Here is a 115,343-nt window from a genome sequence, read left to right as displayed (position 1 = left end):
CCGGAAGCAACAGATACTATTGCAGACTCGTTGCCAGTCGCCGCTGCTTTTGCGTTTTCATTTGTCGAGTGAACGGCCATTAGTGCGGACCAGTTATTCAACTTCTGCGCCTCAGGCCAATCTGATTTTATGTCTCCACTCATTGCAAGTTGTTCAGTTAAGTCCCAAGTGAACTTTGGAAAATTGCTTGCCAGCCAATACGTCTTACATTCGTTTGCTTCATCTATTTCATCATCAAGAGATGAATCGAAAAGGTTTATACTTGGAATCCATGAGAATACAGAACGGCAGAAACTGGTTCTTTCCGGTATATTTGTACTCATTACATTGTCTAATGAAAAACCTACTCCAGATGAAGCTAATTGCATCATTCCATTCATACGGCTAAACGCTAGAGGAGCCATCATCCAGCCCCCTTCTGTTAATTCTTCGACCAGCGAGGATGAGCCTGATATGCTGATATTCGCTTTAGAACTACCGCAACGACTTGCTTCATATTGACCCTGCCAAGACTGAGATAACTCCCCCATATAACCGCGCTCTACAACTTTAGACTTACACATTGCTAAATCAACGTGCGCTTTGAATAGGTTTTCAGCTAACTCTTTAGAGCCTAATTCATTGAGTAAATATTCACGATAATAAGAGTCATCACTTCTTCGCATTGCCGTTACATATTTTGATAAATCTGCGTTCTTCAGCCGCGATAACATACTCGATACAAGCGTGTGTAATTCTGACATGAAAGTGAACGTAGCCTCTGTACCGTAGTAGTTCGAGTAATATGCAAGCTTTTGCTCCACTGATGAGCTAGCAGTAGGTTTACGGGCGAAATCAAACCTGATTGAACCACAGGCTCCTCCACGAAATTCTAAAATAGCGCCAGTATTTTCAGCCCCATTCTTTCCTATAGGCTCATCGACATAATTAAGAGAAGAAGAAGACCCGCTTGAATTAGGGTACATTGAGCTGATTCGTGAAAATGATGGAAATGAGTCGGTTGGGAATATGCTAGATGTCCCATTTGAATTAATCGATTTTAAAGTGAATTTTCTATCATTTGAGCTTTCAAACAACTCAGCACAAGAAAGCATAGAAACCATAGTTTCTCCAACTGAGAACACTTCACCTACATTCGTAGACGCTATTTGCGCTCCAGTATGATTCACATAATCATTTACTCCAGCTTTCCAGAATACATCAGCTGCTCCCGCACCATGGACGATTACATACATCCCAGAAGCTTGTCCTACCGATACAAAGGAACCAGCAGCATGAATCATAGGCGCCAATGACCCCAACGCTATTGCAATTCTTAATGGAACGTATGGTGACATTTTCCCAAAGACATGACCTGTAGCAGCAGCATTCATCATGATGTGACCAGAGTTATATATGACATTTATTGATCCATAGAGTAGGGCTAAGAAATTGAGCCCCCCCAACATGACCATTAAAGGCGTCAATGTCGCTTCTACACTCTGATTACCAAAAAGGTGATGTACCCAACCACCGAATAAAATTGCTAAAAAGTTTGTTGTCGACCCTGTCTGAACATGAGCCTCTATACAAGTAAGAGTAAAATCTGCACAAGTTGCCATAGGGGACCTCAGTTCATGGTTGCAGCTGTGATAGTGTTGCTCAGTGATTGATAGAAGAAATCGATGTACACAAGGAAAATTCCGAACCCCATATGAACAACAATATGACTAAACTTAATTTGTCCTGACATCTGTGGATTGGCTAAGAGAGTTATTCCCATCACACCTCTGAAGTAAGATATAACTCCGTAAATAGACATGACCGCAAAACAAGCTCGTATAGCAATAGAACGAGTTTGCATCCCCGTTCCTACGGTAGAAACATTGACTAGGTTAGTAGCTCGCTGACTTATGTCATCAAACATTGCCGCAGAATAGGGAGTGCTAAAATCTAATCCTGAACCATGCCAAAATAGACTCCCCCAAGCAGCTATTCCTTCTCCAAATTTCCACATAAATGCTGAAGCTATAAAAACTGCCATTATCAATTTAGGTGAGGGAGGACTTCCATACATTTGGCTAACCATGGGGGACGACGTTCTTGTCCTCATGAGGGCAAGCCATAAATAGACACCCTGGACAAATAGATATAAACCCAGCCCCTGAGCTACTAGGATTATTCCATCAACTAAAATGACAAATTCATGCGTCAGAAACCGCTCTAGAACGTCAGTGACCTCTACAGCCATAATTAGTATTTCCTTGCATTTCCAGCTATTTCATTTAGCAGTTGAGTTTGTAAGCCTAAATTGAATTCGCTTGATAACTGGGAATCCAGTATATGACCCAGCAGAGCAAGGACCCTTGCATCAATTTGAGCGTTCATTCTTTGGACTTGTTCCACAGTGGTAAAATTAGCCTTGCAAGCTTGACCAGCTGGTGTGTTTAACCAATCATCCATTTCACGCTGGGTATTTACCATTGCGGCTTTGCGTGAATAACAAGACTTGTCACCACCATTTCCGTAGAGCTTTATTTGCTCAGGAGAGTTATAGAAATCAATATCAGCCTTTATTTGCTCAAGAATAGATTGAATAGGGCGCCCATTTTCATCACGAGGGTTGGTGAGCCCGTTAACTCTAAGAGCTGTATTAAATCCAGCTGTAGTTCTTAGATGACGTTTAAGCCATCGGTTGTAAGCCATCTTTGCATCTGCACCCGAGTTTTCATTGATAACTTGGTTATTCTCACCGCGGGGCATTTTATTTATTTCACCGGAGCTAAAAAGTACTTTAAGCATGGTGTCAGTGCGCTCTTTCTCATCAGTTGATTTGGAGTAGCCACCTTCACCCATGCCGGGTAAAACACCTTTTATATTTAATAAATCGAGTTCAACAGTATCTCCATGCGTAACGCCCTCTAAAAGTGATACAGACTCATCTGCTAATGATTGCAGCCCTGTTTCACATCTATCTCCTTCACAATCAATTTCATCTGAAAGCTGCACAGCAAAATCAAGGCTATTTGTCTGGGCTTCGCAATAAAAGTCATCTGTAGCTTCATAAAGTGCAGACACCGCTGCTATGCCATCACACATCAATGGTGAGGGTTCCATCTTTGCTTGAAGCTCAAGGTTAGAAGTTTCCGAAACACTGTTAGAAATGGCCTGTGTTGATGCGAGTTCGCGCATCGTATCTTGAGATGCTTTCCATTCCTCCATTAGTTCTGTCATTGTCATTTCAGAAATCTTTAAACCCTTTTCTTCAGCCCATAACATCGCATCTTGAGCACTTTGGCTGATTATCTGACCTAAGCCTGTTGGGTCTGTACAGATTACGGCGTTTGCTGTCCCTGGCAATAAGACCGCCAGGGATAAACTTAATAACGTTTTCTTAAACATTAGCGTGCTCTCTATAAATCAAACCCACCAATATCAAATGATAGGTCTTGAGTTGGTTGAGACGGTGAGTTTCCATCATTTGATGGTTTGGATGGAGTTGCTTCGTTGAATAGTTCGGAGAAGTCGAGTTCAGGCACTTGTGTATGTTCAATAGAATGACCAGTCTTCAACGCCCTATCCGTATTCAATGCGTATTCTGAAACACCAATTTGCAGACACATATGTTCGAACTTTGCATCGTTTAGTCCAACCTCGCGATTCGAGGCAGGGTGGTTTCTTAAGATATGCATTTGTGGGTCGACCAATGGGCCGATAATTGAGTTATTGAATTTCATTTCAACCTCTAATAGACTCGAAACTAATGTCATATTACAATAAAAAACAACATCAGCAAAACCCAAAAGTCACCTATGATTAGACTAACGTTCGATAAAAAATGGATAGATGAATACTGGCAAGAGGTTGAGCCAAAAGTAATGAGCAGCATTTCATCCTTTGAGGCCAGAGAAAGCTGGGTTGTTGAGGATCAGTCTCCATCATTAAGAGAACTTAATCGCATTGCTGAAAACCTACCTCAATTAGCAAATTTCCCATTGAATCAGGATGTGCAAGAGCAAGCCGATCGGTTACTCGTAATTTTGGGGTGCTTACCGCTAAAAACGTCTTTAGCTGCTTTTGGTTGGCTGGGGGCTTTTAGTCAAAACGATCACAAATGGAATTACATTGTCTCTATCCACGCGAACCAAACTCTAGCGAGTCAAAGTATAGAAAACCGAAACCGGTATAAGTTTGCCAAAATTCTTCACACAAGATTAAACCTCTTCAACTTTCTAATCGAATTCGACAAGCAATATATGAGTGAGGATGCAACTCGATTGGCACTGGCAACTCACAAAAGATTAATTCAGGAGAATACTAAGGATGGATAATAATAAAATTATTCGTTTTGCACTTCTAGCTTCAGTCATTGCAACTGTCACTCCCTTTAAGAGTGAAGCAGCAAGGGTATGTCGACAAAAAGTCTCATTGCCAGCACCTTCAGCTGGTATATGTGACGTAGATACAAGCAATCCTAAGATGGGAAACCCATTTGCTTATATAGACCCGACTCAAGGGTGTGATTTCTCTTTTAGTTTGCCAGGTCTACCTTCGTTTAGCCTCGATGGTTTACAAGGAGCTCTATGCGATACCATTCAGGATATTGGGCAGCAAGGCATTGACGACGCACTTGGCCCTGTACTTGATGCGATTCCAGATAGTGTAGACCTCGACCTAGATAATTTGATGGAAGGCATCTTCGATGATCAAATTGAGATGCAAAGTAAATTTTGCCCTGTCTATGACGACAAGGGAAAACTGGTTTCGTACGAATGTGCGTCTGATGGGAATGGTGGCGGTGACATTATAGACATAGAAGACCCTGATCATGGAGACAGAGAATGTTATACACAAAATGGAATTACATACTGTAAGGATGATGAAGGAGAGGTAACTGAACCAGACCCAGAACCTTATGACCCTGAGAAAGACCCAACTTTGCCAATATGCTCAGAGTTAGACAGTTTCTTTGACTCTGAAGGTAACTTAATACCTTGTAGAAACGGTACAAGCAGACAAGCCGTTTACCCTCAATCTGAACAAAACCTTCCTAGTTCATCAAGAGATACCAACCAATCTACCAAACCAAAATGGGATGTGAAAAAAGGGTGGTAATGTGAATTTAATACTTGTTGAAAGCAGCCTTAAATCGAAGCAAGTTAACTTGGCTCTAGGTGCACTAGGTATTCAAGAAGAGTTTACTTGCGGATTTACTATGGGGAGAGTTTTCGATTTTAAGGTCGGAGACCCTTCTCTAAAGTGGTCCCCAAGGAACTCTGACGTATACCAGTATCTGTCTACTCAAATTCAACGCTCAGACAATGTTATCGCTATGACAGATGCTGACGAACAAGGAGAGTACATCGCCTACCAATTGCAAACCATAGCAAATCAATATGGTCGTTCACTTGTGAAAGCCGATCTGAGTGAGTTATCACCTTTAGGCATAAAAACAGCACTGAGTAAGGTTAGGCCAATAAACCTAGACGTTGTAGCACAAGCACATACAGAACGACTATTAAATCTTAAAGTAGCCAATTATGGTATTAATCAGGGTATTGGACCAACGAGTATTCATAAGTTAATGGTTGCAAGCCATTTAATGGATACACCTACTCTTAATGTAGCTACATTCTTAGATGATGAAAGTTCCGTTAAAGCCCTAACTTACAACACTTCCCTAAAGTCAGCCGAGTCTGAATTAGTTGAAGTTCCAACGAAACCGCCATCAACCTTAAACATCTACCAGAACGTAGCAATACACTACGATACGCCTGTCTGTGATATCGCAAATAATCTTCAAGACTTATATCAATCTGGAAAGCTTTCATACGGGCGTGTGACCGAGAATTATTGGTATCCAAGTGCAGAGAACTCCGTAGAAGATACCCTAAGCGAGCTTTGTGTAGCTATAGACATGGAAAGATTTGCGGCATTAACAGAAAGAAACCAAGCCCACTCAGCTATTTATGTCGTTGATCATCGTTCCGTGTACAGCAAACATTCAGAAGTAGAAATGGTAACTGAATTTACAAAAAGTGCTTTGGGCTTGAGCGATAAAAAGACGTATCTAGCTGATGCTGGTGGACCTATTTTGTCAACTGAAGAACTAGTTCAGCCTGGTTTAAAACGCAGCTCCCCAGATATCCAGATCTTACAAAGCTTAAATGAACTTGGCCTATATAAGCCTTCTACCAGCCCAACTCTTTGTAGTTCCCTTAGCTCAGCTTTTTACATTAACTCACAACTGAACAAAGAAGCTCTAAAGTTTCAGTTTTCTATCACTAAGCGTCTTTTCCCTTCTCTCTTAGAACATATAGAGATGCGTCAAAATCCAATCACCCAACGAGTAAACCATAAAGTAGATGGGACGGAACTAACTATCACTAACAACATGGCCAACACCTTGTTTGATAATTTAACGATGAGTAGGTAATCATGATCAAATTCCATAAAAAGAAAGGTTTAGCACTATCATTAATGGCCTTAGCCAGTTTCTACGCTTTTGCTGAGTATAAAACTGATAAAGCACCTATAAAGAGTAATCCAACAAGTGAGGTTTATGTAAGTGGCTCGAGTACTTTGCCAATTGAACAACTCGTTGAAGAAAAAATGAGTGTAACCACATACAAAATAATTAAAATCATGGAAGACACTAACCTTTATGCCGCCTTCACAAACAAAGGGACATTCATTGTTGATAGCGATGTTAACTTTGCAATTAAGGGGAAAATGATTGATCTGTCCAATGGCGATAACATCCTTGGTCGTATATTCGGCGCACATAAGGATGAGATACAGTCAATAATCACCAAAGAGAAGGCAATAGTTGCTTTCACAGATAGCAGTCATAAAGCTTCAGTCAAATTGAGCGACACCAAGCCCAAGCCTCAACCAATTCCAGCTGAACCTTCTGAACATAACACCAACTTAAACAGCTCTCATGAAGAAAAGATAAACGAGATTTTACGTAAATCTCCAGGAGTTCAGGCGTTAATCAAAAGAAAGTTGGCCATGGAAGCGAAACAAGAACAGCTTGAGCATCAAGAAAGTTCTGATTCTAGCAAACAACAACCCGTAACTCAGTCATCTATTCCAAGCGTAAGCTCCGAAAAAACATCTAACACAATCATGGATGAATTAAAGAACATCGAGCCTCATATGCGTCAAAAGTTAGGACCTACATACGCTCCGATGCTTCTTCCAGCAATAGATGATGATAGCTTTATTGTTTATGAAAATGATGCAGATGTCCCTTATAAGGGAACTTTGACAGTTGCTACCGATTTTAGTTGTCCAGTATGTAAACAGCTACATACTCTAATTCCTTCTTTAAATGCTGAGGGTGTAAAGGTACGTTACATGCCTTATCCTAGAAAACGGATTATTGATTACCCATTCGAGAATAACTTTACAGTCGATCAGTATATATATCGTACTCACCAAGAGCCCCTTAATAGCTTTGGTGAGTTAGTGCTTAATGGATACTGCTCTGATGATAATAAAGCCGCATACAATGAACTCTTTTCTACTAAGAGCTTAAGAAACTTTCCAAGTAACATTTCGAAGAGTTGTGAAACTAAAATGAGGGAATTCAAGATTTTGGGCGATTTAATGTTCGCAGGTGGAACTCCCTACCTAGTTTGGGGAGACGAAGACACTCCAGCAAGTGAAAGGGGTTATATTCGCGGAGTTATGAGAAGTGATAGAACAATTTTCGATCTACTAAAACGAAAGGAAAGTTAGTAACTAGATAATAACTTTAGAGATCATCCCAAACCCTGAAACTTTATTTGGCCCATCTTGGGCCAAATTTTTATTCAATATAATAAAAGTCTAATCTATGGGAGTTACTACTATTGCATCCGCATCGTCAGACTCATGATTACCGTCATATGGCACTAGAGTAATTAGAGAGGCAGATTCTAACTTGTTACCAACGCTTGCTGTAACAGGTAGGCACATATGAAGTTGACGATTCTCACTCTTTGTCATGTTATGAACCCCTCTGCGAGATCGTTCAGAAACAATCACCTCCGTTTCGACTTCATAATGCAATTGCAATTCGTGACTACTTGATAAAGAGAGTGGTGTTGGTTCTACTTTGAACCCGGTAAACTCAATTTTCTTTACAGCATCCCAAACTTCACCTAGTGGCCAACCTAAATAGTGGTTGTGTTTTGAATCAATAGAATAAGCAATCATAGAAGACATACTCCTTGAAAGTCCTATTCTACCTTCCGACACTTCTTTAATTTCTAGGCTGAAGATAGAGTATAGCTCTATGTCTGCTCGCCCACTAACTGCAGCAATCCAGGCTGCATTTCCCTCATAGTCACCCATTTGACACCATTGTTTTTAATTGATGAATGTCTTATATTATACAACTATTACCCCCCGCGCAACGAGGCAAACATGAGGTTAGAAGATAGCCTACAAGACCATGTTTTTGATTCAATTAGTAGGTCATTAGGTCTAACTATCAATGAAAAGCAACACCTTCAATTTGCAGTTAACTGGAACACGAATGAGTTGATGCTTTCGTCTTACATGGCTGCTAATGCTCTTAACGGAACATCTACGTTTGACTGCCAGCTGCCTATTGTTTCTATTGATGAAGATGGGGATATAACATCGCTCGAACTCCCCCATGAAATTGATTGGAGCAAGCCAAAGCAACAGTCCCTTCTATCCATAATAGAGATGCACGGTATTCGTCTTGATAAAAGCGAACCTAGTGAAAACTTTAAGACATGGCTAAGGGTTGCACAGCTGAATGAACTACATAGTGTTATTAAGCGATCTGTTGAACACCATCGTAGCAGCAATTCACCGAATGCCCATCAGATTCCGTTGTTATTAGATAGAACAGACTATCTCTTCGAACCTTCGTCAGGTTTGGCCGTACCTAACACGCAATCAATGCTAAGTAATCGTGTTGAAAACCAGATAATCAACCAGACAACCTACAAGCACAATCTAATTCCAGATAACGAAATAGTGGTTAACCCAGCATTAGACATTTCTATTGGGGTGGAAAGATGAAGAAATTCTTTACAATTGGGGTGGCTATAGTTGCATTCATTCCGTACACAAGCCATGCATTCTTAGCTTGGACGATTGTAGATCCAGCCAAAACAGGTCAAAAAGCTAGTCAAACAGCCACTGATGGTATGACAGCAGCTGAAAGAGCGCTGACTAAGTCTCAAGAAATGGCAAACGAGATCAATAACGCGATTAAATCATTCCAAAACGACGACAACCTCAAAGCTTTCCATACAGCTACTGTATCAGGTAGTCACTCTGAAACGCACAATTTGCTAATGCAATCAAAGATGGAAGTTACACCAGGCCTTTGTGAATTTGTTGAGAGGGCGTATGTAGCTAATTTTGATGAACAAGGCTGTCTATTCTTTGATGATGATGGCCTAACTAGTTCACTAGTAATTGAGGGGGAGAAGGTACTTCCTGGAAAACTAGCCGAAGAAACCTTTGATAACCTTAAGTCCAGCATATCTCATAGAGCTCCTATTGGCGCACCTAACCTTCACGAAGAATACACAATCCTTCTAAATGACACCTTTGGGCAAGCAGTATTGAGTGAGTTATCGCACGAAGACCGTTTAGCTATGGATCAGTTAGTTGGTCTATTAACAACTCAAAATCAATCTACGATCCCTCACCCAAAAGACATGAAAGGTTCTGACGATGAACTCAGATTAACTAGAAAACTGAATAGATACCTTCGAAGTGACTTAGCGATTGCCACTATGAAATCGAGTTATATAAAACGCTCCCAATTGAGCGATATGAACTCTATTCAGTCAGATATATGGCAAGGCAGAACGGAAGAGCTTAGCGATATGAAATCCTTAGGAATGCCTGTAGAGACAGTTAATGGGCTGTCTCCTAGGCCGACCAGCGAAAGTGTTGCTCGGATGGATGCAATTCAATCAGCACGATTAGCAAGATACCTTTTGGCCTACTACGAATCACTACTTACAAGAGAAGCCAACCTTGCTCTTAAGACTCAAATTTTAGCGGAGTTAGCAGAAAATGGACTATAACAAACACTCAATAACAGACCTTATTAACAGCATCCCGCTAGAGTCTATTAGGCTTGAAACACCTGACTTTGAATTCGCAAGCCAAGGACAGAGCTTAAGCACCTCTTCTGTAGCTCCCAATTTACCAGAAACTATCAACTTCACTCCAATATCAGAAATAACACCTGACACACCAATAAAACGGTATTCATTTTCACCTACCGTTAACATTGAAAGTACTGGTATCGATGCTGGTGGTATTACAAATGTAGCTGCGAGCTTAAAAAATTCAGCTATTGAGCACTCCGTAGGAAAAGGATCACCTTCAACTGAAGAGCATGTATTGAAGCATACTGAACCTGCTGAGGAAAAGCATATAAAAACAAAAGAAGAACCCCCAGAACAAAAAACTGCATCCCCAGACCAACCAGCAACTATTGAACGTAATGTTGAGAATGAAAACGTTCCTAAACAGGATGAAGAGAAACCAAATAATAGAAAAAAAACTACCCCACCAAGTAAGGAAAACGGAAGGGAGCAGGATAGTGTACAAAATAAAGAAAACAAGAAGGTCGACCAGTACAACCAAAACATAAATACAAATAGGAACTCTTATGGCCTATTTAACCTCAACCATAACGGCTCCAAAGCTCAAGGTGGGCCTTCTTTCTTAACAAACTCCTACAACAAATTAAAAGGAGAACAGCCAGGGTTGAAACAAATCAACAGTGTCATTGATAGGTCAAGAGATCTTCAACAGTCCTACCTGGACCTAAAAGGACTGATTGCAGAAGGAGCACCAGCTTCAACACTTAAAAAAGCTGAGAAAAACTTCGAGAAGATAGCTAGTGACCTAAATAAAAGTGTTTCAAAAGTTCAAAAGGGATTGGACAACCTTGGTCCTAATGCGATTGACCAACTAGGCAAAGCCGTAGGCCAAGACAAGCTATCCCAATGTAAAAAATCACTTGAAACTGCAACTAAATTACTTTCTGGAGAAAACGTTCAGGAAGTAGGTATGCAGACTAGCAAGATTGTCCAGAAAGCTGCGGAAAACATGCACAAAACTGTTGAAAACATTACAAATACAATTAACACAACCATCAACATGCTTGGGTTAGGAAGAGGTTAACGATGAGCAATTTTATTGAGTTAATGGAAAGTGAAAACGTACCAACAAACTTTAAATTTCTTCTAGGATTCCATCAAGAGACCAGCAAGCTTTCGCACTTCGGAATCGCAAAGCACATTGGTTTACTAGATCAATACATTGAAGATAGCGTTGACTTAGGTTTGCTTAACAATATGACGCTTGAAGAACTATGCATTCAGTTTCCTCACCTAAATATGAGTAAAGAAAAGTTATCTATCTTGAAATCAGGAGTACCTTACTTCAATGGCTTGTATCAACTAGAAATAAACAAAGAAGCCTACAAGTATAAGGACCTCTATGACTATTGCACTGATGGTAAATCAATTGTTCTGAACCTAAACAATAAACCCATAATATTTTTGCCTAGCGAAAATGATTACTATCAACTACAGCTCGATATTAGTAGCAAAAACCACTCTAACGAAATCGTTTTTTGGCTTGATTGCGCTGGCTTATTACCTACAACAGCCACCGAATCATCGGCTCCCGGTACAGGGATCGCCATACAAGAACAAGTCATGGCAAATAACTACTATATAGCCATAGCACCTGAAAGTGAGATTGTTCGTAACCTTTCTAGGATAGACTCCAGTGTATTCTCGAAAGTTAATGAAAAGCTATATGAAGACCAATTACCACATCAGGCCGAAGGGTGTATTGAATTTCTTTCTTTTGCGGAAAAGCACCTGATACACAAGATCCACTTCAATATTATAGATAGCTCTATCAATAGAGTCGTCTGTCTAAATCAAATGGTTACTGAATCTTTTGATTGGACTTCTCTAGGTATGTATCAGGGGTTAAAGCTATTTTTGCAAGAATCCGGCATACCTACCAAAGCTTTAAATGAAACCCCGTATTCAGGTTTCACGGTTATAGAAATGCTTACATCAGAACATACTGATGAAAGCTTTGAATGCGGCATTAAAATAAACTCAATCCCTATCCCTGGCGGCTATACCCTAATTTTGGACATGATGTACACATCTGAGTTTGAGATAGAGACAAATCAGACAAGCACTCCTGAAATTCAAGAGGGAATTGTTCAGTTAAGCTTCGGGAGTATTAAACAAGATCCACTTGGTGGAATGATCAATAGCGTACGAGAGCATTTGAATGAAGAAAATGGAGATACATTTCTAGCGTATGAAGATTCATTTCCTATCTACTTAACAGATCTTGTTCACACAAACCTCTCAGGTGATATCAATAGTTTACTCTCACAGTACGCTTCTTCAGGTATGCAGTTCCTAATAATTGGAGAAATCTCTAGCGAATTCATTGCCAATACTGCACTGATTGCAGCACAAAATGGCTTTATGGTGTTCGGATGGGTTTATTCGGCCACAGAGTCAGGCGCACTAAAAAAATTCACGTATAAACAATCTATTTATAGACAAAGCGAACCTCATGCACTTGGGCAACTCGTTAGACCTATCCAAATTGAACATGAAACTAGCGAGTAGGGGGAACTATGAATCACAATACACCTAGTAACATTGTAGAAAGACTAGAAGCAAGTCTCCGAGGCACGGTCTATGCCACTAAAAAAGACCGTAACAAAACTATTTTGAGAGATTATGGACATCCATTCGGACGCTCCAAGAACTCAATGGGTGCTAGTTTAAAGCTTTCCGATTACGTGAATGGAAAGTCAAAAAGTCTCAATGAAACTTATTCGAGGGAATTTGCAGAAGTTCATTGGGCTAAAGCCGCTGCATTGGCCATCCATCTAACATCTGGATTTGAAGTCTATTCAAAAAATGGTATTTCTGAATTCTTTGAAGAGCGTAAAAAGCTCGGAAAAATTGCAAGTGAGCTCAGGGCTACCGGAGACGATGTATATAAAAATCCTGAGTATGTGGCCGCTAAAAACAAAGCATATGAAGCATGGCAACGTAGGTTTAGTCCAGAACACAACTCAGCATCAATCTTAGATAAAACTCACAAAGCTCAAGATTCACTTTTAAGTGAGTTCTCTAGCCAAGCAGTTAAACTTGGGTACATAGATCATTCTTCACTTTTTAGATTAGAGAAGCTAGTTAGAGAAAACATAAAGTCTCTAAATAACGGGGTTCATGAAAATGAACTAGCTAATCCTGCTCAAATGTATCAACACAAAGCTGAACTTTATGAGCTAATGTTGAGCGAAACGTATCAAGCAGACACTAAATCACTGCAGCTTCTTGGTAAAAATATGTTTCAAGAGCACTTAAGTGAGATACAAAGTTACGCAGATAGTCAAAAGTACACAAGCTCTAGTGGTAAGCGCGTTGATTTTGACATTGACCTAAACTCATACGCTGACTCTCCAACTATTGGTGAAAATGGTGCAAAAGTCGGAGGTATCGCTAAGGAATTCCACCACAAAGGCGGTAAAAAGTCAGAATGGTCGGTTGCAGCTGGGATTAGGGTTTTTTACAACGACAAAAATCCGAGTGACATAACGCCAACGGTCTCACTTGCCGTCGGTATTTCGCTTATAGGTCGAGACTCTACATTTATCAGTTTTAAACCTGACTTCAAAGGCTGGTGCGAACGTCTACCTTGTGCCCCTTTGGGTAACGAGGCAAACCTAACAGCTGAGCAAGCTCGTCTTGCTCACGAAACTCGTCAAAAAGAACTAGCGGATAAAATAGCTGCCTCCGCAAAAGAAGCAGAGCTTAAGCATCAACAGAAGATGCAAGAGATAGCTGAAGCTAACGCTAAACGTGAGATCGAGGTTAAAACCTTAATTGATGCCAATTTCGAAAAACCAGAACTCACTAAAGATTCCGTAAAAGGCACTTATATCCAAAAAAAACATTTGGAGGCCTTACTAAACTATCCAGAACTCCATGGTCTGATGAGACTAACATCTTTATACGACCAACCAGCGGTTAGCATTCAAATGGGCCCTAATGTGGAGGAGACTAGAGGGTTACAGTTCTTAGCCCATAATGGCTCTCCCTGGAACAAAGAAAATCCCACTAACAAAATGTTTGAAGTCATGAATGACGACATGAAAAACAATTTTGTTCAACTCGGCAATATTACACCTAAGACAACGATCATAACGAGTGAAGGCTTTGCTAATGGAGGGTCTTTGTTTATCGCCGCTAAGGAACGTGGTTTAGATGTTGCTGTTGTTTGTGCGATGTTTGCTAATAATATCTCTCACGCAATAAAGCGGTACAGCCAGGACTACCCTAACAACCCCCTATTAAACGCCTCAGATAATGACTGTTTTTTAAAAGCCCCTACGAGTGAACACTCGATTAGAGCTCTTAATTTGAATACAGGCGCGAAGGTCGCTCTTCAAGCTTACGACGAATTTGGGGTAAAAAGCTTTAGCGTTGATTGGGAAAAGTTAGATGTACTTCCAGAAGCCACTGCAATTAAGGCTACAGACTACAATAATTTATTCGATATTTTTGAATATGATAAAGCTATAGAAGTTATGGGAGACCAGTTAGAGCTGGTAATAAGCAACAATACTACACCATCAAAAGAGTATGTCGCTCCCAGGAAATTTCTGGATGCAGAAAGAGATAAATTCACTGATATCTTTGATGCATATGGCATCGATGGGACCCTACTAACCACTAGCTTTCCCGTTGGAATGCAATTCGAAACTCCAAAAGCAGTATCCGTAGAACAAGAGCGAATAGATCACCGAGTCTCTGAGCTACCTGTTCAAGAAGCTAACGTAGCTCCTAATGAACATAATATAGAACGAATAGTGTCATATTCGCTACAACGTCACATCGACGGAGATTGGCAAACTATTGAGAAAGCAGACACCGCTAAAGAAATTTTAATAAACCTAGAAATTGAAAAGGGACACGCAGTTCAGATAGCTTATGAGAAGTTTTCTCAAGCTGAAAAAAACCTTGATAGTGCTTACACCAAAGCTCTCGAATATGTTGGTTCAACATACAGATGCTTTGACGAGGAATCAAAAGTACCTTTTACTTCCGCAGATACATACAACGATATTAGGGATATTCAATTGGCCCATGATGTCGTTTTGCTTGTTGAGAATGAAACGGGAACATTTGCTAGACCAATAAGAGTTTCTGAAGATGGTGAGCTTGTTATCGGAGGTAGCAAAGGGCTGAAACAACCGAGATACAACAGCAGAGCAGACCTTGCACAAGACATCAACGCTGTAGTCGAATCAATATATTTTAGTAACAATAATTATCAGTGGCTTACTGATCAAAACTTTGTATTACGAGATATTGATGCAGATGGTAAGCCAGACAGAACTACTTCAAGGACATTTGAGGAAGAATTCGGCCTCAGCGTATCGGAAGTAATGTCTACATTAGTGGACCCAAGGTCGATACAAGCAAAGCTCGAAAACTCAAATCAGACAATCAAAATAAATTGTACGACGACAAACGAACTTGAACCAGTAACTGAATTAGAAATTGACAGTAATGAAGTTGCTTATGAGCTTGACAGAATCAGCTCTCAACCAAACATTATTGATATCGATACATCTGCTTTTTCTAGTGCAGATCAAAACTTCTATATCGAACCCGCTGAGCGGCAGTCAAAACCTTACACAGTTAAATCATTTGCACCTAATGGAGCTGTAAACGGTAACTATGAGTTCGATTCATTGGCTCTTGCAGAGAATAAAATTGACGCATTGAATGGCACTAAATTCACCATACCTACAACCGTTTACTATATTTCAAAGCATGGTGAAACGCCTATATCAACAACAATCGACCCTGTGGATTTACCGCTATTGCAGCCAAAAGCACCACTGCAAGAGGAACCTGGTCAACTTTCTCGAGAACTAGAAACCTGCTTAGTACAAATTGATTCAACAGATTGGGGGACGTACGAACTCCCAATATCAAATGATACCCCGATAATGTTGAACCAAGAGGGTAGCTGGGTTAATGCATCAACTGGAGAGCCGACAAAGACTCTTAGCTTAATTGAGCTATACAACATCGAAAACGCCCATACAGAAGGTTTAGATAACGATAATGAATTAACCTTAGATAGTACCAACTTCGCAGAGCTTGCTGCCGATGGTGGCTTCGATATTGATTTCAGAGAACAATATACAGGCTTGGACCATGATCTTATTGAAACCACACATGAAATAGAACCCATTGTCGATGATTTCAACTTTGATATTGACACATTAGCTAACCTTGACATGAATGAACTGGAACCTGAAATAGAGGGAGCCCAGTTAGAACAGCTCAAAGAAAATATAGTTGATGCTATTGACCTAGAAACAGACAACGAGCCTGTAAACCACGAGCAAGAACTGACTAACCCTGACGCTTGGTCCGATGAACTCACTCACGGCAATCATAACCTGGAAGAGAGCATTGAGGTTGAGGCAGAAACGGATAGCCCAGAATTACTCGATAATGCAGATGACTGGTTGGATGAATTATCTGAACTTGACGCCCCATCGTTTAAACCCTCAACAATCGACCCATTAGAGAGCGATATGCCTGATTTTTCAGGTATGGAAGACGTTGAATGGGGTCTTGATGATTTCGGCATAGATGAGGAAGAGCAAACCATTAGTGTTGCTGGCTCAGAACATGTTGAAAACCAGGGCACAATAGATTTGTTTGAGTTAGCTGACCAAGAAGTGGAAGTCCAATCCGTATCTAACGAACAGCCATCATCTGTAAGTCAAGCAGAAAGACACAGTATAGATACGACAATCAATGACGTAAGTATTGAATTGGGTCAAGTTGACCCCAAGTCCGATGGACTGGATCTTAAGCATCAGAAAACTACAGGGGTAGGCGAGCGTTCCTTGGCTGAGCAATCTATGGAGAAGATTGATAGAACGACAGATGTGCTTGTCAACTCTACAACAAGACCACCAAACAGCGATGAACAAGTAATAAAAACTAATACTGGGGCAAAATCATTAAGTCAGCTAGTGTTAGATGAACTAAATGCTACAAGTATTAACTTTAGTGACCAGTTCACACCAAAAGATACTTTTGTTGGAATTTCAAGCTTTACGACGGTAGGTGCCTGGGCCGATAGTTCGAAATATTGGAAATCAACAACCACTGTAGAAGCCTCTACTTTGAATGTTAGAAGTGAAATCGATTTACCTTTAGTAGACGTAGAAGCTCCAGATGTTAATGTGCCAACAACAGAACAATTAACGTCTATATTCGATAAATCTAAGCAGAAAGCTTGGAATGAACAACGAGCCGCAAACTCAATCCAGGCGCAAGTCGAAATGTTTGAGGAAATTGCGCTTTCTGAGAACCAAAACTTTAATGCGAACCTAGATGTTGCACCAGACCTTGATGGTACTTCCTCTTCCTATAACCCTAATAGTGAACAGACATCCTCAGATGCGATACCGTCAAAAGACACAACAAGCCCTGACATAGAAAATACAGCTCCTGCAAACGAGATAAAGGATGAATCCAGAAATGGACAACACCAAAGTGAGATAGAAAAGGAACTTTTAAAAGTACTTCAGTCACTCAAATCCTCAGATAAGGAGAGTGTGGCCCATCTTACTGGACTACTTACAAACATAGCTGAGAGTGCAGCCAAAAATGCCATAGACGTCCATGACGTTAAAAGTAGAATTGAGACACCACATAAAGTAGAAGTGACTAACCAATCAGAGGAGCCTATCCAGGTTGTAACCAAAACATTCTCGGAGACAACAAAGGTCAATATTAATGACTTCGACTTCGATGATAATCCTGATGTAAAAGCTTATGTGAAACTTGCTAATGAACTTGTAGGCGACAAAGGACAGTCAGCTATACAAAAGAAAGCAGCCTTCCTATACGCATCAAAGACATCTCCAGAATCAGATACCAAAGAGCTAACTCAAAAAGCACTTGAAGTATTGGTATCAATAAAAAAACCTGAAGACAACTTAGCTAAACAAGAATATGCATCTAAAGCTAGTGAAATAGGCAATTGGTTGGCGACTGAAGCTAGAGTGGGGATGATGATCGAATCTACACGCAATGAGCAAGGCTACGTGACGAAATTTTCTGCTCTTGATAAAAAGCTACACGCAAAGGTACATGAATATCTTACCACGCCTTCAAGCCCAATTAAGGGCGCTAATGACCCTATATACTTTAGTCGAATTTGTCTAAAGGACGCTATTGAAAAACGTCAAATACCTGAGGATACGCTTAGGCAAGCTCTTTTCGGCATATGGAATAGCCCTGTGGGTAATACAGGTGAACTATCTAAATACTACAACAAAGTTGCTACCAGACTGCACGAAACTGGAGTAAGGAAGGTAGTTAACGATCTTAAAGAGAAAGGTATTATTGAGAATGACCCTAGTAGTAGACAAAATCTACTGTATGAAGACCCACTAGATGGGACACAAAAGTCCTTAAAGATTTCAAGTTTAAAATCTGCAGCAGCTGGTTTGGTAGCAGAACGTGAAATACAAGCTGCAAAAGAAATGCCTCGAACAGCGAAGAAGAATCAACGTGAGCCATACAGCTACTTCGTAGCTAAAGCATTTGAGAATCTAACTGAAATTAGTACTCCTTTAAAAACGGAGATTGATTTAGATAAGCCATGGAGAGCAACATTGCGAAGAGGTGATGGTTCGCGTTCTGATATGAACTCCAAAGAGCAAGAAACTATGGAGATTACAAGATAACAATGATTTCTTATCTGTTCCTGGTAATTACTGGTAGTCTCATTGCAAAGATCACTTATGTCATAGCTGGATTACTGCCACAAATTGAAGAAGATGAGATCAGAAATGATCTCATCACCTATTATCCTGAATACTCTTTAGAACCAAGTAACCGTGAAGGACGGTTTGACTTCACTAGCTTATGCAAAAGTGTTGGATACTGGGTACCTTTCTCCTGCATTGCTGGTGGCCTGAAGGGAAACAACCAAACTTATAAAGAGGTATTTGTATTAGAAATTACCGTAGCCGCTTCAACGGTGACTCTATACCAAATAGCAACTTCATTTGAGCAGTTTCTTTTAATGCTCATTTTCTTTTGCCTAACAGCAATGGCGTTTTTGGTTGACCTAGCGAGTCAATTTCTACCAGAAAAACTAACAAATTTCATTTTATGGTCTGGTTTGGTTCTGGCTTGTACAGAGTATGGCTATCTATCTTCCGAAGAATCGCTTAGCGGTGCTTTATTAGGGTATGGGCTTCTTTACCTTTTCAATACTATGCATAAAGTGCTTTACAAAAATATTGGAATGGCAAATGGTGATTTAAGGCTGGGGGCTGGTATAGGGGCTTGGGCTGGCGTAGAGATAACAATGCTCACAATACTCTTTATGTTTGTGTTCATCGTCATAACATACATAAGAGGAACGAGAGGGCAGTATCCACTGGGGCCATATATAGTGATAAGCTCTTACATAGCATTCATAGTCAACAATCCCAGTTTTTTAACTATTAATTTTTAAATTAAAGCAGCTATCGTAGCTGCTTTATTTTCTAATATGAATAGTAATATGGGCCCTACCAAACCACTACCTCATGTTACTTTCATCCAACCCATATTCTGTCTCCGCTAAATCGAGTAGCAGATTTAAAAACTCATCATTCGTTGAAGACTTAGCTACTCTCTTACATAAGGAATCAAACCTTTTTTTGGTAAGCTTAGACAGTGCCATTGTGGTTGTTGAAGTTTTATCACGAGATTTCGCAGCATGAAACAAACCGACGAACTTATCTACTCTAGACTCTGGAAAGAAAACCAATAATTGCATGAAAGTAGACCGAATCTTCTGTACATCCGTTTCATCAATTTTATTAAGCTGAGATTGAATTGCTTTAGATGTTGTACGAAAACCATCCGGGTCATTGCAGTGGTTAAGTGCCAAAAAATTATCGTTAGCATCCAGAATCCACTTTAAAAACTGGTAGTTATTTGGCCCACGTATGTTAACTTTTTTGCTTAATGAATTAGACATGAGTATCGGCCTTTTTATACAGCGTGAAAAACACGGTCGTCCATAACCAAGCTAAAACGTAAAATCCCTCGCCGGGAGGAGCTGTAAGCAAACATCCAATAGATACAATTACCACTGCAACCTCAACGGCCTTTAAGAGGGTAGGAGATAGTACTCCACCTTTGAACTTATGAATGATGCATAGCAAACCAAGTACAAATGCCGACGTCATAAAGACTAAGACTGCATTTCCTTCAACAACTGATGACACCAAACTTACGGTAGCAAATAGGGCAAGTAACATCATAAATTTGTTAAAAATCTTTAGCATTTGTACTCCTGATCTCTTAGTTATATATACTCAAAGTCAGCATGCTTAGAAGCTTCAGTACCTACGTACGAGTATTCCGCTTTTCTCACACGAACAAAGAGGGGGCTATAGCTATTATGTTGGTTGAAGTGGCCAACAGCATGGTTTCTTTCGTCAGCGATAGCTCTTTCGATTAAAGCTGATTTAAACTCGCTATACGTAGTGCTCCTATTACCATCGGAATCCTCAGGTAACTCCAAAATCAAATTCAATATCAAATCTGAAAATTTATCATTTGGTTCTGGTAGCTCAGAGTCGAGTCTATCGAGTAAGGAAATCGAATCTGATATCACACGGTAGATTAGAATATCAGTAAATTTAAGCTTCTCGAGATCATTAGAAAACTCAGAATCGATGCCTTCAACTCTGTTTAGAATTGAGCCGAGAACATCGTTAATAGCAACGTCTGACTTGGATTTGAGTATTTCTTCATCAACCTCACTACTTTTGAGTGACATCAGAGTAGAACAAAGCTCATCGACAACGATTTGAATTGATTTTTCATAAATTGAGTCTCTTGTAGTTAGCAATCGCTCGCAGAATGACATGTGTCTTTCAGCAATATGAATCCTTTCAAGTTCTGAGTTCAACAAAGATCTCCTAGATTCACCTGCCTTTTCATACTGAGAAACTTTTCTGTTTAATCGTTGCAGTTCCTCTTGTAACTTATCAACTCTTAACGAGAAATCAGAGCACTCTGCTTTTAACAAACGTAAGTCAGAAGAGGTTGATTCAAGAGATTCGATTTTCTCAAGCTTCACCTTCTTATCTGCCTTAGCTTTTCTCAACTGTGTACGATTAGATGCAATTGAAGCGTTAGCTTTCTTGGCTCGTTCAATATATAAACTGGCAAGTTCAATTAGTCTTAGATAAAGAGGTTGTCGAGCGCCTTTATAAATGCTTCTTTGAGATTCAATAGCGCTTCTAGTGCATCTCTTTAAAGAGTCAACGCTATCCCTATTAAAAAGCACGAGCTGGTCTTTCTTAAGAATAATGTCCTTAGCAATAAAATCTTCAAAACGTTCGTCATACAGCTTTGCTGTCCTCTCAGATATCTCTTTTATGCTTTTCTCGCGGAATTCAGAGTTACTTAACGTTTGGTTTGGTGCATTCTTTAGTACGTCCATCATTATTTCTTCTGAACGACGAAGAGAAACATCAACGTTATCCAGTAACAGCTCAGTAGGACGAAGAGTATTGCTCTCATCAATCGTGCATAATCCCGCTCTAACGAAATACATTAAAGCGTCTTGCACTTTGAAAGGTATGTCAGAACCATAAGAGACATTATTCAATAAATTTGAGCGCTCTTGTAGAAACTCTAAATCTGAGTCACTTCTTAATGCGCGAGCTTGGGCCCGTACTGCTCTTGATATTTGGCATGAAAATAGGGCAATTGAAATCTCATCAACAACTTTAAAAATCTTAGCTGCAAATCTTGTAATCCTATTATCTAAAGAGTTAGTTAGGGTCAAGTAGCCTAATCGCTCATCTAGCCACATGAAATCCTTATGACAGATAAGCAAAGAGTGAGCTAATTCCTCTCTTTTATGTACAGGCAGCTTTTTAGGCATGAGAGGTAGTAAGATTTGCTCTTGTATCATCCCATTGAACTTTACAGCTCGTTCTGCGTGGTTAAGAAGGTTTTCTAACTTAACGTTAAAGTTGTTTGGAATAAGGAAAAGCGTAGACTCTTTAGTATTTCTCTCACGACCCTTTATACGTGTGTCATTGAACTCAAAATAGAGCCTCTTAATTTTGAGTTGTCTCGTGTCGACTTTTGGTCTGAACTCTAGGATTTTCATCAGCCCCAAAACATTAAATGGTTTTTCACTAAATGCTTCTTGATGTCCAAGCTTGGGGTTAAAACTCTGATATTTGGGATCGGCTAAACGTTGGGCAAGTAGCCCAATTTCAATTGGGACCTGAGAGTACAGGTAATCAAACAGATTTTCGAAAAACTCATCCCACGATTTAACTAGTTCCTTGCCAAACGAATCTACAAGTACACTCTTGATGACACGGATTCTTTCGGTACTAACAGTTGCTTCTGGGTACTCCACGTCAAGAAATTCTTTAATCTGAGCTTGAGTATGTGGACCCTCACCATTTAGCCCTAGTGCCAACTCTAAAATTCGGGCGTTGCGTTTGGGATTCTCTAGTAGTTCAATCTTTTGAACAATGTCTGCCAGCCTAGAGATAAGTAACTTTTTGGTTTTTGGCATTCTTATCACCTTAAATCAAAGGTTTACTACTTTTGTATTTATTATATTGCGGTAATAACCATATTGCTAAGAATTCTATTATATATTATAGCAAATGTTAAGTCAGCTTTGTGTTAATAAAATTAGATATATGCTATAAATGGACTATAAACAATAGAAAGTGGAGTTCACAATGACTGTAGAGCTAGAAGAGTTAAAAAGCCCTTGGGTGGAACTGTATGAACAATGTTTAGAATCAGCATACGATTACCCTTACAGTGACTTAGAAGGTTTCCCTGGCTTATACGCCAGAAGACTTAAAACAGCAATTTTGCTAAAACAAAATAGGAACAAAAAAATCAGTATAACTGAAGCAAGTACGATTGCAGATAGAGCAGCAAAACACACCCTAGTCGAACTTAGGGCTAAGTTCACAGAGCGTTGTAGTTTTTCACACATCAAAAACGAGCTCAGAAAGGGTAGTGCTAGCCAGATTCCAGGAAGAAAAATAATAGACAATGGTATGGCTGCAAAATTCATGAACATTGTCGTTGGTTTCCCTACCTATAAACTAAGTTCTAACGAGATTAAATTTCTCCTTTCGAAATTCGATAGTGACTTAGTACACTACGATAGTGAGAAGTGGTACATAACGATCAAGGTTTTTGAATTGCATTTAGAAGAGGCGGAACCGACACCACAAGAGATGGCTGTTCTGGATAGCGTTGCACGATCTTCAATTCCTAGCATTATTGCATACACATTGGACTCAGATTACAAGATCGACTGGAAGGACTTTTTTAACGCTGTTAAAGCAAGAGTTAAAGAAACAGTTAAACAAGGTTTTAATAGGTTCAAAAGTCGGAAAGGGGACTTAGACAATGAACAAATTGAGGCTCTCTTTGACGAATAAAATCGCTACCAACTCCTTTCAAAAGTGGGGCTTAACTAAACAGTGCTAAGCCCCATTAGCCCCATTTTTCTTAAGCTATCAGCAATGACTCCATGTTGAAATTATCAATAGCTAAGCTATCAGAGACACCATCTTTACTTTCAAGATAATCATCTTTCGTAGAAAAAGCATCTGGCTGTTCAGTTTGCCCCTCAACAGCTCTAAAGCCAATAGGGTGGTTTGAAAGCTTTTCAATACTTGAAGCTATTTTAGCCAAATGTTGCTCAACATTTTCGAGTGTCTTGTACTCATTACACTTAAACCTTTCTTTATTACTTTGGTTTTGAAGGAAATGAATAGCAGAATTCATCATATTGATAGCATGTTGGTTGACATCATTAAGAGCTTGCTTGGGATCGTTTTCGGAATGTGCAGACAAATAAGTATGAACGAGACCTTGGTGATACACAGAAGAATCCGTTATGTGTATGCTAGCTCTTCTCTTTACTTTATCAATGTGTAACCCTAAGTTGCGGCACCAATCCCAGTCTCTGATCTCATGAGGGAGGATGTTATCAAAATAATACATAAGCTTATCGAACTCACCCTCTTCGATGAAATACCCAATTCTAATTAACTCTTCGACTAACGATTTGAGAGTTATTGATTTTGAATTCGCTAACTCTCGGCATTCTGTTGAGTAATCATTTGGTATCCTTATTTCCACTTTTAATGAAAAGCGCCCCATGACCTTTGCCTACTTATTCTTTTTGTTGTTTTGGTACCAAAGCTCTGCAAACAACTCAAGGCCCCAAGCGTTTAGCTTGTCTGCTTCATCTGGTATGAGGAATGAGTTGTTATCTTTACCGTAATACTCTTCAATTAAAGGTGTAATTTCTTCACGCAATGCGGCAATAGTACCTCCAATGAATATGATTAAATCAATATCTACAGCTTTAGATAAGGTATCAGTGATTGCGCCAAAAATCTTACTAGCTAGCTCCTTCCGTGCATTCTCTGCCCATTCTGAATGATCTTTTTCAACCCCCCGAACTGTAACAATACCTTCATCAATTAACTTACGGCACTGCTGATGTGTGGGTGTGGTGAAACCTAAATCGTAAAGGTAGTTGGATGCTTTTTTGACAATCTGATTGAACCCGATGTCCTGGGTGACAGAACGATCCATATCAATAGTTCCATCGTCAAACACAGCTATATCAGTTGTTTTACCACCAGGATCAGCGATTGCGATCGTTTTTCCTATGTATTCAGGGTTATGTACCAACATCCCTGAATCATCTCTCTTAAATAGGAATACACGAAGGGCTGCTAGTGCTTCGGGCTGAACAAGTAGAGCTTCAATATTTGACTTCCGCAGCTTCGATTCCGGGTCAGTACCTAAGTGATCAAAAGATCTCTGCATAGAGAGCATCTTTTGCTTAACATTGTTTTCGTTGACGGACCCATCTGTTTTAAAGAACTGTCTTAATGGCATTCCAGTACAAAGAACGTACTTTTTATTGAGTAACTCATCTCCAAATTGATTTAAGCCATGCTGCAGTAAAACCTGAGCTGCTTCACTATTGGAGAAGTCATCGTTCCTGGGAATAGGTTGTTTTACCTCACCAATGGTGTAAGCGTTACCTGTAACAGCAGAAGTAAATTTCGTTTGAACAGGAGCATTACTTGATACTGAAAAGGTTTCATCTAGTACCGCAAAACGTTCAGTCGAACGTTGGATGTGTGTAGGAAAGGAGGTTTTAACAGATTCAGCTGAGATCTTATGTTGGGCATTACCGTCATCATACCCAATAAATAGTGTTGAACAGTCGTTAAACATAGTAAAATATCTCTATTGTTTTTTAGTGATAAATGCAATATATAGCATGTCTGTGACAACCTCAAATATTTTCACTTTAGGAGGCAGGTGTTGATTGAAGACTGGCGAGAGAAGTTAAAGGAGAACTTGGAGAGAAATTACCAAATAGAAGTATCATCTCTCTATATATCGAAAAAGAATCGAATGGTATATGTACAATTTTCTGACAGTTCAAATGTACAAAAATACTTAGGTTTAAATTTAGACCTAGTCGATGTAGTGATTAGACAAAATACATGGGAATATTGCCAGAATAGCAAGGTATCAACGTTAATTGAAAAACGACATAGAGTAAAACTACCAAAGAATAAAATGAGTAAATATTGCTTCGAATCTTAGTAAGAGTAATCGAAAACTAAGTTATTTTTTATCAGAAGATCTATTTAACTTTAGTTAAATAGATCTTCTGATAACCTATTTTATGGTAAATGGCCATTATGTTTAATACTCACAAATTTCAAATTCACAGGGGAAAGAGATTTCACATAGTCAACTTTCAAAAGGAGGTATCTAACTTATTGATATTTGGTAGGTGGTAACAACTACGTGTACAAAATTCCAATCGTCGCGAATTTAACATAACATAGATAATATACACTAAGAGTGTAAGAGCAATTTTAATATGTCCTCTTATACTTAATGAACATGCAGAGCTTTGAGTACCTCAACCGATGCTAAATCCCATGATTGACCGAGACTTTAATCGTATTACAGTGATGCAAAATGTTCGCGAACACCGCCTTCGTCAAATCGACGATTTAGGCTGCAAATATATATAATTTAAGCCCTCGACAATTGGAAGCTTATGTAGTCAGTTAAGCCAGTTTGGTGCTTCTACGTTAGCACATACGTCAAGAGCCGAATCAAGCAACCGACGTTTTCTTTGCCTAATCATCTGAACATCATGGGAGCTCAATACTTTGATTTGTAGCTAACATTCGCTTGTGAGGTTCTAACGGAACAACACAACTTGGCTCTGACTGTCTATACACTAAGTCAGTTGATGACAGTCGATGGCCCCACGTGCCACACTAGCCATTTGCTTGCCAACCTCGTTATTCACATAGGTCAAATAATAAATAGTATTTTCAATTTCTGAATACAAAGGTGGAAGGTTATCATTAAGGTTCCAACCTCATTTTAAAGTAAATTGTTCTGAGCTCCTTGCTCTAAGTAGACCTCAGTTGCTCTCCCCAACATCCCCCTGGCCTTCACTCAAAATATTCACATTATTTCAAAAGATACGTCTCTTAACATCTTAAAAATGGACGCACCTATCGCTTTGGCAACATCACACATTGAGCTGTCTAAAGCTAAAACATGCTCTTAAGTTGATAACTTAAGATAAATCCACCACAGCACTTAATTACTCACAGTTGTAGATATGCCCTGGCAAAGGGTCTTTTTTGTCCTGACCGATTAGTGGCTATTTGGTGGGACTGTAATGGCAATTGGATGGCATTAATCAAGCTAATATACCCGATGGACATTTAATAAGTGAGTAAAGCATTACGTCACAGTGAGAGTAATCGGACACTTAAAGGTCATAGAAAGGAGCCCAAAAGGACAGTGTAATTTTTGATATTTACAAATATGGGAGAAAAACAAGTCTGTTAAACAAAACGCAGACCCTTCTTTAGAATTAAAATATTTTAATACTTTTAAATTTAAAATAATTAAAAGGGCTTCGCCAAAATATAGATCGAAATAATCAATGTCAAGTTCTTTGATATTGCATTGTGATCGGGGGATGACGGGTTGGCTGGGGCCGAGCTGTCGGGGGTGACCCCCAAGAAGCGGGAAATTAAGCATTTAGGGCTTTAGCCCTAAGTGCTTAAATGGATAATTCGCTATATCCAGAGTGATCAATTGACTCTGTCATGGTGATCTTGCGACCAAAGAATGACCACTCTAATTTACGTACTAAACGTGTTTTGTACTGGACTTCTGAAATTACAGAAGGCGTAGTTTCCACACCAAACGTTTCTCTCAGTAACTCTTGTGCCTTAGCAACTATTGACCCCTGCGTAATCTCGAATTGAAGATCGAACAACTTTTCTTTCACAAGGTCTCCGATAGGTGTTTCTGAGGCTTTGCCGAATTCATATTTTATTCCCAGTTCACAGTAGACAGCGTTTGGAGTTTTTTTCTGAAATTCCGCGCTAAAGAATCTCCCCTGAGTTAAACCCATATCGTTATCACCAACTTGACCAATAATCTTGCCGTTAGTGATGTAGAAGTTATGAACTGTTACTTTCATTTTTTGTCCCGCCAGTAGTATTCCCAACTGTTTCCATTATACCAAAACCAGATTAAAATACCACATTAAAACACAAACAAAAGTAAAATATACTTAACTATTATTATTGACTTTTATCCAGACAAAGACGACACAATAGGGCTCGATAGAGGGTTAGCTTTTTAGGCGAAGCCGTTAAGAAAAGCGTTGAAATTTCTTTTAGCTGCCGAAGGCAGATCATTTAGGCCACCAGCCCCCTGCCATAGCAATGACAACGGGGTTTATGTTGGCATTGCTATGGCGCTGGAGGTCTAGCAGCCTTGAGCGATACATTGAAATGCATCAAACCTTATTACTGCACTAAGGATGACAACGTCTTTTTGTTGGCGTCCATAGTGAATTAGGTTTGATTGAAATTTCAATGACAACACTTAGCGAGGAACGAGCTTTAGTGATGTAGGGGTAAGTCCGGCGGGTGGGCCTCGGTGGCGACTAGGGGGAACCCCTATTAGTGGAGAGCGTCCAATTGAAACAAATTTACTTGTTACAATTGGATAGTTATTAGTATTAAAATTAAAAGTATCGCCAATTTTACTCTTTGCTTTGTACTCGTTTTCGTTTTGATAGTTTCTACAATTTTATCTATTAGACCGAAAGCCTCTGCAAACCCAACAATTAGTACAAATACTGTAAAAGCATCAGCCACATTTGAGAAACCCAAACGCTCAAAAATAAATGTTAGAGCGTCAGCTACTGCGTAAATGCGTAATAACAATGCTGCTAAATTCAATATGTTCCCCCTACCCTTAATATATTCCTTTTCAATTAGCTAGTATGTTCAATTGATATATGTCAGATATCACTAGATAAGTTTGAAACTAGATAATAATGAATCTGGCTCATTGGTCTGTTCGATTATTAAGGGTTGTCCTGACACATCCCATTCATAAGTAGAAACCGTCTTTCCCCTAAACTGTTTCATCACTTTTAACCTAGGTTCATTAAACTTCTTCCCTAGAAGAAACTTACCTATTGAAATTACTTTTGATAAAGAAGAACCACGATGCCCTTCCTCTGATAAGCAACTTAGGATTTCTACGATATTATGTCTTGTGTCGATATCCGAGTTAGTACCTAAGATAAAAGCTATGTCTGAGTCCATGTATATTGAATCATTGATCACCTTTTCATAGGTAATCGAAATAAACTTACCCTCTACTAAACCGACATTGTTTTTCCCAACATAACCGAATAAACGACTGCAAATAATGGTGTAATTATTGATGATAACTTCTAATTTCATACTGCCCCCAAGCCTATGATATTTATTTGTTCAGAGTATGTATTATAAATAAACGCAACTATAAATACCATATTAGAACACACAATAAAGTAAAATATACTTAACTATTCTAGTTGACTTTAGACCGGACAAAGACGACACAATAGGGCTCGACAGAGGGTCAGCTTTTTAGGCGAAGCCGTTAAGAAAAGCGATACAAAAGCTTCTAGCTCGCCGAAGGCGATTCATTTAGACCACCAGCACCCTGCCATAGCAATGACAACGGGGTTTATGTTGGCATTGCTATGGCGCTGGAGGTCTAACAGCCTTGAGCGATACATTGAAATTCATCAAACCTTACCACTGCACTATGGATGACAACGGATTTTTGTTGGCGTCCATAGTGATTTAGGTTTGAATGAAATTTCAATGACAGCACTTAGCGAGGCACGAGCTTTAGTGATGTAGGGGTAAGTCCGGCGGGTGGGCCTCGGTGGCGACTAGGGGGAACCCCTGTTAGTGGAGAGCAAATATTGCCCAGTAAATCTGAGCAATATTTATCTATTGATGGTCGAATGACAACGCTGCTCTTTCAAGCTCCTTCTCTAGCTCCACAAGGCGTGTCGGAAGTAACGCAAAAGAAAACAAGGTCAATAATGATTCGATTGAATCCCGCCATTGAGCCGTTGACTGAAGTATTTCTAGAACCCCGAAATCTGCACAAATCTGTTTTAGCTTAACTTCATTGTTAGCTTTTTCTTCACGCTTAAGGGCAACCTTCAAGAATTCATCGAATTTATTCTGAGACATTTCTTTGACTGAAACAAAGCCAGTTCCTTTTTCTGTCCATACCATTAGATGCGGTTCTCCGCTGAATACACTGATCTGGTCTTTATAGTGCTTACTAATTAGCTCAATCTGTTTCTCAGTTCTCATAGTGGTGCCCCTACTTCAATAAACTAATGTGATTTGGTTTGTTACTCAATAGCTCTGCGATCTCAAACTGCTCCGCTACATACTCGACATTAGGGATTAAGGTAGGCTCCCATGTACTAAGCGCGACCTTTCTGCCTTGTTGAACATCATCAACAATGTTGTCTAGACTTTTGACGCTACATACCTCATACAAGCTTGTACCAAATTCATCATTCTCTACTACACATGTAGCGAACGTGCCAACGTCCTTAGATTCAATGATTAATAGACGTACTTCTGACTCCTGTTTAACCCCGCCTACTATATGACCAATAGTCACTTTTTCAATGTTTTGAATAACTGTCTTCATAATGCCCCCAAGCAATTTAACAATATAAACAGTAACTTACTTGTATTTATTATATCAAACCACCCAGTTAAATACCACATAATAACACGATGTATTGAAAAATAAGTATTGTCCTTTCGATTGACATTAGCCCCGACAAAGGCGACACAATAGGGCTCGATAGAGGGTCAGCTTTTTAGGCGAAGCCGTTAAGAAAAGCGATACAAATGCTTTTAGCTCGCCGAAGGCGATTCATTTAGACCACCAGCACCCTGCCATAGCAATGACAACGGGGTTTATGTTGGCATTTCTATGGCGCTGGAGGTCTAGCAGCCTTGAGCGAGATAAACTTTTGCACCCTAGGGTAGCAATCTGAATGACAAATTCTTTTCTTTGGCAATCAGATTGCTCTAGGGTTTCATTAAATGAAGCACTTGAAGAGGAACGATTCTTAGTGCTTAGGGGTAAGTCCGGCGGGTGGGCCTCGGTGGCGACTAGGGGAAACCCCTGTTAGTGGAGAGAAAATTGTGAATGCGTTATATTGTTTACTCGCAACAAAAAGCCCTGAACTTAGTCAGGGCTTCTCTAATTAAAGCTTGGTTAAGCGGCTTGTTCTGTTGCTCCATTAATGTCACCACTATCATCGCTCATACTTTGAGAACCAAAGTACTGATCCTCTAACTTTTGCCGTGCTTCAGAAAGTGGTACACCCAGGGTTGTAAGGAGTTTATTTGCAGCCAAGTCAATGCTAGTTTTATTCACTGACATATTGCCACTCTTGTCATCTATGATGCGGCCAGTAAAGTCAGACGTACCTAGATCGCGTGAGTAGTTAAGTTCTTCAAGCTTATCCCACTGAACTGCTTCGAGAGAGCCATAGTGATTCATTGCGATATTTCCAGCTACTGCAACAGCCTTTAGTGTAGCTACATGAGTTAGAATACAGGTATTACGGAATTCTTCTGCTGACGTATCGCTGAATGCTAAGCCTCCCCAACCCATGGCTCTAGAAACAGTAGTCCAAAACTCGTTTGCTAGCTGGTACTTTGAATCAGAGATTTCTTTTACTTCCTTACTCAACCCCAGCAGGATTTGGTTGATATCTTTGATAGCTTTCAAAGGAAAGTACTTTTCAGACTTCTTGGTGATCGTATTGTGCTCCATATCAACCAGGTCTTTAAACGCAACGCAGTTCTCAGTTATGTAACGAGCTAAACATGGAAGAGGGTCACGTGTATTAAAGGCATCTGAAATACTTTGTTGAGGTTTGGCCAAGTTTTGGTTGATGTCACAAAAGCCCAACTGCCTCTCTTTAAGTGTCAAGTTCGTATATAGCATAATAGGAACATCTACGTTCTCTAGATCAAAACCTAACTCGGCGAGTTCATCACACAACATTTCTAGAGCGAAGTCGATTCCAACAGAACGATGTTGGCCATCGAATAGCTTAATGGAACTATCCATAGATATATGAAGTAGACCAACTCGCGCTCCTTCCATAACCTCTTCAAATTCAGGCTTTTTATCTTTCTTCGACACAACCACACCAATGATAGTTGGGATGATGTAAAAACGCTTATAGTTGTTCACAAGGTATTTCGCGAAATCTTTCGCTCGCTTCATATTTACCTCTCGCTGGCTACGTTTAAGTACACTACCCTTGTTATCGATGTTTAGTAGTGAGACCAATACTGAAGCTGGAACATTCACTAGATGAAATGGTTTGAATTGCTTACCTACAGTACAAGGAAGTGAGTATGCGAAGTTTTTATCAATTGACATATTTTAGCCCCCAAGCTATTTAAAAATCAGTTAACATGAAAACTATGCCTTTGTTTTCATGTATTTATTATACACCCTCACCCCAAAAAATACCACATTGTAACACCAAATATTTAATAATTATTGTTGCCTTTTTTGATTGACATTAGCCCCGACAAAGGCGACACAATAGGGCTCGATAGAGGGTCAGCTTTTTAGGCGAAGCCGTTAAGAAAAGCGATACAAATGCTTTTAGCTCGCCGTAGGCGAATCTTATGACCACCAGCATTCTGCTAGGTCGGTGACAACGGGGGTTTGTTGGCAACGACCTAGCGCTGGAGGTCAACAGCCTTGAGCGGCAGCACTTAGTGAGGAACGAACCTTAGCGCTGCAGGGGTAAGTCCGGCGGGTGGGCCTCGGTGGCGACTAGGGGAACCCTGTTAGTGGAGAGCAAATCAACAACCTGCCGCTTTGGGCAGGTTGTTGATATCAAGCACAACAAGAGTCTACTGATACACCTTCTAGGTATTGATGAGCCTTACCAATGTCTGACCAGTAAGTCAGCTTTTTGAGCCTCATTGATGGGAACTGCGTTAATGACCAGATTTTATCAAAAGCGCTATTTGCCTTTTCTTCGTCATCATACGCTGAATGAATACTCCCAGTTATTGAGTTGTATAAGACGATAGCGTTATATTGTTTTGTGTTTGTTGACTTACTAACAGTACCAAATTCTGTTGCTGTGCCTGGTTCACATGAGCCTAGCTTGATTGTTTTTTTAGTGTCCTCTTTCTGTCCTACTTCATAAGCCGATGCTAGTTGAAGAGTACCAGCAACGCCTCCATTGCAAGCTGCTTCAGTGTCAGCTGGTAGGAATAAACCCCCATTGATACAAACAACCGCCTTTAACTCTTCGCAGTACATCACTGATAAGCGCTGGTTCGTGTTAGGGATGAATACCATAGCAGGTATAAAAGTTTCCTCTCCAGTAACCATATGTGTAAAAGTATTTAATTCCATACATGCCCCCAAGCATTTAAATAATTGATTAAACTGGCGTTATTATATACTAACCCTTACAAATATACCATATGATAACACAATATTTTATAAATTATTGTTCCCATATTTTATTGACTTTGGGAAGGACAAAGGCAACACAATAGGGCTCGATAGAGGGTCAGCTTTTTAGGCGAAGCCGTTAAGAAAAGCGATACAAATTCTTTTTGCTCGCCGAAGGCGATTCATATGGCCACCAGCATTCTGCTAGGACGGTGACAACGGGGGTTTGTTGGCATCGTCCTAGCGCTGGTGGACAACAGCCTTGAGCGGCAGAACTTGGTGAGGGACGAGCCTTAGGGATGCAGGGGTAAGTCCGGCGGGTGGGCCTCGGTGGCGACTAGGGGGGACCCCTCTTAGTGGAGAGCTAAAATCTCACAAACCCACCTAATAAAAAGAGGCTCCCTTGGGAGCCTCTTTTTAGCGTATGATAAAAATCATCGATATAGTCATGTTTGAGTAATCAAGCACTCTTTATGACCAAATAGTGTAAAACACCCTGAATATGTCAAATGTTCATTCCCGGTAAATCTATTCAGATACACTCTCATTTGAACTAGGTAGTAACCGGTATCAAAATGCTCGTTGCAAACTTCACAGTCGCCAAACTTACATGTACCACTGCCAAGCTGTGTTAGCCTATACACATGTCGTAGATCACTTGTATCAGTCATCACTCAATTACCTTGTAGTTTAATCTATCCTAGAACTGTAAAGCCTTTAAGTTTTGCAAACTTGTTTGACACACTAAATCCTTTGACGACATCTAAAGGTAATCTCTGTCTTTTTATTATCCACCATGCTTTTCTTATGTGTAGCAATGCGAGTCTACGTTTTTTATTTATCGTCTCTTCTTGCTTTGTTGGTCCGCAATTTCGTAGGTAACTAAGAAGCAAACAATACAGACCATCTAAGCATTCGACCTGAAACCAGATGTCACTGCCAAAACTTGGAATGTCCTCCAGTTCGAAACAAACCTGTTGCTTTCCATCAATTTCTCTAAATTTCATATTGCCCCCAAGCAATTGCTAACAACTATTATATATTATAGCAAGTGGCCGAGTTAAATACCACATTTATACACATGTAATTTTGGTAGTCTATTGAGAGCTTTGATATTGAAAGAGACTGATATTATGTTTTCTTCTGGCTTAAGGCTCGATAGCGGACCTGAGCCGCTATCATAAGGTTATTTTATTCTTAGATGCTCACCACGCTCATCCGGCTTTAGAGTGAAGAGTATGTAATCAACCTGCTCTATACAGATCTCATAATCATCGTTGATTAGTAGCACCTCCCTATCATCAGTACTGGATGTGTATTGCTGGGTAACCTTCCCTTTTAATACTTTATCTTTATTGAATACCTTTAATCCTACTAATCTCATACATTCTCCTTACTAGCAGTGATTGAATGATGAACGGCCTCCTTATGGAGTTCTAATATCTCCTTGCTTGTAAGGTAGCTATGAATCTCATTTATTTTCTTAATTACTTCAGAATGATCGTTGAAAAGTTGTTTGCGCTTATCCCATACGACTTCGTGGTGTGCTAGCTGTCCTGGTAGTGTCTTGTCATGAATGCCATAGACATATGTCCCTTCTCTGATTTTCTTTTTGACCAGCATCTTAGACATTAAAAAAATGATGAGTAGGTCCGTTTCTATGATCTGAGTAGTGAGGATAATACCGAAGAATAGACAGTCCTCCCGGTCTACGTCATCGATGTGAATCCCATTGTAACCATTCGAAAAGTAATACACTGGACTGCCTGGTTCCAGATTGTATGAAAAATAGAGATATGCATTTTCATTCTTCTGGAACAGCTCTTTCCTTCTCGCAATCTGAGTACCATATTGATCCATGTAATTATAGTTACAGATGTGCATTTCAGGGCACAACGATATGGTCTTTCCGCAGGTAGTTATGTACTTCTTTCTCTTGCTTATAGATAAGCTGCTTATTGTTTTGGTCATATTGCCCCCAAGCAATTGTTTTTCAAATGTATTGTTACATTAGCAATTAAAGAAATTATACTAAAACATGCCATAAGATACCACATTCACACACCTAATATGGTTAAATATACTTAACTATATTGATTGACTTTACCTCGGACAAAGGCGACACAATGGGGCTCGACAGAGGGTCAGCTTTTTAGGCGAAGCCGTTAAGAAAAGCGATACAAATGCTTTTAGCTCGCCGAAGGCGATTCTAATGGCCACCAGCATTCTGCTAGGACGGTGACAACGGGGGTTTGTTGGCAATGTCCTGGCGCTGGTGGACAACAGCCTTGAGCGGCAATACTTGGCGAGGCACGAGACCTAGCATTGCAAGGGTAAGTCCGGCGGGTGGGCCTCGGTGGCGACTAGGGGGAACCCCTGTTAGTGGAGAGCAGGTAAGCCGCAATGTTTACTCATTGCGGCTTACCTGGGGTCAAGTACCCATTAATTAGTAAACACTTAGGTTTATTACTTCCGTACCGCTTTCAGCCAATGTGGCAATTTCTGGCTCAATATCTACCAGTTGGTCATATACTGAAAGCTCCTTGGCAGCGGCTATGTCTAGATAATATTCAGTTTTATCGGGGGTAGTAGCAATTGCATTCGTCTCTGGCAACGATTCAGCTTGAAAAGCTGCTATTGGTAAGTACTTAAACATGTCTTTCCTCCTAACATTTACAAATGATCTTGCTTGTCAGATGACACTCATTGCTCTTTCGTAGAACAGACAGAAGTTCGCTCTGTCTGTTTGAATTCTCTCTTTAACCTTATCTTGCGTTGATTCTCTTAGCGCATCTAACACCTTTACTAATATGGAAGCAGTGAATGCGTCTATCAGTAGTGGTTGAAGACCTAGTTCTTTAGATTCATCAGTAAAAGAAATTGTTGTGAGTGATTTATTGATTAATTCATTTGGCCAAACAAAGAGCATTGCTTGGCCTTGAGCGACTTTTTTAAGATTATCGTAATTGCAGAACTCTGTTTTCATATTGCCCCCAAGCAATTGTTTTCAAATAGATAGTTACATAAGCAACTAAGGAAATTATACTAAAACACGCCCTAAAATACCACATTTACACATTTTACATAGTAAAATATACTGAACTATATTGATTGACTTTGGACCGGACAAAGGCAACACAATAGGGCTCGATAGAGGGTCAGCTTTTTAGGCGAAGCCGTTAAGAAAAGCGATACAAATGCTTCTAGCTCGCCGAAGGCGAATCATATGGCCACCAGCATTCTGCTAGGACGGTGACAACGGGGGTTTGTTGGCAACGACCTAGCGCTGGAGGTCAACAGCCTTGAGCGGCAGCACTTAGTGAGGAACGAACCTTAGCGCTGCAGGGGTAAGTCCGGCGGGTGGGCCTCGGTGGCGACTAGGGGTATCCCCTATTAGTGGAGAGAAATTTTTATGTTTCGATTGTAGTTGATTGGTTTTATGTACACCAGAGAAAAAAAAGCCCCGACAATATTGCCGGGGCTGGTCGCTTGGGGAGCGGTTATTCTGGTGCTGGTTCTCTATATACCAGCAATCTTCCACTAATTGACTTTTGATTGCTCTTTCCCTTATGGGGGACACAGATAGAGTACAAGGAAAAATGTTTAGCCTTCACCACTTCTGTTAGGCATTGGCTTTTAAACCTACGCTCGAGAATGTTCAGGCTGTCTTCTAAAGTATGCGAAAGAGGTTCAGGCTTTCTCTCTACTGCTGACCCACCTAAATTGTAATAATATAATTTCCACATAAAAAACAACCCAAAACCAATACCAAGTCTAATGTACATTCAAGCTAATGTTTGCTTCAAGTTCGAGTGTGAAAATCGTATCTTCATAGCTATAAACCACAGTGTTATTACTAACGATTGGTTCTGACATTAAGAACAACTCTGACATATCGAGAAATGACTGCTTATCTATCTGTTCCTGTGGAAAGCTACCCACCTGTACTGTGATAACCTTAGTAAATCCAATCCATTTCTTTACATCTTCATGTTGCTTTTTCTTATTGGCAATCATAGATTTGATGTAGCTACTTCCTTGCCCTTCCTTCTCTTTTCCACTTTCGACGCTGACGACTTCGGAATGATTAAGCTTGATAGGCTCCTTGTTAGAGTTGTCTTGCTGACCATTACTAGATGGCTCGTTAAGGCATGAGTAATCAGCCAACATACCAATGCATTTGAAGAAGCCATTTACATCCGAACGGTCAGTAAAATGAAAACCTGGGATAGCGCCATCAGATTTAAACTTTGAGTAATACCCATTGTTCTCCTTAGCCACTGAAAGCAACGACTTAAAAACATCAGGGCTTTGTTTTTCTTCGAAGTTCACCACGAAAACTAAATGGCCTTTTTTTGTGTGATGCATCACCTCAATTGGCTTGGCCTTCCCAACAATAGAGTTCTTAAGGTCTACTTCGGATTGATTACTACTGTTTTCTGTTTTCTTGCCAGTAACCTTCTTTTCTGGAATAGCTATTTCTCCATAAGGAACACTTGATTTTTTATCGTTCGTGTTGAGCACTATCTTTCTAATTTCTATACCGCAACGAATGTAATCTTTATTTGTCAGATAAAAGCCTCGTCCCATAGAATACTTTTCTCTGTGCTCTGTACTAAGCTCTTTGTCGGATAGGGCTGCGGTGTCTTGGTGGTTTAGCGCTGCTTTACGCATCTCAGAAAATAGATCTCGGGTGTGCTTTGACCATGCCAGGATGATGGTTCTATTAGTTTGTGTTTCATAATAATCAGTATAAGGGTCTGATCTATCACTCATAGAGGTAAATTTGGCAACGATAACCGCCTGGGCATCTTCAGGGATAGATAAGTTGTCCTGGAAAGCCTCTACCGCTTTCCGATGTTCCATTATGCGCTTTTGCCTTTCTTCGTATGCTTTCTTTTCTTCCTCTTCCTTGCGCTTAGCTTCTTCGGCAATAATAGAGGAATAAAGTGCCTTGTTCTTGCTGTTGTCGATATCTTCTAAATCGACCTTAGTTAGAAAACCAAACTCAAGCAGCTCTTCTCGTGTCAATCGCTCCTTGAATTCTTCTACATACGATTTCAACTTCCCTAGGCGCTCTTTTATACTTTTGTCGCAACCACGACCCAGGCTTAGGTCAATATTGAAAATCGTGCCAGAATCGAAAGTTACCTTAACATCTGTCTTTTCATACCCTAGTTCGCATTTTGCAGCTACTTCATGAGCAAGTTGTTCAAAATCTTCGATAGAGTAATCTTTCTCTTCAAGCATTTTTGATTCAGAAAATAATACAGTAACTGAAATTGGTTTAATCATCGTTGCCCCCAAGCATCGGAAAAATAGATTAAGAATAAGTTGTTCTCTTAACTTAAAAACATTATAACTCACACCCCCAATAAATACCATATTAACACACTATAAATAGTAAAATATACTTAACTTTATTTATTGACTTTGGCCCGAACAAGGGCGTCACAATAGGGCTCGATAGAGGGTCAGCTTTTTAGGCGAAGCCGTTAAGAAAAGCGATACAAATGCTTTTTGCTCGCCGAAGGCGATTCATATGGCCACCAGCATTCTGCTAGGACGGTGACAACGGGGGTTTGTTGGCATCGTACTAGCGCTGGTGGACAACAGCCTTGAGCGGCAGCACTTGGTGAGGAACGAGCCTTAGGGATGCAGGGGTAAGTCCGGCGGGTGGGCCTCGGTGGCGACTAGGGGGAACCCCTATTAGTGGAGAGAAAATTCATCTCAATATCTTGTTCACAGGACAAAAAAAAACTCAGTGCTTAACACTGAGTTTTTTTGAGGGGTTTTGAAGTATCTCTACTACTTTTGGTTCAGATGATGAACCGTTGGTATTGAGGTATATTTCACGTTCTCATCGATTTGACCCACCGCGCTGACCGAGGGAGAAAGTGCTGCTATTAATAAGAAAGCGATAATATTGTTACTCATAAGATTAGCTCCTAGTTGCCGAACGAAATAAAACTTTATACTGGTAATCCTCAAGAAACTTTAGCTCGAGGTCGAAGGCTTAAAATTCTCGTGTAAATAGCATATTTCTGTTTTGCCAAATCTTTAGTAGTAACATGTGAGCTCTTACCTAACTTAGGTTCTGTTTGACTGTCAGTGCCTAGCATTTCTTTTAACACTTCAAGCTCAGCCTCGAGGGTGTCATTTGATGAAATGTATCCAATATAGTTGAATACATCCTGGGAAGAGAAACTTAAGCCATCAGCTTTCTGGTGCTCATGCCGGGAGATATAGCAGCGCTTACCGTTAATGATATCGATATGATAAGCCTCTACAATGCGGTCACCGTATCCATCATCCCAGCCATTATCTTTGTTACGGCCATATAGCCGTGAATGTCTGTAATGAAACTTGAGAAATTGCTTCATTTCTTCAAAAGAAATGAGAATATTATTGTGTCTCATATTGCCCCCAAGCAATTGAATTTATTAACAAGCCATGTAAAGAGTATAACAAAACACGAATTAAAATACCACATTATAACATCTATGTTGTGGTATTTTTTCTATTACTCTGTTCGTCTTTAGTGAATTCCTGGGGTGACATGGCCCTTAAAAAATCTAAGGCCATGGCATTCTCAATTAACCACTAAATTTCTGTGCTGCCTATCCATTGCTCGCCTAGATAGACATCTGCATAATCGTATTCAAACTTAGAGCAGCACTCCTCTAAATCTTCGTAGGTCCAACCATCAGCTGGAGCTGGTACCAACTCCTTCAAGATAAAATTTTCCCCATAGCAATATAGATTAGATGCCTCTAGTCCAGTAATTAAACAGCTCTCGCCTTCTTTAGGTCTTGCTATACATTTAACACTCATTAGATTTACCTTTTGAAATCACTATTTTTACAGTCTTCACTTGTGTACCAGATTCGGAGAAAGTCCCTTCTTTACAACTAGTGACCGATGCGCCCAGCTCCTTCAGCCATTCTTGGAATTCTCTTTGAATTCTACGGGTCCCGTTAACCGCTCCATCACTTGCTATGGTAACTAAGCGGCCACCGATGTCTAAGTGATTGAACATCTTTCTTATATGCTTAATGTCCTGGTGCTTATTGAATGGGGGGTTAGCCAAAATACGGTCGAACTTATTACCCTCAGGGTACTCCATAAAGTCCATACAGTGAGTTGCGTATCTATGATGCTTAAGCATGTCGAAGTTCTGAGGGTTCAGCTCGATAGCAACACCATTATCACTAATTCGAGCCATACGATTTGCACACCTACCATCGCCGCAACTAGGTTCCATCCATCTATGTTCAGGCCTGAGATCTAAGTCAATCATCATTTCATCTGCTAGAGTGTCCGGAGAGAAAAACATTTGGTATTTTTTCTTATCATTGAGCTCTTCTCCTTCGATAAGTTTCTTTTGTATATCAACTACGTTTCTATACTCGAAATGAAATGCACCTTTTTTGTATTTGCCTCCAGCCTTAAGTAATAAGTTCTTTATCGCTTTGTAGTGCTTCAGCTGCTTTTGAGGTAATACTAGTGTGTTGTCTATTGGTAGAAGCAATGACAGTTCATGTTCAATGGAGTGATCATCAGATTGCTCTTTCTCATTAAGTTTGTTGAAAAAGAAATGGTCATGTGCATGCTTGATTACAGTCAAAGTATCCTCACTGATGAAGTGAATGTCTGGGTGGAAACCAAGAGCGTTCAAAAAATTGGCTTTATCAATGATCTTATTGCCTGTTACCTGGCGAGTATCGCACTCATTTCTCTCCAGCCATTGGTAATAGAAAGTGTCTTCTAAGGGTGCCGACATTTTCATATTGTTGATAATGAACAGACTCTTTAAGCAATTGGGCTTTGTATCGCTGTGAACAACTATTGCTCTTGAGGGACGACTAGCACCAAATTTTTTTTTGTATTCCGCTTTACTAGGGGTGTCTAGAAGTACGGAAGAGCCGCAGTCATAAAGCACCTCAACATTTCCTAATGATTGTGAAAGAATGAATGACAGACCATCTTCGTCTATAAATGTTGTAATTTCCATAATGCCCCCAAGCAATATATCTAATTGATTAACTGGTAATAATTATATCTAACCCCATAGACAAATACCATATTTAAACACTAAATAAAGTAAAATATAATTAACTAATCACATTGACTTTGCCCCGGACAAAGGCGTCACAATAGGGCTCGATAGAGGGTCAGCTTTTTAGGCGAAGCCGTTAAGAAAAGCGATACAAATGCTTTTTGCTTGCCGAAGGCGATTCATATGGCCACCAGCATTCTGCTAGGACGGTGACAACGGGGGTTGGTTGGAATCGTACTAGCGCTGGTGGACAACAGCCTTGAGCGGCAGAACTTGGTGAGGGACGAGCCCTAGTGATGCTGGGGTAAGTCCGGCGGGTGGGCCTCGGTGGCGACTAGGGGAACCCCCTATTAGTGGAGAGCAATTTTAAGTTTCTATTTTAGTTCTATGATTTCATTAACACGAGAGACAAAAAAAACCCCGACAATATTGCCGGGGCTGGTCGCTTGGGGAGCGTTAATCCCTGGTAGGTTCTGAGTCTAATGCTTTAACATAAACAGCATCAGCAACACCGTTTTCACACATTGAAGTAGCTGAAAAATTGTCTTTTGTGGTTTGACTGTAAAGTTCACTGTATTGCGAGTTACTGAGCCAGATCAGGCTGTTATCATCGTCCAAACCTAAAAATCCTTTGGTTGGTGAGTAGATACGATAAAAAGAGCTCAGCTCATAGGTTTTAAATACCCTGCTATCTGGTAATGAGAACCAATAGCAGTCCCAATCTAAGTGAATATAGGCTTGCCTCTCTTGACACGGTTGTGAGAAACCTATCACTTTGAAGCCTTGCAGAACTAAGCCATAACCATTAACGACAATGACCTCCTCTCCAGAAGTAAACCTTGATTCGCACAATGGTATTGAAGTTAAGCTATTTTCAATATATTTCAGCATGGATATTCCTCTCTTACTCCTTGAGATTAAGCTATTAAGCCAGTAAACAAATCTTGCTCTAGCTCTTTGGATGAGAACTGAAATCCTTGACTGATATTGAATTCCCGGTCAGCTACCAAATCGACAAAAAAGTCATGAACATTTTCATTTTTACAACACTCTTTAATGTTCTGGGCTGCAATATAGGCTGCATGCTTAGGATTGATAGCACTGACAACGAAAGCTTTGCTCTCTGAAGAGCCAAATCGAACTGAAGTTAAAAACTCCGTATATTGGTCAAACTCATTGCCCCGCAAAACAACTTTAATTTCACTACCCTTTGAAGTCTCAAGTTTTACATAAGAGAATCCATCTTCCAGCACTTCAAGTAGTGCTCCCTTGCAACCTTTAAATGCACCTTCAGTTACGATAATTTTCATAAAGCCCCCAAGCCCTGAATATCAATCAACGATTAAAGCATTTCTGCCCCAATCCATAATAGCCATTATACCAAATAGACTATTAAATACCACATAACAACACTAAATTTAGTTAAATATATTTAACTTTATTTATTGACTTTTGGCCGGACAAAGGCGACACAATAGGGCTCGATAGAGGGTCAGCTTTTTAGGCGAAGCCGTTAGGAAAAGCGATACAAATGCTTTTTGCTCGCCGAAGGCGATTCATATGGCCACCAGCATTCTGCTAGGACGGTGACAACGGGGGTTTGTTGGCATCGTACTAGCGCTGGTGGACAACAGCCTTGAGCGGCAGCACTTGGTGAGGAACGAGCCTTAGGGATGCAGGGGTAAGTCCGGCGGGTGGGCCTCGGTGGCGACTAGGGGGAACCCCTATTAGTGGAGAGCAATTTAGCCACCGAGACGATGGCTAAATTCTATAGGTTAGGACCACTCAAAGATCGGCAATGATCGCTCTTCTCCTGCATCTGAATCTAACTCTACACACTTAAAACCCAATTGGGCTGCTTTCGAAAGAATAAAATTTAGCTCGTCAGAATATTCTTTACGGATATTTAAATCGTGTTGTGTATGCAATTTAATGAAATAGCCCGTATTTCGTTTTGCTACTAATGAAAATTCTTCCTTAGAGATTTCATCAAGGGCAACTACATCTCCTTCCTTTATATGGCCAGTGCTAAGCTCAACTGTTGTATATTGGTTGTTGATATCAAACATTAGCCTTCCCCTTGGTCTAAATTGATGTTCGAGTGTGAACAAATGACCATCCTAAATGCGCCCTTTGTTTTGAGCTCTATTACGTGGGAAAAGACTTCTTTCGCCTCAAAAAACAACTCATCTTTAAAATATCCTTTTTGATACGTACCTCGGAGTGTACGAAACCCATCAAACTCCGGTACTCCCTTAATTCCTCGGTCCGTATTAGAGCGAGCTGAAACAACGACTATGCCGCCCTCTTGACTACAGAGCTTAGCTAGGTTTTTCCAGACCTGTTTTCTGGGTAAAGGGGGCAATACATTGGTGCAATATCCACAATATACAAATGAGTAATGCGCTTTAAGAATGTCTAGATCAGGACAAAATGTGTAATCGTACTCTGCACACATACCTGATAAATCGTATATAGCTTGAGTGTCCTTACTTTCTTGTTCACGCCCTTTCGCATAGTTCAAAGCTGGGGCTGACACTAAATGAGGGAACTGTGAGAGAAACTGTTTTAATGGGGCACTAACAGATTTACGTGCGATTGAAGTTTTTGAGGAGACCTCGAACTCCTTCTTGATCTCTTCAGGTGTTTGATAAAAGGATTCTGATTCAAATTGTTCTGAAACGGGTACTAACTTTAATGCTAAATTTTCCATACTGCCCCCAAGCAATGTATATCATTGATTAACTGTTAATAATTATATCTAACCTCACACATAAATACCATATTAATACACATATGATTGTTAAATATAATTAACTATATTTGTTGACTTTGGCCCGGACAAAGGGGCCACAATGGGGCTCGACAGAGGGAAAGCTTTTTAGGCGAAGTCGTTAAGAAAAGCGATACAAATGCTTTTAGCTCGCCGAAGGCGAATCATATGGCCACCAGAATTCTGCTAGGACGGTGACAACGGGGGTTGGTTGGCAATGTCCTAGCGCTGGTGGACAACAGCCTTGAGCGGCAATACTTGGCGAGGCACGAGGCCTAGCATTGCAAGGGGTAAGTCCGGCGGGTGGGCCTCGGTGGCGACTAGGGGGGACCCCTGTTAGTGGAGAGCGCTTGACTGGCCATAATGACCAGTCAAATTTTTCTACAGTATATATAAATCGTAGTAGCTAGCTTCTTCAGCTGTAAGCTTATACCCAGGCTCTACAGAGTGGGTAGATACGCGATCTTTACTACATTTAATGGCTTTAAGTGTGTTATTGATCTCACTGCAAGCATCAACAACAAACAGATCTGGGATAAAGCCATTCTTAAAAAAGCTTGATTGTTTATTGCGGATCATCTTTAGGAAGACTGTTTCAATTTTAGGTGGTAGCCCGTAAACAAGTGCATGCCTTACAGTCATTAAATTTATGAACTCATGAAGTATTTCGTGGAATGTAAATCGACCTACTTGGTGTTCTGAGGATTCTGTAAAAGCGGTACACTTGTAAATCAGATTGGTAAGGAGATTACATGTAATGTAATCAACCTCTAAAAGTTGGCCTTTGCATTCAGATTTTTTGATTCCTAAATCTTGTACTTGATTGACCCACTCCAGGTAAGGGAGCACCGTATTTAAATCATCCAGTAAGTACCCAAGTTTGGTTTCGAATTCACGTACCTGTTTGTACCAGCATGCTAGCACCTTGTCGGAATTTCCGTATTTGCTCTGAATAGGTTGGGTTCGGATGCTTCTAAGACGTTTGCCTTGAATAGCATTTACGCACTTGAATGCTAGTGTAAGTGCTTTTTTTACTTGTGCCTTCTTTTCTTCGTTGATCTTTATGATTCTGTCCATACTGCCCCCAAGCAACTTTTTATAAAAAAGAGGGCCATTGAGCCCTCTATACACGTTAGATTTACCGATTACTATTCTTGACGGAACGGATCAATTACAAAGCCAAGCGCGTCTAGGGGTTGGCTATTGTATGCAGTAAGTGCTTCGCGACCTAAATCCAGTTCGTATCCAGAGCCAACAAAGTCATCACCTACAAAGCCACAAATAACATTGTTTGAGATACCTTCGATACCTTCCCAAGCTCTCCCGGTCCAATATTGCGATTCGACAATCCAAACACCTTCACGATGAACGCGCACTCTAAAAGCACTTTCACTTCGCTTAAGTTCTTCTTTACTTATATCGATGTTCACATCAGGATTAAATAGGTCACCAGATAGAGCTTTTAAATCTACATACTGGTCTTCTTGTTTAATGAATCGGATTTTCCCTAATCGAACAGCTAGGGCTACTTTGTCTATTTCGCCGTTTCTCTCCGTGGATGTTTCAGTCTTTTCGGGTGTCAGCTGATTAAGTAATGAAATGACTACTTTCTTATCGAATGATGAAATCTTCATATTGCCCCCAAGCAATTGTTTTAAAATAGATAGTTACATAAGCAACTAAGGAAATTATACTAAAATACGCCCTAAAATACCACATTTAAACATTAAATATAGTTAAGTATATTTAACTATATTGGTTGACTTTACCCCGGACAAAGGCGATACAATGGGGCTCGACAGAGGGACAGCTTTTTAGGCGAAGCCGTTAAGAAAAGCGATACAAATGCTTTTAGCTCGCCGAAGGCGATTCATGTGGCCACCAGCTTTCTGCTAGGACGGTGACAACGGGGTTTTGTTGGCATCGTACTAGCGCTGGTGGACAACAGCCTTGAGCGGCAGAACTTGGTGAGGGACGAGCCCTAGTGATGCTGGGGTAAGTCCGGCGGGTGGGCCTCGGTGGCGACTAGGGGTATCCCCTATTAGTGGAGAGAAATTTTCTTGCAAGGTCTCTATTTCTTTTATTGAATTTATACGGACAAAAAAAAGCCCCTGCTTTGTAAGCAAGGGCTTTTCGCTTGGGGAGCGTTTAATCAAATGTTTGAGGATCTAGCTGTTCAAGAAATGGTACTACGTCTCTCTTAAATACCGCCTCAGCATTCACAGTATGAGCGCGAACCCATGCATTATTTCGGGTTGGTGAGAATTTGAAGCTAAACTTTCTTAGTCTTTGGGTAACCTCTTTCGGTGGCCTACCACCTAACCAAATACCAATGCGCCCATCAATAACCCCGTGCTTAATTCCATTTTCTAATTCACCTTCTAATGAGTTTGAATTTCGACTTTCTTCGACTCGCTCTGCTTCGACTAAACGTTGTTTTAATCGTCGGATATTAGCATTTGAGTTTGCTAAGCTAAATCGTCCCCAAGTGTTTACTATTGGATTTGGCTCCAAAAACGTTTTAAGGAGGTTTTGAGGTATACCACGTTCAAGCATCTTGTTTTCAAGTACAGCAGCACTATTATCTGTAAGCTCTCCATTTTCAGACGCTTTATATGCAGCTGGCACTAAACGATTAGCTATTTTCATGTAGCCATGCATTGTTTCCGCTTCACTAATTTTAATTCTTAATTGCTCAACCGGGTTATCTGATGACATTTTGACAACTGAACCATCCCCATCGGGGAACAGTTTCTTTGCAATGGCTTTTAAGGCTCTCTGAGGATAATCTGCATATTGATTAAGCTTATCCCTACTATTCTTATTGGCCTTTTCTGCTTTCGCCACAGGGAATCTCGCTGGCCCTGTTACATGCCATGAGATACATTTGGACTCTGCACTTATGTACTCATCGAAGTAGCGTTTTAACTTTCTTTGAAATTCTTCAAACTCAATTTCAACAATTTCTTCCACTGAACAATTAAACGCCTTCGATGGTGCGCTTTCCGAAGTGGACTTGATCAGCTCATGAAGTGAAATTTTGAATGTCCGTAATGCGTTGCAGTAGTCAACTACTGCTTGAGCGGCGTGACGCTCAGGAAATTGAGATTGGCCATTAAAAGCTCGCTCAATTGATGAAGGATCAAGCTGGCTCTTATATTCAAGCAGATCCTTGTCTTCTCCAATGTATTCCTCGATTTTTTTATTAACTAAATTTTGCATCTGTAGCCCCCAAGCTATCTATGTTTAACAAATGATTTAACGTATTTATTTGATGTGTTAATTATACTAACAACCCCCAATAAATACCATATTAACACACAAATAAATGTTAAATATAATTAACTATTTAGATTGACTCTGGCCTGGACAAAGGGGCCACAATGGGGCTCGACAGAGGGAAAGCTTTTTAGGCGAAGCCGTTAAGAAAAGCGATACAAATGCTTTTAGCTCGCCGAAGGCGAATCATATTGCCACCAGCATTCTGCTAGGACGGTGACAACGGGGGTTTGTTGGCATCGTACTAGCGCTGGTGGACAACAGCCATGAGCGGCAATACTTGGCGAGGAACGAGACTTAGTAATGCAAGGGGTAAGTCCGGCGGGTGGGCCTCGGTGGCGACTAGGGGGAACCCCTGTTAGTGGAGAGAAATTCATAACCTGCAATAAAAAAGAGCTCTATTGCAGGTCGATATTCTATTTAGATTCTATGCCGCCATTCGCTCGTATTGTGTGTTTAACACATTGTTAAGCCACTTACCAACCCATTCACCAACCCAACAAAAGGCCGAGTAAATCACCGACTGGCCCAAACATTCGTGGGCTAGTCCTACGGTCAGATCGCGAACGAACGATTCTGGTATTTGCTTGCACTTGGCATGTTCAACAGTTGTAAATAACCTAGCTAATTTACCATTGCTATGGATTAGAAATGGATCGGTAGATCGACACTTTTGGTATGATTTGGTTATGCACCCTACCTTTGTAGCAGTAGGCTTAAGCCACTGGAGTCGAAAGCCTTTCTTTTGAGCAATGTCTCTCTTTTCCTTTTCCACTAAATATGTATAGGGCTTATAGCTTTCATGAGTTTCAGGTATATCATCGAGTACATCAGCTAAGCAGCTATATTTATAAGTTGTCCTTACCTTTTGGGGCATAAAGTCCTTTAAACCCTCTTTGAAGGAGCTGCAGTATCCAATACCACAAAGCCTCTTTCTATCTTCAAGTGCACCAAACTGAGAACCTGCTAATGTCATATTTATAAAGTTGTACCCAAACACTTTACTAAACGTATCTACGATAACAGCGTATGAGTTTGATTTAGTAAATGAAGTAACATTCTCAAAAACAGAAATAATTGGATTCGTTATCGACTGCCAATGCAAGAAATCGATAAAACACCCGCCTGTATTTTTGTGTGCTTCTGCAAATTTATTTCCGTTCTTAGATCTGCCGCTTATGGAACTCCCTTCGCAAGGCAGCGATCCTGAATTGACTTCCGTTCTAACGCCACCTCTGGACAAATCAACACTCTCCAATCGCATATTTAATCCGTATTGCTCTTCCGGTGCCTCCACAGCCCACACAGGATTATTTTGCAGACATGCATTGAAGTACCTTTCACTCGATTCGACAATTACCTTTACGAAAGTAGAAAGCTTACTCCGCTTAAGTCCATCGGAAATACTTGAGCACAATACCCCTATACCATTAAATATATCTGAAGTGGATAAAGGTATATTCGCTTTGTACTTTGACATAGCTCTCTGAACACGCTCTTTTTGTTTGAGATTCCTCCAAGTCTTTATCACTCTATCGAGACTTAACTTCTTGATAGGTGAAGCCGGAGTTAGTTCAACAGAAGCAGAACCAAGCTCAGCCCCTGTGATATTTTTAGATAAGTAACCATTCAATTCATCATTTTTTACGTAACCCATATTTTTCATAGTATGTGAAAATGCGGCTTCAAGAGGATCTGTCCACTGTGTATCTATAAAAATTGCAGATGGTTGAAGTGTTTTGATGAAGGCAGTCATTAAGTAAAAGTAACAATTAGCCTCTGGCGCACCTTGTAAGCTAATCACTTCAGCCTTGATGCTACTCTTCTTTAGATCAAACAGCTCTATTGGCGAGTTGTATTCCAACTCGTTAGAAAGGAGTACTAAATTAGAATTAAAGCTGAATACGGCATGGTTTAAAGGCTTAAGATTTCTCGTCATATCCTTAAACCTCAGCTCTCTGTCACGAATCTCTTGGACTGAATGCAATTCGACAATTCGGATTTCACCATCTTTGATGTAGGCTTTTACATGGTCTCCGAAAATATCTAAATCAGCGTGCTTTAAGTCAATGACAGGTCGCTCTTTACCGTTTCGTCTTGAGTTGGTCACTTGTCGAGAGCCGAAACGATCAATAACTATTTTAATTTCTTTCTTTGTACGGTCAGACTTAAGCTGAAACTTAGCCCCTCCTTTAAAACCCGCCATTAGTAAATACTGCCCTTCGAAGAATACTCTTAGTTTATTTCTATGGAGAGAAACTTTCTTCTCTAATACCTTTATCATACTGCCCCCAAGCAATTGATCTCACTTGCCTTAACTATGTCATAATTATATAAAAAACAACAAATAGATACCACATTTAAACACTAACCTTTGTGAAATATAATTAACTTATTATCTGGACTTTGGGCCGGACAAAGGCGACACAATAGGGCTCGATAGAGGGTCAGCTTTTTAGGCGAAGCCGTTAAGAAAAGCGTTACAAATGCTTTTTAGCTCGCCGAAGGCGGATCATATGGCCACCAGCATTCTGCTAGGACGGTGACAATGGGGTTTTGTTGGCATCGTACTAGCGCTGGTGGACAACAGCCCATGAGCGGCAATACTTGGCGAGGAACGAGACTTAGTAATGCAGGGGTAAGTCCGGCGGGTGGGCCTCGGTGGCGACTAGGGGGAACCCTGTTAGTGGAGAGCTTTCAAACCCATTAACTCCATTTGTTTGTGAGGAATAAAGTTTCGTTACTAAGCAATAAGTTTGATACTGAGTATTAAAGTTTTATACTTAATGGCAGCCATCAGAGTACGCCGCCATTTCTAAAACGTTTATGTCCAACTTAGAACTAGCTGGTGAAGCCAGTTCATGGAAGATAGAATGAGCGGGCGTTTAAATGATGGCTAGCCAGCTTTTTTAAGCTGGGTGTACTAAGATGTGGGCTTGATGTTTCTCGGTGTTCCACTCTTTCATTTCAGCAAGAAATAGGCCGTGAGCATTAATCGATTCAATTAATTCAGGTGCACGCTCTAGTTGGATAAGCATCGATAACGGGGTGAGTTGATTGTGTTCTTGGTCAAAACCGTGTTCGACTTGTTCCTCTAGCATATAAAGAATCCCAGGCTCCGCTTCACTACCCTCCTCAAACAGTCTTGATTCGATACCCTCTACGTCATAAAGGTGTACGAGTAGGTTATAAAGCTTTTCAGCACCGATGAGTTTTGTATGCTTCGATTGTGAATTAAGTTGATGCAGTTTCATTTCTAGGTTCCCACCTTTTTTTCTTGCTAAGCTGATCATCAGTTTGATGTCTTTTTTGATATTCGATAACGACTTATCGTTGAGCTTTGGCTTAAGGTACTTTATCAGTATGTCATTGCGTGATTTTACTGGAACAAAACGGGAAGATGCGGAAACCTGACACAGCAAATGAAGCAGGGCGTGGGTAATGACGTTGTGAAGGTTGTGGTAGTAGTCAAAGTCTCGTTTGATTTGCATAGCCAAGGTAGCGTTGTGGGTGGATTATAAGAATATTGGGGCTGGGCGTTTTAAATCAACCTTAATAATGAGTTCGGGAGTAGTTTCCCAGACATAGAGTTGTTCATGGATTGCTAATGTTTGATTTTCCGAAAATGATAATTGTCCAGAAACGTATTTGAATGGGACCGCTCAATCTGTGGATGCTCAAGACAACCAGCATGAAACTTTATTCCTCTCCTACACCAATACATCCCAGACCAATTAATAAACCAGGTCATCATATTGCATGATATGGGGCCTATTTTTTTATCTAAGGTTCACCTTTTACGATGAAGCCTTTCGTTGGCCTTTTTGTGCTTTTGATAGCAACCCATCGAATCTGTGCCGCTAAACATAGCCTTCCTGCGTCGTTCGTAAGCACTACTAGGATTTGAGTTACCTTTCTTCTCTTTTCGTTGTTCACTTGATAGAAACCTGTTAAGTGCTTCATCAAATGAAGATGTATCACTCTTAAATGCCCATCTCACTGCTAACAAAAAACCTGCAACCAATAATGTGCCTAGAAGTACTTTCTCACTCATTTGGTGACTCTTCTGTTGAGCTCTTACTATCTGTTGTCAACGTTCCAATTAACTCATCATCAACTGGACATTCATTGCATCGGTTCAGACACTGTTCTTTAACAGGGACTGACACACTACAAAGTTCATCATTGCTCTGTTCTATAAGTGTTTCAAGACGACTCATTATTTCCTTCCTATAGTTAGGCATTAAGCGATTGTGATTATAGAAAATTCATCCATTTCCTAAATTTACTGAGACAAAAGGTCATGACAGTTTGAGCAAACACCTTGCTGTTTTTCTCTATCCACTTTTAGCCAATAACATGCCTGGGAGTTCTCAAAACATGCATTATTATCACTACACCCGCAGCCAATGCAGACAGCTTCTTTAGGCTCAGGTCGAATATTATAAATAGATAAATCTACCATGCTTTCCCCTTTAATCATTTGTCTTAACGAAAGGGTCGGGACAATCATCTAAATCAACAAAGTGTCTGTCTGCGATTTCTTCTATCTTCGGATACTCTTCTATGAGATCGAAAACCGACCTACCTTTGAGGTCATAGTCGAACTGAATTCCAGCTCTGAACCAATAATCGATCTGTCTATTCAAGCAGTTCTTTGCTGTAGATTTAGTTGGCTTTTTAAGTAGTTCCTCTAAATCTTCAGAGTCAACATAACCACCCGTCATGTCTTCAGCACAGCCAACTTTTTTAAACAAATACTCCCAGTCGGCGTACAATTCTTCGTATGTCATTGGTGAATCTTCTCCTGGTTAAATAGACTTCATGTTCTTGCGTCGTTTAATTGCATCAACCTCACGATTGTAAGCCTCTAAAGGCTCAAGTAAATGAGCATATAGCTTTTCATTTTTGATGTACTCATCATGATTTATTAGTGCCTTAAGTTGTGCTACGGACTCTTTAATTGGCACTCGTACTACCCAAGAGTCTGTTTCAAAAGAGAATTGCCATGCTCTTTTAAAATAATTTTCGAAAGCGTTTAGAGCCTTACTTCTCATAGTCCAAACATTACGCCTTCTTAATGCGTGATCACTCTCTAAATAGTGATTAGCAATATTATCGTTAATGTCTATCTCCCAACTCTCAGGATCTAAAACAGAACTAGTAAAGTGAGCGACCGTCACCCATAGGCACAGCTGTTCTCGTGTAAAAGTATCCGGATTGGAATTAAGCGAATCTAATACCTCAATAGCATATTTTTTCGCTTGTTTATTGATGTTTGCTAACTCTTGAGCCTTACGTTTTTCGATACGGGCTTTCTTCTCTTTAATTTTGGTAAACTTTTCTTTTGCTTTACTCAAAGCCTTTGCTGCGACTTTCATCGCTTCAATTTCTTCGAGTTCAAACAAGTCTCTAGAGAATGGGTCTTCGACTACTTCTTTTAGAAGTCCATTTGATAGCTTTGTTAGAGCTGTTTGCTTTTTGCGGGTACGTTCGGATGTCCAGTGCTTTGTGAAGTCTAAATCTGACAAAATGTTTCCCTCTGAGTGCTGATTTATTAATTAGTGTCAAACGTTAAATCAAGTCGAAGTGTTTCTGATTAACTTCTATACCCATGCCTAGTTTCTATCCAGTACATACAGCTAAAATCTAGCGCTATGACCTTGTAAGTGCGACAGGGAGCAAAGGGAATCCGAGTTAATGTGTTTAGTTAGTGGAAGCATTAATCGGAATCCCCGAAAATCAACTAAAGCACGTTCGAAAATGCAGATGTATATTGAAACTCATAACCCATATCTTCGAGTTTCCATAGTAAGTCTCTATAAAACCCCCTTAGAGTGTCCAGAAGCTCATATAGAGCTGACGATCCTTTATATTTATAGTCCTTGTCCGTATCTACAGCTAAACGATGACAAAGAGTGGATAAACCATCTAAAGAACTCAGAATGTAACCGGTATTAACTAGTTCAAGTGCACTGCTTATAGTTTGTCGAGTAGATTCTGACTGAGAGCTTGCTTTATACATTGTCGCCAGCTCATCAAAGTACTGCTTACCATCCCAATACTTAACAGCTATTTCTTCTAAAGAGATTGGTTTAAATTGGCAAAATACATCAAGCATTGAACACGCCTTTAGAGCTTCAACCTTCTTGAGTGTATCTTCTAAGCCGCATTCCAAGGTTAATGGAGCGAGTAATGAAAGGTACTTTCCATCTTTTGAAAGTGAGACCTCATCCAGACTTAAATCGTCTAGCGCACCAATTATCGCACTTTGGTTTTCTTTTGGAACATCAGATATATCAAGTTGAACGAGGGTATGATCGTCTTGGTTGATAACATGAGCCTTAGATTGGTGAGACTGCACTTTCTCTAAAGTGAAGATATCCTGGGTTATGGGCAGTTGGATTAACAGATGTGTGTCTGATTTTGGTAACTCGCTAACTTTCAAACACCCATAAATGATATCCAATTGTTGTCGAGCGGATATTAATTTAAGTTCAGTAGCATGAAAGAGCAAAATTGAAAACCTGGCAACCGAGAACTTGTCTAAGCACTTATTTCCACTTTCATACCATGATACCAAGAAGTTCGTTATGTTTAGAATGAACTTGGCACGTGATTCTGGTTTTCCTATAGCTGATATAGCTACATCCAATTCCTTCTTAAATGATCCCATCTTAGCCTGGAACTTTAGGCCAGGCTCAATATCAAGTTCATCTACCATTTGAATTGCGCTGTTAATCACCTTATTCATACAGCCATAAGAGACTAGTAAATTTTTAGCGTAGTTTAGTTCTTCTCTACTTACAAAAGATCTTCTTTTCATTTTAGCCCCCAAGCTATTACATATATTTCAACGGGATAGAACCGTTAATTCCCCATTAGTATAACAGTAAATACCATATTATAACAGTTGTTTGTGTATGATTTTTTAACTTTCTTTGTTTATATGACATGATGGTTCTGGAGAGCCTCGGAAGATTAAACCCATTGTGTTCGTGCGTATGATCCTTAAACCAAATGGTTAATTAAATGAATGATCTAAAGATCGTCATTGAAAATTTAGGGCAAATGCAAGCTGAGAGCGCCTCTATGCTTATGATTGGACACAACCCGGTATATGTGTCTAAATAGAGCAAATTAGCTCATATAGCTCTACTGAGTGGCTTTTTGAGTTAACATGCAAAAAAAGAACTATTACTACTTCTTTGTTCTCCAAGATCGTCCCTTTACCCTTCTAACTGATTAATTTCTAGACACTATTTAATAATAATATTTTTATTGATCTTATTAAGATCTTTTTTAAGATCTTATTAGGGTGTTGATAACTTATCTATGTTTTTATAATTCAAGTAGTTAGGAATTCGTTTAAGATCATCTAGGACGAAACACTATTACATTTAGGAAGATTTGAAGATCGCTTAGGACGACTTACCGTGCCATCTAGGACGCTTTCGGTTGTGGATAAGTCTGTATAAGTATGTATAAGGTTGGTTTGCTTACTTACTGGCACATTTAAGCCTACAATGTTACATTTGGTACAATTTCTTATTGTGTGTATCAGTATCATGACCGAGAACAACAGCAAAAACGATCTTACTGTTAGACAAGCGAACGCTTTAACAACGGCAGCTTATAGCCTTACTCGTTATGAGAAGCGGCTTGTATACATGTGCCTCAAGCGGATTAATCAGGAAAACCCTACTCCCGAACATTTAAAAACAATGGAATATGGTCAGTATCCGATCACTATTTCTAACAAAGAGTTCATCGAATACTTCGAGATAGATGATGAGTCGAAGAAAAACCTATCAAGAGACATACAACGCGCAGCACAATCTTTACATGAGAAAAGTGTGGTTATCTATCTTCCTGATGAAGACAGCAAAGATGGTGAAAAAGCTTATGATGCTATCCACTGGACCACTAAACAGAGCTATCGTCCTAAACGAGGACATGTAGTGCTGTATTTGAATGCTGAGTTGATTAGTATCATTAACCAAACCACATCAAACTATACACAGCTGCTGATAGGTGAAGCAGGAAACTTATCTTCCGTTTATACCATGAGGCTTTATGAGGCTATCAATCAGTGGAAGAATTTAAGAAATAACCTAATTCTAGATGTTGATTGGATGCGCTCTAGGTGGCAACTGCCCTCTTCGTATGACAGAACTGCGGTTCTTAAGAAACGTTGGCTTAACCCAGCAATTGAAGAACTTAATAAGTTGCACATTTTCAAAAGTCTTTCCTACGAGGATGTTCGAAAAGGTACCAAGACTGTCGCATTTAAGTTTACCTGGGAGCTTTCTAAAAAGGCCCCAAGTAAACTATCCCTTGCAAGGTCAGCAATCAAAGCTATCAATGCCAACCTTCAACCAAAGCAGAGTGAAATGGTCGCATTGACTGAGCAGATTGGAGAACTATTGCTGAATGGTGAAGATATATCCCCTGCTGTCCTAAGCGCTATTAAGAAGTTTGGTGAAGAGTCAAAAGATGCTAAAGGTACATCAATGAAGAAATCAGATGACGTCATTGATGTAACCGACTATGAAATAGTCACAGATGATGAAGATTAGCTTCAACTAGCACACCAAAGAAGTAAATTTCCATCCAACTAGCACATTCAACAATCAAGTGTGCTAGTTCTGCCTCAAAATACCGTCCTAAGTGTCACCTTTACCAGATATTGCTGGTGGCTAAACCTCTCAATAACTGTGATCCAACTCCCTAATTGTTGTTTTTTATCCGTGATTGAAGTTGTTTTGTGGGTGATGAAGACCCAATTCTTTCTTTATAACCTGCTTTTTTGCTTCCTTTGAATGAAAACCCTGTAAATGAAGGTTAAGCTAATTTTTCAGAACTCCTTCTAACGTATTGAATTATAAGGATAGTATCTATTGCTTCTAGTTGGAGGGGTGACACTTAGGACGAAAGTAAGGGATCAATGAATATGCAATGCGTTTTTTTCTCTATTTTCGTCCTAGGTGTCACTGTTCTATGGCGATGTTTTAATCGGATTTTTTATAAGTATATGTATTTTAATTGTTTTTCTGTGTCAAGAGCGTGAGGGGTGACATTTAGGACGGTTTTAAAATGATACTTTAAGAAGCAACAATGTGTGTCCAGTACTCTATAGAATAAAGCTCAAACTTAATGATTATAACTGACTGAAAATAAAAGATATTTTATTTGTGCCTTAGGCTGATATAAAAAGCTACACACTGGAGTCATACTTTCTCTACGTTCGATATACAGTAAAGAGTGATAGGTGACATCTAGGACGAAAACATTCGTAGGGGTAAAATGGTTTAGCCCAGTTGGGAATTTAAGAAAAGCTAGTTACTATAGATATCATTGAATATATTTAAAGCATTGAAAATAAAGATAAAAATCTCTTCTCTGTGACATCTAGGACGTAAAGCCTACTTGAGTATAAGAAAGTAGAAAAGCATATCAATGAGTTAAATATATGCGGTGGCACTAGATAGAAAACTTTCGTCCTAGATGTCACACTTAGATAGAGGTGTTCTTCTATCTTATTGATTTACTATGGTCCAATAGTGTCTGGGGTGACATTTAGGACGAAAACTAACGCTTTAAGAAAACGTCCTTGATGTACCACTTGTATATTAAGACCTGGTACACCAAGGAAGGTTTGTTTGAGAGGCCCAGAAAAGCTTTTACAAACTCAAGCTATCTAGTAATAGTAGGTCTTCCCGGATGGAGGTCGAGTGCTTGTGGTACCACCATTTACAGTTTTGTATCTGGAACCGGAAGGTTTGTTGTAATGTGCCCACCCTCTATACCTTACTCTCCATGGATCATCTGCACCCATTGTGTAGTATCCCATGTCAGCAAACGCAGCACGAGTTAAGCTTACTCTACAGCTAGGTGTAGCAGTTGATGTCACTGGCCCGGAAATTTCAAATAAACCAGCATTAGCGATTTCATCAGTGAGATTGTATATTTTACTATGATCAGTGATGGCTATTTTTGTGATCCCTTTGGTTTCCAGGTTATATGTTACAAGGAAATCAATGTTCGACGAGTTAGGCCAATATGAACCATAAGATGAGCTAAAGTACCCACTTGCTTTGCTGTCCATTGCGCTTTTAGCTCTTTTTGGAGAAAAACATGCTCCCCTTGCGACATTCACAGAAGCACATCCACAGTTAATAGTAATATCTACTGCCTCATCTTCATCCTCTCCAGGTTTGGGGATCTCAAAGTCCCCTACTGGATCATCTGGGACGGTTGGGAGCTCAACGATTGTTTCGTCAGAGATGTTTCTGGAGCCTAAAGTATCATCCAAGCCAACTGCACTTGTTTGGTTCATGTGTGAAGGAACCTTAATAACTTTATTGTAGCTCCCTGCATTGTGTGGTGCTTTGATTGAAGCAATTACAGAGGGGGCGGAAACCGCTAAAGCAATCCCCACTGTAATGAGATTAATGTTATTCATTGCAATCTACCATTGTCATTTATGGATAAAAAGCAATATAGGCCTTGAGCGAATTACAATCAACTTTAGTTTTCGAACTAAGGAAATTGGTTCACGGTTTCTTTTAAGGGTTGTACTCAACTTTCACCATAATTTGATTTGTTGGTGAAGGCGATACGGTACCGACAGTAGTGCTCTGCAAACTCGAAATCATCTTCATCAAAGATTGTGCTTTCGTTACACCATAACTTTTTATGTTCGTCACGTATCCTTACCGATTCAATGTGAATTTCAAATTTACATTGGACATCATTTAAGTAAGCAGATATGTGCTTTCCTAACAGTGGTTCTATGCTGTATATGTTGTACTCATTAACACCTTCCTTAATTGCTCGAGATAGACCCATTCTCGCCATTGTCATCGCATTAGGGCATCGATGTGCTTTCAGGTCTAAGTCATTACTCTCTGGTGACTTCATACTTCTTCTCCCACTGAGGGTAGTTCTAGTTCTTTACAAATAGCAGTAGCACAGCTTCTCTCTGAGCTGCGGATCATTCTGTATTTAATACTTCCATTTCTTGAAATAGATTTCTGTACTACATTATTCTCTAGCCAAAAGTCATGTGTAATATCTTTCACAGGCAATCGAACTATCCCATCTAGTACTGACCAATCAATGGGGGCTTTATGCATTCGAGACAAATGCTCTTCAAAGATAGATCGAATTACTATCGCAGTCCCTTTCCAAAATATACTTTTCGTGTACATAACATTTGGCCCTGAGTCTGAAAGAAACCTCATAGGTATAAGAGAAAAAAACTTGGTGAGGAATGGAGTTGTTAAGCGAATTATTTCAGCTTCGGTATCGCTTGAACCTTCAAGCAATTTGTTCATTTTTACAGGAGTTGTACCTAATGCGGTACAAATGAAATCGCCTAACTGCTTCAAGTCCATTAACTGGGATTTCTTGGGTTTTCCTGTGGTACTTATAAACCGCTTTAGTGAATGACCATCAACTAATACATTATCGAGTATCTGGTCCCTAATTAATCTGGAAAAGCTTTGCGAGCTGTCAAAGAATAAGTTTTGTGCTGATGTTGGTTTACGAAGGTGTAAGTGGTAGTCAGAAAATACCTGTCTAATCTTTTGAGTGACTGGCTCTAAGGTGTCCGTGTTTGTAACAATGAATTTAACTCCCAGCGTATGGTACTGAGTAGGACTAGCATTCGTAACTCTGTCCTTAAACAAATTCAAACGGTTCTGACCATCACATACAAGACGGTCAGATGAACTTTCTAATGTGGCTGTGACGACTTCTTTGTTACCAATAGATATTTCCTCATGGAGTTTTAATGAAGAAACAAAGACAGTAATGCTAGGGAGTACTGTATCCTCCCTATTGTCGAAATACTTAATCAAACCTTGTGCACGACCTTTCTCAAGGTCTCTCTGTCTTTTTTGATACTCATTTAAACTATCTGAGCTCTCTTCTTCAGTGAAGTTCTCAGCAAATTCTTTGCCTGTTATTACCCCCTCAAATACAGAAATGCCATTCGTGCAAATACCCTCGTTAGCTCTGAAGAGTACTAATTGAAGGTCTTGTTCAGAATAAATTGGTGTGTACATGTCTTGACCCGATGACTAAAAGAATAGAAGTAAAATACCATATAAATACACCTCCTTCAATATATGTGCACAAAAAAGTGCACTAAGTATATTTAAGTCTATAAAGTGTGTTTAAATATGGTATTATATAGTTGTCGGTCTTTAGTAATGGTTCAGCCAATGGTTAATATTTTTGAAACAACAAACCTAATAGAAAACGAATTGGTGGCTTTGCACGAGAGTGTTAGCTTCAAGTTCAATGCGGTTGTAGAAGAGTTTATAACGATTTTGCGATCTAGTGATTCGCTAGTGTTTGTTCCTTGCAGTATGGGTAAAGACTCCAGCACAGTTTTGAATGCTGCTTCTGAAGCTTATCGAGTTTGTATTCAAAATGGTTGGATCGAAAAAACTCGCCCCTTAATTGTTTCAACGGTTGACACTCTTTCGGAATCACTTCCAATGGTTATGTACACCAGGTGGGTTAAATCTAAGTTTATTGACTATGCAAAAGATAACGATATTAACGTTTACTACGATATTGTCACTCCGTCATTTCATGAAGAGTACGCGAACAAATACCTGACTAGTAATAAGCTAATACCAAATGCACAACGTAATAGTGACTGCAGCTCTATTCTCAAAATTGTTCCTAGCGAAAGATATTTAAAAAACCTATTGGACCGCTTTAAATCAGACGAAGAACTACAGCAATACACCCGTTTTGATGTGATTTGCGCTACAGGGCAAAGAAACAACGAGAGTACAAAGCGAAAAGGTAATATGGTTATTCAGGGAACCAGTGATAAGTCTATAAGTGATTTATTGAAAGAGATGAAAGAGTCTGACTTAAATACAGGCTACCCACTGTTTCTATACGCTCCAATACGTGACTGGTCTACCCAAGAGGTTTTCACTTCCTTAGAACTTTCTGGAGCTAAGCCTCTTACTCGTAGTTTAGCTGGGCTCCCTCCCCTTCCCGGCTTCCTTTCTGATTTCGCCCTGCTTTTGGCCATTTATGGGAATGCTTCTTCTGATGTCTGTGAGATTGCAGTAGGACAAAAGAATTCAAATGGTTGCAATGGATCTAGTCGATTTGGATGCACACTATGCACAATGGTTCAACACGATAAAACCCAAAACTCACTAGCTAAACATACTCGATGGAAAGTGTTTTTACAGGAAGAGGTTCTGCGCATTAGAGATTTCATGTTTCAGCTGAGTTGCAATATGGATGCGAGAATGATGCATGCCAAAGCTATCGATTTTGCAGCATATCAACGAGTAGCATTTCAGCCGAACGTTCTAAAAGTAAAGTATTTAGAAAAGTTGGTTAGGTATTTTGCTCAAATTTCAATTGAGTCATCTAAAAAAGCTGAAGAGTTCAAACGACTATATAAAAGTGGGTACGTCGACCAACATGAAGGCGTTATAGACATCAAAAATGATAGAAGCTTGAACGCTAAAGCCAGAAGAGCATTTCTTGATATGTACATTCAAGAGGCCCAGAAACCCTTAATAAACATTTTTTCTGAAAAGCATGCTGCTTATCTTTCGTTTAGATGGAGTCTAGATGGAGTAAATGCCCTTCCCTATAGACCTTTGGTTATCTGGAATGAACTTTTGAGAGGTAATGGCTGGATTCCTTATCCTAAAAGTAATGCAGAGTACGAATCTATTCATGGAAAAATCAGCATTAACTCATCGAAATTACCTGAAGCCGTATTAATGAAAACTCTTAATGTTGACAATGACCCAGTGCGGTTTATTGATAATCATAAGTCCTTTCTTAGCTACTGGGAGCGTCCAATAGATGCGAGCGATTTGAATGAAAGCGATTTTAACTGCACCACGAAGATCCTCCCTAAAACACAGTTACCTGTAAAAGTGAGTATTGCTCATAATTTAAAGCTGGAACCAATCAGCCAGGACACTTCTCGATCTAAACATTGTGATCTCTTAGGAAGGATTTCAGTGATGGTCAATGCTGAGAGAGTTGAACTCTTTGATTTGATTTCAAGTAACTCTGATAAGGTAATCAAGTTGGAGTGTAATGGACGTAAAGCTTCTAGTGCATTTTCAGAGTACTTTAAAACTAGTCTACTTAAGGGTTATGCAAACAAAAAAGCACTAAATTGGTATAACGAAATTGATGAGCAAATTAGTAGCATTGAATTTAGTTCTATCCAAGAAGCTACGAAAGTGATTTATGCATCCTTTAGTTCTATGTTTGGCGGTGGAAAGATAAACACCAAGCTTTCTATACCCTATCTATCGCATGTTACTGATATCCAATACCAGGAAAAGGCTCGAAAAGTTAAACCTTCATTAGATTTCACAAAACGTGTAGCAAAAATTAGATCAGGTAAACTTACTAAGGGAACAACAAGACTCTCTTTCTATAATCTTGAAACAAATCCAAGACTTCACTATGCGCATGCAGATAATCATAGAGTGCTTCACCCTGACATCGATCTCTTGGGCGAAGAAGTTAAAGATGTTTTTACACCAGCACATTATATTGACCCTAATGCCGCTCTAGGCGACAAGTTAAATATTGTAGTTAATGAAAGAACTCTCAGTCAGTGGCACTTAACCCAACCTTACGAAAGAATTAAAGCTGAACATGATCTTGCACTCATTCAGAACATAAGAAGACGTAGATTGTCTCTCTCTAATAGAAAACAATCAGTACGGTCCACGCAATTAGGAGCTGTGGCACGTTCTATGGTAGAGACAGGGGCCGTTAGGATATCGTTAAAGTACTACCCGACATTCCTCGACATAGCCAAGAGAACAGAGTTACTGTCAGAACTTGGTTGTTTCGACTACCAAGACATGAATGCATCAGAACTAAAACAATTGCCTTTTATGGTTTCTATGCAAAAGCATAGGATCGATAAAGCTAAGCTATTACTTCATGTTCGGGAGCGTAGAAACGCAATAAGACACAAAATAAAGCTGCAACTGTCTAGGCCGTTGGAAGGCTGTGAGAGTAGATTAAGGAATCACTGTGATAGATTGAAGAAATACCTGGCTCGATTTGGTGAATCAACTGTCAAGCTAAACAATCCCACACTATTCTTGACCGATAATCAGCCTCAGATTCATCGAACATTAAAGTGCTGGTCTTTATTAAGCTCAGACTCGTTCAAATCGATTGAAGAGTTCTACAAAAGTTCTCTCTCTACTAACCAACTAACAGAACTGAATGCTAAGCCATCTATTAAGAAGGAAATTACACACTTTACAATCGAACAGCTAAACTCAGTTGTTTCAGTACTAGAGCAATCTATTGCGATGAACTGGGCACTTAAAGGAGTGTATTCAAATGCCATTAATAGTATTGATAGTGAAACAGTTTCAAAAATCGCTAAGGTATCTAAAGACCTATCTAACTTGAAATTTGACGATGTTTTTAAGTATAAAAGTTCAGAGGAATATCTTTGTCTAAAAACTGAATTGAGAAATCTGAATGCAGCTCTATACACGCGACTAAGTAATATCGAAACACCAGCCTCAAATGTGATTAACTTAGACAAACAAGATTTTCTAGCTTCATTTAACCCAAGCGTAGAAAACTACTTAACTCGGTTGGGAGAATATGAGTCAAACCTATCTGAGGCTCTTATCACCCTCGAGTGGTTTAAAGCTCAAATTGAAGATATAAAGAGATTTTCTCTTCGTGAAACAATATCAAAGTTTTCACTCGAACAGCGTCTATCTCTATCAACGGATTTATGTACAATGCCAGTAAATACGAATGTTACAATTTCTCCTGATCGAGTCGATAGTAATATGCATACGACAAAAGTAACTAAACGTTCTACAAGAAATGTAACGCCAAAACCCTTACTCGAATCACTATTAAATCTATAAAACAATTATGTTTACTTATGACTATAAAAACGATTTATCTCTCTTAGCTGAAGCGTTTAAACAGAGTGAAAGCACAATAAAACTGTGGCAGAAATCAAAGCCGAAACAGGCTTTCATGTTGGATAATGCATTCAACTACTGTAATGATTACGATGAACTAAAGCTATTTGTCAACAGGCTGGTGGAATTGGAAACCATAAAAGAGGTTAACGCCGAACTAGGATTGCCTAGTGCTCCAGATCGACTTGTAGATGAAGGCTTCTCTAAGTCTGCCTATTGGAAGTGGTTTAAGGAAAACAGGCACTTGTATGTTGCGATGGTTATGGGGTATTCAGAGTTTAAGGTTCAGAACCTAGTAACCAATACTAACCAGGATTTGATAGCCAAGATACTAACTAACCTAAGTAAAAAGGAGCTGGTATCGCTCTACACCTCTGACCCAGATAGTTTAATTAAGTTAATCAATACGCTTAAGTGATGTGAATTTTTGGGGTGATATACAGTGTATATTCTAATGGGACCAGTATTGATGTCACATTGTAAATATACACTGTATATTTTAAAGGGAGCTATTTGTTAAAATAGTATACAGTGTATATTACTCAGATATCCATCTGGCATAGTGTTCCAGAACTCTTGATTAACTATTAATCAACATGGTTGTTCAAAAAAAAGTATTAGAATATACAATGTATATTCTTAATCTAAAGTGTTTTAAATACTACAATTTTTCAGAATCAAGCGCGTAAGTACCCATCATAGTTGCATCAGCCGAACTGTTTTTCATACTTATGAAAACCACGGACTTACTTTTATCGAATTGGTCATTCGTGCACCCAATTAGACAACGACCCACTTTATGTGGTTTTGTTAATTTGTATATTCCAATGCCGATAGCATTGATTGCTCTAGCGAAACTCTTAGATAGTCCTGCCATAATCAACTTGTTGGCCATTTCGGACAGCTCCTGAGCATATGAATCTGTCATGTTTTCTGCCTTTATCTTTATCATTGAGCTCGAACCAAGCCACCAGTTGTTGTAAGCACCAGACTTACCTTGTGCGAGGACAATGTCTTCGATTGTGTACTCAATACCGAAAATGGTGAGTATGATACAACCACGAATGGCAAAATTGAGTTTACGTGGAATGTCATCCATATAGGTATCTGCTATTGCACCTCCTAGGCCGTTTTCTTTGGGCCAATTTACATTTGACACTAGCCAGTTAGAAACTTCATGTGACCCCTTCCTGCCAGCAAGTACAACCAATTTTGCTGGCTCCTTGTGACAAGCGTTGTAGCAACGGACTCCATCATAAGGTTGACCATGGGTGATACAATGGGATTGTTCTATGAAATTGATATTAGTTAAGCCATCGAGATTAAATTCAAATGCGTTTGAATGAATGGTAGCCACAAAATACTCCTTAGAAAAAGCTCACTTGCCGATACGAATTAATGAATACAGATAAATACTTTCGGAATAACTAATAGTTCATAAGTAAACAGAATGTAAGGTGAGCCTAAGAAAAAAGAATCTAAGTTTGAGCTCTGTTGATACAAGAATGATCTAAGCTTGTTTAGATGAATTAACAAAATAATAGTAAAATTAAGATAAGGGAGATCCATGGAAGGATTGGGTATTATTGTCTTTAACGGTATAGGGATGCTTCTGTGTTTCTCTATTGGTTCTTTCGTTGCGTACTTTGGTTATAAAATTTTCAAAAGAGGCGCCTCGTTAAAGGAAGAGGAGCAACTAATCGAATGGAACAATCTCAAGGTTTCATCAAAAGGTGGAGGAGCAATAGTTACATCATGTTCAGCAATTTGGGCAATTGTGGGCTTATATGTTAGCCCTGGCATTTCAAATACTCCAAATGGGCCGGATTATACATCAATTCATAATAAACAGAATATAGAACTTAAGGTTGCAAGTGCGTACGTTGATGACCCTGAATCTATATTGGATAACCCTGAAGAGTTAAAAAAGTATTTTTCCGAGAGTTTGTCATCAAGAGACTATGACGTTGGAATTATTCACGTGAATGGCCGAATTGGAAGGTTGGATTCAGACTCAACAAACTACTTGGTTGATAGTTCAGGAAATACGACCTTAACAGCTGAGGCAGAAGGGGAGTTTGGTAAAGTACTAGTTTTATTCAGACCAAAAGTTAATGAAAAAAATCAATTGATATTTGATGCAGATGCTTTGGTTAAGAATGTGGATATAAATCGTCTAGATAAAGTAAAGAGTTCAGACTAATAAATCTTTACTATTCAAGCTACGTTGGTCTTTGGTCATTACCCATAAATCACTGAATAACCCACAGAAACAGAAATACCCAGAATCAATATGCACTTTACGACATTACCTCTAATGGTACAATGCGACATAATTTTCAATAAAAATACTACAAAATGTTCCTAAGAATAGAAAAAATTACAGTTAAGAATCTGTTTGGTTTTTTAAACTATGACATTGAACTTCCAGAGTCCGATCATGTGGTTATTACAGGCCCCAATGGCTATGGTAAGACTATGCTTCTCAAATTGATTCATAATGCTATCTCAAATAACTACAAAGAATTATCTAAAATAAGTTTTGATACATTCGAACTGAAAACCAATCTTGGTCTTGTCCGTTACTTCAACTCAGAATCTGGTATGCAGATCGAGTCATTTCTTAATGACGCAAAAAAGATCATCATTCCTTCAACCCAAAACTTGTCTGAAGAAAAGGTATTTGATTACAGAAAAGCTTTTTCTATTCTTATCCATTCTGTACATCTGAATGACGAAACTGAAGCATATAGCATCATTACAAAGCAAAGAGCGTTTCTAGAAGATAAAATGAAGTTTGCGCTAAGTAAATTGCACAAGCTTGACCAGTTGGTTTATGACTTATTTTCATGCATTTCAATAGAATCACACGAAGTTCAAAATAACGCATTACCGTACATGCAGAAAGAGAGGATAGTTGGCCTACAAGACCTGTTAGCACCTTACACTCGTTTCGGATTGCTACCAAAGTCGAGTAAGTATCTCGAATTGAATGACTTAAACCTTGTATCAGACTACACCATTAACTTGAGTGATAAATTGGATGAAATATTCTATGAAGAATCTTTGCATGAAGACTTTGTAGGACGTTTGAGCGAGTTCTCGAAGCTAATTGAGAAGAAAAAGTTTTCATTTAAAACTATAGCAGTTAACCCGGAATACGGCTTCGCATTCTTCAATCATGTTGGTGCTAATATACCTTTAGAAAAGTTGTCTTCAGGCGAGAAGAACCAAGTATCTATTTTCTTTGATCTAATTTTCAAAGCAGAAAATGGTGCAATCATTTTGATAGACGAACCTGAGGTATCTCTACACATTTCATGGCAGAAAGACCTCCTTAATGAGTTCTCTCAAATATCAAAGTTTAATCACTACTCACAGCTTATAGTAACAACGCATTCACCGGATGTGATTGGTGATGAATGGGAAAGTTCAATTGACCTCTTTGACAAGCATGTGATTGCAAAGAGTAACTAGTTATGTCGAGTTTAAGAGATGCTACCAGAGAACGTAGCGATGAAACTAAATTTAGCGCTCTGCTTTTACAGGTCCAAACTGACCACGTAGGCAATAGGATTATATTTGTTGTTGAAGGCGACTCCGATATTACTCTGTTTAACATGGTGTTGAGAAATACAGAGTTCTTTTACTGCACTCCAGCAAGTGGAAAGGCGGATGTCATAGAAGCTGTTGATAGGCTGAGGACTCGTATTTCTAATCAAGTTTACGGTATAGTCGATGCAGACTTCGACCACGTACTAGAAAAGACTTACAACGATACATTTATGACGGACGTGCATGATGCAGAAATTATGATGCTTCATGATGAATTTATCACAGATTTTATAACTGAACATACACAAAATCATATTCTGGGTCCGATGCAGATCGATGAAGTTGGTCAGAGATTAATGAGTAATCTGATGAGCGTCTGTAATGAAATCGGTCTTGTAAAACTCGCTTGTAGGTTGCTGAATTTGAATGTGAGATTCAAAGGTATGAACTACTTTACTAGCGAAGCTGTGACGGTTAACGATTTTAATGTGTCAATAAACATTCAAATCTTAATCGAAGCTGCAATCAGAAGAAGTCCGAGAGTAGAACAAACTCATTGTATCGACATATACAATAAATACGTAGAGTTAAATCAAGCTGGTTATTGTATATATCAGACCGCGAATGGGCATGACTTTTGCCAGTTGCTGGCTCAAGTGTTTAAGCAACCATTATCATCAGATAGAAATGTAACTGTCAAAGGGGTAGAGAAGTATCTTCGAAGCAAATATACAAAGGAGAACTTTGAGCGGACTAATTTATATGAGCAAATGATTAGACTTATTGAGACCGATGCAGAGGTAGAAGAAGTAGCGTAGTTTTTAGGATATCATATTGCCTCATTTCAACAGAAGTGAGGCGTCAATAACTATAACTTTCGTTACTCACTTACTTGAACAACTTTGTTGCCGAAGTATCTTAGTACTTTAGTTGTCCTACCGTTGATGACTGGCAAATCTTCTTTGTTAATCCATCCAATTAGCTCCTGAACATTAGATTTTCCGAATTGGTTCAACTTATACTCACTATCGTATATGCAGTTTGCCATACGTGTTACAGGGTCTCCAGTGCCGTATAGTAGGTATATCAGAGTCTTTTTTACCCTCTGTTCTTCATTACTTCCCATAAAGCTCTCCTTTAATGTATTGAGGCCACCTTTGTAGAAGCGAAACCGGTCATGGAAAGAGTGCAGAACGCAAAGTGCCTCAACTATATCAATCATTGAAGCTGATATGATTGCTTCCTTTGAACCGAGGACTTTTTTTATAAGGGGATAATTATGCGGAACAATGCGATCCTCAAAATGTTCCCATTTTGTATTCATCCATTCATTAATAAGTTTTGCCGTTTTAGACCGTTGTTGTTCATCCCATCCAAGAGGTTGGTGCTTCCAAGTGTCTTGAGTGGCATAGAAGTCGCGAACAAAGCTGAAGAATGAGTCAATTTCTAATCTTAATGGTATTAAGTCACCGTTAACTTTTCTATCGAAGGTTTTGTAGATTTCTACTATTCGATTAAAAGCACTAACTGATTCTTGATATGAACGCTGGTATGTATCTTGGAAAATAGACTTCTGTGATGCTTTCTTTTTACCGCGATTGATGTTCGAGAAGTTCACATCCCCCATGGTGTCGATGACATCGTGTTCCATGTCATTTAATAGTTTATTTGCATGATAGTACTTGTTATAGATACTCCGATAGCATTTGACTGCATCTCTATTGAGCACTTTTGCGTCACGCCAGTATTCACTGAATAACTCTTGCAGTTCTATAAATCTATGATCTTCCGGGTGGATGCCAATCATAACTTCTTGATTAGAATATATGGCGGATCGAGTTAGATTCGCTGAACCCAACAAGATGGACTTATCACCAAAAATGTAAAGCTTAGGATGGAATGAGTTGGTCGTGAAGAACCTAGCTTCAACCTTATTATTGTTTAGTAATCTATCTAGTGCAGATGGTGAGGTTGGAAAACCAAGTCGCACAATGATTTTTAAATTACATCCTTTTCCAAGGACCTCATCTATAACATCAAACTCTGTGAAAAAAGCTGAAGCAATGAATAAGTCCATTCCATCTTCTATATGATCTGTGATGCCATGTTTAATGAAATCATTTTTTGAAGTTCGATTAGTATACAAGTCCATTGGTTTGCTCTCATCACTCTCTTAAAATAGTACAAGCCATTGAGGTTGATAAAAGAGTAACTTATATCAGTAAAAGGATACACTGGCCTAAAGAATTCTGTGGCTACAAGCTTATTTTCGCAAGTTTGGAGTTGATCAAGTAAAGATATTAGGGGAGGGGGAGTTGTATATTTTCTGGTTTGAAAAAAAGAACCCCCTCCTACGCAAAAGCGTAAGAGGGGGACAGAGATAAACGCTTGGGGGCAATTTAACTCCGAAGCGAATTATATACAGGTTTACAGCTTAGTTCAAAGAAAATGACACTATAAACAGTTAAATGCCCAATTTTTCAGCATGATAGATAAACGCCACACTATATGGATAATCCCCAATCTCCTAAAAGCTGATCAAGCTGCTGCTTTTGCTCATCGCTTATATTTTTAACTGTGAAACTGAACTCACCTTTCAAGGAGTCATGTTTTACGTGAACTTCAGAGCCGTTATCAAGTTTCTTCTTAAGTTTCTTTGGCTTTGTCAATGCATCTTGCCCTTGATCCTCATCATGCTCGGCATAGCTGTATGACAGAATCTTTTTTACGATTTGAGCGTTGGCGTGTTTAGCACTTAATGCTGTAAGCCTTAGGTTTTCTGTCTCTTCTAATAAAGATGAGCAAAAATTTTCAAAGCCTGATTTTTCTTTATCAGAAAGGCTAGTTATTTTCTTGTCTAATTCAATTATTGAAGGTCTTCCTAGATCAGGAACACTAGGAATGACATCTATTAGCCATTTTGGTAGCTCTGCCGCTTTTATACCAGCTGAGACTAAGTTTTTGTCATAGCCTTTCTCGGTGGCAATCTGAATATTGTTCAAACCTTGTTCTTTCTTGAGGTTCAGCCATTGCTTACCTAACTCATAGAGAGACATGGGTCTATGTGTATTACTTACTTCAGATAAAGACTGCTTACTTTCGCGTGTAATATTTTGACTTGTAGCATAGATCTTAAAACCGCGCTTACTGTAGAAACAACCGCTTCTGCGTTGAGAGCCATCAATAACTTCATAAGTGACACCCCCTTGTGAATCAGTGTGTTTTATAGCAAGACCGGGATAGAGTTGACCCTTATCAGAGATCTTGTTGGTAATATCTATAACTGACAGCCGAGACATAATTGATTGATCTCGAACATTATCCTCTGATACGAATGTTTCGGCTTCAATTTTATCAAAAGGAATTTCGACCAGTTGAAACAAGACTTCTTGGCCATCAACCGCAATTTCTAGTTCGGATACTCCTGCTTGAGCTGCCTCGTTAAGGAGTTGCTCCTCTTTCGTTGTGATTGCAACACTATCTGATGATAACTTCGAGGTACGATTACCACCTGGTGTATAAGCTTGGACATTTCTTCTATGACTTGACATGGTGCCCTCTTTATAAATCGATATCTTTTAAGTGATCTTTAAGCTCATTTGCTAAATCAATTACTGAGTCCTTAGAGTCACGTAGCTGTCGAGGGATACAAATACCTTCGCTAGAAGCGACATCTAGTACTGTTCGATAATTTTTGGCTGCGGTATCAAAAGCATTTGAGCGAATGATGTAGTTATTGAATACCATGGAACGGTACTCATCTTTGATACGATTTGATAGCTCAGTATCTCGGTCTTTCTCTTCTTCGACGTTGGTACGGGCAATTTTAATCCAACGAATACCTTCTGAACCTTCTGGCAAAGCTCGAACCTGGTTAGGTAAATTATCCAAGAATTGAGTTGTGGAGCTCCAGTCGAGAGCCTTTGGAGATACTGGTACCAACAAACCATTACAAGCGTACAGTGCACTCCAAGTAAGCGGGTTGATTTGAGGTCCTGTATCAATAAAGATTAAGTCGTATTGGTTACGAATAGGGTCGATAACTCGTTCTTTTAATCTTGGAATTAGGTTTTCTTCTCCGAGCCAATGTAAAGACGAAAATCGCTCATCCTCAGGAAACGCTGGCATGATTCGAACATTAGGTAAGAAGGTATTAAGGATTGCTTCATCAATAATATCCTCATGACTTAAACCATAATTCACGAAATTTTGATATAGAGAATCTTTACCCTCAAGATCCGCTGTCATAATGTCAACGGCAGTGAGTTGGTCCAGATCATTTTGTTTGTATTCCTTAGATTGAGCGAACAATTTAAGTGAACCCTGTGGATCTAAATCAATGATTAGAATGCGGATACGTTCAAGGTGCTGTAAACCTAATGCCTGAGCCAGGTTAATAGTCGTCATGGACTTACCTGTACCACCTTTCTGGTTCTGTACATTGATAATATGAGTACCACGATTAAAATCAGACCATTTTGGCTTACCAGCTAAATCGAGAATTTCATGAATATAGTCTGGCGAATACGCATACTTACCACGGATCATTTCAGGTGGTTGATAGCCTTGCTCCACCCAATCTTCTTCCTTTTTCTTAAACGTGTTGACAGAGTCCCAGCCACACATTTTGCTCATTTTGGTTTGTGGAACTGAGTGATTAAGAATGACCTTGCTGACTTCAAACTGTTCATCGAGTACAACCTTCGATTGCTGAAGGATGTTTGCTCGACGTTCTGACTCGGTACGACTTACGCTCTCGTTTGCTTTTTCCAAATTCTGCAAAACGGATTCAGTGACTGATGACATTGTGACTCTCCATAAAATTGACAGTCACATTGTCAATTAACAGGTGATGACTGTCAATGATAATTAATGGGTATCAATGATATGTTGAGGCTATCATTTTTATTTGAGGCTTTCATCACAGAATCCTAATGAAAAAAGTCAAATACAGTGCGAACAGAATCTATAGGTTGATTTTGTCGCTGTATATGGTCAGATATCTGAGTGTACAGAAACACAATGTATAAGCTAAGCTATTAATAAATAGAGAAAAAATAATGAGCGACATTAAAGAGCAATTGCTAGTATTTTTGAGAGAACGGACCGCGGTAGAGGCTGTTGTGTCTCCGAGTGTTTATGTAAAAAGTACTGCAATCCCACGCGAAGATAAGTTAGAAATTGTATTACATCGGCAGTCTACTCCATATAACAGTAAACATTTCATTGATGTGATGATAGAAGTACCTTTAGAAATCAACAGAAAAAATTACGAAATTATTAAGAGCTGGCCTATGTGCAAACTAAACGAATACTCAGATTCTAGTATGTTATTAGTGAAACGCGAAGACTAAAAATCTTGAGTTGTTGAGTAAAGTATGCTTAACGTATATAGTTAAGCATACTTTACAAAGATAGGTTTCTTGTTACCGTGACTAAAGACGAATACATTGAGTGCTATAAACGAAAAGGTTGGACTACAGCACACCTAGCCAATCGGTGGGGGTTTAGCAAGGTAAGAGTCTACCAAATTGCAGAGGAAGTTGAGCTAGGGCATAGTAAGAAACAAGCTCATATAGATATGCTTAACGGGCTACCCAAAGCGCCAAAATCTATTCGAAAACCCTATAAAGAAAACTAGGAGAAGCTTGTGAAAAGGCTTGAGAATGTAATGGAGAATAACAACCTAGCTTTGAGCTTTGGTCCTGCAATAGACTTCTTTGTTGACTGGGGCTTCAAGATAGCGCTTTTAATTTTTGTAGTGGTGTTTATTTCATCTCTAATCACTACTTACTTCAATGGTGCACTACATACTAATGCTCTGTCTGTATTTGGATTGACAGGTTATTTAATCGCTAGTGCTATATATCAAGGCCTGAACGATCATCATCGGGGATACTAATATAAATTTTTCATTTGGCGCTATACAAGAATTGAATCGCGTTCCGTCGCCGGAACGCTGTGAGTCAAAACAAGGTCAAACGTGATATGACATTCAAAGCCGTGCTCCGTTCGGAGACCATTTACTAAGTTGGTGCTCCTCTTTGTTTGGTTCATTTGATAGTGTTTTTGCCTGAGGTTTTTGACCAAGCAAAGCACTTCTTGATCGCTGCTTCTACGATAGATATTTCTACAAAACTACCACTTGTTTAATCCTCTTCGGTATCAAGTGGCATTAGCCATTTATTGAAAGCACCCTAAATCTAACAGTTGCCTTTTTATTTCAGCGAACTGGTCAATGTCAATTATGCTTAGTTGCAGCATTCTATTTGTAATGAATTTTGGTGTTACGTTCATCTGTAAAGCTATCTGCCTCAAACCAATATCTTGACTCAAGTAATTCATCAATTGCTCGTCACTCGAACTGTTCCAGCTATTGGTGGAACGAGGAACACTTTGAGTGATAGTAGTGTTGGTCGAGGTTGCATTTTTCGGCAATTGTTTAGGTTTAATTGATATTTGGTTCTCTGTGTTGTGGCATAAAGAACTTATGCTTTCTACTAGCCCAATTAGACCGTACTCAAAATGAATGTATGGAGTGAAAGTGATAGAAACTATAGATGCATTAGATAGTATCGACTTCGCTAAATCCATTTCGTTGCATTTGTTTTTAGGGATCAACAAATTTATCTTGCCTTCACATTTAGTCTCGATACCAATTACAAGTCCGCCTCTTTTTTCGTGCATTGCATCACTAATAACACCAGCAAAAGTACATTTGGGGCTAAACTTTGATACTCGTTTTCGCCAAGCGTCTCGGTCACGACTTTGCAGTGAAGTAATATATTGCTGACTTGTAGAGGCTGATTTTGGTCCAACAGAGATAATCCATTTAATGAGTGATGGCCAATTTGAGATTTTCATGAGCTGTACCTGAAGGATAATTACACAGTATAAATACCACATTAACACACGCGCGAGTTGAAATAAATCGAATTTATAAAGATTATGGAATATAGTAAATATGTCATTTGAGGATAAATAACAAGGTCTAAAATTATGGTTTATAGCTATATCATTACCCGAGATAGAGAGCGTATTGTAGACAACCTAATGGAACACGGTGAGTTTTCTAATGGTTCAATTAAAGGTAAAGAGTTAAGCCTTGATCATCCATTAGCAAATGAGATGGTAGATACCTTAAAACTAGTGCCTCAAGGCATGGCCAATACCTATTACACCCTTCACCATTTGAAACAGCAAGATTGGGATGTGACTCATGAAAATGGTTATGAGAACTCTCTCATTGCGAGCTTTAGTTTAAATGGAAACCTAAGTTCACTTTTAGATAAAGTCAAAAGTGGAGAGGGGTTTAAGGTAGAAACGAATACCTTCCAGGAGTTCATTGAATCGAATCAAGGTATCGATTTAATCGTAGATTTTCAAAATACGATCACTCAGTCTGATTGTTGGACACCCCAAGGAAAATTAAACAACCCATTAATATCGAACTTCACTGTGGATATGGAGCGTCTTTCAGAGTGGCCCGGCATGCTCGAAGCACTAAATAATCTAGGTATTGATTCAACAAATTTAGAAAACGCTATTAGTGAAATTGGTTTAGAGTCTGCTCTGGAGCTTTGTAAAAGACCAGAAGTACTTTTAGCTTATCAATATAGCCAGGGAAGATTTGCAGACTTGCCAAAGAAGAATCTACCCGGTGCAAGATTTATTCAGAATTTAGATTTAGTAGAAATTGCTGAAGAGTACTTGAAGTTCACTACTGCTCAAAAGCTTGAGGGCGTTGAACCAGACTTTAAACAGTTTTTGTTAGAGCAAGGGGAATCATTAAATGACAAAATTGATAGCGCCGTTAAATCACAAGTTTTATCGTTTATGAATGAGATGCAGCTCGATGACTCCAAAGAAAGTATTGAGTTACTAGACGAAACTGCAACAACACTATACAAACAATTAGATCCGCGAAACGAATTAATGGGCTTAAGGTACCACCTTGAAAAATTACTAGACGTATATACAAAAGAATCAGAAGTAGACCATGAAGCTCTATCATTACAATTAAATTTGCAGTTGGATGAGTACAGTGAGAGGGATGCTTTCAATACTTGGTTATTAAACAACATCTTAGAATGCAAGTTAGAGCCGAGTGTAGAACTAAAAAGTAAACATGAAGCTATGGCCTTCCTTGAAAACTCCAATAATGTCACTATTCCGCAGATGATGGCAGCATTAGTACATTTATCTAACCAAGACCTTAGTAAAATACAAGCGACCCTGGATGGTGAGCTTGTTGGGCCAACTAACCATACATCTGAGTATTATGCGGACCTTATTAAAAAATTTGAAGGGATAGTATCCCAGTTATCGGTGGACCAAGGTATTGATGTATCAAAAGCAAAGGAAGATGTATTCAGTAGAATAGTGGAATCTTTATCGCTAAACAAACCTGTTTCGCAAGAAGCTTTGAGCGATAGTTTATCGAATGAATTATACCAGCTAGCTGAGGCTACAAGGTTTTCGCCAATAGGTTCTGAGAAAGCTGACCCCATTCAAAAACTGACCATAAAAGATGTTCGAGCAATCATTTTACCTGAAGCAGTAACTGAGCCTGAAATTATCGATCAAATGTTGGCAATAGAGAAGCTGAGGGAGGAAGGCTTTAAAGGTAAAACTATTCTTTACAGTGAGCTCGAGCGTGATGGTAAAGCTCAAGCTGTACATTCTTTTATAAAACATAATCCTGACACGTTAAGAACAATAGGTGCTGCTCCCACTTCCCAAGTAGATCCTGAGCTGGATATCCCCAAATCAATAAAGATTCTTGAAGAGATTCAGGCTAATCACCCTTACTTAAAGATTCGTGTACATGAAACGATAGATTCAATGAACTTTCTTAGTAATGATCTGAAAAGTTACAGCTCTACACTCGCTGGGGTTGCCCACAATGGTGAAATGCATGTGAATCTACAAAGTGAACATAACGCATATGAGTCAGGACTTCGAAAGACTATTGCACATGAAGCGGTACACTTGGGATTTAAGAAGATGTTCACAAACTCCGAGTATGTGGACCTTATGGAGACTGTTTGGCAAAACATTTCCACTGAAGACAAGGCTACAATAAAACAAAACTATGGGCACCTTGATGAAAACAAGCCTCTAGATAGACGTAGCCTTGCGGAAGAATGGTTAGCTATGAAGGCTGAAAGTATTGATCTAAGAGATATTGATCGTATACAGCCAGTTATTAAGGTTTCATTGGTTAACAAGCTCCAAGGGTTTAGGGATTCTGTTCTCAAGAAATTAGGCAAGGTTACCGAGACCTCTTTAAATGTGGATGAGCTCCTGGTAAACGCGATTAAAAAGGCTGGAGAGTTCAACCAGTTCATTGATGGTAAAGTAATTGATCAAGGTTTGGTCGTTAGAAAAACAGGTTATGTTGAACATGAGCATCAGTCGTTTGACCTGTATCGTGGTTATAAAGCGAATTTAGACGCTGGTAGAAATTTATCTACAGAGGTGCAGATTGCAGCTAAACAAGACTTTATCCATAAGTACTCGAACAATGGGCACATTAAACTCTTAAATATCACTTTCGATAATAATAATGAACCCAAACTTGAAGGTAGTCAGTTAAGCCTACCGTACTCTGCAAACCCCAAGGACCTTCTTGAGATATTAAGGCAGGTTGAGGTAAGTTCGTGGACAGGTAAACCATCTTTGCATTCTAACATAAGTACTGAAATAGAAGCTGTTGACAGGGCTGAAGCAACTCCACCAGCAGTTGTTAAAGCCAAGCTTGGTAATATAGTTAATGAGTTCACTATAGATACATCTGTGAATAATGAAATTCTCAATAAGCTTTCTGGACCAGTAAAAGACAAGTGCAAACAAGTAGACGAAAAAGTTAAACAAGAGGTTGACACTGATATGAATTTAGGAATTGGATTTTAAATTGTATATGCTGTAACCTATTATAAAACAACAGGAGGCTTCCTATGGTTGCTGCAATTGCTCTTCTTCCATTACTTGGTGTTATAGCGGCTATTTTTTGGGGGTTGAATATGTACTACACACTCGTTCCTAACTGGTTAATTCCAGTAGTGTGCGTCGTGGTAGTCGCCTCAATATTCCAAATTAAGGTGACATACAAAGAACTAAATGAATCGGAAATAGATAGTTTTATTGGGCGGTTCTTGTTCTCAATACATCGAACAGTTCGACAGTATATGAGAGCGGCATTTATGCCAGTTGTACCTGATTTTAGTTTTGTAAAACAAACCCTCAATATCATGACGAAACGAAAAGATGATGAATAAGAAATTAATGTTAGCTGTAATGTTGAGCGCCTCCCTTTTCGGTTGTGCTCAAAATGATAGTCTTGATCCAGTATTTGGTTTTACTGGTGAATATGGTGCTGGTGGTACAAGAATCCCTAATAATCCAGCATACTTAGTTGATCCTGGGTTAACTACTGAAACTGAACTATTTAAGATATTCGGTGAGCCCCAACTAACCCAAAGTTTCCCATGGGGTAGAGTAGTTACTTATAGATATTGGGAAAATAAAATTGGGTTGCCGATGTATGAAGAGTATGTTGACTTTGTTTTTAACGATAGAGGTTTCCTTGATAAGGTGGCAACCTATTCTCAAAGGGGCTCTAAGCGGGTTGAAACAAATCAATCCAAAATGATAGAGAGAGAAGAAGAGTGTCCAAGTCACTACACAGTGTGCCAGTCATACGAAAACTTCAGTCATTAGAATCCTCACTTCATGCGTTTGCTCACTCCTTAGAGCAAACGTACTTTAACGTTCAGTTAAACAATCCCTCTGACATCAAACCAATTAAAGCGGTCATTAGAGCTATAACGGCGATCACTTACGATGAATACCAATCAGGACGAGAGTTAAACCAGTTACCTGGAGTGGTCTTCATTCCTGAAGATGTAGTTCCCAAATTACTAGAAGTAAATCATGCCAAAAAGGCATTTTCAGACGCTGTAAAAGAAGCTAAGGCCTCGAGTAAATGCAAAAGCAATACTGCCGCATTGAATTATGTAAGAAAATTATTAACAGAGATAGGCATGCAAAGGGTTCACTTTAAACAATGTGAACGCTTGCTGGTGGTAGAAGAGGCGCTACCTAAAAAAATAGTTTTTTATAACGAATCAAAAGGGTGGGGTAACCAAAAGAAATACTCAAAAGAAGAAGCGCTTGAGTTAGCTAAAGAAATCATTGATAACGGTTCTGATAGCTTTGACATCGTTTCTAAGAAAATTGCAGAGATTTCTGATTCGGAGTTTCTTGTGCACCGGACGCCAAGTCCAACAAGTATTAAAGCGAACATCACTAGATATGTACCAGGAGTGGGAGAGAAAAGTCATTCAAGAGTTGCTTCGTTACCAATATTTGTTGTAACTACCGATATGGATTCAGCGAGAACGGTACTCATTGGTTCTATGGTTTCGATTGAGTCTACCCCAAAGTCTAAAAGACTGGGGTCTAGTAAAGCTCGTAGTAAGTTTGAAGAGCAACCCTATATCTCAACTTTGCGTCTATATCGATATAAGCCCGAATATAGATAGAAAAATTTACAAACCAATCTATAATATATGATATTAAATTGGAGGGTTAGAGATGCACAAGCGTAGAGATAATTTGCAAAAGACGATACTCATTGTTTGGTTTCTGTGTTCTAGCATTGTACTTGGGATTCAGCTATTACCTAGCCCAATTGATAATGCAAGTGCAAGTCAGATAGAGTCAAAAGCCGGAAATCTGGAGCCAGATGACAGCCTGATCAATCTGGATACAATTCTTACCTATATGCCTACCGAAGTACCTCATTCCAGAAATAAACAGTAGCTATAAAATGATTTAATATGGTATTAAATACCATTGACAAACACTTTGCTCAACTATAATATATAACAAAACAGAGCGAGGTAGTTATGGTTACAATAGCTAGCAATAACAGCAATCCTTCACCTAAAAGCGTGGCTCTTGCTGCTGCTTTAGGGCAAATTGAAAAACAATTTGGCAAGGGTGCTGTGCAAAGCCTTGGGGGCGAAGCAACAACTAACAATCTTGACATCGTATCTACAGGCTCACCTAAGCTTGATAAAGCTTTAGGAGTGGGCGGGTTAGCGCGAGGTCGTATTCATGAAATTTTTGGCCCGGAGAGCTCCGGAAAGTCGACATTGGCATTGGAAGTCATTGCTGAAGCACAAAAGAAAGAAAGTATTTGTGCCTTCATTGATGTTGAGCATGCGCTTGATCCTGGATATGCCAAATTAATTGGCGTTAATAGCGAAGAATTGTATGTTTCGCAGCCCAATAGTGCGGAGGAAGCTCTGTCTATTGCAGAAACTCTTGCTCTATCGGGAGCAGTAGACATTATTGTTATCGATAGTGTCGCAGCAATGTGTCCTAAAATGGAGTTAGAAGGAGAGATGGGGGCAGCTAGTATGGGCCTTCATTCGAGGTTAATGTCGCAAGCATGCCGGAAGCTAACAGGTATTCTAAAGAAAACGAATACCATGGCTATTTTCATAAACCAAATTCGTTTTAAAATTGGTGGTTTTGGAAACCCTGAGACAACAACAGGTGGAAATGCTTTAAAGTTCTACGCTACAACGCGAATTGATATTCGCAGAACGGGGAGCTATAAAGTCACCGATTGTACAATGGGTAATGAAACCAGGATTAAGGTTGTCAAAAACAAACTTGCCCCTCCATTTAAACAAGCTGAAACCAAAATATTGTTTGGTAAGGGTTTCGATTACTACGGTGAAGTTCTTGATTTAGGCTTAGATGCTCGAATTATAGACAAACGTGGTACTTGGTACCTTTACAAAAACCTTAAGCTTGGGCAGGGCAGATTGTCAGCGACAGAGGCCTTAGAAAACGACAAAGTCCTTCTTGAAGAGATATTATCTCGGATTAATTAGATTAAGGTATGTTGCGGGAAAACCGCAACATAAAGGCATAATGTTATTTAGTGACTTTCAGAAAAATCTAGACAAATTACCTTTTGATGAATTGCAATCACGGAGAAAGGGGCAGTCTGTACGCTCATTAGCTTATTTTCTTGGCTCAAATGAAGTCGCGATTCAAAAGTACAAAAATAATCCCGACGAACCTGTAAAGGAATCGCATATTCGATGCGTTGATTTTCTTTTGAAAATGCCAAAAGAGCAACAGATCCACATTCTATCTCAGAGTGTAAACAATCCTATCTTAAGCGTTACAGAGTCACAGCGCTGTAAAGTGAAGCATTATGATGCTCTGGAGAGTCGTCTCCTGAAGCTGGGTATGTCGAAGTTAGGGGTGTATTCATTATTGGGTACTCGTAATAGCGTTGTGGATAACGCACGAAAAAAAGGCGCCATGTCAAAAGGCTTGGCAGCGATCGTTGGGTTAACGAGTCGATTTAGTAATGATGAGCTCTTGGAACTAGCTGTCGAATACGAGACATCTGAGCGAAAATTGCCCGCTTTGAAAGAAAAGCTTATGAAAAAGCATTCTAAGTCCTCAACTTAACGACAAAAGTTGAACTGCAAGCTCAAAACGTGAATCTGGATAAGGATAATCTGAGAGCAATCAATAAACTAGCGAAATCGCTGGTTTATTTAGAAAACTAATCTATGTCATTTACGTATAAAAAAAAGGATTTGAAGTGAAAAACTACTTAGCACTCTCGATTTTAGTAGTCCTATCTGGCTGTGGTGGTGGCGGAGAAGGTGGTGGCACCAATAGCAGTAGTGGCGATAAGTCACTTGTACTTACTGTAACAGATCCAACTCAATCACTAGTGGAGAATGGGGAGTCAATAACCGTCCAATTAGAAACAAACTCAAAATCAGATAACTACACTCTTACTGTAAGAGATCCACAGTCGGTTCTCAATCAAATTCCTCTAAGTGAATATGAAAAAAATATTCATTGGTCTGTAAATAAATCGAATTTAATTCTTTCAGCAGATGAATTACTTAAGTCTTCAGGTGATTTGAGCCTCACACTGACACTTGAAGATGGCAGCGAGCAAATATCTACGAACTTTAGCCTTGATATTGTTAACACAAGTCTTAATGAGCGTCTTGAAGTCGCTTCAACGTACATCGATAACAGTGAAGAGATTAAGCAGTTTTCGGAGCTACAATCACTCCAACATGCTTATGAAAAGGTTTTTTTATTGATGGGTCATGGTCAGCTCCCATTTACACCCGAATTTGATGAGCAGGTATACCTGGACAAACTAAACGACATCAAGTTGGCAGTAAGCAAGGTGCATAATGGTGGTATAGAGACTCTACTTGTTAATCCATTATCAAGTTTTGAATCTGAACTAAACGCAAGCGCTAAACAATACATAGATCATCTGAACAAGATTGCCGCAAAAGAGAATAGCCTGAGTGTACTCCCAGCAGTGGATTTCAATGCCTCTTCGACAGGCTATTCATTCTTTAAAGGTAATGTGAACTACGGTCAGTTTACTGAACTGTCAGTTTTCAAGTTCAACCCTGAATTTCAGTTTGTTGAAAATTTAACTGACCCTACTTACGGCAATTGCAGCATTTAAGGACAAATAGAATGAACAAAATCACCCTATCTCTACTAATTAGCGCTGCAGTTTTTAACGGTTATGCTCATGCGAACATTGCAGAACCTATCTTATTTAAAGGAGTCGATCCTTTAGCGATGTCAGACTCAACTGGTTACCACCAGTCACAGTTAAATACCTATTGGGCAGACCAAGACTTACTTAAAGGGGCGAATAGTATTTCTAAGGCCAGAGATACTGCAAAAACCAATAACGTGACACGTGTGGGTGTTATAGATGGAGGCTTTTTAAATACTCCAGAGCTTCCTTTTGTTGATGGATATAGTTTTATCGGAACTGAAGGTTACACAGCAAATTTTGACACACCGATATCTGACCGTGGTGAACACTGCGATATAGGTCATGGCAATATGGTTGCATCACTAATTGGTGCCAACCCTCAAGGGGATGGCGTAAAAGGTGTAGCTGATGTTGAATTGGTTGCAGCTCGAGCACTGAAATGTAGTGAAGCAAAAGTTGAAGACTTAACTGCTGCAATCAAGTGGCTGAGTGGACAAGAGGTTCCTGGTGTACCGCTAATTTCAGAGCCAGTTGATGTTATAAATATGTCGTTAACGTTGCGGAACACAATGTGTGGTGGTGACGTTCAAGACGCGATTCGAGTAGCGCAAGATAAGGGGATTACTTTTGTGGCAGCGCAAGGGAATCGAGGCGTTAATTATGAAACAGGGTTACCAAAAGATTGTCCCGGTGTGATCGGAGTAGGCTCAAACCAATTAGATGGATATAAGTCTGGGTTTTCTAACTTTGATGTTAACGTAGACATTGTTGCTTATGGTGACCGCCTCTCATTGCCGACAATCGTTGATTCGAATAATGATGGAGCTTTGGACTACACCGAAACGGCTGGAACGAGTCTTTCGACACCTCTAGTAACGGGCACAATTGCACTAATGCTCAACGAAAGTCCCGATTTAACTCCTACAGAAATCATTACCATTCTTAAACAATCGACAGGCAAACCAATGGTCGGTGAAGCGGGAAGTGGTTTTCTTAATTATTCTTGTGACAATGGATATTGCGGCTATGGTGTTTTGAATGCATATGAGGCAATGCTTCAAATGAGAAAGTTGTCAGAGGAAGGGGTAGCGTTAAAAAGTCCACTAGCTGGTGAGTGTGATGTAGAGTTTTACTTAGATACTCTCGGTGGTTCTATTGATGTTTGTTCAATGGGGGAGTTTAAGTTAAATGATCATGTCACTAGCGATAACACCAAAATAGAAGTTTATAAAGTTTCAAGCCTTGATTCATTAGATGTGGCAGGTGCTGAATTAGTTACAGACACTACAAATGGAAAACTTATGCTTCCAAATGTGGGTAATGAGCTCTTTGCCTACCGTATGTGTGAAAAGAACTTCGTTGATGAGTACCATTGCTTTAGCGATGAATTAACGCCACTAACGGTTTCTAATCTCGAAAAACCTCACCAATGTAATCTCTAGAAACTGAAATCTAACTAATTGATAAACCCTGGATATTTTCCGGGGTTTATTATATATGATAGTTGACTGCTTTTTGTTTTGCTGTCACAATATACCATATTAAAACGGCTTTGGGGGCAGAATGAAACCAACGTTAGAACAACAAAACGTCATATACAAACCTGTTAGGCTTGCTGTGATCAAAGCGCTTGCAGGAACTGGTAAAACTACATTATTTAGATTGTTCGCGAATGCATATCCAGAGCTAAGAATGCTCTATATTACTTATAATCGTCCGATCGCAGATGCCGCTAATTTACCTCCCAATTGTCTATCACTCACTGGCCATCAGTTAGCATATCAATTCGTAGGAAAATACTACCGCCACAAGTTTGCAGAAAACCTCAGCATGGGGCTGATTAGAAAGCACCTCAGGTGCGACTGGTCCATCGCAAACGGGACTATGGTTACTTTAGAAAACTATTTTTGTAGTGAAGACCAAGAAATAGAAAAAAAACACGCTCCATACAACCCCAAAAATAAAAAATCATTGGATATTCAAGAGCAGCTAGTTTCTAGTGCCAAGCAAATCTGGAATGAAATGCAGTTATTGGAAAGTCCGGTTCCCATGACGCACGATGGTTACCTAAAAGGTTTCTCTATTGCCCAAGTAGATTTGAGCGAGCATTTTGATGTGCTACTTGTAGATGAGGGGCAAGACCTTAACCCTGCAGTGAGAGCTTTTATGAAAGCTCAAACTAATATGAGAGTCTATGTATGTGGCGATGAGTCGCAACAAATTTATCGTTATCGCGGTGCCGAAGATGCACTGAAAGTTCAAGAAAATAGTGGAGCCGAAGTTTTCTCATTAACCCAGTCATTTCGCTTCAATGAACAGGTTGCTACATATGCCAATGCCTTTCTGAACCAACTTGGTGTTCATGAACGGCTTAAGGGGACCGATAATGGCATTATCGAGTCTGTTTTAACTTCAGAAAACGATTTAGATGAAAATCTCCAGATAGCCTATATCAACCGTACGATCGTATTAACGATTGAAGTCGCGATAGAAGCTGACGAACGTGGCAAGAGCATTTACTGGACTGGAGGTTTTAATAACTATCCATTTAACGAGCTCTTTGATTTACTCTACTTGAAGCTAGAGCAGTACGATAAAATACGCTCACGTGACTTTAAGCGTGATTTTACTACATTCGAAGATTTCGTAGAAGTTGCAAAAAAAACGAAAAACATCGATATGGCTAGAATCCTCAGACTTGTCTCTAAATATGATACTGGTTTGTTTGATATTTATGAGAACTTGAAGCGTTCTAAAGTGGATAATATTGAGGCTGCTGAAGTTGTCGTAGGAACTTGCCACAGAACGAAAGGCCTAGAGTTTGACCAGGTGGTGCTAGGGGATGATTTTTGTGACCAATTGAAATTAATCGAGCGTACAGAAGACGAAATTCGAGATGAGTTGAATCTAATGTATGTCGCCATCACAAGAGCCAAGTTACGATTCGTAGAATCCCATCCGTTTCATTCTGTACAACGTTGCTCACAAAACATTTTTGAACTGGCAAGAGAGTTTCAAAAGAACAAAAGAAGTAGCTCAGGCCGTTTTAAAAAGAGACGCCAATCATAATTCTATCGAGATGAGTAAATTAGGAGAAGTAAGTAAATGGCACTATTTGACAGAGAAACGAGAGAGTTGATAGAAAAGTTGATCAATCAGGTTGATGTTGATCTTCGAACCGATTTTAGTATAGGTATCATTTCTAGTGAAAATGAATATACATCTGTCCTAACTGCAGAAATTCGTAATAGGATTAATGCTAGGCTACCGTTAAAATCAGCTGCATTTTCACAGAAGTTGAAATCAAATGAAGAGCAAGCATGGGGCGTTGATGCTTGTGTTTTATTGATTGATTATGACAAGGGAGTCGGGAAACTATGTTTGTTTGAAGCAAAAAGTGATCGGCCAAATTGGGACTATCTGAAACCTAATTATCAACCACCTATCTCTCACTTTTCATCTCAGATAGCCCGTCAGGTAGCACCTAACAAACAAGGATTTGTTGTATGGGAGCAGTTTTATTCCAGCAAACCAAATGGTACACCTATAGGTGACCGAAATCCTAAGGGGTCTACCTGTATTCTCCATCATCTTGCATTCTACCATAATGGTACACCTCCTAATCCGAAAGTTTGGACTGATAATGATATTGATACCCTTGCTCGTGAGTGGCAAAAGGTATCCACAATGGGGGGCCTAGTAAATACGGTTTGCAAATGCAAATTGGGCAAAAGTTTCGATGTTAGTAAACTAGAAGAATTACTCAGTGAACGTATACCTGTGAGGCATATTTTGTTTTTAGAAGGGGGCCGGGCTGTCACAGAAAAAGATAGCTATCATTCTATTGCAAAACAATATCAGGAAAGGTTCCCAGACTATAAAGAGAGCACTGGTAGGCAGTAAGTGCTGATTTATTACTTGGTTTTTTTATCTTAGGTGATTGCTATAACAAGAGCATAATGATTGAAATTCCCTCAATTAGTTAAGTAGACTCGCAAAGTGTAATTCGAACTTTTCCAAATTAGTCAGTTGGTCTTCTCACTTAATGACCAACTGACTAAAAAATAATATGGACTGGATGGCATAGCTTTTGGGGTGCGTTCAGCGTTAGACCTGATTACCTAAGCTTACTGAGCCCGGCACCTAAATGAGAGCCTACTTGTCTTAACTTTTCCTCTTGTTCATGTACCGTGATTTCCAACAACTCACGTTCATTTTCAAGCATGTTGATTCTGTCTTGGCAGTCTTCTACAGCATCGTCATACCCATAGCCGTACATCCTTGCCCCAGTCACTCTGATTAAACCGACTAGCTTTTCTTGTTCGTCGATGTACTTCTCATACTCAGTACTTTGATTATTTACTAAACCCATATTCCCTCCGCTTCATTTCTCTTAGCCTTGTTCGCCCTTGCTCATCGCCAAAAGCCATATCAAACAACTCTCTGGGCGCGAGCTCTTGTACAGTAACTTGTGGTTCTTGACCTGTCTCAAGTTTAGACGTTCGCTTTCCCTTAAAGGGGAGCACATTTGATTTCATTAGTTCTCCTTAAATTGCAATGATTTACCTTGAATGAATGAAACCAATTTATCTTATGGAAAAGCCGTGGACAGTAGCACAAACGCATTAATTCTTGACCTTGACAATTCGTTGAGATTATGGGTGTGAAATGTGTCTGTGATATACATAGATTCCATTAAACAGAACATATTGAATATAAAGAATTAATTTCCAGTTTGGTGTTAGAAAAGTCATAACCTAACGGATCAGTAACTCGATAGGAGTCATTGAAAAAAAAGGTAAATTAGATTAGGTTTGAACTTGTTTTTTTGTTGGAAGTGTAGGTTGTGTCTAGAGAGCTAATTGCCGGATTTAAAAGAAGTTCAGAAAGCAGTTGTTGTGACTTTATTTGCCAAGAGGCTTACAGAGAAGCAATATGCGAGCTTTATCCTGAAGATGTAGCAATTTATAAACAAGCATACGGTCTTCTTCTGGATGCATCTAAAACATGTTTAGAAAGGGTTGAGCTTGAAACTGCATTCTCAGTAAGTGACATAGAACCAGACAAGATCATCGATGGTCCTTTTCATGCATTTGTGTTTAGCGACTATTATTTTGATCTAAACCATTCCGATCGATTTTGGGTTAAAGATATCACTCTGTGTTTACAGCATGAAGTAGAAAGGGCATTAGAGGCTGAGAATTGGGAGGGTGAGAATTTAGAGCAAGAGCTGCAAACAATATCACCTGATTTGGTTAGCATTGCTCAGATGATTGATGAGCAATTTGTCACCGCATTGTCTCCTATTCGAGAATATAAAAACACCTTTTATCACAGGTATTCGCCAACACTTTTCTTTAGTATTTATGATTATAGAGAAGCCTTGCACTACTTCCACCTCCCTTTTGAGAAAAAGAGTGAAGGGCTTTGTTTTTACAGTGCGCCATATACGCTTCATCAGTTCTATCGTGAGTCTTTTGGTTTGGATAACTCTACCAGAAAAAAACTGGTTCCAAAGGAAGCTTTATCTCGGACGTTAGCAAATGAGGAAAGACAATTTACAGTTGAAGAAGAGCACCTCTCTGCTTGGATGGCTCTTGAGTTTTGCGGTTCATCAGACAAAGTGGAACTTATTGATTGGGTCAATATGAGTGTTGATGTTTCTAGGCCTCTTTCCGACAATGAGATAAAGTGGGTAACGGCATGGTTTAAACAATCCCTATATGCCTCTCAAGCAAATAATATCCGAGCTGAAATACAATGCGCTACTTCAATAGAAGAGATTATTAATCTAAACAAGCTGCTAGAATCTATCGGGGGCAGGAAAATAGATGAAACAATAAGTTTGTATCAGTCCAACAACCTTAATTCTCCTCCACGCAGTAAGATTAAAAACTACCTTTGTGGAATGATTTTACACCAAGACCGTTCAATCAACCCTAAAAAACTAACCTACACGGAGTTGGAACAAAACCTCGCTGCTGAACTTTCTGACCTAGGGTATGGCATTGGCTTTTCCGATGAGAGCATTCGTCGCGGATTTAAACTGTATAAAGAAATGATTGAAAAGCAGAAAAAGCGTTACCTTAATGCTTAAACTCGTAATAGGGCAGAAGCAATATAGAACAACCTGTCAGATTTTATCACCCTCAGGAGACCAAACTGACAGATTGCATTCTCACTAATTCACACAACCCAATACATTCAGATACACTTAACCTCAAGTAGCTCATTAAAATCGCTGAAATAATTCTCCAGCTCTAGCAACTTTACATTCCCTGGTCGCTCTGAGTACCGCTTTGTACGTGCTCCAAATTCTATTGTTCCTTTCCCAAAGCGCGTATTAATGCAGTCGATTGCTTTGCTTAATTTATGGTTATTAACATCATGTTCAAATAGATCTGCTTGCTTGTGCTCTGCGTCGATTAAACTAGTAAGGCCAACTCCAACTTTATAAATGCGCGTTTTTGTCGGTTGAGTAGGAATAAGGTCACCCTGAATAGCTCTCAACGTCTTTAGACCTACAGAGGTATCGCATACACCGTAACTTAAGTGTATGCTCCGGCTAGCCTTAAACTGCTCCTGAGGATCGTCATGTATGGATGTGGACACAAATGCTGTTATAGCCAGGGCTTCTGATTTTTGCGCTCGTAACTTAAAAAATGCTTCTGCAAGGTGAAGAGATAATTCCGACATTATGGACTCCCTTGATTGTAAGCGGTCCCGGTATGAGCTGGTGGACCAAATTTGTTGCTTCTTAGGTCGTGTGTCGTTCCAATTGTAGACAGGTGTGCCATTTAACTCATGGACCGTGTTGGCGACGGAAATCGAAAAGGCTTTTTGCATTTTTTTAGGATCTTGGCGAGCTAAATCTAACGCGCTATAAATGCCCATATGAGAAAAGTGTTTAGATAGCTTCCTGCCTACGTTCCAAACCTCTGAAACAGGTACCTTTTCTAATGTCTGAATCAAATTGTCTTTACTAATGACAAATACACCGTTACTACCCTGAAGTTTTTTGGCTGCAAACGAAGCCAGTTTTGAAAGAGTTAAACTAGGACCAATCCCGACTCCTGTAGGAACCCCCGTTGTTTTCCAAATGTGTTCACGCCAACGCCAAGCTTCGCTTTCCAGGTCAATGCCATTCTTCAGTAGCTCCGTAGTCTCCACCCAAGATTCATCGACGCTGTAATGAAAAATGGGTAGCCCCTCGGAAACATCTATAAGTGATTGCTTAAAGTTCCTAGATATCTGCCCTAAGGTATTAAAATTACACTTAAATATTGCGCCATGATGCATGGCAACTTTAGAGTCGATTTCCCAAATAGGAGAGAACTTGGGTATCCCAAATTCCTTTATATTTGCTCCGGCAATACTAATACCTTGGCCTGCTGACACGAGTACTGGTTTCCCTTTTAAACCAGGATGAAATTGAGCACTACTGTGCGCATAAAATCCCGTTCCGTCTATTAGTGCGAATGATTTAACGGCCACGAAGTTCTCTCCGGTAAATTCGGATAGCCATAGAGACACAGCCGTAAATGCGAATTTCGTCACTTGATGATAGATAAACAGATCTGAACTTTGGGTTGTCGCTGTATGCTTTTTTCAGTCTTTTGTTCAACCTCTTACATACCAATTCACCATTTAAAGCCATGATAACGGGATGATCTTCTTTAAATGAGAGGCTGCGGTTAAGGAGTAGCAAATCTCCGTTATCAATGATTGGTAACATAGACTTACCGTTTGCACGCATCAATACACATGTATGTTGTTGCTCAGGAGGTATTAATAACTCATGAAGGTCGAACTCTTTCAATGAGTTATGTATAGGTATCGAATGGCCTTTTCTGTACCAATGAAAACGAGCAGATACAACGCCTTGAACTACAATATCTTCTTGCTTTTGTATCTCTTGAAATGACACAAGAGCGTTTTCGCCAAGGTATTCAACCAAAATACAGTCGTTTGCTTCAGGTTGTAGGCTTGAGTCAACAAGCAGGTAATCGCCATCTGAAATACCGAAGTAAGGTACATCTTGATGAGCAACAGTTAATTTGGTTGCGCTAGGATGATGAACTAGCTGTTTTGACAATGACAGGGATTTACGGACACTCCCGCTTGTTGGGTCTTCAAAGCCTGTTATGCCGCAATTTATTGACTGATCAAATATTTGTAAAACACCCATTTTAAAAACACGTCTGACTGCTGTATGTATATACAGTAATTATATATCCAGCTATGTACTGGTGCAATGTAAGGAAGAGCATGAGCTATTGGGATGGTTAGATGGCCTGGTGCACATCTGTGAACCATAGGTTTTTGAGTATACGATTCATGAGCAAGGAGAGACACTGTAATTGCACTATAGATTCGAGTAGTAAGGTATAAGCCCGGTGGTATGGTAAGGTTTTGTAGCACCATAATGCAGCGTTAAAAGAGAAAATGGAGGCTTCATTGAGCGTAAAAAAAGACAATCACTTTTTACCTGAGATGTATCTAAAAAATTGGTGCAACGAGCAGGGTAAGGTATTCCACTATAGGAAAGTTGTTCAACACGAGAATGTGCCATTATGGAAGGACTACTATCCATCAGCGATCGGTTACCATACACATTAAAGCAACTCAGTGGTCTGAGATGAATAGTATCGATATCATAAATTACATACCAATTTGGGAACTATTCTTTAAAAGCTTTCTACTTGAGTTCAAGTTGATGTGATTTAGGTTTCAATGTGAACATTTAACTAGCCATAATGGCTTTTCTGGCAGTTAAAGCGTAAATCGGCATTGTTGATAATGATAACGTATTGAAAATATTGATATAATCATATTTTTATAGTGTAAGTATGATCCTATGAGATATGAATCTGCCCCTGTTACCCCAGAAGAAAGACGAGAAACCACAAAAGAGCTCTTCGCTCGTCAGCAACGAGAGCGTAGAGCTGAATTAACTCCTTCAGCAAGCGATGAAAAAAGATGGGCAGAAAATCGTGAGAGGGTTCTTAGAGATAGAGAAAAAGCAGGGTTAGGACCTACTTCTCTAGGATTGAATGCTCCTCAGCTTCTCAGTGACTCAATAGGATTACAGTGTTCACTTGGGGATGAAATGGCTAAAAACCACCAGCATGTGTTAATTACAGATTTAGAGGATGCACATAAAATATTACATAACGTTTGGCTGGAGTCTGGTAAGGATGTCGCTGCTATCGCCTTGAGCATTAACACCGCTAAGTCTTGGTTCAATCACACAGAGCCTATGTTTAATGCGATATCAATTGCTAAACAGTTTGGCGATCTAGGCGTTAAAGCTGATTTGGTAGAAAGTCGAGGTAAATTATTTGTCGCATTTTCAGGGACAAACGAGAATGGCAAAGTGCTACGGCATGCGTTTGTCAATGGTACTCGGCTTAATATGAATGGTAAGAAGTACCCTCTAAATTCATTTAAGTCGGTGCAAGCAGGCTTTAGTCCTCAATCTAGAACTGCAAACTTCAAGGGTGCGGGTGCCTTAACCTTTGTGGTGTCCGCTAGTCTAGCCACCAGCGACTTAGTTTTTAAAGACGACTATCACTTAGTGGATTGGTTTGGCAATGTAGGTGCCGATATGTTCAAATTCATGTTGCAAACAGCAGCTGGTGAAGTTCTGTTATTTGCTACGGCAGCTCTGGGAGCTCCCGTAATGGTTGGTGCGCTATTTGTTACAGCAACATATGTCTTAATTGAGGTTGTTTGGGGTGAATACAAAGTTTCTAATCAAGTCGTAAGGATGCTTGAGAATGTCACATAAAACAAGATTACGTTTGGCTGGTATCTTTGTTCTTTTGTTTGGGATAATTTGTTGGGGCTATCCATCTTATGTAGTCTATAGAGACTATCTTGAACTATTGAATAAAGCTGACACTGTTCAGCTATCCGTTCTAACTCTGTGGGTGCCGATTGGATTATTAGGGGCGTTAGGTTGTATTTTTTTTATGGCCCCAAAAGCTATGTTGTGCGGAAAAAAAATTAATGAAGTTTACTCTCAAAGCGCAATGCAGCTAGCTAATAAAATCTGTGTTTATTTTGCCTTGGCTGGTGTAGCCTTTGCCGCTGGCTGGACGTATCACTCAATTGACCTCTTACAAAAGTATGGGTATGTATACAGTCGAGATTTAACCAATATCACTCCTACGGGAATACATTTGAAATACGTTAGAGCAACTCATTGACCAAGAACGTCTCTAATCCTCACTAAGAACTCTTCTAACAAGCGTAAGCTTACTACTTACGCTTGGTCTAATTCCTTCCGAGAGCTCCTCAACCTAATCGGCTATCTAGAGCATAGACACGAAACTATGAACCTCTTAGTTGACTGTGGTTGAGTATCGCGCTCATTATGCATAGAAACGAGTACAATTTGGTAACCTTAAGCTTTAAAAAATTGTTTACTAGGAGTGGTACAACATGGATAAAGAACTATCTGGGGTAGAGAAGCTTCGTGATGGGGCCAATTATCTTCGCAAAGTTATCGGTATCAGTACTGAATTTCTTAGCTCAATACAGAAAAGAATGGGGTCTCCCAAAACTCTCTTGGATACTTTTGTAAGAGTATACTTTTCTACCTTTGGTTGTATTTTGATCGGGGTGTATTTCGTGATGATGATATTAAAGCCATGGTTTGATGGTGGTGGAAATTGGTCATATGTCCAAGAAGTTTGGTCTCATTGGCAAACTCTGAATGCAGCAATGATTGCTTTTACAGCAAGCTTATTGGCGGTTTATGCAGCTAAATATCACGAAGAACAGAATCGAGAGAGCCAACTTTTAGCAGCAAGAGCATTGTTACCTCAAACTCTGTCTGACTTAACTAAATACACAACTGAGATGGCTAGCTTCTACACCGAATCAATTGAATTTTGGAAAGGTATGCCGAAAAGAACAGGTAAGAAGCCTGTACCACCGAAACTAGATTTGGCCAATACAACAGCCATATTCACAAAATGCATGGAAAACGCAGACATAGATGTTGTTCTGGTAATGGCAAAAATACTAAGTAAGACTCAGTACTTATCCGCTAGAGTAGAAAATGAATATGAGAATAAGCAGTCGAGCCGTAGGCCTAGTTGGAGAGAAGATGCGGAATATCAACTAGTTGAGCTGGGAGTATTACAAGCTAAGGTAAATAGAATGTTTGATTATGGTAGATATTTGCAAAGTAAACTTGACCTCTCCGAATTTAAAAGTGATGAAATAGCCCAAGGTCTTTTAAACTTAAAGATTTCTCGAGCCCAATACCCAAATGTGTATAAGAAGTTAGAGCACACGGACTTAACATTTTTGTCTAAATAATGTACACACCTTAAGAAGTGTGTACATACAAATGGATTAGTCTCTAAAAAACTCGACTAGATACATTAACCCTTTGATACATATGTGTGGATTGAGTTTGAATACCGAGACCATTGCTTTCCATACTCTCATAATCAGATAGATAAACCTTTGTGGGTACATATTAATCACCATTAACTATTGAACAAGAAAATTGCCAAATAGGCTACTGGTGATCTATAGTCTCGTGTGTCAGGTGTCGAGAATGATACCCAGCAGCCATAATGAGTAGTTGCAGCTACTCGATTTGGCTTCTCTCTTAAACCCTGCCTATGGTGGGGTTTAAGTGATTTTGAGCTCCAGTTTAATATCACGAAAGAAACTAAGCACAGCTACTATTTGCTTCCATGCACTGAACTACTTGAGCTCACGGGTATCAAGATAGTGCGATAAAAAAAGTTTATCAAGGTGCAGTTCGAGGATCATTTGTGGATAAATAGCAAAATTCAAAATATCAGTCAGTGAACACTAACTAACTGAATAAGACCCTGTCTATAAGTCCAAATTACGGTTTGTTAATTCGATTTAGAAATAACCGCACCTAAAAATATTTATCTTGACAATTAAGAAACCACCCAAAATATAGTTGTGCCGTATTAACTACCTTCAGATGGGGGGCTTACTCTCTTAAACATAAAAGGATAAGGTGTGAACGCATCCCCTTTTCCTACATTTGGTCCACTCACTTCCCAAACCCCTTCGAACTCACTCGGTTCCTCGACCTTTAGGTAGTTATTCGGGTTTTGTTCCACATCATCTTTTGAACGTTGTGAAGGTGTTGGGAGGAAGTGAGCAAGCTTGCGATTTTCAATCTTAGGCGGGTTCAGAATAAACAGGCTACCGCTCTCATCTAAGTAACCTTCCACGTTCCCAATGTTTGTTTTTAATATCGTAGTCACCTTGTGCATAGATCTTCCTAGTTAGTTGATTTGCCAATACTGATAATGTCCTCCAGCATTTAACACCATTAACTCTAAATCTTCTATCCTTGGATATCTTCTTTAAATTCCCATCTCGGTGAGAATCGGAACTCTACCGACCAGCAATCTGAGGAGATAATGAAAGCTTTCCATACAGCTAAAGGGTATTGGCCTGATGCTCGGAAATTATTCGTGAGGTTATTTCTGACGAAACGGATCAATCTATCAATCTGGTCTTCGCTTGCTGTGTCGAAGCTAAGCGTAATAGAGAGATTGTCATAGTTAGGTATGTCGGCAGAACCTCTAAAGTCTAAATTAAGCTCGTCTACAAGTAACTTTAGTTCGGTTAAGAAGCTTTCGAACTTTTCCTGGTTGGTCTCCGCAAAGACTGACTTGGCGAACGCAGAGATATTAGTGTGATTGTCCACTAATAAATCTTCCCCATTAGCATGGAGAAACCCTCTTATCATCGGGACTAAATCATCCGGTGCTAAAACTTTTTGGTCATTATAAAAGTCAGAAGTTAGGAACGCCTGTTTATACTTTTCGAGAATATTATACCTTTTGAGAATATCATTCATCATATCTACTTGAACCCCTTATTTTGATGCTGTAGCAATCATTGCTTTCATACGGCTAAGTATGTTTTTTGCTCTTTCGTCATTTTCTAATTCACTAGCAGGAACCCTAACGTTTAGCTTTTTAGCCAGCTCGTTAATAGCAGCAATAGTCTTTTTACTTGGTTTCTTAATACGTTTTGCCTCTTCTACATATTTAGATAGTAATTTGGCGTTACTAATCGCTTGAGAAGGAATTTTCAGGCCAGTCTTCGATTCCAACTGTTTTGCGTAATCAAGAAACTTTTTAGATGGAGTACTTGGGACATCATCTTCGTGAACTTTTATAAATTCTAGAGCTTTACCAAAGTCAGTCATTTTAAGCGCTGGCGGCTGGATCTTTTTGAAAGAGCATATTTGTGAAATCTTTCTTCGCATAGCGTCAGTTACCAACCAAGGGTGCTCTCGTAGCCATTGCCTCGCTTTAGCCTCACTTGCTAAGGCCTGTCTGGGCATTGGTAGTCCGAGCCCTTTACAACGCTTCTGAAGTTTATCTTTGGTTTGGTTTGAAAGTGGCATGTTAGGATTCACACCGTCTCTTGGTGTTTTATCAAACAGGTTTTTATTCAGGAAACCTATTAGCTTTTCAGTATTTTCAATTTGAGTGTTTATAAATTCCAGAGACGCTGCTTCTGCTTCTCGTTGAGGGAGTTTACTCATGTCAGAAAGTTTGAGTTCCCATTTGGCAGTAGTACCAGGGCTTTTATATGAATCAGGTAGTGCCTTATACAATTCAATCCCTTTTGGGGTGATATCAATCGAAGGGTTTTTACCCTTGCTAGTATACGCTACGAACTCACGCATTAAGATAGTTGCGATTTGAGTTGGCCTAGTAGCTGGTGTCCCAATGCCTTTTGATTCTTTGAGTGAATTCCTAAGAATAGGATTAGGCTCGAATTTTGCCGCATGGTACATCGCAAAAAGTAGTGAGGCCTCAGTGAAGAGAGGGGGCTTAGTTGTAGTAGACTCCTTTAGCTCAACATCTGGAATTGAAACATTGCTTTTGTCTAAATCGTTTAAGCTGATAGTTTGGACGGTCTCTTTACCTTTAAAGTAATGTTCCCACCCAGTTTCTATACAAGATCGCTTTGTGATCTTGAAACTAGATACCGGTTCTCCAAAAAGCCCATGGGTATCGAATTTTAAAACCCCTTCTTGAACTAAATATTTTGATGGAGGTAAATGTGCTTGCAAGTAATGCGACGTAATTTCTTCAAAGACCTGAAGATCTAGCCCCTGTAGCTCTCCTGGTTTAGGTATAACAACAGGAGCTAGAGCATCGTGTATTTTATCTCCTGGCGTATAGCAGCTTGGTTTGAAACTTGCGCAGGTATCGTCTTGTCCCGTTTGAATGGCAGCGATTTTAAGGGCGGCTTGGCCAAATTGGTCCCATTTTGCTAGTTGAGTACATTTGTCCGCAATATCCCTAGGGTTGTAATCTTTGTCAGAAATCTCTTGTTCTTCACCTCTTGGGTAAGTGATAAAACCAGAATCGTATAGGCGTTGTGCTGCATTGAGGACATCAGTGGCACTAGCGTTGCTAATCAGACTCTGTAGTTTGGTCAGTGATAAAGGCTTTGGTGGGGCAGAAGTCGCCATACTTTCATTTATATCTAAATCCAATATGCACGCTTGCTTAAGCCTTTCCGTAAAATCCATCATAATAGATTTGTCGATATAAAGAGGTTTAGGTCTATTGTTTATGGTTAACTCCTCGACTTCTTCCTCAGACATATCAGGCGATATTTTGGATGCTAGATTTTTTTCATCCCACTTTACGCCAGGGATAGGGGAGTCATAGTCGGAGTCTTTTATCTCTGGAAGGTATCGGCCTTCAAAACTTACAGCGCCGTTACACCTGATCAGCGGTACCGGACGAAAGTGAGTTACAGATTTAAAGTTTGCTCTTTCTTGATGACGATGGTAAGTAAAACCTACAACAGTCGACTGAACTCGACCAACAGATGTCGTTGAGCTTTTCTTATCCCCTGAGCCTAGGTACTTTCCAAGCATTCCCCTTCTTGAGTAATAAGTGTAGGTGGCAGTTAGAACCATGGCTGCGTAATCTGCCATACGACGACTAGACCCAGCTAAATATTCGCCGTAGTATTGAGATGCATCGACCATTTCATCGAAAGAGGTTTGTATTGCATCCTTGGATAACCCCTTTGTTAACCAAACTCGTTTTAATGGGCCATCGTATTTAAGGAAATCTAAAATGCTACGGTATATGACTTCACCTTCTCGGTCTGGGTCTGTAGCACCAATGACTAAAGTCGCTTTGTCGACATACTGTTTAAGTAATTGGATTCGCTCTCCTGGTTTTCTTGCCGGGTATCCGTCACGAGCTGGTATGTCCGGACAAACTTTATAAGGAACCTTGCGAGGGATGCGTTCGTGAGTACGTGGATCGTTCCAACTGAAGTTCTGTATTTGCTCTGTAGGGGGAGACAGTTCGAGGAAGTGACCTGCGGCATACCAAAGGATCAGTTCTTGCCCTTTGTAGAAGCCTGAATATAATCCACCTTGCTTTCTAAGATTCAAAGCTGATGCGATCTTTTCAGCTTGAGAAGACTTCTCTGCAATAGCGACCCACATGGCTATTCTCCTAGTTTATTGACTGCGTGTATTCGGTGAGAAATCCAACGACCATACTCAGATTCAATATCAGCAAAGTGCTTCATTGCTTTCAGGCGGTACGAGTAATGAAAATATTTATTGTCTGAAGTTGCATATCGATGGTAGTTAGCGAGGCCTTTAAAAATGTCATTCGTTGCGTTTAATCTTCTGGCCAGAATGACACCACCAATAAATAGATTTGCACATACATCATCTCTGACGTCTTCCCAGTTTATAGTCACACCAAGCTTACGAAACTCTTGATCCCAAACCTTAGGGTTAACTTGTATTATTCCTAAATCACCAGAACCGTTCTTGGCTTTCTGGTCAGCTCCTGGCCAACCATTCTCGCTTCTCATGATTGTACGTATGTATTTAGGATGTATATTGTTTAGCTTGCTAGAGATTAAAGTACACTCTTCAATCTCACCTTTGTAAGTAAGAAGTAAATCTCGTTTACTTTTCCACGGCATGGCTTTGTACAGCCCCGTGTCGCCATGCTCTATTACATATTCGTAATAAGACCTTTCCGGTTCTTTAAGTTGCTCAAGACCGTCAGCTGCTGTTACACCCAAAAATTCAAACATAGACGCAATCCTCCGTTAAATGAAATATATCATTTAGCAACAAAAAACAATAGACTAAAGTTGACTTTGAGGTTGAATTAAAATACCATATATAAACACTTAAATGGGAGGGATGAGAATGAAATTAACCGCGAGTCAGTATGAAGGAGTCAACACGACTGGAGTACCTTGCATGATTAATGCGGGGGCAGGTAGTGGTAAGACTCGCGTTATTGTGGAGAAGGCCGCGACATTCATTGAGTCAGGCTTGGAACCCTGTCGACTTTGTGCCATAACCTTTACCAAGAAAGCTGCTGCGGAAATGTTAGAGCGTCTTTACTTACGTATAGGTATCAAAGCTTATCAAGCTGTTATCTGTAACTGGCACTCCTTTGCACTAAACCAAGTCATAAAACCTGCCATCAAAAAGCAACACCCATATTTTGTAAAGTGCGGTTATACATCGAGTGACTTAGTTATCTTGGATGAAACTGAGTCCCTTACACTAATAAATGAGTCAGCTAAGAAAACATTATCGAACTCAGACTATGAGTTCTTAAAAGAGCACGGTGGTGCAAAGTATGTTCAAAACTTCATGGGGCTATCCTTGTCCTATGGTCGTGGTCCTAAGTCTGAGTTCGAGCACCAGTCCAAAACCAACCCAAATCTGACTTTTGATGAGAAAGCCTTGTTAAGCCATTGCGTTTGTATCTGGAAGGTCTACTACAGACGAATGATTGAGCTGAATGCTATTGATTACGACCACATTCTCGTCCATGCGGTAAAAATTCTCACACATGATGTAGGTTTTAGAACCTGGTTGCAAAACCAGTTTAAAGCAGTACTTGCCGATGAGCATCAGGATGCTAACCCAGTCCAAGGCTTATTGTTAAAACTTATTGTTGGTCAAGGCAATAACCTAACTATGGTTGGTGATGAAAAACAAAGTATTTATGCTTTCAGGGCTGCAGATGTCGGTCAGTTACTAAATGCTCAAAAAGAATTCGGAGACATGAAGATTGTTCAGATGGGAGAGAACTTTCGATCAACTGAACAAGTTGTAAATGTGGCCAATGCTATTGCTGACTTAATGCATGAAGACCAAAAGGTTACAGACGGACATATGATAGCAATGGCAAATATTCAGGGTGATAAGCCAATTGCCCGACAATTTGCCAATGACAAGGATGAGGCAATTACGACAGCCAATGAGATTAAACAGGCTATCGAATCTGGTGAATTAAAACCAGAAGAAATTGCCATTCTGTATCGTTCAAAAGTAATCAAAGACCCAATTGAAGCTCAACTTATTGAGCATGGGGTAGAATACCGAGTTGTTGGCGACAAGGATTTCTTTGATAGTAAAGAAGTAAAGGACTGGAGTGCATTCCTACGTTTCTGTGCTAATGAGAAGGATGTTATGGCTGCTTCACGTGTCATTGATGCAGCAAGCCTTAAAACTAAGGGCGTAACTATGCGCCAAAAGCTCATTGATAAAAACCTAACAGTTATTGAATACTGTAAGTACATGACCACGTATGGAACTGTAAAATCTCAAGATAGAAAGCTTGGATTTGCCTCTTTGTTGGAGTGCCACTCAATTATCAAAGAAGCATTGTTCGAATGCGGTTCAATCACTGACTTAGCAAAAATAAATAACTATGAACTTAGTGATTCTGAACTGAGAAATAAGTGGGGAGAAGTACTTTCTGGCTTAGAGGAAGGTTTGCATCAAATCTGGGTCGAGCTGTTCAAACCCAAAATTATAGATAACGCTAAGAAGAAGTATAAAACTCAAGAGATGACAGCAGAAGTAATCTCAGAAGTTAATAAAAGAGAGCAAAACGTCATTACCTTAACAAAGCGCCTTTTTGCTTTCACTGAGGTTCATGGACACTTACATGATTGTATCAAAGAACTTAACATGCTGGTGGATTCTGGTGAGCAAGGGGCTAGTGCGGTTCAGTTAATGACAGAACACGCTAGTAAGGGCTTAGAGTTTAAGCGTGTATATGTCATTGGCTGCGAAGAAGAAGCACACTTCAAAGGTAATGAGAAAGACAATGTTCATGAAGAGCTTAGGCTATTCTATGTGGCCACCACTCGTGCAGAAAAGGATCTAATTTACTCATATGCACAAAGGCGCTTAGTTCACGGTGAGTTCAAGACACGGAAACCTCTACAATTTCTATGCGCTCTTCCAGTAGACCTTCTTTACTGGGAGTCTTCAATATCACCCAAAGTAGCGTATGAAAAAAGTAATAAAGAAACCACTACAAAACGAACAGGAAATCCTATTCAAATGCTGGCTAGAGGACAGTTACCACACCCCAAGCTAACAGTAGAGGTAAAGGAAACTAGAATCGAAGGATTTAAAATATAGGGTTAATGAGGGAATCAGCACTTGTAGTATGGTGAACGATACCTAGCTAACGTCACCATATGTTTTGTGGAGAATTACATACATTCAACATCTATTGCTGTTTGAAACTAACTAATAAATAGAGGCCTAATGAGCGACTGGTTACCTTGTAACTGATGGTTTAATTGCATGTCGAAAGAAACTAATGCAAGGTTATTTTCTAGCTGTAAAACATATAAGTCAGAGGGGCGTATCCTCTAATTTTGGCGAAAAAATTATAAGAATCAACTAAGCGTTGTTTGGTATCGTTAGATAAGTAAGGAACTTGAGTATCCTCTCTTAAGCAATGTAGCTGAAATAACAAGCGTACCCCTTTATAGCTCTTCGAGTTTCCACTTTTGATCTTATGGAACAAAACATTTAAGTCTGCCTTCCTTAACTCTGATTGCTTATTTATACCGATATCTTTTAGTGACTTAAATATTGTAGGACTGAGGCTAGGCATTGCCGATATATCTAAATCCTCACTTTGTTGTTGTTTTTTTATTGCTGCATTTAGCATGATCTTTAACTGCATTATTGTCTCCACAGCTTGCTGATCTGATACTTTTTCTGAAAGATAGCGCTTCATAAGAAGTCTTGAGGATCTAGAGCTATTGGGTACAGAAATAGGGTACTTTTTACATAGATAAAACCCGTATGATTCGAGTGACTCTAGTAATGGGGAGTCTGTTTCTTGTGGTACATAGATATTGAGAACACCCTCACGCTGGTTAGCTATCATGTATCCACAGTAAGTGAATTGAAACTCGCCAAATGAAGGTCGGCTAAAGACCCCTTCAATTGGCTGAAAAAGGTCTCTATAGTAGTTTGGAGCTTTTGCCAACGCTTTTTTAGTTTTTGACTTTCCTTTGCGTGATTTATGTAAATTTTTTTGCAACAAAGACGGTTGAAAGTTTCTCGGGTTAACTTGAAGCTCTTTATTTTGACTTTTCATGTTCACTCACTCGATATCGCGTATTTTGAAGATAGAAACAGGGAACTCTTTGTTGAAAGCAGATTCTCTGATCATCTCAACTTGCCACAAGGTGGGAGAAGAGACAGAAACTTTCTCCATCGTATAATGCATCTTAAGTTGGTAAATCCAGACAGCGCGGCTACGCATAACGCCGCTGCCAGGTACGGCTTCACGCTGAGCTATTGCTTTGTTCAAAAGTTTAATAGAGCTTGTGTCTACGTGGAGTAATGCAGAAGTCTGGTATTTCTTCATTATATTTATATAGTTACTTGCTCTTAGAAGCTCAATAAATATGTCTTGGGTGTCTGTTTCAGAGTCCAAATGGTTGGACTTGCACCTAGACAGTACTGTTGCTGCATTTAAGTAGTTCATTGAAAAACAGTCTTTAAGGCTATCAACTAGATATTCACGAACTAATACTTCTGACTCTTCTTCAGAGTAAGTTTCGCCAGGGTTTCTTTCTTGGTCCTTAGTCGGCAAGATATGCTTATCTGTGGGTATTGGGTATACAGCAGTATCACTTGTCGTTGATGCAATAAAGTAGTTTGTTGAAGTAATCTTTGTGGTATCTATGAACAGGTTCAAGGCGTATAAAAATGCAACAATAGCTAAGAAAAATAAAACCAGAGCGTAGTATGGAGATCGCTGGACAGACTTAAAATTGTCATAGATTAAATTATGACGTTTATCTGTTTCAAACACGGCATCGTGGTTACGGTTAACCTCGCTGGAGGGTATTGATTGGCAACTAAAGGTATCCCCTTTAACAAAGCTATCCTCAGTAGACTTCGAACTTTGTCTTCCTGTTAACGGAGTCTTCCCCAAAGCTGTACTAATAAAATTGAATAGGTCTTTAACGTTCATCTAAAAACCACCCTGTCGATGAGTAATGAACTTGCGTTATCCGCTCTAGGTTCAGGTAGAACTGTGTAGTGAGCAATGAATGAGGTTGTTTGGTCTCCTGATACCGATTGGACTGTTACCATTATCGGAACCTCAACTACCCAAACTAAAGGCTTACCAGGTTTGTTCTTTAAGGTAACGATAGGATCGTAAGGAACAACAACGTTAGCCTTACCTTCTGACATAAGAATCGCCTCAATCATAGGGTCAGTAGGATAAACATTGAACAGTGATGTGGCGGCTATTGGCGCAAAGTGCTTTTCAATACAGTTGGCATAATCGTTATCGCGTTCACCGTTCATTAGGTGTTGAGCGGTTTTATAATCGACGGTATAGCATGAGCTCACCATACGACGAAGAAACCTGACAACCTTCTCGTCTGTATAGCGTGGGTCACGTGATACAAAGGCCCTTGTGTAACCACCATTACCATCAGAATAAAGAAAAACTCTATCCGGGTTCCCTAATAGTTCTTCATTGAATTCGGAAAGTTTAAAAATAGCTAAAACAGATAAAACGATAGCAAGCACAAATGGCCAGTCGAATTTAAGTATGCGAATAAGTCGTGGAATATTCATAACCAATCAACATCCCAATTAGAAGAACTTATGATCTTAACTGCACTTGCCCCCTTACCCTTTGGCACACGTTGTAAATCAAGCCAGAAAGTTACATTAGCGGCCTGGTGCCTTTGATTCTGAATAGCCTCGAGCTCAGTTTCAGTTGCGTCTTTAACCTTCAAAGATTTTTTCATAATCTTGCCCTGAACTTTAACTCGCCATACCCAGTAGGCATCTTTTGTGAATCTTCCATCAATTTTCCCGTCAACTGTGCCACTGTATTCCATAAAAGGCGCTCGGGTAGGGTAAAACTCAATAATTTCTTTATTAGAGAAAATGGTTGATAAAATTTCTGCTTCTTGAACTGCGCTTGAGAATGACTTCCAGCCAGAAGTAGTAAAGAATAGTAATGCTGATTCTGTCATAGACAATTCATAACTATCGAAAGATAGAGAGAGTGTGTTGTACATAGCTTCAGTTACAAAATCCATAACTTCAGAGTCAGAAAAAAGACGGTCACTTAATGGGACCTGAGGAACTATTCGGGTAATGCCCTTATCGTTGTAAGTGGGGATCTTGTAGTAACCAGATTTATTTGTTGTAAGAGTGTTTAGTGCAAACTCTAAGAAATAGATAATGACCACCAGCACTACGAAACCAGATAGGAGCCCTCGATGATTCTTAATTACGGATGAGCGAAACATATCCTTCCTCTAATCCAAGTTACCGATGCGTACAGGCTTGCCAGTAGGCTCAATCCTTGCGTCATGGGAGGTAGCGCTGATATTTATTCTTTCAAGCAGGTAAAAATTAACCAGCGAACCAGTCAATAAAAGCAGGGTGAGGCCCCACGTAATTGAAGTCAGTGCAAGTAAAGCCTTAGTTGCTCTATTTGCAACATAAGGGTTTCTATTGACACCCAATTCAGCCAATTTCACACCCATTATTCTGCGCGCTGGTCTTGGCTTTATACTTGGTATCTTTTCTAGGCGGCTTCTGACTTCTCCTGGGATGGGAGAAGACCCTGCATGGATAATTAACTCGGCAGATTGGGTAACTGATTTAAAGCCAACAGACTCTTCGTTTTCCATTACATTTATCCTATTAGTTGTAACCTTTCTATTTCCTTGCGCAGATAGGAAAATTCAACACCATCAATCTCTATCGTTTGTTGGTATGACTGGGTTGAGCTTTTAAACTTTTCTAAAAGCTCTGTTAATTCAATGGAATCTGTAGAGATTGATGAGTTAACAAGGAAGCAGCGATCGAGGGTGTCCAACTCTGGATGGTTACTATCGACAATAGAGACAAGAATACTCAAAACAGGTTTGTAGCTATCAGCCGAAGATAGTTGTAACTCAGCAACACGGCGTCCATATTCGACATTCGAGATAATGCATAAAGTTTCTTTTTCTTTTTGAGAAAACAAAATGACGTTGCTTCCTAACAGTGACTCCAAACTACTACTACCTATGACATATTTTATAATCACAAAAATATATGTCTTTTACGGATGAAAAGCAATGCCATATTTTTGGTTGTTTGGTTGTTTGGTTGATTTGATTTTGAGGGTTGACCGAGATGTTAGATTTGGTTGTTTTCGTTTAGCTAAAACCATTCCATCCGTTGATAAATTTGCTATGATGTGAAAAATATATGCCTTAAATGGATTAAAAGCAACGGTGCAAAAATGTTAACTTTAATATTTCTACAGTATCTTTCATTACTCTTAATGCCTGTTTCAGGTGGAGTTTCTCTTCTTGCTCCGGTACTTAGTTTATTCGTCACATATATCGGAATGTGGAAACAGTTCAGAACGATACATCCAGTACTTAAGTCACATTTAGTAGGGCAAGCGATTGTCGGAGCTTCGGTCATATTTTGTGTGATCAGTATCGTCTTAACCTTCGAAATAACTCAAGCTATGCAATCGTTAACAGCTTCCGACAAGAACTTTTCGGCAAAAGTTTTAACGACTTTCGGATGTGTTGTCTTCCTCTATTACTACTTCGTCATAACCGTAAACTTTATACTTCATCGAAAAGGTCTAAGGGCACGGCTTGTGTTACCCATTCCATTGACCAAAGGAAAGTATGATTCTCTAAAAATGATTCTTAAAGAGCGACGTATTGATGACACAAACATAATTTTTAAGGATTCCTAAGTTATGAGTCAGCGTACGCCAGAAAAAGAATCAGAGTTGAATGCTTCAGTCGCCCTAGCTCTAGCATTAGCAATAGGTATGGGTTACGGGGTTTACGCGCACTTTTTCCACATACTTGCTTTTGTGTGGAGAATGCTAAAGATAGCTCAGATGTTTACATTTTTTGCTTTTGAGAACCTCGTGGTTGTAACTACCTCTTGGCTAACAGGATTTCAAGGATGGGGGTTTAAGGAGGGGCTATATCAAATATTAGAATTGCATTATACGATGATTACACCCGAGTATATTGGAGCTTACGACTCTATTTTCGGAAATATACTTAAATGGCCCTTCGCTTTAGCTCTGATCTACTTAGGTTGTAAAGAATATTCAATACGCTCTAAAACCAGAAAAGAACACAACGTTGAATCAATGATACGGGCTGCTTCCAAGGTTCATCCTCATTTAAAACGTATAGTACCGCCCAACTTCTACGATAAATTGATGGGATATTCCATTGGCTGGATGTTTCCTAAATATAAAGAACGTTTAGAGGGTGAAAACCCTTGTGACTATTCACATGATTACAATTTCGAAAATCGCTCTGACTATGAAAACCGATACGCTATGGGTGTATCTCCTTACGAAATGCTCACAGCAAATCCTCCTTTGGGTGTCACATTAGATGAAATAGAACGTGACAAAGAAATGCAAAAAGAAACGGGGTTTGTTAGCAATTTTAGGCCTATTTGTTACTTCTATTACTGCGAGAACCCGAAAGACTCAACAATAGAGTTTTGCTCTCGAACAGCGACTATCAGCTTAGAGAGGCTTCTCCTCTGTCCTTTACCGCAACAACTACATTCGGAAGATAAACTAGCACGGTTGTTTGATGATAATGGGAAAACCATTCCAATTGAATATGTAGATAAACAGGGTAATGAAGCGGATAAGTTTAAGAGAGGAGGAGCGATAATAGGTGGCTTTCGTCCAACAACTTTATTGAATGATGGCGTCCCTTACGCTGGCAGTATCGAAGACACAATACTTTTATTTAACGGTATTGAAAGAAAGGTTCTTACACAGCTTAAGGAAAAAATGGATGGAAAGACAACCCGTACATTCGAAGAAATCCTCTATGCAATGGTAACAAAGAAGCATGCTTATTCTACTACTGTAATCTGGGCGTTGATGCTTCTCTTTAAAGATGTAAACCGTATTGCAGGAAACGAGTTTACTTGGGTAACTAAGCATGACCGAAATTTAGGAATGGTATTGCAGTCTATCGGCAGAGAAACACCTTTCTTAGAAGCAAGTGGTACTCGCTCGCATTTTCTTATGGAAAGAAAAGCCGGATTTCGAATGACAATTCCAAGTGTCCTAGGAGCAGTGCAAGACCTTCACATTAATGCAGAGAGAATATTAACAGCAGGTAAGAAAGGAGAAGACCTCCTGAACATGGATGAGGATGAATTTAGTAGATTATTTGATCTCAGCGAGATAGAGAAAAAGGCTGATGGCCGAGAGAATGAGGCAAAACAGATTCTAAAGTCACTAGGTGTCGATATAGAAAAGGATGAGAAAGTCTTCAATGACCCTTATGAGGATATTCCTGAGTTAATGAAGCAGTACAAGGAAGTTGATTAGTATGGCCAGTTTTAAGAAGCAGTCGGTTCTAAACACAAACCCTGAACTGAATAACCCAGAGCTCTTTCATCGTGATTCTCGCACTATGTGGATGCGAATACAGTCAGCAGTAAATGTGTCATTTCCTTTATTAATTGCTGCATGCGGGATTGCTTTGTTTATGTTCCCTCAAAATGGGGACTTTATTTTTGCATTTGCAATTTGTCTGAAGCTTACAAACTCAAGAGAGAAGCATGAATATCCTTTTGACGCGCCGGAGTGGGAGCAGTTTATTTCAAAAAAGGAGTCGTTAAAAGACGCAGTTAAAGCTGGCCATCTTATTCCCCAGCGTAAAAGAGGAAACGGTACATTAATATTCGGGTTTGAATTTTTTCTACGTAGGTTACTCGTATCCAACCCGGATATGGAAACAAGACATACACTCGTCATGGGCAGTACGGGCTCGGGTAAAACTGTACTTATACTGACATTGCTATTTCAAGCACTTCTCCAGCCAGGAGGAACATCAGCAGTCATAGTTGATGGTAAGGCGGATATAAAATTGTTTTGGACAATTTTCGCTATCTTGAAACGATTAGATAGACTCCACGATTTGTTGGTTCTCAATTTTCTGACTCCCATGGACTCCTTAGATACTACTAACATGCACGACGACGATCGCATTTCGAATAACATGAATATTCTAAATGCGGGAACCCCTGACCAGATGAAGACTATAACCATGGGGTTAGGGCGTGAAACGGATGGAGGGGATAGCTCTTTTTGGGAAGGTCGTAGTTCTACTATGATTGGGGGAGCATATCAGTATCTTGCTTACGAAAGGGATGTGGAAGGCTTAGATTTAAACATCGAAGTGGTTCGAAACTTTCTTGTCATTAAAACTATGCTCAAAAAGGCAGCGCGAAAAGATGTGCCTTTAAAGTACCGACAACCACTCCAGCAGTATTTAAAAACCTTGCCTTCTATTAGTGATGCCATATTTGATATGACTGAGGAACAGATAGACAACCTTGATCTTAATAGTAAAGCAGATGAACAGCACACATATTGTGTGATGATGATTAGTGAAACCATGGCTGACTTGAGTGAAACCATGGGGCATATATTCGTGACAAAACTTTCGGAAGTAAATATGACGGATGTATGCTTAGGGGGGCGAGTATTATTAGTTCTGCTTCCTTCCATTGCCAAAAACCCAGATTCCGTTGCAGCATTGGGTAGGCTTCTATTGCAGGGATTACGGCCTATTTTAATGAGAGCTGCTGGCTATAAGCTACAAGGTTCTCGAATTACTACAGTAGACAATAGACCTTCCAGTGCTAGATATCCTGTACGACTTTTCTTTGATGAGTACGGAATGTATGCGGTTAAAGGTTTTTACATGATTGTTGCCTTGGTTCGTTCATATGGTTTTCACGTTCTTTTTGGAGCTCAGACAGCCGGAATGTTCCAGAAGGTTTGCGGCCGGGATGAATATGAAGCACTAATGGGCAACTTAAACAATAAATTCATTCTTAAAAATGAAGACCATGGTGAATCGTTACAGTTGGCGCTTGGTCGAACTGGCAAGGTATTTGGTTCCCGTCAGGATAGAATAGAGAATAATTTGGCTGGGGCGGTCCATGATAACGATGATGTCCGAGTAGAAGAAAAAGATACTGTAAACGCTAAGATGCTTGCTAGTGCTGAACCTGGAGAAGGCTTATACATTTTTGGTGGTGATGTATACCCATTCCGAGCATTAAAACTCGACTTCCCAGATGTAGAAACTTCTCGTTTGAACTATTTTGCTCAGGTGCTTGAGCCTTCTGACGATGAGGTAGAAACGGCTAAGAGGCAGCAGTTAGTAAAATCCAATGAATATGTTCAACAGGCCAACGATTATATCGATAGCAATGTCGAAATGTTGGAGTTCTTAGAGCTAAAAAATAATCTAACTGAAGTAAGAGCATTAAACCTCACTGAAAACATCTCTAAACAAATGATGATGGCTATTGGTTTAGGGATAATTAAAGAAGACGCAACGTTGATAACGGAGAGCGCCATTGAAGAAGTCGAAGAAATACGACCTGAAGAATCATCAGTAGATGTATTCGATGAAGAGCTTGTTGGTCTTGCACAAACAGATGCTGAAGTACAGATTATGGGCTCTATGGAGGCTTATAATGAAGAAGTTTCAGCCTTTAATGATGAGCTCGATTTTAATGACTTTGAAAACACCTATAGTGATGAGGATTGGCCAGAAGAAGAACACGATTTTGATTCAATTATGCAGTACAACAACTTCTATGCCGAAGGTCCCTTTGAGCACAGTACTAGCGAAGAAGTTGTTTCGCCACCAGCATATTTATCCACTCAAGATTTAGGTACGAACGAAGAGACCTCCGAAGTAGACCTTGCTAATTTTGACAATGATGCATACGGCGAGTTGGATATCGCTTATAACAGTAGATATGTTTCATCTAACCTATCAGATCCATTTCTTGAAAGCGCTCAGGAGAACAATAAAGGCACTATCTCTGGTACTACTATAGATATAAATTTGTTAGCTGGTTTAGATGAGCCTAATGCTGAAAGAGCCACAGAGGCGGCGATCAATCAAGTCAAGGACATATTGGAATATCCTAAAGAAGAACTCCAATCAGAGCCTCTCGGCGACGAAGAAGTCAGTGATATTGTAGAGAAAACACTACAATCGTTAGGTTTGTCTGAGTAGGGTTGTTTTTAATACACAAATGAAATATATTTACGCTTGTTAAACTTCAAGGATTACCAATGCACTCAAGAAACATCTCCTCTCTGAAAGCCTATTTCCGCTTAACAGTAAGTGCGGTGGTGTTGTCATTGTCGGCGTTTTCTCAAGCTAATCAAACTAACCAAGTTAGTCATGCTGCAATTGCGGATGCATTGTTAAAGAAATATGGAAGTATAGAAAATATATTGATTAACATGCGTGAACTTGAGGTGTATGAACAAAATGCAATTCAGACGTACATAACAGATCTAGAATACTCGAAACTCCAGAGTAATTACCAAAATAGAGACAGACTTGAGATACTGAGGGCTGAGAATAAAAAGAATGACATCATTAAAAGTGAGAAAATGAACTCCGACCCTGCTTTTATTGAAAGGATGCGTAAAATAGAAAGGCAGAGGCTAATTGCAGAAAATAAACTTTTAGTAAGGCCCCCGGAAAGTCTAATTGATACGATTAAATTCGATCCTTCACTACCTCAGGAGTTAATTTTGCAGGTGTACCCTGGCTTCCCTGGGTCTATTTCATTTTTCGACCAGACAGGAGCTCCTTGGCCTATTGTATATGTTAAGCTAGGAGCTCAGGGAGCCTTCGAGGCTGGAAAAACACCCGGTAACGCATATAGCTTGGAAGCTCGTTTACCTGGAGTAACTCATTCGGGCTGGTTTCAGCTGAAGGGTTTAGATACAACTATTCCTTTCATGATTAGTTCTGAAAAAACAGATTACTACAATTCTCGAAGACAAGTGATCATTCCACTAATTGGCCCGAACGCCAAGCCAATACAATACCGTTCTACTTCAAGTGTAGATCTTGATAAAGCTGGTCCAGAATTCTTTTCTTTTCTTTCAGGTACGACAACAGGTGTGCCTGGTGCCAAAGAAACTAAATTGCAAGGAATCAATGGCCAAGCCTATTTATATAATGAATTTGTTTATATCAGAACAACAGCCATTTTAAGAAGCAAAGGTAGCTCTTTGGTAAGAGAGGGAAGTGTCGGTGATTACAACCTTTACAAGCTTTACCCCCGTTCATTCTATTGGTTTAGCGATGGTCGACAGAAAGTAAAAGCGTTTGTGGATACAAGTGAACTATAAGGCTTCTCACCGATGAAATTAAAAAAAATAGCAATCGTTGTAGGTTTGTTTGTAGTAGCCGCCGGAGGGATTGGATACGCAATCTATATGGCTTCCAATCAAGTTACAGAAGACCTTTCGGGCAAAGGTGATAAAACAGCGGGTAGACCTGTCGTTAAAACTGACGATGTGATTAAGAACTCAACTGATGGGACAATCAGTGTTCCTGAAAATTCACCTATCGCTAAAGAAACCGAAGAAAGGGAGAAGAACGCGCGTAAACAGGCTGCTACTAATGGCGAGAGCCATATCAGTAAAACTCGCGTACAAGAATCAGCAACGGGACCAGATACAAAAACCGAAGTTGACAAGCCTAAGTCGCAGGAGGTTGATCCCCTGGGGCAAGAAGTTAAGTCTGGCAAAGATGCTGAGTCTAAAAAGACAAATTCAGATACAGAAGAGAATAGTGCAGGTAGAGACGTAAAATTACCGTTGCCTAAACAAGATATAGAAACTTCAAGCCAGCTAGAAGATCTCCGAAACGAACTAGCAACGACTAAAATGAGTTTAAAGGCTCAAGAAATAAAGAATCGAAACGACAAAGCCGATGCTGAGCGACAGCGGTTGATACAATTAGAAGCTGAGCGACAAAAAAAGATATCAGAAGGTGCACAAGCATTATTTTCAGGTCTCCCTTACGCACCAGATACAGGCGAAAAGTACAAAATCACTTATAGTAAGAAGGCTGACATTTATAGTAAAACATCACAGTTCGTTTTTGACCCGAGTGATGCAGAACAAGAAGTGGCCTCAGCATTGTATCGTTCTGATGGAGGTCAGACTCAAATGGGGATTCATCCTAATTATTATAAGAAAGAAAACACAGTTGGGTATACGGACAATGAAAAAGAAACCTCTAATGAAAAATATAGACAGCCACCAGTTGAAGTAGACCAAGAGTCTATAGTATTTGATGCAGGTGAGTTGGTTTATGCCCGTACCACCTTGCCTATCGACTCAGACATTCCTGGCCCAATCAGAATTCGTTTATTAACCGGAAAAGCAGAAGGTAGTATTGCGTTCGGTGAAATGGAGCTTATAGAACAAGCTCCAGGTGTTGCCTTAACTGTAACGTCTGTTATTAGAGATGGGAAACAAATCCCTGTAAAAGCTTGGGTATTATCTGCTGAAACTGAAAAGGCGCTTATAGAAGGTGAAGTAGACCACCATTACATCCAGAGGTTTGGTGGCATGTTTGCTGGTTTGTTTATGACAGGTTTTTTGGATTCACTCATTGATACGACAGTGACAACATCAAATGGGGAAACAACAACTTCGACAGGTGCGATTGATAATACGAGAGACAGAATTGTTTATAGTATCGCCAAAGCTGCACAAGGCTTTTTACCTATCCTATACGATAATGCGAGAAGACCTGTTCAGGTAGAGATACCGAAAGGTCAAACTATGTACTTATTGTTTGAGAATCAAGTACAAGAAACGGATGAAATTCAAACTCCGAATCAGAGCGATCTTCTCAAGATGATGGCGGAGCAAAATAGACTAACAGAAGTTAATTCCGAAGAAACTGACCTAAGCTCTGAAATTCGCAAATCGAATATTGGGCAAAATGTATCAATCCCGAGTGACAACAAAACTCGTTTATGGAATTAATTTAGATCTTTTATATAATACATTATTCAATTAAAAACAAGGAGCGATCATCATGAGCGATAACGAAGCTCAAGACGCAAATGCTGGCAAAGCGAATAAAAGCCAAAGCAGCTCAGCAAAGCCAAAAGTAAAGTTACTCGTTTATGTCGTAGGAGCTACTTTGCTTGTTGGTGGTGCTAGTTTAGCTGCACATAAAATGGGTTTGATACCAGATTTTGGAGGCCCTTCCAAAGTAGAAGAAATACAAAAGCTAGAGAGAAATCTTGAGCGTGAGATCACCGCTCTCAGGCAATCATTGCCTGAACTCATTAAGACTGAAATAGATGTGATTACTAAGTCTGAAGAGTTTGGTGCTATCACTGAATTACAAAGACAAGAAATCGCTCAATCAATCATTACTAAAATAGACATTCCTAGCAAAGTAAAGGATGAATTTGGTAAGCAAAAAAGTGAGATTGTGAAGTCAACCTCGAAAGCTGCGTCACAGAATATTACACAGACGATCAGTTCGACCTTACAGCAACAAATTGATGACTCAATTACAATGAGATTGAAGCCATATCATCAATTTAATTCTGCTCAAGAAACTTTTAACGTTAGTTTAACCAATAGATTGGATAAATTGGAAAGCGATGTAAATTCATTTGAAGGCGAGTTTGCTAAATTAAACAATAGCCTTTCAAACGGACATACGAAAGCAGCGCGAAGTAGTGAGCGTAAACGCTTAAAAGAATTCAACGTTGTGGATGAGATTGCTGAGGGGGTTTTTGCTGTACGTGCACCAGATAGATCCGATAACTCTCCACATTACATCACTCTTTACAAAAGTGAGCCGTTCAAATCAAAAATTGGCAACCATAAAGTCACCAACATTAAAGGTGAGGGAGAAGACGGAGTTTTACTTATTGGCAGCAAATACTTTATTGATAAAGAACGCCAGGAGTACACGCCGACTGAACTAGCCAACCTTCGACGCTCTCAGCAGTCTAAAAAGAAAGTTGTAAAACCTGCTAAAGAATCGATTACAAAGCCAACGGCAGTACAGGTTGCTAAGACTACCACCCAACATATTGGTAAAAATACAGAAGTAAATAGCAAAGTAGTACAGCCAACGATGGCAATAGCATCTAGCTCGACTGTAGTACAGCCAATAGAAGCGCCAAAAATGGTAGTTCCAAGTACGGGAGTAACATACAAGGATGGGCGAATTCTTCTTCCTGACTACGCAATGATCACTAAGTCGCAGGACCTAAACAGTGCGCTAGTCGTAAATCTTACCAAGACCTCTGGCGAAAGAACTATTTCCGTAGAAAAAGGAAAATACTACGACTTCATTGGAACTGTTAGAGAAATCTCGGCTGACGGAACAATCTGTTCAGATACTTACTGTATTGGAGCGCTTCGATGAAAAAGTGGTATTGGATGTTTGTTTACACATTATCCAGTAGTTCATTCGCTTCAGAAACGCATAACTCCACCATTGCAGATGGCGGAATAAATGTAATTAAACATGTTCGACTTTGGATTGCAGTTCTCTGGAATTTGAGAGCAGTACTTGGCCTCGGTCTTGTCGTGTTTGGTTTCATCGGTTGGTACAAAGCAAACAAAGCGGATAATGATGTTTCTGTTCTATGGCCAATATCCTTCTCAATAGCTGGCGCATTATTAACTTTCCACGGTGGTTTAGATCTAGTGGGTGAGGTATTTACCTTTAGTGACACAGTGGACCCAATAACACTCGACTCATCTGGTCGGGCAAACCTCTCTTCTAACACAACTTATATCTTCGATGAAGGAGATAGCACGGAGTAACTATGAATAAACTAACGAAATGGTCCGGTGCCCTGGGTATCGCTCTAGCACTAACCTCTGTAACTACGATGGCAGCCAATGAAACAAAGCTAGAGCAAGCTGCAAAAAACGTGGATGCAATTTCAGCTGCAGGTGGTAGTGCTACATATACCATAGGCTTATGGATTGGTATTGCAATGATTGTCATTAGCCTTGCAACCTGGGCATGGAATAGCCGAGAAAGCTCACCACAAAGTAAGGGCGTAGGAAAATTCGTTCTAATCTGTGGTATAGCAGGGGCCGCTTTGACTTTCCCAAGTGCTTACATAGCAATGTTCGGTGAGGCAGCAAGCATCTCAAGTGCTGATGAGTCTGTTGATTATCGTGACCTTCAAAACGTAAACAATTAGATAAACATACACAACCCCACTATCGAAAGCGTTAATAGATCGTGGGGCTAATTTTATCATCTACAAGGAACAAAAATGAAGAAAATACTACTTATGGCATCGACATTATCAGTTATTGCTGGCTGTGCTAATCAAACCGAACTAAGTGAACCAACAGTAGAGAACCCATCTTACCAATATCCTGGCATATCCAAGATATTATCAATTGATTATTTCGAAGTGGATAAAGGGACATCAGTTGCTCTTACGGAATATTTAGATAATCAAGATAGGTTTTGCTTCCAATGGGTTTCGTCAGCAAAGAAAGTAAATGGTGAAACAAAAAATGAGCATTCAATAGAAGCGAATATTTCTGTTCATTGCGGAGGATACGAGATTAGACAAGTTGATAATAAAGGTGGTGATTACGTTTCTACTGATATAAGAGCCGTTAACAAGTATAAGAATCGTGAAGGGTTATTCGTTCAAAATCTAGAGATGTAACATTTATTTTATTAAAATTCTAATCTACCAGTTTTACACTAATGCGCGCAACACGGTGATGAGCAGTCAAAACTCTCCGACCCAAATATGCCCATGAAACAGAGAAATTTAGAAGTTAGGAAACGGCTCTTTCTTTGCTCATACTCGCTCAAGTTAACCGCATTTCGCATTACCTCTAATTAATAGGGGTAATACGAGTTTCCTATGTTCCGCATAACTAGTACTCATTCTAACTAAGACTTCTGGTATTTGAGTTGGAGCAGTGCAGAAGAAATAGATTAATACCATCGCTTCGATTTTGAAGCTTATTCTTTCAAACCCGAAGATTACAATGAAAACGAGGGAAAATTAATGTTCGAGCAAGTAAGAAAAGAAATACTTAATAAAGCACCACTAGTTGCTGATGCGTTCTTAGAGCCAGCGTCGGAAGAAGAAATAAATTTGCTTCGCTGTAATGTGGGTAGAGAGCTACCACAAGATTTAGTTGAACTGTACAAAACATCTAAAGGGCAGGACCCCGAGAAGCAAGCAAATTTTGCTTATGGCGTCGCTTTACTCTCTATCGGACAGACCTCAAGCCTTGTAGAAAACTATAGCCATGATGGTGATGGAAACGTACTCAGTTATACCGATAAAGGTATAGATAAAGAGTATACCTTCGGCAAAAGTAGAATCCCAATTGCGGATGACTGTTCATCTTGTTTAATTTGCGTTGATTTAAGTCCAACAGAGGAAGGTAGTTTCGGACAGGTAATTCTCATAGATTATGACTACAAGGTCGCTTTAAAGCTTGCCGATTCTCTAGCTGAATTAATTTCTAACTTCAAGAAGGATTTAGAGCCTATCCCAAAAGGAATTATCGTATAATATAATGAATAACGATAATTTCTGAGGGCAACGTATGGCAGGCAACAAGTGGCAAATCAGTGATGAACTCTGGGAGAAAATGGCTCCTCTCATCCCGGAGCATAAAACTCACCATCCTCTGGGTACGCACCGCAAGCGGGTTGATAATCGCGCTGCAATGAACGCCATCTTCTTCGTACTCAGGACGGGTTGCCAGTGGAATGCGCTGAATGCCACCGGTATATGCTCGTCAAGCTCTGCTCATCGCCGATTTCAGGAGTGGCGGGATGCTGGCGTATTTGAACG

The 115,343-nt window shown here is 39.6% G+C and carries 105 protein-coding genes (1 of these 105 running past the window's edge); 44 read left to right on the top strand and 61 right to left on the bottom strand.

What is annotated here, in order from left to right:
• The 4 genes in view from R7044_RS19535 to R7044_RS19520 are tightly spaced (at most 11 nt apart) and all read right to left on the bottom strand, a layout consistent with a single transcriptional unit that may run on beyond the window.
• Positions 1–1,601 carry the 5' portion of a DotA/TraY family protein gene (locus R7044_RS19535; RefSeq protein WP_025634141.1) on the bottom strand. It extends 961 nt beyond the left edge of the window, so only the first 1,601 of its 2,562 coding nucleotides appear in the window; the start codon lies at positions 1,599–1,601; its stop codon lies beyond the left edge, outside the window.
• Positions 1,602–1,609: 8 nt separating this feature from the next.
• Positions 1,610–2,230: a hypothetical protein gene (locus R7044_RS19530; protein WP_025634142.1), complete on the bottom strand. Its 621-nt coding sequence runs from the start codon at positions 2,228–2,230 to the stop codon at positions 1,610–1,612.
• A gap of 2 nt (positions 2,231–2,232) precedes the next feature.
• Positions 2,233–3,381 carry a hypothetical protein gene (locus R7044_RS19525; RefSeq protein ID WP_025634143.1) on the bottom strand — a complete coding sequence of 383 codons (1,149 nt, stop codon included), beginning with the start codon at positions 3,379–3,381 and terminating at the stop codon, positions 2,233–2,235.
• 11 nt (positions 3,382–3,392) lie between these two features.
• The gene (locus R7044_RS19520) at positions 3,393–3,716 is read right to left on the bottom strand and encodes a hypothetical protein (RefSeq protein WP_025634145.1); all 324 of its coding nucleotides are present in this window, start codon (positions 3,714–3,716) and stop codon (positions 3,393–3,395) included.
• A 141-nt stretch (positions 3,717–3,857) separates the two neighbouring features.
• Here R7044_RS19520 and R7044_RS19515 point away from each other — a divergent pair, with 141 nt between their 5' ends.
• Genes R7044_RS19515 through R7044_RS19500 form a run of 4 tightly spaced genes read left to right on the top strand, consistent with a single transcriptional unit; the run spans position 3,858 to position 7,725 of the window.
• Positions 3,858–4,310, top strand: coding sequence for a hypothetical protein (locus R7044_RS19515; RefSeq protein WP_203347289.1), 453 nt, complete (start codon positions 3,858–3,860; stop codon positions 4,308–4,310).
• Positions 4,303–5,094 (top strand): hypothetical protein, encoded by a 792-nt coding sequence (locus tag R7044_RS19510; protein WP_025634147.1) that lies wholly within the window; start codon positions 4,303–4,305, stop codon positions 5,092–5,094. Before R7044_RS19515 ends, R7044_RS19510 begins: the two co-directional genes overlap by 8 nt.
• A 1-nt stretch (position 5,095) precedes the next feature.
• On the top strand, positions 5,096–6,415 hold the full coding sequence (locus tag R7044_RS19505) for a toprim domain-containing protein (RefSeq protein WP_025634149.1): 1,320 nt from the start codon (positions 5,096–5,098) through the stop codon (positions 6,413–6,415).
• A gap of 2 nt (positions 6,416–6,417) precedes the next feature.
• Positions 6,418–7,725 carry a hypothetical protein gene (locus R7044_RS19500; protein WP_025634150.1) on the top strand — a complete coding sequence of 436 codons (1,308 nt, stop codon included), beginning with the start codon at positions 6,418–6,420 and terminating at the stop codon, positions 7,723–7,725.
• Positions 7,726–7,815: 90 nt separating this feature from the next.
• Here the strand turns inward: R7044_RS19500 and R7044_RS19495 are convergent, their stop codons facing one another.
• Positions 7,816–8,322, bottom strand: coding sequence for a hypothetical protein (locus R7044_RS19495; RefSeq protein WP_025634152.1), 507 nt, complete (start codon positions 8,320–8,322; stop codon positions 7,816–7,818).
• 72 nt (positions 8,323–8,394) lie between these two features.
• On the opposite strand from R7044_RS19495, the gene R7044_RS19490 reads away from it, so the two are divergent.
• The 6 genes from R7044_RS19490 to R7044_RS19465 are packed head-to-tail and all read left to right on the top strand — an operon-like array spanning position 8,395 to position 19,596.
• Positions 8,395–9,024 (top strand): hypothetical protein, encoded by a 630-nt coding sequence (locus tag R7044_RS19490; RefSeq protein WP_025634154.1) that lies wholly within the window; start codon positions 8,395–8,397, stop codon positions 9,022–9,024.
• Positions 9,021–10,046: a hypothetical protein gene (locus tag R7044_RS19485; RefSeq protein ID WP_025634155.1), complete on the top strand. Its 1,026-nt coding sequence runs from the start codon at positions 9,021–9,023 to the stop codon at positions 10,044–10,046. The genes R7044_RS19490 and R7044_RS19485 overlap by 4 nt, the downstream gene beginning before the upstream one ends.
• A complete protein-coding gene (locus tag R7044_RS19480) occupies positions 10,036–11,157 on the top strand; it encodes a hypothetical protein (RefSeq protein ID WP_025634156.1) in 1,122 nt (373 codons plus the stop codon). The genes R7044_RS19485 and R7044_RS19480 overlap by 11 nt, the downstream gene beginning before the upstream one ends.
• Positions 11,158–11,159: 2 nt before the next feature.
• On the top strand, positions 11,160–12,644 hold the full coding sequence (locus R7044_RS19475) for a hypothetical protein (protein ID WP_025634158.1): 1,485 nt from the start codon (positions 11,160–11,162) through the stop codon (positions 12,642–12,644).
• A gap of 8 nt (positions 12,645–12,652) precedes the next feature.
• Positions 12,653–18,817, top strand: a complete 6,165-nt coding sequence (locus R7044_RS19470; protein ID WP_077202327.1) for a hypothetical protein — start codon at positions 12,653–12,655, stop codon at positions 18,815–18,817.
• Between the two features lie 2 nt (positions 18,818–18,819).
• Complete coding sequence (locus R7044_RS19465; protein ID WP_025634161.1) at positions 18,820–19,596, top strand: prepilin peptidase; 777 nt, start codon at positions 18,820–18,822, stop codon at positions 19,594–19,596.
• 66 nt (positions 19,597–19,662) lie between these two features.
• On the opposite strand, the gene R7044_RS19460 is transcribed toward R7044_RS19465, so the two are convergent.
• The 3 genes from R7044_RS19460 to R7044_RS19450 are packed head-to-tail and all read right to left on the bottom strand — an operon-like array spanning position 19,663 to position 22,680.
• Positions 19,663–20,106, bottom strand: coding sequence for a hypothetical protein (locus R7044_RS19460; RefSeq protein ID WP_025634162.1), 444 nt, complete (start codon positions 20,104–20,106; stop codon positions 19,663–19,665).
• On the bottom strand, positions 20,099–20,416 hold the full coding sequence (locus R7044_RS19455; RefSeq protein ID WP_025634163.1) for a hypothetical protein: 318 nt from the start codon (positions 20,414–20,416) through the stop codon (positions 20,099–20,101). Before R7044_RS19455 ends, R7044_RS19460 begins: the two co-directional genes overlap by 8 nt.
• 20 nt (positions 20,417–20,436) lie before the next feature.
• Complete coding sequence (locus R7044_RS19450; protein WP_025634164.1) at positions 20,437–22,680, bottom strand: hypothetical protein; 2,244 nt, start codon at positions 22,678–22,680, stop codon at positions 20,437–20,439.
• Positions 22,681–22,852: 172 nt separating this feature from the next.
• Between R7044_RS19450 and R7044_RS19445 the strand changes: the two genes are divergently transcribed.
• On the top strand, positions 22,853–23,572 hold the full coding sequence (locus tag R7044_RS19445; protein ID WP_025634165.1) for a hypothetical protein: 720 nt from the start codon (positions 22,853–22,855) through the stop codon (positions 23,570–23,572).
• 70 nt (positions 23,573–23,642) lie between these two features.
• Here R7044_RS19445 and R7044_RS19440 read toward each other — a convergent pair whose 3' ends face one another.
• The 32 genes from R7044_RS19440 to R7044_RS19285 all read right to left on the bottom strand — a co-directional run bounded on the left by R7044_RS19440 (position 23,643) and on the right by R7044_RS19285 (position 53,978).
• Positions 23,643–24,299, bottom strand: a complete 657-nt coding sequence (locus R7044_RS19440) for a hypothetical protein (protein WP_025634166.1) — start codon at positions 24,297–24,299, stop codon at positions 23,643–23,645.
• Between the two features lie 9 nt (positions 24,300–24,308).
• Positions 24,309–25,394, bottom strand: coding sequence for a ParM/StbA family protein (locus tag R7044_RS19435; RefSeq protein ID WP_025634167.1), 1,086 nt, complete (start codon positions 25,392–25,394; stop codon positions 24,309–24,311).
• Between the two features lie 1,873 nt (positions 25,395–27,267).
• Positions 27,268–27,693 carry a hypothetical protein gene (locus tag R7044_RS19430; RefSeq protein WP_025767165.1) on the bottom strand — a complete coding sequence of 142 codons (426 nt, stop codon included), beginning with the start codon at positions 27,691–27,693 and terminating at the stop codon, positions 27,268–27,270.
• A 523-nt stretch (positions 27,694–28,216) separates the two neighbouring features.
• Positions 28,217–28,462, bottom strand: a complete 246-nt coding sequence (locus tag R7044_RS19425; protein WP_025636793.1) for a hypothetical protein — start codon at positions 28,460–28,462, stop codon at positions 28,217–28,219.
• Between the two features lie 72 nt (positions 28,463–28,534).
• Positions 28,535–28,975, bottom strand: a complete 441-nt coding sequence (locus R7044_RS19420; RefSeq protein ID WP_025636794.1) for a hypothetical protein — start codon at positions 28,973–28,975, stop codon at positions 28,535–28,537.
• A 540-nt stretch (positions 28,976–29,515) separates the two neighbouring features.
• Positions 29,516–29,890, bottom strand: a complete 375-nt coding sequence (locus tag R7044_RS19415; RefSeq protein WP_025636800.1) for a hypothetical protein — start codon at positions 29,888–29,890, stop codon at positions 29,516–29,518.
• Positions 29,891–29,900: 10 nt separating this feature from the next.
• Positions 29,901–30,239: a hypothetical protein gene (locus R7044_RS19410; RefSeq protein ID WP_025636798.1), complete on the bottom strand. Its 339-nt coding sequence runs from the start codon at positions 30,237–30,239 to the stop codon at positions 29,901–29,903.
• 579 nt (positions 30,240–30,818) lie between these two features.
• Positions 30,819–32,000: a DGQHR domain-containing protein gene (locus R7044_RS19405; RefSeq protein ID WP_025636717.1), complete on the bottom strand. Its 1,182-nt coding sequence runs from the start codon at positions 31,998–32,000 to the stop codon at positions 30,819–30,821.
• 468 nt (positions 32,001–32,468) lie between these two features.
• Positions 32,469–32,999 (bottom strand): hypothetical protein, encoded by a 531-nt coding sequence (locus R7044_RS19400; protein ID WP_025636817.1) that lies wholly within the window; start codon positions 32,997–32,999, stop codon positions 32,469–32,471.
• 1,228 nt (positions 33,000–34,227) lie between these two features.
• Complete coding sequence (locus R7044_RS19395; protein ID WP_025636691.1) at positions 34,228–34,425, bottom strand: hypothetical protein; 198 nt, start codon at positions 34,423–34,425, stop codon at positions 34,228–34,230.
• Entirely contained in the window at positions 34,422–35,012 is a 591-nt protein-coding gene (locus R7044_RS19390; protein ID WP_077202324.1) for a hypothetical protein, read from the bottom strand. The genes R7044_RS19395 and R7044_RS19390 overlap by 4 nt, the downstream gene beginning before the upstream one ends.
• A gap of 475 nt (positions 35,013–35,487) precedes the next feature.
• Entirely contained in the window at positions 35,488–35,697 is a 210-nt protein-coding gene (locus R7044_RS19385; RefSeq protein WP_025636820.1) for a hypothetical protein, read from the bottom strand.
• 36 nt (positions 35,698–35,733) lie between these two features.
• On the bottom strand, positions 35,734–36,027 hold the full coding sequence (locus tag R7044_RS19380; RefSeq protein ID WP_025636822.1) for a hypothetical protein: 294 nt from the start codon (positions 36,025–36,027) through the stop codon (positions 35,734–35,736).
• 788 nt (positions 36,028–36,815) lie between these two features.
• Positions 36,816–38,336 (bottom strand): LPD25 domain-containing protein, encoded by a 1,521-nt coding sequence (locus tag R7044_RS19375; protein ID WP_138058894.1) that lies wholly within the window; start codon positions 38,334–38,336, stop codon positions 36,816–36,818.
• Positions 38,337–38,849: 513 nt separating this feature from the next.
• Positions 38,850–38,978: a hypothetical protein gene (locus R7044_RS19370; RefSeq protein ID WP_257390153.1), complete on the bottom strand. Its 129-nt coding sequence runs from the start codon at positions 38,976–38,978 to the stop codon at positions 38,850–38,852.
• Positions 38,979–39,028: 50 nt separating this feature from the next.
• Positions 39,029–39,460, bottom strand: coding sequence for a hypothetical protein (locus tag R7044_RS19365; RefSeq protein ID WP_025636572.1), 432 nt, complete (start codon positions 39,458–39,460; stop codon positions 39,029–39,031).
• Between the two features lie 184 nt (positions 39,461–39,644).
• On the bottom strand, positions 39,645–39,776 hold the full coding sequence (locus R7044_RS19360; RefSeq protein ID WP_254919935.1) for a hypothetical protein: 132 nt from the start codon (positions 39,774–39,776) through the stop codon (positions 39,645–39,647).
• Between the two features lie 88 nt (positions 39,777–39,864).
• On the bottom strand, positions 39,865–41,055 hold the full coding sequence (locus R7044_RS19355) for a class I SAM-dependent methyltransferase (RefSeq protein WP_025636575.1): 1,191 nt from the start codon (positions 41,053–41,055) through the stop codon (positions 39,865–39,867).
• A 501-nt stretch (positions 41,056–41,556) separates the two neighbouring features.
• A complete protein-coding gene (locus tag R7044_RS19350) occupies positions 41,557–41,991 on the bottom strand; it encodes a hypothetical protein (RefSeq protein ID WP_025636763.1) in 435 nt (144 codons plus the stop codon).
• Positions 41,992–42,017: 26 nt separating this feature from the next.
• A complete protein-coding gene (locus R7044_RS19345) occupies positions 42,018–42,410 on the bottom strand; it encodes a hypothetical protein (RefSeq protein ID WP_025636765.1) in 393 nt (130 codons plus the stop codon).
• A gap of 465 nt (positions 42,411–42,875) precedes the next feature.
• Complete coding sequence (locus R7044_RS19340) at positions 42,876–43,169, bottom strand: hypothetical protein (RefSeq protein WP_025636768.1); 294 nt, start codon at positions 43,167–43,169, stop codon at positions 42,876–42,878.
• Positions 43,169–43,813 (bottom strand): hypothetical protein, encoded by a 645-nt coding sequence (locus tag R7044_RS19335; RefSeq protein WP_025636769.1) that lies wholly within the window; start codon positions 43,811–43,813, stop codon positions 43,169–43,171. Before R7044_RS19335 ends, R7044_RS19340 begins: the two co-directional genes overlap by 1 nt.
• Before the next feature lie 441 nt (positions 43,814–44,254).
• Entirely contained in the window at positions 44,255–44,950 is a 696-nt protein-coding gene (locus tag R7044_RS19330; RefSeq protein ID WP_025636716.1) for a hypothetical protein, read from the bottom strand.
• A 71-nt stretch (positions 44,951–45,021) separates the two neighbouring features.
• Positions 45,022–45,507: a hypothetical protein gene (locus R7044_RS19325; RefSeq protein WP_025636715.1), complete on the bottom strand. Its 486-nt coding sequence runs from the start codon at positions 45,505–45,507 to the stop codon at positions 45,022–45,024.
• Positions 45,508–46,021: 514 nt separating this feature from the next.
• Positions 46,022–47,095 (bottom strand): hypothetical protein, encoded by a 1,074-nt coding sequence (locus tag R7044_RS19320; RefSeq protein ID WP_025636739.1) that lies wholly within the window; start codon positions 47,093–47,095, stop codon positions 46,022–46,024.
• Positions 47,096–47,579: 484 nt separating this feature from the next.
• Positions 47,580–49,436 (bottom strand): DNA cytosine methyltransferase, encoded by a 1,857-nt coding sequence (locus R7044_RS19315; protein ID WP_025636632.1) that lies wholly within the window; start codon positions 49,434–49,436, stop codon positions 47,580–47,582.
• A 625-nt stretch (positions 49,437–50,061) separates the two neighbouring features.
• Complete coding sequence (locus R7044_RS19310; RefSeq protein ID WP_054574998.1) at positions 50,062–50,643, bottom strand: DUF2913 family protein; 582 nt, start codon at positions 50,641–50,643, stop codon at positions 50,062–50,064.
• Between the two features lie 299 nt (positions 50,644–50,942).
• Positions 50,943–51,206, bottom strand: coding sequence for a hypothetical protein (locus R7044_RS19305; protein ID WP_025633930.1), 264 nt, complete (start codon positions 51,204–51,206; stop codon positions 50,943–50,945).
• The gene (locus R7044_RS19300; RefSeq protein WP_155486753.1) at positions 51,199–51,372 is read right to left on the bottom strand and encodes a hypothetical protein; all 174 of its coding nucleotides are present in this window, start codon (positions 51,370–51,372) and stop codon (positions 51,199–51,201) included. The genes R7044_RS19305 and R7044_RS19300 overlap by 8 nt, the downstream gene beginning before the upstream one ends.
• Positions 51,373–51,627: 255 nt before the next feature.
• Positions 51,628–51,945, bottom strand: coding sequence for a hypothetical protein (locus R7044_RS19295; RefSeq protein WP_025633931.1), 318 nt, complete (start codon positions 51,943–51,945; stop codon positions 51,628–51,630).
• A gap of 18 nt (positions 51,946–51,963) precedes the next feature.
• Positions 51,964–52,683, bottom strand: coding sequence for a hypothetical protein (locus tag R7044_RS19290; RefSeq protein ID WP_025633933.1), 720 nt, complete (start codon positions 52,681–52,683; stop codon positions 51,964–51,966).
• Between the two features lie 215 nt (positions 52,684–52,898).
• On the bottom strand, positions 52,899–53,978 hold the full coding sequence (locus R7044_RS19285) for a hypothetical protein (RefSeq protein ID WP_025633934.1): 1,080 nt from the start codon (positions 53,976–53,978) through the stop codon (positions 52,899–52,901).
• A gap of 742 nt (positions 53,979–54,720) precedes the next feature.
• Between R7044_RS19285 and R7044_RS19280 the strand changes: the two genes are divergently transcribed.
• Complete coding sequence (locus tag R7044_RS19280) at positions 54,721–55,731, top strand: RepB family plasmid replication initiator protein (protein ID WP_158083951.1); 1,011 nt, start codon at positions 54,721–54,723, stop codon at positions 55,729–55,731.
• Positions 55,732–56,852: 1,121 nt separating this feature from the next.
• Here R7044_RS19280 and R7044_RS19275 read toward each other — a convergent pair.
• The 3 genes from R7044_RS19275 to R7044_RS19265 form a co-directional block, all read right to left on the bottom strand.
• Positions 56,853–57,617, bottom strand: a complete 765-nt coding sequence (locus R7044_RS19275; protein WP_025633937.1) for a hypothetical protein — start codon at positions 57,615–57,617, stop codon at positions 56,853–56,855.
• 116 nt (positions 57,618–57,733) lie between these two features.
• Positions 57,734–58,075 (bottom strand): hypothetical protein, encoded by a 342-nt coding sequence (locus R7044_RS19270; protein ID WP_042776211.1) that lies wholly within the window; start codon positions 58,073–58,075, stop codon positions 57,734–57,736.
• Complete coding sequence (locus R7044_RS19265) at positions 58,072–59,223, bottom strand: DGQHR domain-containing protein (RefSeq protein WP_077202323.1); 1,152 nt, start codon at positions 59,221–59,223, stop codon at positions 58,072–58,074. The genes R7044_RS19270 and R7044_RS19265 overlap by 4 nt, the downstream gene beginning before the upstream one ends.
• Before the next feature lie 147 nt (positions 59,224–59,370).
• Here R7044_RS19265 and R7044_RS19260 point away from each other — a divergent pair, with 147 nt between their 5' ends.
• On the top strand, positions 59,371–63,078 hold the full coding sequence (locus R7044_RS19260) for a hypothetical protein (RefSeq protein WP_139351517.1): 3,708 nt from the start codon (positions 59,371–59,373) through the stop codon (positions 63,076–63,078).
• Positions 63,079–63,085: 7 nt separating this feature from the next.
• Positions 63,086–63,556, top strand: coding sequence for a hypothetical protein (locus R7044_RS19255; protein WP_025633942.1), 471 nt, complete (start codon positions 63,086–63,088; stop codon positions 63,554–63,556).
• A gap of 243 nt (positions 63,557–63,799) precedes the next feature.
• Here the strand turns inward: R7044_RS19255 and R7044_RS19250 are convergent, their stop codons facing one another.
• Positions 63,800–64,495, bottom strand: a complete 696-nt coding sequence (locus R7044_RS19250) for a hypothetical protein (RefSeq protein ID WP_025633943.1) — start codon at positions 64,493–64,495, stop codon at positions 63,800–63,802.
• A gap of 210 nt (positions 64,496–64,705) precedes the next feature.
• Here R7044_RS19250 and R7044_RS19245 point away from each other — a divergent pair, with 210 nt between their 5' ends.
• The 3 genes from R7044_RS19245 (at position 64,706) to R7044_RS19235 (ending at position 67,511) form a co-directional block, all read left to right on the top strand.
• The gene (locus R7044_RS19245) at positions 64,706–65,341 is read left to right on the top strand and encodes a hypothetical protein (protein WP_025633944.1); all 636 of its coding nucleotides are present in this window, start codon (positions 64,706–64,708) and stop codon (positions 65,339–65,341) included.
• A gap of 155 nt (positions 65,342–65,496) precedes the next feature.
• The gene (locus R7044_RS19240; RefSeq protein WP_025633946.1) at positions 65,497–66,615 is read left to right on the top strand and encodes an AAA family ATPase; all 1,119 of its coding nucleotides are present in this window, start codon (positions 65,497–65,499) and stop codon (positions 66,613–66,615) included.
• Positions 66,616–66,617: 2 nt separating this feature from the next.
• Positions 66,618–67,511: a DUF4435 domain-containing protein gene (locus R7044_RS19235; RefSeq protein WP_025633948.1), complete on the top strand. Its 894-nt coding sequence runs from the start codon at positions 66,618–66,620 to the stop codon at positions 67,509–67,511.
• Between the two features lie 62 nt (positions 67,512–67,573).
• Here R7044_RS19235 and R7044_RS19230 read toward each other — a convergent pair whose 3' ends face one another.
• The 3 genes from R7044_RS19230 to R7044_RS19220 form a co-directional block, all read right to left on the bottom strand.
• Positions 67,574–68,845 carry a phospholipase D family protein gene (locus R7044_RS19230; RefSeq protein WP_025633950.1) on the bottom strand — a complete coding sequence of 424 codons (1,272 nt, stop codon included), beginning with the start codon at positions 68,843–68,845 and terminating at the stop codon, positions 67,574–67,576.
• Positions 68,846–69,197: 352 nt separating this feature from the next.
• A complete protein-coding gene (locus R7044_RS19225; protein ID WP_025633951.1) occupies positions 69,198–70,244 on the bottom strand; it encodes a ParB N-terminal domain-containing protein in 1,047 nt (348 codons plus the stop codon).
• Between the two features lie 10 nt (positions 70,245–70,254).
• Positions 70,255–71,499: a ParA family protein gene (locus tag R7044_RS19220; protein WP_025633952.1), complete on the bottom strand. Its 1,245-nt coding sequence runs from the start codon at positions 71,497–71,499 to the stop codon at positions 70,255–70,257.
• 254 nt (positions 71,500–71,753) lie between these two features.
• On the opposite strand from R7044_RS19220, the gene R7044_RS19215 reads away from it, so the two are divergent.
• Together R7044_RS19215 and R7044_RS19210 are read left to right on the top strand one after the other, a co-directional pair.
• Positions 71,754–72,047 (top strand): hypothetical protein, encoded by a 294-nt coding sequence (locus R7044_RS19215; RefSeq protein ID WP_025633953.1) that lies wholly within the window; start codon positions 71,754–71,756, stop codon positions 72,045–72,047.
• A 296-nt stretch (positions 72,048–72,343) separates the two neighbouring features.
• Complete coding sequence (locus R7044_RS19210; RefSeq protein ID WP_025633956.1) at positions 72,344–72,595, top strand: hypothetical protein; 252 nt, start codon at positions 72,344–72,346, stop codon at positions 72,593–72,595.
• A gap of 281 nt (positions 72,596–72,876) precedes the next feature.
• On the opposite strand, the gene R7044_RS19205 is transcribed toward R7044_RS19210, so the two are convergent.
• Positions 72,877–73,557 carry a hypothetical protein gene (locus R7044_RS19205; protein ID WP_025633958.1) on the bottom strand — a complete coding sequence of 227 codons (681 nt, stop codon included), beginning with the start codon at positions 73,555–73,557 and terminating at the stop codon, positions 72,877–72,879.
• Between the two features lie 135 nt (positions 73,558–73,692).
• Here R7044_RS19205 and R7044_RS19200 point away from each other — a divergent pair, with 135 nt between their 5' ends.
• The 10 genes from R7044_RS19200 to R7044_RS19155 all read left to right on the top strand — a co-directional run bounded on the left by R7044_RS19200 (position 73,693) and on the right by R7044_RS19155 (position 85,180).
• Positions 73,693–76,608 (top strand): hypothetical protein, encoded by a 2,916-nt coding sequence (locus tag R7044_RS19200; RefSeq protein ID WP_225455763.1) that lies wholly within the window; start codon positions 73,693–73,695, stop codon positions 76,606–76,608.
• Between the two features lie 44 nt (positions 76,609–76,652).
• Positions 76,653–76,973 (top strand): hypothetical protein, encoded by a 321-nt coding sequence (locus R7044_RS19195; protein WP_025633960.1) that lies wholly within the window; start codon positions 76,653–76,655, stop codon positions 76,971–76,973.
• Complete coding sequence (locus R7044_RS19190; protein WP_138058892.1) at positions 76,963–77,415, top strand: hypothetical protein; 453 nt, start codon at positions 76,963–76,965, stop codon at positions 77,413–77,415. Before R7044_RS19195 ends, R7044_RS19190 begins: the two co-directional genes overlap by 11 nt.
• The gene (locus R7044_RS19185) at positions 77,364–78,239 is read left to right on the top strand and encodes a hypothetical protein (RefSeq protein ID WP_138058891.1); all 876 of its coding nucleotides are present in this window, start codon (positions 77,364–77,366) and stop codon (positions 78,237–78,239) included. Before R7044_RS19190 ends, R7044_RS19185 begins: the two co-directional genes overlap by 52 nt.
• A 366-nt stretch (positions 78,240–78,605) precedes the next feature.
• The gene (recA, locus tag R7044_RS19180; protein WP_044129452.1) at positions 78,606–79,604 is read left to right on the top strand and encodes a recombinase RecA; all 999 of its coding nucleotides are present in this window, start codon (positions 78,606–78,608) and stop codon (positions 79,602–79,604) included.
• 40 nt (positions 79,605–79,644) lie between these two features.
• Positions 79,645–80,196 carry a hypothetical protein gene (locus R7044_RS19175; RefSeq protein ID WP_025633965.1) on the top strand — a complete coding sequence of 184 codons (552 nt, stop codon included), beginning with the start codon at positions 79,645–79,647 and terminating at the stop codon, positions 80,194–80,196.
• Positions 80,197–80,332: 136 nt separating this feature from the next.
• Positions 80,333–81,235 (top strand): hypothetical protein, encoded by a 903-nt coding sequence (locus tag R7044_RS19170; protein ID WP_025633967.1) that lies wholly within the window; start codon positions 80,333–80,335, stop codon positions 81,233–81,235.
• 11 nt (positions 81,236–81,246) lie between these two features.
• A complete protein-coding gene (locus tag R7044_RS19165) occupies positions 81,247–82,719 on the top strand; it encodes a S8 family peptidase (protein WP_077202322.1) in 1,473 nt (490 codons plus the stop codon).
• Between the two features lie 121 nt (positions 82,720–82,840).
• Positions 82,841–84,346, top strand: a complete 1,506-nt coding sequence (locus tag R7044_RS19160) for a 3'-5' exonuclease (protein WP_025633969.1) — start codon at positions 82,841–82,843, stop codon at positions 84,344–84,346.
• Between the two features lie 36 nt (positions 84,347–84,382).
• Positions 84,383–85,180, top strand: coding sequence for a hypothetical protein (locus R7044_RS19155; protein WP_025633971.1), 798 nt, complete (start codon positions 84,383–84,385; stop codon positions 85,178–85,180).
• A gap of 214 nt (positions 85,181–85,394) precedes the next feature.
• Here the strand turns inward: R7044_RS19155 and R7044_RS19150 are convergent, their stop codons facing one another.
• Positions 85,395–85,649 (bottom strand): hypothetical protein, encoded by a 255-nt coding sequence (locus R7044_RS19150; protein ID WP_203347291.1) that lies wholly within the window; start codon positions 85,647–85,649, stop codon positions 85,395–85,397.
• Positions 85,650–86,123: 474 nt separating this feature from the next.
• On the opposite strand from R7044_RS19150, the gene R7044_RS19145 reads away from it, so the two are divergent.
• Positions 86,124–87,374: a hypothetical protein gene (locus R7044_RS19145; protein ID WP_025633975.1), complete on the top strand. Its 1,251-nt coding sequence runs from the start codon at positions 86,124–86,126 to the stop codon at positions 87,372–87,374.
• Between the two features lie 107 nt (positions 87,375–87,481).
• Here the strand turns inward: R7044_RS19145 and R7044_RS19140 are convergent, their stop codons facing one another.
• Together R7044_RS19140 and R7044_RS19135 are read right to left on the bottom strand one after the other, a co-directional pair.
• Positions 87,482–88,771, bottom strand: coding sequence for a hypothetical protein (locus tag R7044_RS19140; protein ID WP_025633977.1), 1,290 nt, complete (start codon positions 88,769–88,771; stop codon positions 87,482–87,484).
• Positions 88,761–89,465: a S24 family peptidase gene (locus R7044_RS19135; protein ID WP_054574980.1), complete on the bottom strand. Its 705-nt coding sequence runs from the start codon at positions 89,463–89,465 to the stop codon at positions 88,761–88,763. Before R7044_RS19135 ends, R7044_RS19140 begins: the two co-directional genes overlap by 11 nt.
• A gap of 669 nt (positions 89,466–90,134) precedes the next feature.
• Here R7044_RS19135 and R7044_RS19130 point away from each other — a divergent pair.
• From R7044_RS19130 to R7044_RS19120, 3 genes are all read left to right on the top strand, one after another.
• On the top strand, positions 90,135–91,067 hold the full coding sequence (locus tag R7044_RS19130) for a hypothetical protein (protein WP_025633980.1): 933 nt from the start codon (positions 90,135–90,137) through the stop codon (positions 91,065–91,067).
• Complete coding sequence (locus R7044_RS19125; RefSeq protein WP_025633982.1) at positions 91,057–91,488, top strand: hypothetical protein; 432 nt, start codon at positions 91,057–91,059, stop codon at positions 91,486–91,488. The genes R7044_RS19130 and R7044_RS19125 overlap by 11 nt, the downstream gene beginning before the upstream one ends.
• Positions 91,489–91,723: 235 nt before the next feature.
• On the top strand, positions 91,724–92,608 hold the full coding sequence (locus tag R7044_RS19120) for a hypothetical protein (protein WP_025633983.1): 885 nt from the start codon (positions 91,724–91,726) through the stop codon (positions 92,606–92,608).
• Positions 92,609–93,243: 635 nt separating this feature from the next.
• On the opposite strand, the gene R7044_RS19115 is transcribed toward R7044_RS19120, so the two are convergent.
• From R7044_RS19115 to R7044_RS19100, 4 genes are all read right to left on the bottom strand, one after another.
• The gene (locus R7044_RS19115) at positions 93,244–93,555 is read right to left on the bottom strand and encodes a hypothetical protein (protein WP_025633984.1); all 312 of its coding nucleotides are present in this window, start codon (positions 93,553–93,555) and stop codon (positions 93,244–93,246) included.
• 74 nt (positions 93,556–93,629) lie between these two features.
• A complete protein-coding gene (locus tag R7044_RS19110; protein ID WP_025633985.1) occupies positions 93,630–94,151 on the bottom strand; it encodes a hypothetical protein in 522 nt (173 codons plus the stop codon).
• A gap of 15 nt (positions 94,152–94,166) precedes the next feature.
• Positions 94,167–96,782 (bottom strand): DNA topoisomerase, encoded by a 2,616-nt coding sequence (locus tag R7044_RS19105; RefSeq protein ID WP_025633988.1) that lies wholly within the window; start codon positions 96,780–96,782, stop codon positions 94,167–94,169.
• A 2-nt stretch (positions 96,783–96,784) separates the two neighbouring features.
• Positions 96,785–97,390, bottom strand: coding sequence for a transglycosylase SLT domain-containing protein (locus R7044_RS19100; protein ID WP_025633990.1), 606 nt, complete (start codon positions 97,388–97,390; stop codon positions 96,785–96,787).
• A 118-nt stretch (positions 97,391–97,508) separates the two neighbouring features.
• Here R7044_RS19100 and R7044_RS19095 point away from each other — a divergent pair, with 118 nt between their 5' ends.
• The gene (locus tag R7044_RS19095; protein ID WP_025633991.1) at positions 97,509–99,752 is read left to right on the top strand and encodes an ATP-dependent helicase; all 2,244 of its coding nucleotides are present in this window, start codon (positions 97,509–97,511) and stop codon (positions 99,750–99,752) included.
• A 199-nt stretch (positions 99,753–99,951) separates the two neighbouring features.
• On the opposite strand, the gene R7044_RS19090 is transcribed toward R7044_RS19095, so the two are convergent.
• Genes R7044_RS19090 through R7044_RS19065 form a run of 6 tightly spaced genes read right to left on the bottom strand, consistent with a single transcriptional unit; the run spans position 99,952 to position 103,671 of the window.
• Positions 99,952–100,728 (bottom strand): TfoX/Sxy family DNA transformation protein, encoded by a 777-nt coding sequence (locus R7044_RS19090; protein WP_025633992.1) that lies wholly within the window; start codon positions 100,726–100,728, stop codon positions 99,952–99,954.
• Between the two features lie 6 nt (positions 100,729–100,734).
• Positions 100,735–101,613 (bottom strand): hypothetical protein, encoded by an 879-nt coding sequence (locus tag R7044_RS19085; RefSeq protein ID WP_025633994.1) that lies wholly within the window; start codon positions 101,611–101,613, stop codon positions 100,735–100,737.
• Positions 101,610–102,230 (bottom strand): DotI/IcmL/TraM family protein, encoded by a 621-nt coding sequence (locus R7044_RS19080; protein WP_025633995.1) that lies wholly within the window; start codon positions 102,228–102,230, stop codon positions 101,610–101,612. Before R7044_RS19080 ends, R7044_RS19085 begins: the two co-directional genes overlap by 4 nt.
• Complete coding sequence (locus R7044_RS19075) at positions 102,227–102,916, bottom strand: DotI/IcmL family type IV secretion protein (protein ID WP_025633997.1); 690 nt, start codon at positions 102,914–102,916, stop codon at positions 102,227–102,229. The genes R7044_RS19080 and R7044_RS19075 overlap by 4 nt, the downstream gene beginning before the upstream one ends.
• Positions 102,917–102,925: 9 nt before the next feature.
• On the bottom strand, positions 102,926–103,303 hold the full coding sequence (locus tag R7044_RS19070; protein ID WP_025633999.1) for a hypothetical protein: 378 nt from the start codon (positions 103,301–103,303) through the stop codon (positions 102,926–102,928).
• A 5-nt stretch (positions 103,304–103,308) separates the two neighbouring features.
• Positions 103,309–103,671: a hypothetical protein gene (locus tag R7044_RS19065; RefSeq protein WP_025634000.1), complete on the bottom strand. Its 363-nt coding sequence runs from the start codon at positions 103,669–103,671 to the stop codon at positions 103,309–103,311.
• 708 nt (positions 103,672–104,379) lie between these two features.
• Here R7044_RS19065 and R7044_RS19060 point away from each other — a divergent pair.
• The 10 genes from R7044_RS19060 to R7044_RS19015 form a co-directional block, all read left to right on the top strand.
• Complete coding sequence (locus tag R7044_RS19060; protein ID WP_025634005.1) at positions 104,380–106,002, top strand: hypothetical protein; 1,623 nt, start codon at positions 104,380–104,382, stop codon at positions 106,000–106,002.
• Position 106,003: 1 nt separating this feature from the next.
• On the top strand, positions 106,004–108,718 hold the full coding sequence (locus R7044_RS19055) for a type IV secretion system DNA-binding domain-containing protein (RefSeq protein WP_025634006.1): 2,715 nt from the start codon (positions 106,004–106,006) through the stop codon (positions 108,716–108,718).
• Positions 108,719–108,777: 59 nt separating this feature from the next.
• The gene (locus R7044_RS19050) at positions 108,778–109,854 is read left to right on the top strand and encodes a DotH/IcmK family type IV secretion protein (RefSeq protein WP_025634007.1); all 1,077 of its coding nucleotides are present in this window, start codon (positions 108,778–108,780) and stop codon (positions 109,852–109,854) included.
• Between the two features lie 12 nt (positions 109,855–109,866).
• Complete coding sequence (locus R7044_RS19045; RefSeq protein ID WP_203347292.1) at positions 109,867–111,507, top strand: DotG/IcmE/VirB10 family protein; 1,641 nt, start codon at positions 109,867–109,869, stop codon at positions 111,505–111,507.
• 52 nt (positions 111,508–111,559) lie between these two features.
• Complete coding sequence (locus R7044_RS19040) at positions 111,560–112,915, top strand: hypothetical protein (RefSeq protein ID WP_025767068.1); 1,356 nt, start codon at positions 111,560–111,562, stop codon at positions 112,913–112,915.
• Complete coding sequence (locus R7044_RS19035; protein WP_025634011.1) at positions 112,912–113,319, top strand: hypothetical protein; 408 nt, start codon at positions 112,912–112,914, stop codon at positions 113,317–113,319. The genes R7044_RS19040 and R7044_RS19035 overlap by 4 nt, the downstream gene beginning before the upstream one ends.
• A 2-nt stretch (positions 113,320–113,321) precedes the next feature.
• Positions 113,322–113,708 carry a hypothetical protein gene (locus tag R7044_RS19030; protein ID WP_025634012.1) on the top strand — a complete coding sequence of 129 codons (387 nt, stop codon included), beginning with the start codon at positions 113,322–113,324 and terminating at the stop codon, positions 113,706–113,708.
• A 75-nt stretch (positions 113,709–113,783) separates the two neighbouring features.
• Complete coding sequence (locus tag R7044_RS19025) at positions 113,784–114,191, top strand: hypothetical protein (RefSeq protein WP_025767067.1); 408 nt, start codon at positions 113,784–113,786, stop codon at positions 114,189–114,191.
• A gap of 351 nt (positions 114,192–114,542) precedes the next feature.
• Positions 114,543–115,058 (top strand): SMI1/KNR4 family protein, encoded by a 516-nt coding sequence (locus tag R7044_RS19020; protein WP_203347280.1) that lies wholly within the window; start codon positions 114,543–114,545, stop codon positions 115,056–115,058.
• Positions 115,059–115,092: 34 nt separating this feature from the next.
• The coding region (locus R7044_RS19015) for a transposase (protein WP_206937370.1) at positions 115,093–115,343 on the top strand (251 nt) is incomplete at its 3' end.

Source organism: Vibrio sp. 1402 (genome assembly GCF_033340275.1).
This window is presented reverse-complemented; position numbering and strand designations above follow the sequence as displayed.

What these genes read in the sequence shown, in the direction of transcription:
- R7044_RS19280 (WP_158083951.1), top strand. Translation starts at nt 54,721, where the DNA reads ATGACCGAGAACAACAGCAAAAACGATCTTACTGTTAGACAAGCGAAC.
- R7044_RS19305 (WP_025633930.1), bottom strand. Translation starts at nt 51,206, where the DNA reads ATGAGTGAGAAAGTACTTCTAGGCACATTATTGGTTGCAGGTTTTTTG.
- R7044_RS19345 (WP_025636765.1), bottom strand. Translation starts at nt 42,410, where the DNA reads ATGAAAATTATCGTAACTGAAGGTGCATTTAAAGGTTGCAAGGGAGCA.
- R7044_RS19260 (WP_139351517.1), top strand. Translation starts at nt 59,371, where the DNA reads ATGGTTCAGCCAATGGTTAATATTTTTGAAACAACAAACCTAATAGAA.
- R7044_RS19340 (WP_025636768.1), bottom strand. Translation starts at nt 43,169, where the DNA reads ATGTTTGATATCAACAACCAATATACAACAGTTGAGCTTAGCACTGGC.
- R7044_RS19435 (WP_025634167.1), bottom strand. Translation starts at nt 25,394, where the DNA reads ATGTTTAACGACTGTTCAACACTATTTATTGGGTATGATGACGGTAAT.
- R7044_RS19040 (WP_025767068.1), top strand. Translation starts at nt 111,560, where the DNA reads ATGAGCGATAACGAAGCTCAAGACGCAAATGCTGGCAAAGCGAATAAA.
- R7044_RS19370 (WP_257390153.1), bottom strand. Translation starts at nt 38,978, where the DNA reads ATGAGTAACAATATTATCGCTTTCTTATTAATAGCAGCACTTTCTCCC.
- R7044_RS19330 (WP_025636716.1), bottom strand. Translation starts at nt 44,950, where the DNA reads ATGGACAGAATCATAAAGATCAACGAAGAAAAGAAGGCACAAGTAAAA.
- R7044_RS19150 (WP_203347291.1), bottom strand. Translation starts at nt 85,649, where the DNA reads ATGGGTTTAGTAAATAATCAAAGTACTGAGTATGAGAAGTACATCGAC.
- R7044_RS19095 (WP_025633991.1), top strand. Translation starts at nt 97,509, where the DNA reads ATGAAATTAACCGCGAGTCAGTATGAAGGAGTCAACACGACTGGAGTA.
- R7044_RS19320 (WP_025636739.1), bottom strand. Translation starts at nt 47,095, where the DNA reads ATGCAAAATTTAGTTAATAAAAAAATCGAGGAATACATTGGAGAAGAC.
- R7044_RS19500 (WP_025634150.1), top strand. Translation starts at nt 6,418, where the DNA reads ATGATCAAATTCCATAAAAAGAAAGGTTTAGCACTATCATTAATGGCC.
- R7044_RS19475 (WP_025634158.1), top strand. Translation starts at nt 11,160, where the DNA reads ATGAGCAATTTTATTGAGTTAATGGAAAGTGAAAACGTACCAACAAAC.
- R7044_RS19270 (WP_042776211.1), bottom strand. Translation starts at nt 58,075, where the DNA reads ATGAAGTCACCAGAGAGTAATGACTTAGACCTGAAAGCACATCGATGC.
- R7044_RS19460 (WP_025634162.1), bottom strand. Translation starts at nt 20,106, where the DNA reads ATGTCTAATTCATTAAGCAAAAAAGTTAACATACGTGGGCCAAATAAC.
- R7044_RS19230 (WP_025633950.1), bottom strand. Translation starts at nt 68,845, where the DNA reads ATGGACTTGTATACTAATCGAACTTCAAAAAATGATTTCATTAAACAT.
- R7044_RS19510 (WP_025634147.1), top strand. Translation starts at nt 4,303, where the DNA reads ATGGATAATAATAAAATTATTCGTTTTGCACTTCTAGCTTCAGTCATT.
- R7044_RS19325 (WP_025636715.1), bottom strand. Translation starts at nt 45,507, where the DNA reads ATGAAGATTTCATCATTCGATAAGAAAGTAGTCATTTCATTACTTAAT.
- R7044_RS19390 (WP_077202324.1), bottom strand. Translation starts at nt 35,012, where the DNA reads ATGACCAAAACAATAAGCAGCTTATCTATAAGCAAGAGAAAGAAGTAC.
- R7044_RS19200 (WP_225455763.1), top strand. Translation starts at nt 73,693, where the DNA reads ATGGTTTATAGCTATATCATTACCCGAGATAGAGAGCGTATTGTAGAC.
- R7044_RS19225 (WP_025633951.1), bottom strand. Translation starts at nt 70,244, where the DNA reads ATGTCAAGTCATAGAAGAAATGTCCAAGCTTATACACCAGGTGGTAAT.
- R7044_RS19100 (WP_025633990.1), bottom strand. Translation starts at nt 97,390, where the DNA reads ATGTTTGAATTTTTGGGTGTAACAGCAGCTGACGGTCTTGAGCAACTT.
- R7044_RS19375 (WP_138058894.1), bottom strand. Translation starts at nt 38,336, where the DNA reads ATGATTAAACCAATTTCAGTTACTGTATTATTTTCTGAATCAAAAATG.
- R7044_RS19035 (WP_025634011.1), top strand. Translation starts at nt 112,912, where the DNA reads ATGAAAAAGTGGTATTGGATGTTTGTTTACACATTATCCAGTAGTTCA.
- R7044_RS19070 (WP_025633999.1), bottom strand. Translation starts at nt 103,303, where the DNA reads ATGGAAAACGAAGAGTCTGTTGGCTTTAAATCAGTTACCCAATCTGCC.
- R7044_RS19440 (WP_025634166.1), bottom strand. Translation starts at nt 24,299, where the DNA reads ATGGGGCGCTTTTCATTAAAAGTGGAAATAAGGATACCAAATGATTAC.
- R7044_RS19455 (WP_025634163.1), bottom strand. Translation starts at nt 20,416, where the DNA reads ATGCTAAAGATTTTTAACAAATTTATGATGTTACTTGCCCTATTTGCT.
- R7044_RS19215 (WP_025633953.1), top strand. Translation starts at nt 71,754, where the DNA reads ATGAGCGACATTAAAGAGCAATTGCTAGTATTTTTGAGAGAACGGACC.
- R7044_RS19120 (WP_025633983.1), top strand. Translation starts at nt 91,724, where the DNA reads ATGGATAAAGAACTATCTGGGGTAGAGAAGCTTCGTGATGGGGCCAAT.
- R7044_RS19315 (WP_025636632.1), bottom strand. Translation starts at nt 49,436, where the DNA reads ATGATAAAGGTATTAGAGAAGAAAGTTTCTCTCCATAGAAATAAACTA.
- R7044_RS19125 (WP_025633982.1), top strand. Translation starts at nt 91,057, where the DNA reads ATGTCACATAAAACAAGATTACGTTTGGCTGGTATCTTTGTTCTTTTG.
- R7044_RS19380 (WP_025636822.1), bottom strand. Translation starts at nt 36,027, where the DNA reads ATGAAAACAGAGTTCTGCAATTACGATAATCTTAAAAAAGTCGCTCAA.
- R7044_RS19060 (WP_025634005.1), top strand. Translation starts at nt 104,380, where the DNA reads ATGAGTCAGCGTACGCCAGAAAAAGAATCAGAGTTGAATGCTTCAGTC.
- R7044_RS19265 (WP_077202323.1), bottom strand. Translation starts at nt 59,223, where the DNA reads ATGTACACACCAATTTATTCTGAACAAGACCTTCAATTAGTACTCTTC.
- R7044_RS19275 (WP_025633937.1), bottom strand. Translation starts at nt 57,617, where the DNA reads ATGAATAACATTAATCTCATTACAGTGGGGATTGCTTTAGCGGTTTCC.
- R7044_RS19515 (WP_203347289.1), top strand. Translation starts at nt 3,858, where the DNA reads ATGAGCAGCATTTCATCCTTTGAGGCCAGAGAAAGCTGGGTTGTTGAG.
- R7044_RS19090 (WP_025633992.1), bottom strand. Translation starts at nt 100,728, where the DNA reads ATGAAAAGTCAAAATAAAGAGCTTCAAGTTAACCCGAGAAACTTTCAA.
- R7044_RS19530 (WP_025634142.1), bottom strand. Translation starts at nt 2,230, where the DNA reads ATGGCTGTAGAGGTCACTGACGTTCTAGAGCGGTTTCTGACGCATGAA.
- R7044_RS19520 (WP_025634145.1), bottom strand. Translation starts at nt 3,716, where the DNA reads ATGAAATTCAATAACTCAATTATCGGCCCATTGGTCGACCCACAAATG.
- R7044_RS19195 (WP_025633960.1), top strand. Translation starts at nt 76,653, where the DNA reads ATGGTTGCTGCAATTGCTCTTCTTCCATTACTTGGTGTTATAGCGGCT.
- R7044_RS19135 (WP_054574980.1), bottom strand. Translation starts at nt 89,465, where the DNA reads ATGGGTGTTTTACAAATATTTGATCAGTCAATAAATTGCGGCATAACA.
- R7044_RS19220 (WP_025633952.1), bottom strand. Translation starts at nt 71,499, where the DNA reads ATGTCATCAGTCACTGAATCCGTTTTGCAGAATTTGGAAAAAGCAAAC.
- R7044_RS19445 (WP_025634165.1), top strand. Translation starts at nt 22,853, where the DNA reads ATGACTGTAGAGCTAGAAGAGTTAAAAAGCCCTTGGGTGGAACTGTAT.
- R7044_RS19025 (WP_025767067.1), top strand. Translation starts at nt 113,784, where the DNA reads ATGAAGAAAATACTACTTATGGCATCGACATTATCAGTTATTGCTGGC.
- R7044_RS19490 (WP_025634154.1), top strand. Translation starts at nt 8,395, where the DNA reads ATGAGGTTAGAAGATAGCCTACAAGACCATGTTTTTGATTCAATTAGT.
- R7044_RS19115 (WP_025633984.1), bottom strand. Translation starts at nt 93,555, where the DNA reads ATGCACAAGGTGACTACGATATTAAAAACAAACATTGGGAACGTGGAA.
- R7044_RS19355 (WP_025636575.1), bottom strand. Translation starts at nt 41,055, where the DNA reads ATGGAAATTACAACATTTATAGACGAAGATGGTCTGTCATTCATTCTT.
- R7044_RS19175 (WP_025633965.1), top strand. Translation starts at nt 79,645, where the DNA reads ATGTTATTTAGTGACTTTCAGAAAAATCTAGACAAATTACCTTTTGAT.
- R7044_RS19055 (WP_025634006.1), top strand. Translation starts at nt 106,004, where the DNA reads ATGGCCAGTTTTAAGAAGCAGTCGGTTCTAAACACAAACCCTGAACTG.
- R7044_RS19050 (WP_025634007.1), top strand. Translation starts at nt 108,778, where the DNA reads ATGCACTCAAGAAACATCTCCTCTCTGAAAGCCTATTTCCGCTTAACA.
- R7044_RS19045 (WP_203347292.1), top strand. Translation starts at nt 109,867, where the DNA reads ATGAAATTAAAAAAAATAGCAATCGTTGTAGGTTTGTTTGTAGTAGCC.
- R7044_RS19155 (WP_025633971.1), top strand. Translation starts at nt 84,383, where the DNA reads ATGGCACTATTTGACAGAGAAACGAGAGAGTTGATAGAAAAGTTGATC.
- R7044_RS19190 (WP_138058892.1), top strand. Translation starts at nt 76,963, where the DNA reads ATGATGAATAAGAAATTAATGTTAGCTGTAATGTTGAGCGCCTCCCTT.
- R7044_RS19080 (WP_025633995.1), bottom strand. Translation starts at nt 102,230, where the DNA reads ATGAATATTCCACGACTTATTCGCATACTTAAATTCGACTGGCCATTT.
- R7044_RS19295 (WP_025633931.1), bottom strand. Translation starts at nt 51,945, where the DNA reads ATGACATACGAAGAATTGTACGCCGACTGGGAGTATTTGTTTAAAAAA.
- R7044_RS19105 (WP_025633988.1), bottom strand. Translation starts at nt 96,782, where the DNA reads ATGTGGGTCGCTATTGCAGAGAAGTCTTCTCAAGCTGAAAAGATCGCA.
- R7044_RS19245 (WP_025633944.1), top strand. Translation starts at nt 64,706, where the DNA reads ATGGAAGGATTGGGTATTATTGTCTTTAACGGTATAGGGATGCTTCTG.
- R7044_RS19075 (WP_025633997.1), bottom strand. Translation starts at nt 102,916, where the DNA reads ATGTTTCGCTCATCCGTAATTAAGAATCATCGAGGGCTCCTATCTGGT.
- R7044_RS19405 (WP_025636717.1), bottom strand. Translation starts at nt 32,000, where the DNA reads ATGTCAATTGATAAAAACTTCGCATACTCACTTCCTTGTACTGTAGGT.
- R7044_RS19310 (WP_054574998.1), bottom strand. Translation starts at nt 50,643, where the DNA reads ATGCAAATCAAACGAGACTTTGACTACTACCACAACCTTCACAACGTC.
- R7044_RS19335 (WP_025636769.1), bottom strand. Translation starts at nt 43,813, where the DNA reads ATGGAAAATTTAGCATTAAAGTTAGTACCCGTTTCAGAACAATTTGAA.
- R7044_RS19365 (WP_025636572.1), bottom strand. Translation starts at nt 39,460, where the DNA reads ATGAGACACAATAATATTCTCATTTCTTTTGAAGAAATGAAGCAATTT.
- R7044_RS19110 (WP_025633985.1), bottom strand. Translation starts at nt 94,151, where the DNA reads ATGATGAATGATATTCTCAAAAGGTATAATATTCTCGAAAAGTATAAA.
- R7044_RS19205 (WP_025633958.1), bottom strand. Translation starts at nt 73,557, where the DNA reads ATGAAAATCTCAAATTGGCCATCACTCATTAAATGGATTATCTCTGTT.
- R7044_RS19450 (WP_025634164.1), bottom strand. Translation starts at nt 22,680, where the DNA reads ATGCCAAAAACCAAAAAGTTACTTATCTCTAGGCTGGCAGACATTGTT.
- R7044_RS19300 (WP_155486753.1), bottom strand. Translation starts at nt 51,372, where the DNA reads ATGAGTCGTCTTGAAACACTTATAGAACAGAGCAATGATGAACTTTGT.
- R7044_RS19525 (WP_025634143.1), bottom strand. Translation starts at nt 3,381, where the DNA reads ATGTTTAAGAAAACGTTATTAAGTTTATCCCTGGCGGTCTTATTGCCA.
- R7044_RS19400 (WP_025636817.1), bottom strand. Translation starts at nt 32,999, where the DNA reads ATGGAATTAAATACTTTTACACATATGGTTACTGGAGAGGAAACTTTT.
- R7044_RS19350 (WP_025636763.1), bottom strand. Translation starts at nt 41,991, where the DNA reads ATGCTGAAATATATTGAAAATAGCTTAACTTCAATACCATTGTGCGAA.
- R7044_RS19165 (WP_077202322.1), top strand. Translation starts at nt 81,247, where the DNA reads ATGAACAAAATCACCCTATCTCTACTAATTAGCGCTGCAGTTTTTAAC.
- R7044_RS19020 (WP_203347280.1), top strand. Translation starts at nt 114,543, where the DNA reads ATGTTCGAGCAAGTAAGAAAAGAAATACTTAATAAAGCACCACTAGTT.
- recA (WP_044129452.1), top strand. Translation starts at nt 78,606, where the DNA reads ATGGTTACAATAGCTAGCAATAACAGCAATCCTTCACCTAAAAGCGTG.
- R7044_RS19420 (WP_025636794.1), bottom strand. Translation starts at nt 28,975, where the DNA reads ATGAAATTAGAAGTTATCATCAATAATTACACCATTATTTGCAGTCGT.
- R7044_RS19085 (WP_025633994.1), bottom strand. Translation starts at nt 101,613, where the DNA reads ATGAACGTTAAAGACCTATTCAATTTTATTAGTACAGCTTTGGGGAAG.
- R7044_RS19255 (WP_025633942.1), top strand. Translation starts at nt 63,086, where the DNA reads ATGTTTACTTATGACTATAAAAACGATTTATCTCTCTTAGCTGAAGCG.
- R7044_RS19415 (WP_025636800.1), bottom strand. Translation starts at nt 29,890, where the DNA reads ATGAGAACTGAGAAACAGATTGAGCTAATTAGTAAGCACTATAAAGAC.
- R7044_RS19485 (WP_025634155.1), top strand. Translation starts at nt 9,021, where the DNA reads ATGAAGAAATTCTTTACAATTGGGGTGGCTATAGTTGCATTCATTCCG.
- R7044_RS19495 (WP_025634152.1), bottom strand. Translation starts at nt 8,322, where the DNA reads ATGGGTGACTATGAGGGAAATGCAGCCTGGATTGCTGCAGTTAGTGGG.
- R7044_RS19240 (WP_025633946.1), top strand. Translation starts at nt 65,497, where the DNA reads ATGTTCCTAAGAATAGAAAAAATTACAGTTAAGAATCTGTTTGGTTTT.
- R7044_RS19285 (WP_025633934.1), bottom strand. Translation starts at nt 53,978, where the DNA reads ATGAAAAGAAGATCTTTTGTAAGTAGAGAAGAACTAAACTACGCTAAA.
- R7044_RS19410 (WP_025636798.1), bottom strand. Translation starts at nt 30,239, where the DNA reads ATGAAGACAGTTATTCAAAACATTGAAAAAGTGACTATTGGTCATATA.
- R7044_RS19480 (WP_025634156.1), top strand. Translation starts at nt 10,036, where the DNA reads ATGGACTATAACAAACACTCAATAACAGACCTTATTAACAGCATCCCG.
- R7044_RS19470 (WP_077202327.1), top strand. Translation starts at nt 12,653, where the DNA reads ATGAATCACAATACACCTAGTAACATTGTAGAAAGACTAGAAGCAAGT.
- R7044_RS19130 (WP_025633980.1), top strand. Translation starts at nt 90,135, where the DNA reads ATGAGATATGAATCTGCCCCTGTTACCCCAGAAGAAAGACGAGAAACC.
- R7044_RS19465 (WP_025634161.1), top strand. Translation starts at nt 18,820, where the DNA reads ATGATTTCTTATCTGTTCCTGGTAATTACTGGTAGTCTCATTGCAAAG.
- R7044_RS19160 (WP_025633969.1), top strand. Translation starts at nt 82,841, where the DNA reads ATGAAACCAACGTTAGAACAACAAAACGTCATATACAAACCTGTTAGG.
- R7044_RS19030 (WP_025634012.1), top strand. Translation starts at nt 113,322, where the DNA reads ATGAATAAACTAACGAAATGGTCCGGTGCCCTGGGTATCGCTCTAGCA.
- R7044_RS19430 (WP_025767165.1), bottom strand. Translation starts at nt 27,693, where the DNA reads ATGAAAGTAACAGTTCATAACTTCTACATCACTAACGGCAAGATTATT.
- R7044_RS19235 (WP_025633948.1), top strand. Translation starts at nt 66,618, where the DNA reads ATGTCGAGTTTAAGAGATGCTACCAGAGAACGTAGCGATGAAACTAAA.
- R7044_RS19395 (WP_025636691.1), bottom strand. Translation starts at nt 34,425, where the DNA reads ATGAGATTAGTAGGATTAAAGGTATTCAATAAAGATAAAGTATTAAAA.
- R7044_RS19385 (WP_025636820.1), bottom strand. Translation starts at nt 35,697, where the DNA reads ATGTTTAAGTACTTACCAATAGCAGCTTTTCAAGCTGAATCGTTGCCA.